Source organism: Micromonospora sp. LHW51205 (genome assembly GCF_003315815.1).
GTDB classification, from domain to species: Bacteria; Actinomycetota; Actinomycetes; order Mycobacteriales; family Micromonosporaceae; genus Micromonospora; species Micromonospora chalcea.
On record NZ_QMEZ01000010.1, the window covers coordinates 1 to 115,343 of the forward strand.

101 protein-coding genes and 1 tRNA gene (1 of these 102 running past the window's edge) are annotated in these 115,343 nt (G+C 72.2%); 72 read left to right on the forward strand and 30 right to left on the reverse strand.

From position 1 onward, the window contains the following. The 7 genes from DQE82_RS27105 to DQE82_RS27140 form a co-directional block, all read left to right on the forward strand. Positions 1-1,943, forward strand: a 1,943-nt coding sequence (locus DQE82_RS27105) for a cell division protein FtsK (RefSeq protein WP_199496138.1), incomplete at its 5' end; no start/stop codon positions are given. Positions 1,944-2,330: 387 nt separating this feature from the next. Beyond that, the gene (locus tag DQE82_RS27115) at positions 2,331-2,624 is read left to right on the forward strand and encodes a hypothetical protein (RefSeq protein WP_113974600.1); all 294 of its coding nucleotides are present in this window, start codon (positions 2,331-2,333) and stop codon (positions 2,622-2,624) included. Beyond that, the gene (locus tag DQE82_RS27120; protein ID WP_113974601.1) at positions 2,621-2,875 is read left to right on the forward strand and encodes a hypothetical protein; all 255 of its coding nucleotides are present in this window, start codon (positions 2,621-2,623) and stop codon (positions 2,873-2,875) included. The genes DQE82_RS27115 and DQE82_RS27120 overlap by 4 nt, the downstream gene beginning before the upstream one ends. A 28-nt stretch (positions 2,876-2,903) precedes the next feature. Beyond that, positions 2,904-3,878 carry a bifunctional DNA primase/polymerase gene (locus DQE82_RS27125; protein ID WP_113974602.1) on the forward strand — a complete coding sequence of 325 codons (975 nt, stop codon included), beginning with the start codon at positions 2,904-2,906 and terminating at the stop codon, positions 3,876-3,878. Beyond that, positions 3,875-5,437 (forward strand): hypothetical protein, encoded by a 1,563-nt coding sequence (locus DQE82_RS27130; protein WP_113974603.1) that lies wholly within the window; start codon positions 3,875-3,877, stop codon positions 5,435-5,437. Before DQE82_RS27125 ends, DQE82_RS27130 begins: the two co-directional genes overlap by 4 nt. Before the next feature lie 607 nt (positions 5,438-6,044). Continuing rightward, positions 6,045-6,266, forward strand: a complete 222-nt coding sequence (locus DQE82_RS27135; RefSeq protein WP_013475345.1) for an AlpA family transcriptional regulator — start codon at positions 6,045-6,047, stop codon at positions 6,264-6,266. Then, complete coding sequence (locus tag DQE82_RS27140) at positions 6,263-7,630, forward strand: integrase (protein ID WP_013475346.1); 1,368 nt, start codon at positions 6,263-6,265, stop codon at positions 7,628-7,630. Before DQE82_RS27135 ends, DQE82_RS27140 begins: the two co-directional genes overlap by 4 nt. 140 nt (positions 7,631-7,770) lie before the next feature. Here DQE82_RS27140 and DQE82_RS27145 read toward each other — a convergent pair. The 4 genes from DQE82_RS27145 to DQE82_RS27160 form a co-directional block, all read right to left on the reverse strand. Then, a tRNA-Arg gene (locus DQE82_RS27145) sits at positions 7,771-7,842 on the reverse strand. A 75-nt stretch (positions 7,843-7,917) separates the two neighbouring features. Continuing rightward, positions 7,918-8,613 carry a winged helix-turn-helix domain-containing protein gene (locus DQE82_RS27150; RefSeq protein ID WP_064447847.1) on the reverse strand — a complete coding sequence of 232 codons (696 nt, stop codon included), beginning with the start codon at positions 8,611-8,613 and terminating at the stop codon, positions 7,918-7,920. Between the two features lie 897 nt (positions 8,614-9,510). Beyond that, entirely contained in the window at positions 9,511-10,185 is a 675-nt protein-coding gene (locus tag DQE82_RS27155) for a DUF305 domain-containing protein (RefSeq protein ID WP_113974604.1), read from the reverse strand. A 13-nt stretch (positions 10,186-10,198) separates the two neighbouring features. Next, positions 10,199-11,035, reverse strand: coding sequence for a DUF3105 domain-containing protein (locus tag DQE82_RS27160; protein ID WP_043328620.1), 837 nt, complete (start codon positions 11,033-11,035; stop codon positions 10,199-10,201). A 99-nt stretch (positions 11,036-11,134) separates the two neighbouring features. Between DQE82_RS27160 and argS the strand changes: the two genes are divergently transcribed. The 12 genes from argS (at position 11,135) to prfA (ending at position 31,067) form a co-directional block, all read left to right on the forward strand. After that, entirely contained in the window at positions 11,135-12,802 is a 1,668-nt protein-coding gene (gene argS / locus DQE82_RS27165) for an arginine--tRNA ligase (RefSeq protein ID WP_064447846.1), read from the forward strand. A 2-nt stretch (positions 12,803-12,804) separates the two neighbouring features. Beyond that, positions 12,805-14,190 (forward strand): diaminopimelate decarboxylase, encoded by a 1,386-nt coding sequence (gene lysA, locus DQE82_RS27170; protein ID WP_113974605.1) that lies wholly within the window; start codon positions 12,805-12,807, stop codon positions 14,188-14,190. Then, complete coding sequence (locus DQE82_RS27175; RefSeq protein ID WP_043328623.1) at positions 14,187-15,491, forward strand: homoserine dehydrogenase; 1,305 nt, start codon at positions 14,187-14,189, stop codon at positions 15,489-15,491. The genes lysA and DQE82_RS27175 overlap by 4 nt, the downstream gene beginning before the upstream one ends. A gap of 112 nt (positions 15,492-15,603) precedes the next feature. Next, the gene (gene thrC, locus DQE82_RS27180) at positions 15,604-16,653 is read left to right on the forward strand and encodes a threonine synthase (protein ID WP_043328624.1); all 1,050 of its coding nucleotides are present in this window, start codon (positions 15,604-15,606) and stop codon (positions 16,651-16,653) included. Positions 16,654-16,942: 289 nt separating this feature from the next. Continuing rightward, positions 16,943-20,188 carry an efflux RND transporter permease subunit gene (locus DQE82_RS27185; protein ID WP_043328625.1) on the forward strand — a complete coding sequence of 1,082 codons (3,246 nt, stop codon included), beginning with the start codon at positions 16,943-16,945 and terminating at the stop codon, positions 20,186-20,188. A gap of 115 nt (positions 20,189-20,303) precedes the next feature. Further along, the gene (locus DQE82_RS27190; RefSeq protein ID WP_113974606.1) at positions 20,304-21,122 is read left to right on the forward strand and encodes a polysaccharide deacetylase family protein; all 819 of its coding nucleotides are present in this window, start codon (positions 20,304-20,306) and stop codon (positions 21,120-21,122) included. Between the two features lie 9 nt (positions 21,123-21,131). Next, positions 21,132-22,376 (forward strand): MFS transporter, encoded by a 1,245-nt coding sequence (locus DQE82_RS27195; protein WP_043328629.1) that lies wholly within the window; start codon positions 21,132-21,134, stop codon positions 22,374-22,376. 64 nt (positions 22,377-22,440) lie between these two features. After that, complete coding sequence (gene thrB, locus DQE82_RS27200; RefSeq protein ID WP_113974607.1) at positions 22,441-23,343, forward strand: homoserine kinase; 903 nt, start codon at positions 22,441-22,443, stop codon at positions 23,341-23,343. A gap of 338 nt (positions 23,344-23,681) precedes the next feature. Beyond that, on the forward strand, positions 23,682-25,736 hold the full coding sequence (gene rho / locus DQE82_RS27205; RefSeq protein WP_113974608.1) for a transcription termination factor Rho: 2,055 nt from the start codon (positions 23,682-23,684) through the stop codon (positions 25,734-25,736). A 144-nt stretch (positions 25,737-25,880) separates the two neighbouring features. Next, a complete protein-coding gene (locus tag DQE82_RS27210; protein WP_113974609.1) occupies positions 25,881-29,333 on the forward strand; it encodes a phosphodiester glycosidase family protein in 3,453 nt (1,150 codons plus the stop codon). Between the two features lie 332 nt (positions 29,334-29,665). Then, positions 29,666-29,890, forward strand: a complete 225-nt coding sequence (gene rpmE, locus DQE82_RS27215) for a 50S ribosomal protein L31 (RefSeq protein ID WP_030504744.1) — start codon at positions 29,666-29,668, stop codon at positions 29,888-29,890. Between the two features lie 88 nt (positions 29,891-29,978). Next, a complete protein-coding gene (gene prfA / locus DQE82_RS27220; RefSeq protein ID WP_043328634.1) occupies positions 29,979-31,067 on the forward strand; it encodes a peptide chain release factor 1 in 1,089 nt (362 codons plus the stop codon). Positions 31,068-31,133: 66 nt separating this feature from the next. On the opposite strand, the gene DQE82_RS27225 is transcribed toward prfA, so the two are convergent. Further along, entirely contained in the window at positions 31,134-32,687 is a 1,554-nt protein-coding gene (locus DQE82_RS27225; protein ID WP_064447839.1) for a diguanylate cyclase, read from the reverse strand. Positions 32,688-32,817: 130 nt separating this feature from the next. Between DQE82_RS27225 and prmC the strand changes: the two genes are divergently transcribed. From prmC to DQE82_RS27245, 4 genes are all read left to right on the forward strand, one after another. Beyond that, the gene (prmC, locus tag DQE82_RS27230; protein ID WP_043328636.1) at positions 32,818-33,708 is read left to right on the forward strand and encodes a peptide chain release factor N(5)-glutamine methyltransferase; all 891 of its coding nucleotides are present in this window, start codon (positions 32,818-32,820) and stop codon (positions 33,706-33,708) included. Then, a complete protein-coding gene (locus tag DQE82_RS27235) occupies positions 33,708-34,352 on the forward strand; it encodes an L-threonylcarbamoyladenylate synthase (protein ID WP_043330966.1) in 645 nt (214 codons plus the stop codon). The genes prmC and DQE82_RS27235 overlap by 1 nt, the downstream gene beginning before the upstream one ends. Then, a complete protein-coding gene (locus DQE82_RS27240) occupies positions 34,353-34,964 on the forward strand; it encodes a phosphotyrosine protein phosphatase (RefSeq protein ID WP_043328639.1) in 612 nt (203 codons plus the stop codon). It abuts the gene before it with no gap. Between the two features lie 112 nt (positions 34,965-35,076). Beyond that, on the forward strand, positions 35,077-37,185 hold the full coding sequence (locus DQE82_RS27245; protein ID WP_113974610.1) for a transglycosylase domain-containing protein: 2,109 nt from the start codon (positions 35,077-35,079) through the stop codon (positions 37,183-37,185). 3 nt (positions 37,186-37,188) lie between these two features. Here the strand turns inward: DQE82_RS27245 and DQE82_RS27250 are convergent, their stop codons facing one another. Next, positions 37,189-37,815: a TetR/AcrR family transcriptional regulator gene (locus tag DQE82_RS27250; RefSeq protein WP_113974611.1), complete on the reverse strand. Its 627-nt coding sequence runs from the start codon at positions 37,813-37,815 to the stop codon at positions 37,189-37,191. Positions 37,816-37,924: 109 nt separating this feature from the next. Between DQE82_RS27250 and DQE82_RS27255 the strand changes: the two genes are divergently transcribed. Further along, positions 37,925-38,707: an SDR family NAD(P)-dependent oxidoreductase gene (locus DQE82_RS27255; protein WP_104115783.1), complete on the forward strand. Its 783-nt coding sequence runs from the start codon at positions 37,925-37,927 to the stop codon at positions 38,705-38,707. On the opposite strand, the gene DQE82_RS27260 is transcribed toward DQE82_RS27255, so the two are convergent. Then, on the reverse strand, positions 38,704-40,170 hold the full coding sequence (locus DQE82_RS27260) for an SDR family oxidoreductase (RefSeq protein WP_113974612.1): 1,467 nt from the start codon (positions 40,168-40,170) through the stop codon (positions 38,704-38,706). The genes DQE82_RS27255 and DQE82_RS27260 overlap by 4 nt on opposite strands. 35 nt (positions 40,171-40,205) lie before the next feature. On the opposite strand from DQE82_RS27260, the gene glyA reads away from it, so the two are divergent. The 14 genes from glyA (at position 40,206) to DQE82_RS27330 (ending at position 52,730) form a co-directional block, all read left to right on the forward strand. Next, entirely contained in the window at positions 40,206-41,492 is a 1,287-nt protein-coding gene (glyA, locus tag DQE82_RS27265; protein ID WP_113974613.1) for a serine hydroxymethyltransferase, read from the forward strand. Next, positions 41,489-41,926: a hypothetical protein gene (locus tag DQE82_RS27270; RefSeq protein ID WP_030504734.1), complete on the forward strand. Its 438-nt coding sequence runs from the start codon at positions 41,489-41,491 to the stop codon at positions 41,924-41,926. The genes glyA and DQE82_RS27270 overlap by 4 nt, the downstream gene beginning before the upstream one ends. A 159-nt stretch (positions 41,927-42,085) precedes the next feature. Beyond that, entirely contained in the window at positions 42,086-42,307 is a 222-nt protein-coding gene (locus DQE82_RS27275; RefSeq protein WP_030504733.1) for a hypothetical protein, read from the forward strand. A 42-nt stretch (positions 42,308-42,349) separates the two neighbouring features. Further along, the gene (gene atpB, locus DQE82_RS27280; protein ID WP_043328655.1) at positions 42,350-43,129 is read left to right on the forward strand and encodes a F0F1 ATP synthase subunit A; all 780 of its coding nucleotides are present in this window, start codon (positions 42,350-42,352) and stop codon (positions 43,127-43,129) included. Between the two features lie 93 nt (positions 43,130-43,222). Beyond that, positions 43,223-43,447, forward strand: coding sequence for an ATP synthase F0 subunit C (atpE, locus tag DQE82_RS27285; RefSeq protein WP_018789141.1), 225 nt, complete (start codon positions 43,223-43,225; stop codon positions 43,445-43,447). Positions 43,448-43,476: 29 nt separating this feature from the next. Continuing rightward, complete coding sequence (locus DQE82_RS27290; protein ID WP_030504731.1) at positions 43,477-44,004, forward strand: F0F1 ATP synthase subunit B; 528 nt, start codon at positions 43,477-43,479, stop codon at positions 44,002-44,004. After that, complete coding sequence (locus DQE82_RS27295) at positions 44,004-44,825, forward strand: F0F1 ATP synthase subunit delta (protein WP_030504730.1); 822 nt, start codon at positions 44,004-44,006, stop codon at positions 44,823-44,825. The genes DQE82_RS27290 and DQE82_RS27295 overlap by 1 nt, the downstream gene beginning before the upstream one ends. A 72-nt stretch (positions 44,826-44,897) precedes the next feature. Beyond that, entirely contained in the window at positions 44,898-46,547 is a 1,650-nt protein-coding gene (gene atpA, locus DQE82_RS27300) for a F0F1 ATP synthase subunit alpha (RefSeq protein WP_064447833.1), read from the forward strand. Positions 46,548-46,551: 4 nt separating this feature from the next. After that, positions 46,552-47,481: a F0F1 ATP synthase subunit gamma gene (locus DQE82_RS27305; protein ID WP_030504728.1), complete on the forward strand. Its 930-nt coding sequence runs from the start codon at positions 46,552-46,554 to the stop codon at positions 47,479-47,481. After that, positions 47,481-48,926, forward strand: coding sequence for a F0F1 ATP synthase subunit beta (atpD, locus tag DQE82_RS27310; protein ID WP_043328657.1), 1,446 nt, complete (start codon positions 47,481-47,483; stop codon positions 48,924-48,926). Before DQE82_RS27305 ends, atpD begins: the two co-directional genes overlap by 1 nt. 216 nt (positions 48,927-49,142) lie before the next feature. Beyond that, positions 49,143-50,288 (forward strand): LCP family protein, encoded by a 1,146-nt coding sequence (locus DQE82_RS27315; protein ID WP_064447832.1) that lies wholly within the window; start codon positions 49,143-49,145, stop codon positions 50,286-50,288. Between the two features lie 109 nt (positions 50,289-50,397). Next, positions 50,398-50,676, forward strand: a complete 279-nt coding sequence (locus tag DQE82_RS27320) for a F0F1 ATP synthase subunit epsilon (RefSeq protein WP_043328661.1) — start codon at positions 50,398-50,400, stop codon at positions 50,674-50,676. A gap of 12 nt (positions 50,677-50,688) precedes the next feature. Then, positions 50,689-51,144 carry a DUF2550 domain-containing protein gene (locus DQE82_RS27325; RefSeq protein ID WP_043328663.1) on the forward strand — a complete coding sequence of 152 codons (456 nt, stop codon included), beginning with the start codon at positions 50,689-50,691 and terminating at the stop codon, positions 51,142-51,144. A gap of 1,010 nt (positions 51,145-52,154) precedes the next feature. After that, positions 52,155-52,730 carry a hypothetical protein gene (locus DQE82_RS27330; protein WP_113974614.1) on the forward strand — a complete coding sequence of 192 codons (576 nt, stop codon included), beginning with the start codon at positions 52,155-52,157 and terminating at the stop codon, positions 52,728-52,730. Positions 52,731-52,784: 54 nt separating this feature from the next. Here DQE82_RS27330 and DQE82_RS27335 read toward each other — a convergent pair whose 3' ends face one another. Continuing rightward, positions 52,785-53,201, reverse strand: coding sequence for a VOC family protein (locus DQE82_RS27335; RefSeq protein WP_113974615.1), 417 nt, complete (start codon positions 53,199-53,201; stop codon positions 52,785-52,787). Then, a complete protein-coding gene (locus tag DQE82_RS27340) occupies positions 53,177-53,749 on the reverse strand; it encodes a cob(I)yrinic acid a,c-diamide adenosyltransferase (RefSeq protein ID WP_043328669.1) in 573 nt (190 codons plus the stop codon). The genes DQE82_RS27335 and DQE82_RS27340 overlap by 25 nt, the downstream gene beginning before the upstream one ends. Between DQE82_RS27340 and murA the strand changes: the two genes are divergently transcribed. Beyond that, complete coding sequence (murA, locus tag DQE82_RS27345; protein WP_064447829.1) at positions 53,748-55,169, forward strand: UDP-N-acetylglucosamine 1-carboxyvinyltransferase; 1,422 nt, start codon at positions 53,748-53,750, stop codon at positions 55,167-55,169. The genes DQE82_RS27340 and murA overlap by 2 nt on opposite strands. Positions 55,170-55,238: 69 nt before the next feature. Next, positions 55,239-56,087 carry a 3-hydroxyacyl-CoA dehydrogenase family protein gene (locus tag DQE82_RS27350; RefSeq protein WP_064447828.1) on the forward strand — a complete coding sequence of 283 codons (849 nt, stop codon included), beginning with the start codon at positions 55,239-55,241 and terminating at the stop codon, positions 56,085-56,087. A gap of 40 nt (positions 56,088-56,127) precedes the next feature. Here DQE82_RS27350 and DQE82_RS27355 read toward each other — a convergent pair whose 3' ends face one another. The 3 genes from DQE82_RS27355 to DQE82_RS27365 form a co-directional block, all read right to left on the reverse strand. Next, complete coding sequence (locus tag DQE82_RS27355; RefSeq protein ID WP_069087233.1) at positions 56,128-56,937, reverse strand: alpha/beta hydrolase family protein; 810 nt, start codon at positions 56,935-56,937, stop codon at positions 56,128-56,130. Between the two features lie 86 nt (positions 56,938-57,023). Beyond that, complete coding sequence (locus tag DQE82_RS27360) at positions 57,024-57,869, reverse strand: ABC transporter permease (RefSeq protein WP_043328679.1); 846 nt, start codon at positions 57,867-57,869, stop codon at positions 57,024-57,026. Next, entirely contained in the window at positions 57,866-58,714 is an 849-nt protein-coding gene (locus DQE82_RS27365; protein WP_043328681.1) for an ABC transporter ATP-binding protein, read from the reverse strand. Before DQE82_RS27365 ends, DQE82_RS27360 begins: the two co-directional genes overlap by 4 nt. Before the next feature lie 86 nt (positions 58,715-58,800). On the opposite strand from DQE82_RS27365, the gene DQE82_RS27370 reads away from it, so the two are divergent. From DQE82_RS27370 to DQE82_RS27385, 4 genes are all read left to right on the forward strand, one after another. Then, on the forward strand, positions 58,801-59,325 hold the full coding sequence (locus tag DQE82_RS27370) for a PadR family transcriptional regulator (protein ID WP_069087235.1): 525 nt from the start codon (positions 58,801-58,803) through the stop codon (positions 59,323-59,325). After that, complete coding sequence (locus tag DQE82_RS27375; RefSeq protein WP_113974616.1) at positions 59,322-60,002, forward strand: ABC transporter ATP-binding protein; 681 nt, start codon at positions 59,322-59,324, stop codon at positions 60,000-60,002. Before DQE82_RS27370 ends, DQE82_RS27375 begins: the two co-directional genes overlap by 4 nt. Next, complete coding sequence (locus DQE82_RS27380) at positions 59,999-62,152, forward strand: FtsX-like permease family protein (RefSeq protein ID WP_113974617.1); 2,154 nt, start codon at positions 59,999-60,001, stop codon at positions 62,150-62,152. The genes DQE82_RS27375 and DQE82_RS27380 overlap by 4 nt, the downstream gene beginning before the upstream one ends. 103 nt (positions 62,153-62,255) lie before the next feature. Then, a complete protein-coding gene (locus DQE82_RS27385; RefSeq protein WP_113974618.1) occupies positions 62,256-64,259 on the forward strand; it encodes a protein meaA in 2,004 nt (667 codons plus the stop codon). Between the two features lie 105 nt (positions 64,260-64,364). On the opposite strand, the gene DQE82_RS27390 is transcribed toward DQE82_RS27385, so the two are convergent. Together DQE82_RS27390 and DQE82_RS27395 are read right to left on the reverse strand one after the other, a co-directional pair. After that, positions 64,365-64,661, reverse strand: a complete 297-nt coding sequence (locus tag DQE82_RS27390; protein WP_043328704.1) for a DUF1540 domain-containing protein — start codon at positions 64,659-64,661, stop codon at positions 64,365-64,367. A 59-nt stretch (positions 64,662-64,720) separates the two neighbouring features. Beyond that, on the reverse strand, positions 64,721-65,338 hold the full coding sequence (locus DQE82_RS27395; RefSeq protein ID WP_043328707.1) for a DUF4126 domain-containing protein: 618 nt from the start codon (positions 65,336-65,338) through the stop codon (positions 64,721-64,723). A gap of 71 nt (positions 65,339-65,409) precedes the next feature. Here DQE82_RS27395 and nucS point away from each other — a divergent pair, with 71 nt between their 5' ends. Continuing rightward, a complete protein-coding gene (gene nucS / locus DQE82_RS27400; protein ID WP_030503891.1) occupies positions 65,410-66,069 on the forward strand; it encodes an endonuclease NucS in 660 nt (219 codons plus the stop codon). A gap of 9 nt (positions 66,070-66,078) precedes the next feature. Here the strand turns inward: nucS and DQE82_RS27405 are convergent, their stop codons facing one another. Next, positions 66,079-67,581, reverse strand: coding sequence for an aldehyde dehydrogenase family protein (locus DQE82_RS27405; protein WP_113974619.1), 1,503 nt, complete (start codon positions 67,579-67,581; stop codon positions 66,079-66,081). A gap of 218 nt (positions 67,582-67,799) precedes the next feature. Between DQE82_RS27405 and DQE82_RS27410 the strand changes: the two genes are divergently transcribed. The 7 genes from DQE82_RS27410 (at position 67,800) to DQE82_RS27440 (ending at position 74,581) form a co-directional block, all read left to right on the forward strand. Continuing rightward, the gene (locus DQE82_RS27410) at positions 67,800-68,246 is read left to right on the forward strand and encodes an FHA domain-containing protein (protein ID WP_043328712.1); all 447 of its coding nucleotides are present in this window, start codon (positions 67,800-67,802) and stop codon (positions 68,244-68,246) included. A 437-nt stretch (positions 68,247-68,683) separates the two neighbouring features. Continuing rightward, positions 68,684-69,748, forward strand: a complete 1,065-nt coding sequence (locus DQE82_RS27415; RefSeq protein WP_113974620.1) for an alpha/beta fold hydrolase — start codon at positions 68,684-68,686, stop codon at positions 69,746-69,748. A 123-nt stretch (positions 69,749-69,871) separates the two neighbouring features. Beyond that, positions 69,872-71,662 carry a 3-hydroxyacyl-CoA dehydrogenase family protein gene (locus tag DQE82_RS27420; RefSeq protein ID WP_113974621.1) on the forward strand — a complete coding sequence of 597 codons (1,791 nt, stop codon included), beginning with the start codon at positions 69,872-69,874 and terminating at the stop codon, positions 71,660-71,662. A gap of 41 nt (positions 71,663-71,703) precedes the next feature. Continuing rightward, a complete protein-coding gene (locus DQE82_RS27425; RefSeq protein ID WP_064447820.1) occupies positions 71,704-72,198 on the forward strand; it encodes a SigE family RNA polymerase sigma factor in 495 nt (164 codons plus the stop codon). Beyond that, the gene (locus tag DQE82_RS27430) at positions 72,195-73,274 is read left to right on the forward strand and encodes a hypothetical protein (RefSeq protein WP_113974622.1); all 1,080 of its coding nucleotides are present in this window, start codon (positions 72,195-72,197) and stop codon (positions 73,272-73,274) included. The genes DQE82_RS27425 and DQE82_RS27430 overlap by 4 nt, the downstream gene beginning before the upstream one ends. A gap of 97 nt (positions 73,275-73,371) precedes the next feature. Beyond that, a complete protein-coding gene (locus DQE82_RS27435) occupies positions 73,372-73,704 on the forward strand; it encodes a hypothetical protein (RefSeq protein WP_069087243.1) in 333 nt (110 codons plus the stop codon). A 67-nt stretch (positions 73,705-73,771) separates the two neighbouring features. After that, entirely contained in the window at positions 73,772-74,581 is an 810-nt protein-coding gene (locus tag DQE82_RS27440; protein ID WP_064447817.1) for an alpha/beta hydrolase, read from the forward strand. Positions 74,582-74,585: 4 nt separating this feature from the next. On the opposite strand, the gene DQE82_RS27445 is transcribed toward DQE82_RS27440, so the two are convergent. From DQE82_RS27445 to mce, 5 genes are all read right to left on the reverse strand, one after another. After that, on the reverse strand, positions 74,586-75,803 hold the full coding sequence (locus DQE82_RS27445) for an AI-2E family transporter (RefSeq protein WP_069087244.1): 1,218 nt from the start codon (positions 75,801-75,803) through the stop codon (positions 74,586-74,588). A gap of 153 nt (positions 75,804-75,956) precedes the next feature. After that, positions 75,957-78,053: a hypothetical protein gene (locus DQE82_RS27450; RefSeq protein ID WP_113974623.1), complete on the reverse strand. Its 2,097-nt coding sequence runs from the start codon at positions 78,051-78,053 to the stop codon at positions 75,957-75,959. Positions 78,054-78,225: 172 nt separating this feature from the next. Beyond that, positions 78,226-79,476, reverse strand: coding sequence for a DivIVA domain-containing protein (locus DQE82_RS27455; protein WP_043328731.1), 1,251 nt, complete (start codon positions 79,474-79,476; stop codon positions 78,226-78,228). 264 nt (positions 79,477-79,740) lie between these two features. Next, on the reverse strand, positions 79,741-81,096 hold the full coding sequence (ccrA, locus tag DQE82_RS27460; RefSeq protein WP_043328733.1) for a crotonyl-CoA carboxylase/reductase: 1,356 nt from the start codon (positions 81,094-81,096) through the stop codon (positions 79,741-79,743). 300 nt (positions 81,097-81,396) lie between these two features. Continuing rightward, positions 81,397-81,861, reverse strand: a complete 465-nt coding sequence (gene mce / locus DQE82_RS27465; RefSeq protein WP_113974624.1) for a methylmalonyl-CoA epimerase — start codon at positions 81,859-81,861, stop codon at positions 81,397-81,399. Between the two features lie 62 nt (positions 81,862-81,923). Between mce and DQE82_RS27470 the strand changes: the two genes are divergently transcribed. The 3 genes from DQE82_RS27470 (at position 81,924) to DQE82_RS27480 (ending at position 84,676) form a co-directional block, all read left to right on the forward strand. After that, positions 81,924-83,117 (forward strand): acetyl-CoA C-acetyltransferase, encoded by a 1,194-nt coding sequence (locus tag DQE82_RS27470; RefSeq protein ID WP_030503877.1) that lies wholly within the window; start codon positions 81,924-81,926, stop codon positions 83,115-83,117. Between the two features lie 78 nt (positions 83,118-83,195). After that, positions 83,196-84,131: a methylmalonyl Co-A mutase-associated GTPase MeaB gene (gene meaB, locus DQE82_RS27475; protein WP_240925857.1), complete on the forward strand. Its 936-nt coding sequence runs from the start codon at positions 83,196-83,198 to the stop codon at positions 84,129-84,131. A 206-nt stretch (positions 84,132-84,337) separates the two neighbouring features. Beyond that, positions 84,338-84,676, forward strand: coding sequence for an Asp23/Gls24 family envelope stress response protein (locus DQE82_RS27480; protein ID WP_233514809.1), 339 nt, complete (start codon positions 84,338-84,340; stop codon positions 84,674-84,676). A gap of 15 nt (positions 84,677-84,691) precedes the next feature. Here DQE82_RS27480 and DQE82_RS27485 read toward each other — a convergent pair whose 3' ends face one another. Beyond that, positions 84,692-85,108 carry a winged helix-turn-helix domain-containing protein gene (locus tag DQE82_RS27485; RefSeq protein WP_113974626.1) on the reverse strand — a complete coding sequence of 139 codons (417 nt, stop codon included), beginning with the start codon at positions 85,106-85,108 and terminating at the stop codon, positions 84,692-84,694. A 265-nt stretch (positions 85,109-85,373) separates the two neighbouring features. On the opposite strand from DQE82_RS27485, the gene DQE82_RS27490 reads away from it, so the two are divergent. The 5 genes from DQE82_RS27490 to DQE82_RS30595 all read left to right on the forward strand — a co-directional run bounded on the left by DQE82_RS27490 (position 85,374) and on the right by DQE82_RS30595 (position 88,935). Beyond that, positions 85,374-85,700, forward strand: coding sequence for a DivIVA domain-containing protein (locus tag DQE82_RS27490; RefSeq protein ID WP_370446814.1), 327 nt, complete (start codon positions 85,374-85,376; stop codon positions 85,698-85,700). Then, entirely contained in the window at positions 85,697-85,954 is a 258-nt protein-coding gene (locus DQE82_RS27495) for a hypothetical protein (RefSeq protein WP_043328742.1), read from the forward strand. The genes DQE82_RS27490 and DQE82_RS27495 overlap by 4 nt, the downstream gene beginning before the upstream one ends. Before the next feature lie 152 nt (positions 85,955-86,106). Then, complete coding sequence (locus tag DQE82_RS27500; RefSeq protein WP_233514810.1) at positions 86,107-86,823, forward strand: FadR/GntR family transcriptional regulator; 717 nt, start codon at positions 86,107-86,109, stop codon at positions 86,821-86,823. Positions 86,824-87,014: 191 nt separating this feature from the next. After that, the gene (locus DQE82_RS27505) at positions 87,015-88,469 is read left to right on the forward strand and encodes a P1 family peptidase (RefSeq protein WP_113974628.1); all 1,455 of its coding nucleotides are present in this window, start codon (positions 87,015-87,017) and stop codon (positions 88,467-88,469) included. 265 nt (positions 88,470-88,734) lie between these two features. Then, positions 88,735-88,935 (forward strand): hypothetical protein, encoded by a 201-nt coding sequence (locus DQE82_RS30595; protein ID WP_146074891.1) that lies wholly within the window; start codon positions 88,735-88,737, stop codon positions 88,933-88,935. A 156-nt stretch (positions 88,936-89,091) separates the two neighbouring features. Here the strand turns inward: DQE82_RS30595 and DQE82_RS27510 are convergent, their stop codons facing one another. From DQE82_RS27510 to DQE82_RS27520, 3 genes are all read right to left on the reverse strand, one after another. Continuing rightward, complete coding sequence (locus DQE82_RS27510; protein WP_064447812.1) at positions 89,092-90,612, reverse strand: ABC transporter substrate-binding protein; 1,521 nt, start codon at positions 90,610-90,612, stop codon at positions 89,092-89,094. Between the two features lie 124 nt (positions 90,613-90,736). Further along, complete coding sequence (locus DQE82_RS27515; RefSeq protein WP_113974629.1) at positions 90,737-91,693, reverse strand: formylglycine-generating enzyme family protein; 957 nt, start codon at positions 91,691-91,693, stop codon at positions 90,737-90,739. Positions 91,694-91,700: 7 nt separating this feature from the next. Next, the gene (locus DQE82_RS27520) at positions 91,701-92,789 is read right to left on the reverse strand and encodes a 3-isopropylmalate dehydrogenase (RefSeq protein ID WP_064447810.1); all 1,089 of its coding nucleotides are present in this window, start codon (positions 92,787-92,789) and stop codon (positions 91,701-91,703) included. A 185-nt stretch (positions 92,790-92,974) separates the two neighbouring features. Between DQE82_RS27520 and DQE82_RS27525 the strand changes: the two genes are divergently transcribed. The 9 genes from DQE82_RS27525 to DQE82_RS27565 are packed head-to-tail and all read left to right on the forward strand — an operon-like array spanning position 92,975 to position 103,909. Next, positions 92,975-94,501 carry a PLP-dependent aminotransferase family protein gene (locus tag DQE82_RS27525; RefSeq protein ID WP_064447809.1) on the forward strand — a complete coding sequence of 509 codons (1,527 nt, stop codon included), beginning with the start codon at positions 92,975-92,977 and terminating at the stop codon, positions 94,499-94,501. Positions 94,502-94,512: 11 nt separating this feature from the next. Beyond that, positions 94,513-95,748, forward strand: coding sequence for a M20 family metallopeptidase (locus tag DQE82_RS27530; RefSeq protein WP_043328753.1), 1,236 nt, complete (start codon positions 94,513-94,515; stop codon positions 95,746-95,748). Continuing rightward, complete coding sequence (locus DQE82_RS27535; protein ID WP_113974630.1) at positions 95,745-97,187, forward strand: aldehyde dehydrogenase family protein; 1,443 nt, start codon at positions 95,745-95,747, stop codon at positions 97,185-97,187. The genes DQE82_RS27530 and DQE82_RS27535 overlap by 4 nt, the downstream gene beginning before the upstream one ends. Positions 97,188-97,209: 22 nt before the next feature. Further along, positions 97,210-98,154 carry an ABC transporter permease gene (locus DQE82_RS27540; RefSeq protein WP_069087252.1) on the forward strand — a complete coding sequence of 315 codons (945 nt, stop codon included), beginning with the start codon at positions 97,210-97,212 and terminating at the stop codon, positions 98,152-98,154. After that, a complete protein-coding gene (locus DQE82_RS27545) occupies positions 98,151-99,035 on the forward strand; it encodes an ABC transporter permease (protein ID WP_043328759.1) in 885 nt (294 codons plus the stop codon). Before DQE82_RS27540 ends, DQE82_RS27545 begins: the two co-directional genes overlap by 4 nt. Before the next feature lie 5 nt (positions 99,036-99,040). Then, positions 99,041-100,027: an ABC transporter ATP-binding protein gene (locus DQE82_RS27550; protein WP_231915594.1), complete on the forward strand. Its 987-nt coding sequence runs from the start codon at positions 99,041-99,043 to the stop codon at positions 100,025-100,027. Further along, positions 100,024-100,848, forward strand: coding sequence for an ATP-binding cassette domain-containing protein (locus DQE82_RS27555; RefSeq protein ID WP_030503861.1), 825 nt, complete (start codon positions 100,024-100,026; stop codon positions 100,846-100,848). Before DQE82_RS27550 ends, DQE82_RS27555 begins: the two co-directional genes overlap by 4 nt. Next, entirely contained in the window at positions 100,845-101,600 is a 756-nt protein-coding gene (locus tag DQE82_RS27560; RefSeq protein ID WP_113974631.1) for an SDR family NAD(P)-dependent oxidoreductase, read from the forward strand. Before DQE82_RS27555 ends, DQE82_RS27560 begins: the two co-directional genes overlap by 4 nt. An 8-nt stretch (positions 101,601-101,608) precedes the next feature. Then, positions 101,609-103,909, forward strand: coding sequence for an arylsulfatase (locus tag DQE82_RS27565; protein ID WP_113974632.1), 2,301 nt, complete (start codon positions 101,609-101,611; stop codon positions 103,907-103,909). A gap of 76 nt (positions 103,910-103,985) precedes the next feature. On the opposite strand, the gene DQE82_RS27570 is transcribed toward DQE82_RS27565, so the two are convergent. From DQE82_RS27570 to DQE82_RS27590, 5 genes are all read right to left on the reverse strand, one after another. Then, positions 103,986-105,281: a dihydrolipoamide acetyltransferase family protein gene (locus DQE82_RS27570; protein WP_113974633.1), complete on the reverse strand. Its 1,296-nt coding sequence runs from the start codon at positions 105,279-105,281 to the stop codon at positions 103,986-103,988. Between the two features lie 14 nt (positions 105,282-105,295). After that, positions 105,296-106,270, reverse strand: a complete 975-nt coding sequence (locus tag DQE82_RS27575; protein ID WP_043328770.1) for an alpha-ketoacid dehydrogenase subunit beta — start codon at positions 106,268-106,270, stop codon at positions 105,296-105,298. 27 nt (positions 106,271-106,297) lie between these two features. Beyond that, positions 106,298-107,428 (reverse strand): thiamine pyrophosphate-dependent dehydrogenase E1 component subunit alpha, encoded by a 1,131-nt coding sequence (locus DQE82_RS27580; RefSeq protein WP_064447801.1) that lies wholly within the window; start codon positions 107,426-107,428, stop codon positions 106,298-106,300. Positions 107,429-107,544: 116 nt separating this feature from the next. Beyond that, positions 107,545-108,876: an aspartate aminotransferase family protein gene (locus DQE82_RS27585; protein ID WP_069087255.1), complete on the reverse strand. Its 1,332-nt coding sequence runs from the start codon at positions 108,874-108,876 to the stop codon at positions 107,545-107,547. 20 nt (positions 108,877-108,896) lie between these two features. Next, positions 108,897-110,429 carry a CoA-acylating methylmalonate-semialdehyde dehydrogenase gene (locus DQE82_RS27590; protein WP_113974634.1) on the reverse strand — a complete coding sequence of 511 codons (1,533 nt, stop codon included), beginning with the start codon at positions 110,427-110,429 and terminating at the stop codon, positions 108,897-108,899. Between the two features lie 106 nt (positions 110,430-110,535). Here DQE82_RS27590 and DQE82_RS27595 point away from each other — a divergent pair, with 106 nt between their 5' ends. Then, positions 110,536-112,179 carry a PucR family transcriptional regulator gene (locus DQE82_RS27595; RefSeq protein ID WP_113974635.1) on the forward strand — a complete coding sequence of 548 codons (1,644 nt, stop codon included), beginning with the start codon at positions 110,536-110,538 and terminating at the stop codon, positions 112,177-112,179. Positions 112,180-112,182: 3 nt separating this feature from the next. Here the strand turns inward: DQE82_RS27595 and DQE82_RS27600 are convergent, their stop codons facing one another. Next, positions 112,183-112,551, reverse strand: coding sequence for a hypothetical protein (locus tag DQE82_RS27600; protein WP_064447798.1), 369 nt, complete (start codon positions 112,549-112,551; stop codon positions 112,183-112,185). 319 nt (positions 112,552-112,870) lie between these two features. Here DQE82_RS27600 and DQE82_RS27605 point away from each other — a divergent pair, with 319 nt between their 5' ends. Both DQE82_RS27605 and DQE82_RS27610 read left to right on the forward strand, forming a co-directional pair. After that, positions 112,871-114,559, forward strand: a complete 1,689-nt coding sequence (locus DQE82_RS27605) for a methylmalonyl-CoA mutase (RefSeq protein WP_043328778.1) — start codon at positions 112,871-112,873, stop codon at positions 114,557-114,559. Between the two features lie 179 nt (positions 114,560-114,738). Continuing rightward, positions 114,739-115,343, forward strand: the 5' portion of a protein-coding gene (locus DQE82_RS27610) for a tetratricopeptide repeat protein (protein WP_043328779.1). 313 nt of this gene lie beyond the right edge of the window; only the first 605 of its 918 coding nucleotides appear in the window; it begins with the start codon at positions 114,739-114,741; the stop codon falls past the right edge of the window.

Consider the following 115,343-nt stretch of genomic DNA (forward strand, 5'->3'; position numbering starts at 1 on the left):
GGCCGATCCTGGCCGACTGGGCGCGTTCCTGGCGCGCCTTCCGCGCCGCTGCCCGGCATCAGGTCAAGGACGCCGGATACGTCACCGCCTACCACGGCGTGCGGCTGCCGAAGTACGCGGCGAAGACCGCCGTGTACGCGCCGCTGGGCCTGTTCCGGGGCCTCGGGCGGGCGCTGCGGTGGGCCAGCGCCGAGGAAGGCAACTGGCACCTGCGGCAGGCCGCCGCGTCCCGGGGTGACGCGGACACGTGGATGAAGCTCGACGCCCGCCGCCAGCGCCAGACCGTCTGGCGGTGGTGGGTACTCGCCGCGACGGCCACCGCTACCGTCGCCGGTGCGGTGGTGCTGGCGCTCGGCCCCGCGTGGTGGCGCTACGCCGCCCTGCTCGCTCTGGTGCCGCTGCTGGCCACCCTCGGCCGCCCGGCCGACAAGCCGCTCACTGACCGGGTGACCGAGGGCAACCGCTACCGCAAGCTCACCGCCGACCTGGTCCGGCGGGCGCTCACGTCGCTGCAAATGAGCGGCATCAACAGCGCGGTTGCCAAGGATCCGAAGGCGATCAGCTTCCCGGTCGACATTCACCGCGACGGCCCCGGCCACCTGGCCGTCGTCGACCTCCCGTACGGGGTGGAGGCCGCCGAGGTGGTCGCCCGCCGGGGCAAGCTCGCGTCGGCGATGCGCCTGCCGCTTGATCAGGTGTGGCCCGAGCCCGCGCCCGGGCACACCGGCCGACTCGCCCTCTGGGTCGGCTACGAACCGGCCTCGCAGATGAAGCAACCCCCGTGGCCGCTGCTGTCCGCTGGCGCGAAGGTGGACGTGTTCAAGGCGTTCCCGTTCGCCACCACCCCCCGCCTGGACACCGTGGCGGTGGATCTGATGTTCCGCAACTTCCTGTTCGGCGGTCAGCCCGGCTCCGGGAAGACGTTCGCGCTGCGGGATCTGATCCTGGCCGCCGCCCTCGACCCGCGCGCCGAGATCCGGGGCTACGAACTCAAGGGCGTCGGGGACTTCGCCGTGCTTGAGCAGGTGATGGCCGAGTACGGCAACGGCTTCGATGACGACACCCTCGCCCGCTGCTTCGGCTTCATCGAGTGGCTGTATGAGGAGTGCCGCCGCCGCTCCAAGCGCATCGAGCACTACGCCCGCCTCGGCAAGGCCCCGGAGAACAAGGTCACGCCCGAGCTGGCGTCGCTCAAGGGGTCCGGGCTGCACCCCCTGGTGGCGTGGTTCGATGAGCTGCAAGAGCTGATGACCAGCAAGTACGGCAAGGACGCCGGGGAACTGCTGGAGAAGGTCATCAAGCTGGGCCGCGCCCTCGGGGTGATCATCATGATCGGCACGCAGATCCCCGACAAGGACAGCCTCCCGACCGGCATCACCCGCAACGTCAACTCCCGCTTCTGCCTGTCCGTGGCCGACCAGACCGCGAACGACATGATCCTCGGCACGTCGGCCTACAAGAACGGCTACCGCGCCACGGTGTTCCAGCCGGTGATCGAGGCGGGGTGGGGCATCCTGCGGGGGTTCGGGCCGAAGGCGTCGGCGGTGCGCTCGTTCTACGTCGACACCACCGCCGCCGCCCGCATCGTCACCCGCGCCGTCGCCCTGCGCCAGGCGGCGGGGACGCTGCCCAAGCCGGACGAGCAGACCCGCGACATCGCGCCGGTGGCGGACGTGCTCGGCGACCTGGCACGGGTGTGGCCGGGCGACGACAAGGCCGCCTGGAACGAGACACTGTGCGGCCTCCTGGCCGACCTGCGGCCCGACACCTACGGCGGGTGGGAGGCGGCGCAGCTCACCACCGCGCTCAAGCCCCACCCGGCCGTGAAGGTCGCCGACGTGGGCCGCCGCATCGACGGCAAGCCGGTGACCCGGCGCGGCATCAAGCACGCCGACCTTCTGGCCGCGATTGCGGAGCGTGACCGCAAGCGGTCCGCCAGCTAACCGGCCCCGTGGGTGCTAGCGCTAGCGGCCCGCGCTGCTAGCGCTAGCACCCCCGCTAGCACCCCGCACGAATCATGAGCTGCCCGCTAGTAGCTAGCAGCTCACGGCCGCTCACACCCGAAAACCGGCCCGGGAGGCACTTGTGGACCCCCTGCTCACCCTCGCTAGCGTCACCGCCGCCATCCTCGCCCTGATCACGCTCGGTTACGCCGCGCTGTGCTGGGTCATCCCCTTCACAACCTGCAAACGATGCGCCGGCACCGGCCACACCACCACCCGCATCCTCCACCGACCCCGCGCCTGCCGCCGCTGCGACCGAGGCATGCGACTCCGCCTCGGACGGCGCGTCTACAACGTCTTCCACCGGCTGCGCGCCGAGGCCCACCGATGAACCGCCGCGACGCTCACACCGACTGGTGCGGGCGGGACCACCGGTGCGGCCTCGGCGAGCACCGCTCGCCAGAGATCGTGGTCAACATCCCCGGTCACGCCCGCGCTGTCCTCGTCCGGGTGCGCACAGCCGCAGGGCGGGAGCACGCCGAGGTGCGCGTCCGCGTGGCGCTCGCCGCCGGGGAACTGGCCGCCCGGCGGCAGTTGGTCGGGCTGCTCGGCGACGTGCGCGAGGCCGTCACCCGCGCCGCCATCACCGCGCGGCCCCGGCCGAGGCGGGCCGCGCGGTGACCGGCAGACAGTGGCTCGCCGCGTCCACGATCCTCGGCCGACCGGTCACCGACGCCGAGCCCTACCCGCACATCTGCCGCCGAACGCTGGCCGCCGCCGACGCCCTGAGCGGTCGGCCGGTCTACCTCCTGCCACGTAACTGCGCCGCCTGCGCACAGGAGCGCCACGAACGCACCCACCGGCAACCCGACCCGGCGGGCGGGGCGGTGGTCGACCTGACCGCCGTCCGTTCTCGCCGCCGTGCCGCTTGATTCTTCGACCTTTGGAAGGGAGGCCCTTGTGTCCCGTCCTGATCTTCTGGCCGCCGCGCTGGCGTGTGCCGCGCGTGGCTGGCATGTGTTCCCGCTACGTCCCGACCGCCCGAGCCCCGCTGACGCGGATGAGCCGAAGCGCCCGGCGTTCCCGGCCCGCTGCACTGCCGAGCGCTGCGACCTGACCGACTCGCGCTGCCGGGCCGCCAGCCGTCACGTGGGGTGGGAGGAACGCGCCACCACCGACCCCGAGCGGATTCGGCGGGCGTGGTCGATGCGCGCTTACGGGGTGGGTGTCGCGTGCGGCCCGTCCGGTCTGGTGGTGGTCGACCTGGACGTGCGCAAGCCCGGCCAGACCATGCCGCCCGGCTACGAGGGATGCCCGCACGGGCTGCGAACGCTCGCCGCGCTGGCCGCCGCGCACGCCGCCACGATCGACGCGACGTACACCGTGACCACCGGCCGAGGCGGCACCCACCTGTACTACCGGCACCCGGACACCGGCCCGGCGCTGCGTAACACCGCCGGAACGCTCGGCCCGATGGTCGACACCCGCGCCCACGGCGGTTACGTCGTGGCAGCCGGATCAACGGTCGCGGGCCGACCGTACGTGGTGGCGCTGGACTGCGAGCCCGCGCCGCTGCCCGCGTGGCTGGCCGGACTGCTCACCGTGCCGGCACGGCCCGCGTATCGGCCGACCGCGGTTGCCTTGCCGCCGGACCGGCGCGGCCGGTACGTCGCTGCCGCGATCCGCCGTCAGGTCGCTCACCTCACCGCCGCCGCCGAAGGCGGCCGGAACGCCGCGCTGTTCGCCTCGGCGGTGGCCCTCGGGCAGCTCGCCGCCGGGGGCGCGATCACCAACGCGGACGTGTACGCCGTGCTGGAGCCCGCCGCGCTGTCGACCGGGCTGCGCCACGGGGAAATTGCCCGCACGATCGCGTCCGGGCTGCGCGTCGGCGCACGCCAGCCGCGCCGCCTGAGCAACACGGGAAGGGCAGCATGACCGGCACGCGGTTGCAGGTCGGCACCGGCCCGGAGACCATCCGGACCCTGAAAGCCGCCCTGACGGACGGGTTGCTGCCCGACACGTACGTGTCGGCCGGGCAGCTGGTGCACATGGAAGCCGTCTCGGGTGACCTCGCGCCAGCCGCCGATGAGGACTCACCGCTGCCGGTGTCCGCCAGCGTGGTCACCCCGGCTGGGCTGGCCGGGCTGCTCGCCGAGCACGCCTACGTCTACCGGGTGAAGACCCGCAAGGGCGACGGCGGTGACCCGGAGATGTACGAAGAGGAAGTCACCCCGCCCCGGGACACGCTGTCATCCGTCCTAGCAGGGAAAACGTGGCCGGGTGTGGCGCCGCTGCGCGGGATCATCGGCGCACCCGTCCTGCGGCGTGACGGCACCCTGTTGCAGCAACCCGGCTACGACAAGGCCACCGGCCTCTACCTGGCAACCCGGGTGGCGCTGCCGCCCGTGCCCGACGAGCCCACCGCCGAGCAGGTCGCCGAGGCGCGCACGTTCCTTCTCGGCCGGTTCCTGCGCGACTTCCCCTGGGCCAGCGCCGCCGATCGGGCCAACTACGTGGCGCTGCTGGCCACGCCGATCCTGCGGCACTTCACCCGCTCCCTGACCCCGTTCGCGCTCATCGACGCGACCATGCCCTCATCGGGCAAGACGATCCTCACCGCCGGACCGGGGATGCTCTACGGGCAGCGCGTCATGAACTGGGCCTACTCCGACGAGGAACTCCGCAAGTCCATCACGGCGGTGTTTGCCGAACAGGTGGGCGTGGTCATCTGGGACAACCTGGCCGAGGGCACCGTCATCGACTCCGCCGTGCTCGCCCAGCTCGTCACCAACGGCGTGTGGTCCGACCGGCAGCTTGGTGCGTCGCGGAACATCGCCACCGTCAACGACCGGCTGTGGATGGCCACCGGCAACAACCTGCAAGTCGGCGGGGACATGGCCTCCCGCACCGTCCGGGTGCATCTCGACCCGGACATGCCTCGCCCCGAACTACGCGACCAGACCGGGTTCGGCATTCCGCATCTTGACCAGTGGATCACCGTTCCCGCGAATCAGCTCACCGTGCTGTGGCACCTCCTGGTGCTGGTGCTCGACTGGACGCGGCAGGGAGCACACCGGGCGGCCGGGCTGTCGATGCGGCAGTTCACCCCGTGGGCGCAAGCCCTCGGCGGATTCCTGGCCCACCACGGCATCGACGGGTTCCTCACCAACGCCGCCGAGGTACGGGAAATCGATGAAGACGAAACGCGCTGGCGCGCGTTCCTCACCACCTGGCACGACCGCCACGGCAGTCGACGTTTGACGGCCGCTGACCTGCGCCGCGACGCAGAACCAATGCACCTCGGCAGCGACGAACACGACCCGTGGGACGGGCAATTCATCACCACCCACAACGGCCGCCTACCCAACCCCCTGCAACTCGGCCGGCTGCTCACCGGCCAAGCCGGACGCTGGCGCGGCGATCACGTCATCCGCGCCGGGAAAAACGAACGCGGCGACCGGGCCGTGTTCTGGGTCGAACGCCACCAGGACTGAGCCCGCTGAACCATCTCCGCATCTCCGCAACGCCGCACCAACCCCCTGCCACCAGGGAAAACAGCCTGCGGAGATCAAACCATCAGGAATCATCGATCTCCGCATCTCCGCACGATCTTGCGGAGATCACGGTCTCTTGCGGAGATCCCCCTCAGTAGAACTCCGCATCTCCGCAAGCATTCGCCCAGCTCGCAGCCATGTTTGCGGAGATGCGGAGATGCGGAGATGGTTCAGCCCCTCCCACAACGAGCCTCAACCGACCGCAACCCATCGACGTAGACCGGCCCGCTGAGAGCCACACAGACGGATCTGCCCTATGCCTTACACCAACCCTGCTCGGATCTCGCGTCTCCGTCGCTCTCAGCGGGCCGTTCTGCGCCGTTCTGCCGCACCGCCACCCACACCCTCCACACCCGACCCGCAACGACCGAAAGGCGCTCACCGTGCGAATCAGGCTGCACGGCACACCCGCTGAAACAGCCGCTGCGCTCACCGCCATCGCCCAAGTGCTGCACATCCGCCACGTCTCCCAGCCCTACCCCGACCACCGATCCCAGATGTTCCAGCGCATCTACCTCCACGCCACCCCGAGGGAGGACACCCGCACATGACTGTCCCGAAGCGCCCGGAGCGGGGGACGACTCGCACCGCTCGTCACCTCACCATCGCCGACGTTTGCGACGACCTCGGAATCAGCCGGTCAACCTTCTACGACTGGCGAGCAAAGCGAAAGGGGCCACCGGCCCGCAAGCTGCCGAACGGCGAGATTCGGATCGAACGCCGCGACTACGAATCCTGGCTTGAATCGCTCTATGAGGAGGCCGCTTGAACACCACCTACGAAGTGCGTATCTGGTCAATCGAAACGTACGAAGGGCAGAGGGGCCGCACCTATCGCGTCCGCTGGCGCGTGGCCGAGCGACGACAGAAGCAGGTCTTCAAGACAAAGGCTCTCGCGGAAGGCTTCCGCTCGGAGCTGGTCACCGCCTCCCGCAAGGGTGAGGCGTTCGATATCGAGACGGGCTATCCGATCTCGATGCGCCGCGACACCGCCGTCATGTCCTGGTACGACCTGGCTTGCGCTTTCGCCGACATGAAATGGCCGCACGTGGCCGCCACGACCAGGCGTACACATGCGGAAGCCCTGACGGCGCTGACCGTGCTCATGCTGAGCAACGCGAGGGGTCGCCCAGACGGCAAAGTGCTCCGCCACGCCCTCAGCCGCTGGGCCTTCAACACCCCGCGCCGCACGGCCGACAACGTGCCTGAACAGGTGCGGAAGACGCTCGATTGGGTGCGGCGGAACACCCGTGACGTGGCAAGCCTCAGCCGCGCCGAGGTGCTGCGCCCGGTGTTGGACGGCCTCACCGTTCGACTCGACGGAGCGCCGGCCGCCCCGAGCGTCATCAGCCGACGCCGGAAGATATTCAATACCGCGATCGAATACGCGGTGGAGAGGCGACTCTTACCGGCAAACCCGCTCCCAAAGCTGAAGTGGAAGCCACCGAAAACCGTCTCCACCATCGACCGGCGTTCGGTCGCCAACCCGGTGCAGGTGCGAACCCTGCTGGAAGGGGTGCGAGAGCAGGGCCGTATCGGTCCGCGAATGGTGGCTTTCTACGCCTGCCTGTACTACGCCGCACTTCGGCCGGAGGAAGCCGTACGCCTCGCCAAACCGAACCTCCACCTGCCCGATAAAGGTTGGGGGGAATTCATCCTTGATGGAGCCGATCCTCACGCCGGCCGTGAATGGACCGACAGCGGAAAGAACCGTGACAGTCGACAACTCAAGCAGCGAGCGCGAGGGGAGACGCGAACGGTTCCCTGTCCGCCCGAGCTGACCGCGATCATTCACGCGCACGTCGGGTTGTTCGGCTACGGACCGAACGGTCGCCTGTTCGTGGGGGAGCGCAACAAGGAGGAACTTCCCAAGGGCACGATCAACCGCGTGTGGCGGTGGGCGCGGGCCGCTGTGTTCACGCCCGAGGTGCATGCCTCGCCGCTGGCCCGTACCCCGTACGACCTGCGGCACGCTGCCGTGTCGACGTGGCTCAACGGGGGAGTGCCGCCAACGCAGGTCGCCGAGTGGGCAGGGCAGTCGGTGGAGGTGTTGCTCAGGATCTATGCCAAGTGCCTTGACGGCGGTGACGCGGCTCTCCGGCAGCGCATCGAAAGAGCGCTCGGGCACGGCTGAGGGTGCCCGCGTTCCGTGGCACGCATTTGGCACAGATGCCCGCCATGGGCCGGTGACGGCCGGACATGGCCGGACAGATGATGAAGGCCCCTGACCGGGTTTCGCCTGGTCAGGGGCCTTTTTGTGCTGTTCATGGAAGGTGCCCCCGGCAGGATTCGAACCTGCGCTCCCGCCTCCGGAGGGCGGTGCTCTATCCCCTGAGCTACGGGGGCTCAGCGACCCGAGAAGAGTAGCAAACCCCCTCCCGGATCACCGAATCGGTACCCCGCGAGTCGATCTTCGTCGGATCAGGCGGCGGCGACGGCGCGACCACAGCTCGGCAGCGGATGCAGCACGACGCGCCGGGGCAGCCGACGGGGCCATTCGTTGCGCGGCCACGAGCCGTCCACGATCAGGTGCACCGTGCGCTCCTCGGCGCCGCTGAGCCGCAGCACGAAGTCCCGGGGCAGCGGAGGATCCACCGACGGCGTGGTGACCATGAACCGCACCCGTCCCCGCGACGAGACCGCCGAGACCACGTCGGCGGCGGGCATGGTGCCGCGCAGGCGTACCCGGCCGATCCAGTAGACCTCGGCGGCGTGCTCCTGGGCCGCCCGCGTGATCGTCGGGTACTCGCTGCGTACCCACCGCTCGACCGCGCTGACGCACAGGCCGCAGGCCCGCTCGCGCGGCTCGCGCGGCCCCAGACCCCAGGCCCGCAGGTACGCCCCGACGGTGCCGGCGTCCATCGCCAGCCCGAACCGGCGCTCGATGAGGGCGGTCAGGCTCTGCCGTGTCCAGAGCTCCTCGTCGAGGCCGAACTCGTCGGGGTGGACCCCCCGGAGCACGTCGATGAGTTCGAGTTCCTGTTCGCGGCTGAGCGTTCCCGGCTCGCCCTGCCGCAGTCCGCGACGGACGGCTGCCACCGCTCCGTCACCGCCGATGGTGTGGCGTCGGCACCAGCTGGTCACCGACCGCCCTGCGTCTCTGAGTGCAACCCCCACGTCTTGGGCAACGAGCCCGAATCGCAACTGGTCACGATATGTGGGTAGAAAACTCTCCAACCCCCACAATGACCCGTTAACCCCAAACCGTTACAAACCCCCAAACCGGGACATCTCACCCCCGGCCCCAACCTTCGACGTGGCCTCTCCGTCCCACCTCGACCGGCCCGCCTGCCTCAAACACATCACCCCGGGCCACGAGCCCACCCTTGATCGACTCCATCTCGCCGAAGTGGCTGCATCACACCCACCCTGATCTCGCCACCTCCCCGAACTGGTGTCGATCAAGAGCGGGGATGCCGCCACTTCCCCGAGCTGGTGTCGATCAAGCTCCGAACCGGAAGCGCGGGTACGCGAGGCGGGTGGGATGCCCCTGTCGGGCCGGCCCTCGGCCACCAGCCGACCCTCGGCACGGCCACCCCGTCCCACCCCGTCCTACCTCGACCGGCCAGCCTGCCCGAGCACATCACCCTGCTCTTGATCCACTCCACCTCGCCGAAGTGGTTGCATCCCACCCACCTTGACCCCGCCACCTCCCCGAACTGGTGTCGATCAAGGGCGGGGATAACGCCACCTCCCCGAGCTGGAGTGGATCAAGAGCGGGGAGGCGGCCGCTTCCCCGAGCTGGAGTGGATCAAGCACCGACCGGAAGCACGGACGCGCGAGGGGCGGGCGAGGATGCCCTGTCGGGCCGACCCGGGCCGTCCTCGCCCATCCTCCCGCGATCTTGCACTTGCGGCCCTCGCGTAACGGGGCGAATCCGGCATGGCCGGGGCAGTAACTGCAAGATCGCCGGGGCGGGCGGGCGGGCGGGCGGGTGAGGGCGGGACGGGGGAGGCCCGGTGCCCCTGGGAAGGGGGACCGGGCCTCGGGGGTCTTGCGGGGTGGCGGGTGGTGTTACGGGGTGCCGCCCAGGCGCTTCAGCGCCGCGCTCAGGTTGGTCAGGTCGTTCTGCTGCGTGTTCTTCATGACCTGCGCGACCGCCAGCACGTCGTCGTCACGCCCCTGCTCGAGGATGCCGTCGATCATGTGCACGCCGCCGATGTGGTGGCGGATCATCATCTGCAGGAAGAGCACGTCGAACTCGCGGCCGCTCGCGGCGCGCAGCTTCGCCATCTCCTCCGGCGTGGCCATGCCCGGCATCAGGCCGTCCTTGATCAGCCCGCCGCCGTCCTTCATCCACGCCATCGGCGCCTGCCCGCCGGTCGGGTCCAGCTTCCAGGACCGCAGCCAGGTCTGCATGGTGCCGATCTCGCCCTGCTGGCCGGTGGCGATGTCCACGCCGACCTGGCGTACCTCAGGGTCCTGCCCCTGGTTGAACGCGAGCAGCCCCATGGCCACGGCCTGGTTGTGGTGGGCGGTCATGTCCCGGGCGAACCCGGCCTCCGCCGAGTTCTCACCCGGCCGGGTGAGCGTGGGGGTGAGCAGACCGCCGGCGTACCCGAGGAGCAGCCCGACCACGAGGGCGGCGACCACCGCCGGCAGGCCGTAACGGCGCATCGCGCCCCGGCCGCCCTGGTCGGCGGCCGGAGCCTCGTCCAGTTCGCTGTCGGTGGTCACCGAAGCGGTCATCGCGGCGTCGTCCTTACTGGGTGGGCTGCTGGGGCATGGTGTTCTGCAGGTTGTCGCGCGGAGCGGTGCCGGTGGCCGTGACGCCCTGGTCGCAGAGCGCGTTCGGGCCCTCGATGGAGGCGTTCACCCGCAGCGTCTTGATGAAGTCGTCGATGCGGCCGTCGTCGGCGTTGTCGACCTTGAGCTGGTAGCCCCAGGCCTGCAGCGAGATCGGCTTGTCCAGCCCCTCGAACGGGCTGAGCATCAGCTTCTCCTTGCCCTGCACCTTGCTCTTGAGCTTCTCCACCTGGTCGGCGGGCAGGTCCGGGCGGTAGGTGATCCACACCGTGCCGTGCTCCAGGCTGTGCACCGCGTGCTCGTTGGCGATCGGGGCGTCGTAGACGTCACCCATGCAGTTCTGCCAGGCCTGGTTGTGCGGGCCGCCGACCGGCGGGAGGACGTCGTACTTGATCGCGCCGGGCTGGTGGTTGCCGCCCTTGACCAGGTCCTTGTCCTTCTCGCGGTAGTCGACGATGCCGTTGATCGCCTGGGCCCGCTTCTCCCACGGCTGGCCGCCCTGGTAGACCGCCCAGGCGCCGACGCCGATGATGCCCACGGCCAGCACGCCGACCGCGACGAACAGGGCGATCGGGCCCCACGAGCGACCCTGGCTCACCTTCACCGGGGCGATCGGCTTGCGGCCCTTGCCGCCGGCACCGGGCCGTGGCGTGCCCTTGCCGCCCCCGGCCTTGCCCGCGCCGGCCTTCGCGGCTGGCTTGTCGGCAGCCGCGGGCCGGCCGGCGGCCGGCTTCTTGCCGGTGCTGACCACGGTGGGACGGCGCTCCGGGCCGCCCGGGGTGCTGATGCTCATCGTGCCTCGTCAGGTCGGTCGGTCAGGGGGACCGCGGGGCCGGTTCACATGCTGGGTCGCCGCCGCGGTGCCCGAGTCTACCCCCGATAACATGGATCAGTGACTCCCGCAGAACTCGCCGAGGTCGTCCTCGCCGCAGCCCACGCCGTCTTCGACGAGCGCGGGCTGGACCGCGCCGCGCTGCCCGCGCAGACCACCGTCGAGCGACCCCGTAACCCGGATCACGGCGACTACGCCTCGACGCTGGCGCTCCAGCTCAGCAAGAAGGTGGGCGTACCCCCGCGGGAACTGGCGACCGCGCTGGCCGACGAGCTGGCCAAGGCGCCGGGGGTCAAGTCGGTGGAGATCGCCGGGCCGGGCTTCCTGAACGTCCGCCTCGACGCGGCCGCCGCCGGTCAGCTCGCCAAGCTCATCGTCGAGGCCGGCCCGGCGTACGGGAGCAGCGACACCCTCGCCGGGCAGCGGATCAACCTGGAGTTCGTCTCCGCGAACCCGACCGGCCCGGTGCACATCGGCGGGGTCCGCTGGGCGGCCGTCGGTGACGCGCTCAGCCGACTGCTGCGCGCCACCGGCGCCGAGGTCGGCACCGAGTACTACTTCAACGACGCCGGCTCCCAGATCGACCGGTTCGCCCGCTCGCTGCTGGCCGCCGCGCAGGGCCAGCCCGCGCCGGAGGACGGCTACGGCGGCGCGTACATCGCGGAGATCGCCGCCGAGGTGGTCCGCCGCCGGCCGGACGTGCTCGACCTCACCCCGGACGCCGCCGAGGAGGTCTTCCGGACCGAGGGCGTCCAGCTCATGTTCGCCGAGATCAAGTCCTCGCTGCGCGACTTCGGTGTGGAGTTCGACACCTACTTCAACGAGAAGGACCTGCACGACCAGGGCGCGCTGGACGCGGCGCTGGCCCGGCTGCGGGAGCAGGGGCACGTCTTCGAGTCCGAGGGCGCGACCTGGCTGCGCACCACCGAGTTCGGCGACGACAAGGACCGGGTGCTGCGCAAGTCCAACGGCGAGTGGACGTACTTCGCCGCCGACTGCGCCTACTACCTGAACAAGCGGGAGCGCGGCTTCGACCGGGTCGTGATCATGCTGGGCGCCGACCACCACGGCTACATCGGCCGGATGAAGGCGATGTCGGCCTGCTTCGGCGACGACCCGGCGCGCAACCTGGAGATCCTCATCGGCCAGCTGGTCAACCTGGTCCGCGACGGCGCCCCGGTGCGGATGAGTAAGCGGGCCGGCACCGTGGTCACGCTGGAGGACCTGGTCGACGCGATCGGCGTGGACGCGGCCCGGTACGCGCTGGCCCGCTACTCGGCCGACTCGCCCATCGACATCGACGTGGAGCTGTGGACCCGGGCGAAGAACGACAACCCGGTCTACTACGTCCAGTACGTCGCGGCGCGTACCGCAGGGGTGGCCCGCAACGCGGCCGAGATCGGGCTGACCCGGGGTGACGCCGCCGCGTTCCAGCCCGAGCTGCTCGGCCACGACAAGGAGAACGAGCTGCTCAAGGCGCTCGCCGAGTTCCCCGCGGTGGTGGCCACCGCCGCCGAGCTGCGGGAGCCGCACCGGGTGGCGCGCTACCTGGAGGAGAGCGTCGCGCAGGCGTACCACCGGTTCTACGACAACTGCCGGATCGCCCCGCAGGGCGACGAGAAGATCACCGACACCCACCGGGCGCGGCTCTGGCTCAACGACGCGACCCGGGTGGTCATCGCCAACGGCCTGCGCCTGCTCGGGGTGTCCGCGCCGGAGCGGATGTAGTCATGCGGGCGCATGAGGCAGGAGCGCTGCACGGCGAGATCGGCAGCCGGGGGCCGGCCTGGCTGCGTACCCCGGTCGACGTCAACGCCCTGGTGCCGCAGCTGTGGCCGCGCAACGTGGTGCGCGGCCCGGCCGGCGCGCTGACCGTCGCGGGCCTGGACGTCCGCGACCTGGCCGCCGAGTACGGCACCCCGGCGTACGTGCTGGACGAGGACGACCTGCGCGAGCGCTGCCGCGAGTTCCGCGCGGCTTTCCCGGACACGGACGTCTACTACGCCGGCAAGGCCTTCCTGTGCCGCGCGGTGGTCCGGATGATCGCCGAGGAGGGCCTGTTCCTCGATGTCTGCACCGGCGGTGAGCTGGCCACCGCGCTGTCGGCCGGGATGCCGGCGGAGCGGATCGGCTTCCACGGCAACAACAAGTCGGTCGCCGAGCTGACCCGGGCGGTCGACGCCGGGGTGGGGCGGATCATCGTCGACTCGTTCACCGAGATCGACCGGCTCTCCGAGCTGGCCCGCGAGCGCGGGGTACGCCCGAAGGTGCTGGTCCGGGTCACCGTCGGCGTGGAGGCACACACCCACGAGTTCATCGCCACCGCGCACGAGGACCAGAAGTTCGGCTTCTCGCTCGCCGGCGGCGCCGCCGCCGCGGCCGCGTTCAAGATCCTCGACGAGGACGTGCTGGAGCTGCGCGGCCTGCACTCGCACATCGGCTCGCAGATCTTCGACGCCAGCGGCTTCGAGGTGTCCGCCCGCCGGGTGCTCGCGCTCCAGTCGCAGATCCGCGACGCCCGCGGCGTGGAGCTGCCCGAGCTGGACCTGGGCGGCGGCTTCGGCATCGCGTACACCACCCAGGACGACCCGGCGTCGCCGCACGACCTGGCGAAGCGCCTGCGCAAGATCGTCGACGGGGAGTGCGCGGCGGAGAACCTCGCCGTGCCGCACCTGTCGGTCGAGCCGGGCCGCGCGATCGTCGGCCCGGCCGTGTTCACGCTCTACCAGGCCGGGACCGTGAAGGACGTGGACGGCCTCCGCACCTACGTGAGCGTGGACGGGGGGATGAGCGACAACATCCGTACCGCGCTCTACGACGCCTCGTACTCGGCCACGATGGCGAACCGCACGTCGACGGCGCAGCCGATGCTCGCCCGCGTGGTGGGAAAGCATTGTGAGTCCGGGGACATCGTGGTGAAGGATGAATTTCTGCCCGCCGACGTGCAGCCCGGAGATCTTGTTGCGGTGCCCGGCACCGGGGCGTACTGCCGGAGCATGGCCAGCAACTACAACCATGTCCCGCGGCCCCCGGTCGTCGCCGTCCGTGACGGTCGGGCGCGGCTGATCGTCCGCCGGGAGACCGAAGACGACCTGCTGGCATTGGATGTGGGATGACCTCACCGGTTCGCTTGGCGCTGCTCGGCTGTGGCACGGTCGGTAGCGACGTGGTCCGACTGCTGCACGAGCAGTCGGCCGACCTCGCCGCCCGGATCGGCGCCCCGCTGGAGATCGCCGGGATCGCCGTACGCCGGCTCGGCCGTGACCGCGGCGACCTGCCGGTCGACCCGGCGCTGTTCACCACCGACGCGCTCGGGCTGATCAAACGCGACGACGTGGACGTGGTGGTCGAGGTGGTCGGCGGCATCGAGCCGGCCCGCGGCTGGCTCGTCGAGGCGCTGCGCGCGGGCAAGAGCGTGGTCACCGCCAACAAGGCGCTGCTCGCCGAGGACGGCGCGACGCTGCACGACGCCGCCGCCGAGGGCGGCGCCGACCTCTACTACGAGGCGAGCGTCGCCGGGGCGATCCCGCTGCTGCGCCCGCTGCGCGAGTCGCTGCACGGTGACCGGATCACCCGGGTCACCGGCATCGTGAACGGCACCACCAACTTCATCCTCTCCGCCATGGACGCCACCGGCGCCGGCTTCGCCGAGGCGCTGGAGGAGGCCACCGAGCTGGGGTACGCCGAGGCGGACCCGACGGCCGACGTGGAGGGCTTCGACGCCGCCGCCAAGGCCGCCATCCTCGCCTCGCTGGCGTTCCACACCCGGGTGACCGCCGCCGACGTGCACCGCGAGGGCATCACCGAGGTGACCGCCGCCGACGTGGCCAGCGCCAAGGCCATGGGCTGCACGATCAAGCTGCTCTGCATCGCCGCCCGGGGCGTCGACCCGGAGGGCCGGGAGACGGTGAACGTCCGGGTGCACCCGGCGATGATCCCGCTGACCCACCCGCTCGCGAGCGTCGGCGACGCGTTCAACGCGGTGTTCGTCGAGGCCGACGCGGCCGGGCAGCTCATGTTCTACGGCCGGGGCGCCGGTGGCGCGCCCACCGCCAGCGCGGTGCTCGGCGACGTGGTGGCGGTGGCCCGCAACCGTCTCGCCGGGGTGCGCGCGGCGAGCGAGTCGGCGTACGCCGACCTGTCGGTGCGGCCGATGGGCGAGGCGCTCACCCGCTACCACATCAGCCTCGACGTGGCCGACCGCCCGGGTGTGCTGGCCGGGGTGGCGGGGGTCTTCGCCCGGCACGAGGTGTCCATCGCCACGGTGCGGCAGGGCCCGGCCGGCGGCGACGCGGAACTGGTTATCGTCACCCACGTCGCGCCCGACGCCGCGCTCGCGGCCACCGTCCGTGAGCTGCGCGGACTGGACATCGTCCGCTCGGTGACGAGCGTGCTGCGGGTGGAGGGCGGCGCGTAACCGGCGCGTCCCGCCTGATGGTTAAGGCAGGGTGTGCCGGTGGCCGGCCGGGCAGGCTGGTCCACGCTGTTGGCAGGCCCCGGAGCGGGGCGACAGAGGCGAGGAGCGCGACATGTGGCGGGGACTGATCGAGGCGTACCGGGACCGGCTGCCGGTCACCGACGCGACTCCCGTCGTCACCCTGCACGAGGGCAACACGCCGCTGCTGCCGGCACCGGTGCTCTCCGCCCGGGTCGGCGCGGACGTCTGGCTCAAGGTCGAAGGGGCCAACCCGACCGGCTCGTTCAAGGACCGGGGCATGACGGTCGCCGTCTCCAAGGCCGTCGAGGCCGGTGACAAGGCGATCATCTGCGCGTCCACCGGCAACACCAGCGCCTCCGCCGCCGCGTACGCGGCCCGCGCCGGGATCACCTGCGCGGTGCTGGTGCCGCAGGGCAAGATCGCGCTGGGCAAGCTGGCCCAGGCGCTCGTGCACGGCGCGAAGCTGCTCCAGGTGCAGGGCAACTTCGACGACTGCCTCGGGCTGGCCGGCAAGCTCGCCCAGGACTACCCGGTCGCGCTGGTCAACTCCGTCAACATCGACCGGCTGCACGGCCAGAAGACCGCCGCCTTCGAGATCGTCGAGGCGCTCGGCGACGCGCCCGACATCCACTGCCTGCCGGTCGGCAACGCCGGCAACATCACCGCGTACTGGATGGGCTACTCCGAGGACCTGCGCGACGGCAACGCCACGAAGGCCCCCCGGATGTACGGCTTCCAGGCCGCCGGCGCGGCCCCCATCGTCACCGGCCAGGTGGTGCCGGAGCCGTCCACGATCGCCACCGCCATCCGGATCGGCAACCCGGCGAGCTGGACCAAGGCCCTCGACGCGCGGGACGCCTCCGGCGGCCTGATCTCCGCCGTCACCGACCGGGAGATCCTGTCGGCGTACCGGCTGCTGGCCCGCGAGGTGGGCGTCTTCGTGGAGCTGGGCAGCGCGGCCAGCGTCGCCGGTCTGCTCCAGCAGGCCGCCGCCGGCAAGGTGCCGGCCGGGTCGCGGGTGGTCTGCACGGTCACCGGGCACGGTCTGAAGGACCCGGAGTGGGCCATCTCGACCGCGCCCGCGCCGGTGACGATCGCCAACGACGCGCTGGCCGCCGCGCGCTCCCTCGACCTGGTCTGATCCCTCCGTCTCCCGCGTCGTTCCCGGACCGGCCGGCGCCCTCCGCGCTCGACCCATGCCAGTTCGGGGAGGTGGCGGTATCCCCGCCCTTGATCGACTCCAGATCGGGGAAGTGGCGGGATCGGGGTGGGTGGGACGCAACCACCTCGGCGAAGTGGAGTCGATCAAGGCGGGTGCGGGCGACCCTCAAGCACGGCGATGTCATCGGCTGGGGCGGATGCCGGGAGTGTCGGGCCGTGCGGCAGACTCAGGGCCCCGCAAACCCCCTCTTCAGGAGTGAGTAACGCCGATGTCGCTGCTCGCCAGATTCAGTCTCGCCAACCGGGGCCTGATCGCCCTCGTCGCGTTGGTGACGACGGCGTTCGGGCTGTTCGCCGTGCCGTCGCTGAAGCAGCAGCTCCTGCCGTCGCTGGAGTTTCCCGCCGCGTTCATCGTGGCGACGTACCCGGGTGCCGCGCCGGAGATCGTCGAAGCCCAGGTCGCCGAGCCGATCGAGAACAGCCTCAAGGGCATCCCGGGCCTGGAGACGGTCACCTCGACCTCGCGCGAGGGCTCGGCCACGGTCCAGGTGCAGTACGAGTTCGGCACCGACCTGGACGACGTGGTCAACAAGATGGAGACCGCGCTCAACCGGATCGATGCCCAGTTGCCCGAGGGCGTCGACCCGCAGGTGATCGCCGGCAGCACCGACGACCTGCCCGCCGTGGTGGTCGCCGCGACCGGTGACGGCGACGAGCGGGCGCTGGCCGAGAAGCTGCGTACCGCCGTCGTGCCGGAGCTGGAGGCGCTGGACGGGGTCCGGTCGGTGGACGTCACCGGCGCCCGGGACCAGATCGTGACGATCACGCCGGACCCGGCGAAGCTCGCCGCCGCCCGGGTGGCGCCGACCGCCATCGCGTCGGCGCTCAAGAGCAACGGTGTGGCGGTGCCGGCGGGCGCGCTCGCCGACGGCGACCGGTCGCTGCCGGTGCAGGTGGGCACGCCGATCCGTACGCTCGACGACCTGCGCGGCATCGTGCTCACCACGGCGCCCGCCGCCCCGGTACGCCTCGGCGACGTCGCAGCGGTGGAGCAGCAGCTCGCCCCGGCGACCTCGTTGACCCGTACCAACGGCAAGCCCAGCCTGGGCATCGCGGTGACGGCCGCTCCGGACGGCAACGCGGTGGAGATCTCGCACGAGATCCGGGACCGGCTGGACGAGCTGGGTGACGCCGCGGGCGCCGAGCTGACAGTGGTCTTCGACCAGGCCCCGTTCGTCGAGAAGTCCATCGAGAGCCTGACCACCGAGGGCCTGCTGGGCCTGGTCATGGCGGTCGTGGTGATCCTGGTGTTCCTGCTGTCGGTGCGTTCCACGGTGGTCACCGCGGTGTCCATCCCGCTGTCGGTGCTGGTCGCGCTGATCGTGCTCTGGTCCGGCGACTACTCGCTCAACCTGCTCACCCTGGGCGCGCTGACCATCGCGGTGGGCCGGGTGGTGGACGACTCCATCGTGGTGCTGGAGAACATCAAACGGCACCTGGAGTACGGCGAGCCGAAGCGGGACGCGATTCTCACCGCGGTCCGCGAGGTGGCCGGCGCGGTGACCGCGTCCACGCTCACCACTGTCGCCGTGTTCGCGCCGATCGCCCTGGTGGGCGGCTTCGTCGGGCAGCTCTTCGCCCCGTTCGCGATCACCGTGACGGTGGCGCTGCTCGCCTCGCTGCTGGTGTCGCTCACTGTCATCCCGGTGCTGGCGTACTGGTTCCTGCGGCCGCGCGGCGGCGCCGACGACGCCGCGGCCCGGCGGGAGGCCGAGGAGAAGGAGCTGCGCAACCCGCTGCAGCGGGCGTACCTGCCGGTGATCGACTTCGCCACCCGCTCCCGGAAGACCCGGTGGGCGACCGTCGGCCTGGGCCTGCTGGTGCTCCTGGGCACGTTCGGGCTGGCACAGAAGCTGGAGACGAACTTCCTGGACGACTCGGGCCAGGACACGCTCGCCATCCGGCAGGAGATGCCGGCCGGCACCTCGCTCGCCGGCACCGACCGGGCCGCCGCGCGGATCGAGGAGGTGCTGCGGCGTACCCCCGGGGTGGAGACCTACCAGGTCAGCGCCGGTGGTGGCGACAACCCGTTCGCCGGCGGCGGCAGCGACCGGGCCACCTGGTCGCTGTCGCTCTCCGACGACACCGACGCCGCGACGGTACGCCAGGGCCTGCGCAAGGAGTTCGACGCGCTCGGCCCGGAGGTGGGCGAGCTGACGTTCGGCGGCGGGCAGAACGCCTCGGCCAACCAGGTCGAGGTGGTGGTGCAGGCCGCCGACCAGGAGACGCTGACCCGGGCGGCCGAGGCGGTACGTGCCGCGATGGCCGACACGCCGGGCGTGGAGGACGTCACCAGCAGCCTGGCCACGCGGGTGCCCCGCGTCGAGGTGACTGTGGACCGGGTCGCCGCGGCCCGCGCCGGGCTCACCGAGGCGGCCGTCGGGCAGCTCGTCGCGCAGGTGTACCGGGGTGCGCCGCTGGGCCAGGTCACGCTCGACGGCACGGCTCAGACCGTGGTCCTGAGCAGCGGTGCCCGGCCGCCGCTGACCGTGGCGGAGCTGCGGGCGCTGCCGGTCGGCGCGGTGCCGCTGGACGCGATCGCGGACGTCAACCAGGTCGAGGGCCCGCAGCAGGTGACCCGGATCGACGGCGAGCGCAGCGTCTCGGTCACCGGCACGGCGACCGGCTCGAACCTCGGCGCCACCACGCAGGAGCTGCAGAAGCGGCTGGACGCGCTGGACGTGCCGGGCGCCACGTACGAGATCGGCGGCGTCAGCGCCGACCAGGCGGACGCGTTCGCGGACCTCGGGCTCGCGGTGCTGGCCGCCATCGCGATCGTCTTCCTGATCATGGTGGCCACGTTCCGCAGCCTCACCCAGGCGCTGATCCTGCTGATCTCGGTGCCGTTCGCGGCGACCGGGGCGATCGGGCTGCTGCTGGTCACCGGGACGCCGCTGGGCGTGCCGGCGCTGATCGGCGTGCTCATGCTCGTCGGCATCGTGGTGACGAACGCGATCGTGCTGCTGGATCTGATCAACCAGTACCGGGCGCAGGGCATGGATGTGACCGAGGCCGTGGTGGAGGGCGGCCGGCGCCGGCTGCGGCCGATCCTGATGACAGCCGTCGCGACGATCTTCGCGTTGCTGCCGATGGCGCTCGGCCTGACCGGTGAGGGCGGCTTCATCTCCAAGCCGCTGGCGATCGTGGTGATCGGCGGCCTGCTCAGCTCGACGTTGTTGACGCTGGTGCTGGTGCCGACGCTCTACACGATGGTGGAGCACACCAAGGGCTCGTTCCGGGCCCGGCGCCGGGGCGCGGCGGCGCCGGTCGAGCCGGAGCCGGCGGCCGATCCGGTGCCGGTGCCGGTCGGCGGCGGCGAGGAGCGCGTCGAGGAGCGGGCTCAGGTCGCGCCGCCACCGGCCCGCCCGTCGGGCGCGCTGATCGACGGTACGGACCAGTTCGAGGTGCTCCGCCTGCCCAAGAGCCGCCGTTCCCCGCTTCCCCCCACCGAGTGACGGGTCGGGAGGGGCCCGCGCGGCCCCTCCCGACACCTCGACGCACGGGACACACCAGAAGCGCATCCGGCGGTACGCTCGGTGAGCTGATGCCTACTTTCGGTGCGGGGGCGCGATGGGGGTCGCGGGCCAGTGGAATCGACGTACCGTGCTGCGCCGGTCCGCGCTGCTGTTGGGCGGCGCCGCGCTCGGCTCCGCCGCCACCGTGGAGAGCACCTGGGTGGCCGACCGCCGCCTCCCGCTGGCGGGCGGCCCGGCCAGCGCCACGCTCGGCAACCGCCACCAGGACGTCGGTCGCGGCGGGGTCCAGGTCGTCTGGGGCGTACGCACCGACGAACCCCTGGTGGCGCTCACCTTCGACGACGGCCCCCGCCCACAGTGGACCCCGATGGTGCTGGACACGCTGGCCGAGCACCGGGTGCCGGCCACCTTCTTCCTGGTCGGTGAGCGGGCGCGCCGGCACGCCCCGCTGGTCCGGGACCGGATGGACGGCCACGAGGTCGGCAACCACAGCTGGGCGCACCGCGACCTGGCCCGGATGGACGCCGCGACGGTCTACGACGACCTGCGCCGCAGCCACGATGCGATCACCACGGCCACCGGATCGTCCCCGCGACTGCTCCGCCCGCCCTGGGGACATCTGGGCGGCGCGGTGCTGTACGCCTCGGCCCGGCTGGACTACCGGCTGGTGCTGTGGACGCTGCAGATGGTCGAGAGCGAGTTCCCGCACGACCCGGCCGGGCACGCCCGGCGGATCGTGGCCGACGTGCGCCCCGGCACGATCGTGCTCGGGCACGACGTGGGCGACGACCGGCGGCTGGTCGCGCTCCGCGGCCTGCCCGACATGATCGACGGGTTGCGGGCCCGGGGATACACCTTCGTCACGGTCTCCGACCTGCTGCGCCGAGCTGCCGGTGGGGGAGCGGCCCGATAGGGTGCCCGCGTGTCGCCCACCCTCTCCGTCCTCGTCCGCAACCGCGACTTCCGCCATCTGTTCATCGCCGAGCTGGTCGTGTTCGGCGCGGACTGGTTCGTCATGGTGCCGCTGCTGGTGCTGCTGCCGGAGCTGACCGGCAGCGGGGTGTGGGGCGCGCTGGTGCTGGCCGTGGACACCGGCACCACCGCGTTGCTGCTGCCGTACGCCGGGACCGTGGCCGACCGGTTCGACCGCCGCAAGGTGATGATGGCGGCGAACATCGCGGCCCTGGCCGGTGTCCTGCTGCTGCTCGGTGTGCGCGGCGCCGGCACGGCCTGGCTGGCGCTGGCGGCGATCGCGCTGGTGGCGGTGGCGAAGGCCTTCTATTCGCCGGCCGCCCAGGCCGCGCTGCCCAACGTGGTCGACCCGGCGGACCTGGCGGCGGCGAACGCGGTCGCCGGCTCGGCCTGGGGCACCATGACAGTGGTCGGCGCTTCACTCGGCGGCATCCTGAGCGCCGCGTACGGCCCGTACGCCAGCTTCTGGGTGGCCGCCGCGGGCCTGCTCGCCGCGTTCGGCCTGGCCGCGCTGATCCGCCGGCCCCTGCAGGCGCCGCGCGACCCGGCGGCGGCCGTGCCGCGCACGTGGGCGGCGATCCGGGAGGCGCTGCGCTACATCGTCCAGCGTCCGCGCGTGCTCGCGCTGGTCACCGTGAAGTCGGCGGTCGGCCTGGGCAACGGCGTGCTGACCGTCTTCCCGCTGCTCGCCGGCGTGTACGGCGTCGGCCCGGTCGGGGCGGGCCTGCTCTTCGCCGCCCGGGGCGCCGGGGCCCTGGTCGGTCCGATCCTGATGCGCCGGGTGCTCAGCAACCGGGCCTGGCTGCTCACCGGTCTGGCGCTGTCCATGTCGCTGTACGGCCTGGCCTATCTGGGCGCGTCGGTGGTGTCCTGGTTCCCGCTGGTGCTGGTCCTGGTCTTCCTGGCCCACCTGGGCGGCGGCAGCAACTGGGTGCTGTCCAACTACGCGTTGCAGGGCGAGGTGCCGGACCGGCTGCGCGGCCGGGTCTTCGCCACCGACATGATGCTGGCCACGCTCGCCATCGCGGTGAGCCAGCTGGTTGTGGCGCTCGTGGTGGACCGGGTGGACGAGCGCACCGTGCTGGTCGGTTGCGGCCTGGCCACCGTCGTCTACGCGCTCGGCTGGCGGTTCGCCACCCGGCGGCTCTCGCTCACCGACCCGGTCGACGCGCCGACCCCGGAGCGCACCGGCTGACACGCCGGTCCCACGCTCCGGGCGGTCCGGCCGGGCTGTCGGGGTGACGTCCTAGCATGAGCCGGTGCCGACGACCTTCCTCCCCGGCCCGGTCCGGGTCCGGGTGCCCGCGACCAGCGCCAACCTGGGCCCCGGCTTCGACGCGCTCGGCCTGGCGCTGGGCCGCCACGACGACGTCACGGCCGAGGTGACCGGCGGCGGCGTGCGAGTGGCGGTCACCGGCGAGGGTGCCGGTGAGCTGCCGGCGGACGAGCGGCACCTGATCGTGACCGCCATGCGGGCCACCTTCGACGTGCTCGGCGCGCAGCCGGCCGGCCTGGCGCTGGAGTGCGAGAACCGCATTCCCCAGGCGCGTGGGCTCGGCTCGTCCTCGGCCGCGATCGTGGCCGGGGTGCTGGCGGCCCGCGCCCTGGTTGCAGACGGCGAGCAGCGGATGGACGACGACGCCGCGCTGCGGTTGGCCGCCGAGTTGGAGGGGCATCCGGACAATGTCGCGCCCTGCCTGCTCGGGGGCTTCACGATCGCCTGGACGGAGCCGGGCGGCGCGCGGGCGGTGTCGCTGCCGGTGGCGCCGGCCGTGCGCCCGACCGTCTTCGTACCCGCCGAGCGGGGCCTGACCTCGGTGGCCCGGGCCGCCCTGCCGGCCACCGTGCCGCACGCCGACGCGGCGCTCAACGCGGGCCGGGCGGCCCTGCTGGTGCACGCGCTGACCACCGATCCGGCGCTGCTGCTGCCGGCCACCGTCGACCGGCTGCACCAGGAGCAGCGGGCGCCCGGGATGCCCGCCACCGCGGCGCTCGTCGGCGCGCTGCGTGCGGCTGGTGTGGCGGCTGTGGTCAGTGGGGCGGGGCCGACGGTGCTGGCGCTTTCCCAGGTCCCGGTGGGATTTGAGCCGGGAACAGATTGGCGCCGGTGGGAGTTGCCGATAGATGGCAGCGGTGCCCGGGTCATCCGGGGTAGACTTTGACACGCCGAGCGGGGCCCTGTTGCCGCAGGTCGGAAGAGTTGATTACGCTCTAGACCTAGCACAGCCGCGAAGCATGCGATCTTCCTGCGGTTCGGCGCACCCCCGAAGCTCTCGGCGGTCAGCCCGTCACCCCTGCCCAAGGCCCACGCCGCACCGCAGTTTCCACAGGTCGCCGCAGGCGGCGAGACCTGCTCACCGATGGTGGTGAGTCGGGAAACCACCGGCTGCTGTGTCACAGACTCCCGCGACGCGTCCATGCGAGGCGGGTGCACCGAGGCCGCCCGGCCACCTGGCTCCACGACTCCGGGCAGCTCCGGCCTATCGAGGGAAGGAATCCATTGAGCGACACCACCGACGTGACGTCGGATGTTTCCAACGTCGCTGGCGATGCCACCACCGCCGCCCCCACGCGCCGCCGCCGGAGCGGCACCGGCCTGTCGGCCATGCTGCTGCCGGAGCTCCAGAGCCTGGCCGCGTCGCTCGGCATCTCTGGTACGGCCCGCATGCGCAAGGGCGAGCTGATCAGTGCCATCACCGAGCGGCAGCAGGGCGGCGCCGCCGCCGGAACCCCTCGACCGCGCGCCGAGGTAGCGGCCGCGGCTGCTGCTCCCGCCCGTGAGGAGGTGCACGCGGAGGTCCGTGAGGAGCGGGCCGAGGCGCGCCCCGCCGAGCAGGCGCCCGCCGCCGAGGCGACCGAGGGCCGTACCCGTGGTCGCCGCAGCCGGACTGCGGCCGCGACCACCGAGGCCCGCCCGGCCGAGACGCCGGCGACCGAGGCGCGGCCGGCCGAGACGCCGCGCGCCGAGGAGGCGCCCGCCGAGACCGGCGAGCGGACCGACCGTGCCGAGCGCGGTGAGCGCAACGAGGGCCGGGGCCGTGAGCGCGGCGGCGAGCGTGCCGAGCGTGGCGGCGACCGGGCCGAGCGTGGCGACCGGGCCGAGCGCGGCGACCGCAACGACCGGGGCGACCGCAACGACCGGGGTGACCGGGCCGAGCGGGGCGACCGTAACGAGCGTGCCGACCGGGGCGAGCGCGCCGAGCGCAACGACCGGGGCGACCGGAACGACCGGGGCGACCGGAACGACCGGGGCGACCGCAACGACCGTGGTCAGCGCGCCGAGCGGGACAACGACGGCGACGACGACGGCGAGGGCGGCGGCCGGCGGGGCCGGCGCAGCCGGTTCCGGGACCGTCGTCGCGGCCGCGGCGAGCGGGGCGAGGGCGACAGCGGTGGCGGCCGCGAGCCGCAGGTCGGCGAGGACGACGTGCTCGTCCCGGTCGCCGGCATCATCGACGTGCTCGACAACTACGCCTTCGTCCGGACCACCGGCTACCTGGCCGGCCCGAACGACGTGTACGTCTCGATGTCCCAGATCAAGAAGTACGGCCTGCGCCGCGGTGACGCGATCACCGGCGCCGTGCGGGCCGCGCGGGACGGCGAGCAGCGGCGCGACAAGTACAACCCGCTGGTCCGGCTGGACACCATCAACGGGATGGAGCCGGACGAGGCGAAGCGCCGGCCGGAGTTCTACAAGCTCACCCCGCTCTACCCGCAGGAGCGCCTGCGGCTGGAGACCGAGCCGCACATCCTCACCACCCGGGTGATCGACCTGGTCATGCCGATCGGCAAGGGCCAGCGGGCGCTCATCGTGTCGCCGCCGAAGGCTGGCAAGACGATGGTGCTGCAGGCGATCGCGAACGCGATCACCCGCAACAACCCGGAGTGCCACCTGATGGTGGTGCTGGTCGACGAGCGGCCCGAAGAGGTCACCGACATGCAGCGCTCGGTGAAGGGCGAGGTCATCGCGGCCACATTCGACCGTCCGCCGCAGGACCACACCACGGTGGCGGAGCTGGCGATCGAGCGGGCCAAGCGCCTGGTCGAGCTGGGGCACGACGTGGTCGTGCTGCTCGACTCGGTGACCCGGCTCGGGCGGTCGTACAACCTGGCGGCGCCGGCCAGCGGCCGGATCATGTCGGGTGGTATCGACTCCACCGCGCTCTACCCGCCCAAGCGCTTCCTCGGCGCGGCGCGCAACATCGAGAACGGTGGCTCGCTGACCATTCTCGCCACCGCGCTGGTGGAGACCGGGTCCATGGCGGACACGGTCATCTTCGAGGAGTTCAAGGGCACGGGTAACGCCGAGCTGAAGCTGGACCGGAAGATCGCCGACAAGCGTGTCTTCCCGGCGATCGACATCAACCCCTCCGGCACCCGCAAGGAGGAGGTCCTGCTCGCGCCGGAGGAGCTGGCGATCATCCACAAGCTCCGCAAGGTGCTGCACTCGCTGGACTCGCAGGCGGCGCTCGACCTCCTGCTGGACCGGCTCAAGCAGTCCCGCACCAACATCGAGTTCCTGATGCAGATCGCGAAGTCCACTCCGGGCGAGTGAGCTGACGGATCCGACGAACGAGGGGCACGGCCGTACGCGGCCGTGCCCCTCGTCGCGTATCAGGCACCGCCGATGGTGAAGTTTTCCTACGGTTCAGTCGCTAGGTATTGAAACTTCTGTTCATCGTCGGGTTGACTGTCGTCCATGCGAACCCGCAGTCGACCCGCCCGTCTCGCCGGCGTCCTGCTGCTGACGCCGTTGCTGACCATCACCGCGCCGACGCCGTCCGCCGCGACGGCCGCCGGGCCGTCGCCCGTCGCGCCGCCGGCCGCCACCGCCGCCGAGGACGCGCCACGCGCCTCGTCCCGCCCCGACCCCGCCGTCGCGCTCGCCGGTGTGGAGCCGGCCGGCGGCCTGGAGACCGCCAAGAGCACCCGGCCGGTCGCGCCCGGCCTGAGCCTGACCTCCTTCGACAGGTACGACGCGGCCGGCTGGCTGCGCGCCGACGCGCTCACCGCCGACCTGGGCGGCGGGCTGACGGTGGACTACGTGAACTCCGGCGAGGTGACCAGGGACGAGCCGCTGCGCGCCGCGGTGGACCGGTCCCGCGCGGTCGCGGCGGTCAACGGAGACTTCTTCGACATCAACAACTCCGGCGCCGCCCAGGGCGTCGGCATCCGCTCCGGCGAGCTGGTGCAGTCGCCGATCGCCGGGCACCCCAACGCCGTCGGGATCAGCGCCCAGGGCATCGGCCGGGTGGTCGAGGTCGGCTTCGAGGGCGCCGCGACGCTGCCCACCGGGCCGGTGCCGCTGACCCAGTTCAACAACATGGTGCAGCGCGACGGCGTGGGCGTGTTCACGCCGCTCTGGGGCTCGTACACCCGCAAGCGGGCCGTGGAGGGCGCGGCCCGGACGGTCGAGGTGACGGTGACCGGCGGCCGGGTGGCGAGCGTGGCCACCACGGCGGGCGAGGGGCCGATCCCGGCCGGCAGCACCGTGCTGCTCGGCCGCGAGGCCGGCGCCGACGCGCTCGCCGCGCTGCGTCCCGGCGACGCGGTGGACCTGACCTGGCGGCCCCGGGCCTCCGACGGCGGTGACCTGCGCGCCGCCGTGGGCGGCGGCAACGTGCTGGTCCGCGACGGCGTGGTGCAGGACATCGCCGACGCGTCGCTGGCCCCGCGCACAGCTGTCGGTTTCTCCGCCGACGGACGCAAGATGATCATGATGACTGTGGACGGCCGGCAGGTGGACAGCCGGGGCGTCACGCAGACCGAGATGGGCCGCATGATGGCCGAGCTGGGCGCCGCGAACGCGCTCAACCTCGACGGCGGCGGCTCCTCCACGCTGCTCGCCCGGGAGCCGGGCGCGGCCACGGTCCAGGTGGAGAACAGCCCGTCCGACGGCAGCGAGCGGCCGGTACCGAACGGGCTCGCCGTCTACGCCCCGAAGGGCAGCGGCCGGCTCACCGGCTACTGGCTGGAGACCGCCAGCGACCCGACCGCCGCGCCGGGCGTCGCACCGGTGCGCGGCGGCCGGCCGGACCGGGTCTTCCCCGGCCTCACCCGCCGGCTCACCGCCGCCGGATACGACGAGACGTACGGCCCGGCCGCCGGCGAGCCGCGCTGGCACGCCACCCACGGACGGGTCGACGGCGACGGCGTGTTCCGGGCCGCCGTCCCCGGCCGCAGCACCGTCACCGCCGCCCGCGGCCGGGCCCGCGGCACCATCGAGCTGACGGTGCTCGGCCCGCTGCAGCGGATCGACGGCACCGTCGACCGGGTCGGCCTGGACCGCGCCGGTGACAGCGGCCTGTTCGGCGTGGTCGGCTACGACGCCGAGGGCAACACCGCGCCGATCGAGCCGGCCGACCTGAAGCTGGAGTACGACAGGGACCTGCTCTCCGTCACCCCCACCGCCGACGGCAACCTGTCCGTCAAAGCGCTCGCCGCGACCGGCTCGGCGCTGGTCACCGCACGGGTGGGCAACCACAGCACGGTCCTGCCGGTGACCGTCGGGCTCACCGACGTGCCGGTGGCCGGGTTCGACGACGCGGCGTCCTGGAAGTTCAGCCAGGCCCGCGCCTCCGGGTCGGTCGCACCGGCCGAGGGGCACACCGGGGGCGGGCTGCGGATGTCGTACGACTTCAGCCAGTCCACCGGCACCCGGGCCGCGTACGCCGACCCGCCCGCGTGGATCGACGTACCGGGCCAGCCGCAGGCGTTCGGCATGTGGATCAAGGCCAACGGCGCCGGCGAGTGGCCCAGCCTGCACCTGCACGACGCGCAGGACACCCAGTTCGTGCTGCGCGGCCCGTACCTGGACTGGACCGGCTGGCGCTACGTCGAGTTCGCCGTACCGCCGGGCGTGCAGTACCCGGTGCGGGTGCGCCGGTTCTACGTGGCCGAGACCGACCCGGCCAAGCAGTACCGCAGCGAGGTCGTGATCGACGACCTGGTGGCCCGGGTACCGCCGGACGTGCAGGCGCCGCCCGAGCCGAACCGCACCGACCGGGTGGTGCTGCGCGACGGCACAGTGGACGGGGCGCCCTGGCGCTTCGCGGTGCTCTCCGACGCCCAGTTCGTCGCCGCGAACCCGGACAGCGACCTGGTCGCCCAGGCCCGCCGTACGCTGCGCGAGGTCCGCGCCGCCCGGCCGGACTTCCTGATCATCAACGGCGACTTCGTGGACACCGCCTACCCGGCCGACTTCGCGCTGGCCAAGCGCATCCTGGACGAGGAGCTCGGCGGCGAGGTGCCCTATCACTACGTGCCCGGCAACCACGAGATCATGGGCGCGCCGATCGACAACTTCCGCAGCGTCTTCGGGGACACCTCGCGCGTCTTCGACCACCGGGGCACCCGGTTCCTCACACTCAGCACGGCCACCGGCTCGCTGCGCGGCGGCGGGTTCGACCAGGTGGAGCTGCTGCGCCGGACGCTCGACCAGGCCGCCGGCGACCGCTCGGTGGGCTCGGTGGCGGTGCTGTTCCACCACCCGCCGCGCGACCCGAGCCCGGCCAAGGCCAGCCAGCTCGGCGACCGTAAGGAGGCGGCGCTGGTCGAGCAGTGGCTGGCCGACTTCCAGCACCGCACCGGCAAGGGCGCGCTGATGGTCAACGGGCACGTCGGCACGTTCCACGCCGACCGGGTGGACGGCGTGCCGTACGTGATCAACGGCAACTCGGGCAAGGACCCGTCCACCCCGGCCGCGCTCGGCGGGTTCACCGGCTGGACCGAGTTCGGGGTGGACCCGGTGACGCCGGGGGAGGCCGAGCGGGCCCGCCGTGACCCGCTGGCCGAGGGCCCGACGTGGGTGAGCGCGGAGATGCACGCCCACGTCGACCGGCTCGCGCTGACCGCGCCCGCGCAGGTGCGCCAGGGTTCGCCGGTGGACGTCACGGCCACGCTCACCCAGCCCAGCGGCCGGCAGGTGCCGGTGGCGGCGCCGGTCAGCGCCGACTGGTCCGGTTCGCCGAACCTGCACATCGGCGGCGCGACGGGCGTACGGCCGTGGCACGTGGCCCGGTTCGACCCGGCCACCGGCCGGCTGACCGCGCTGCGCCCGGGGGCGCAGGTGCTGCTGGCGGTGACCGTCAACGGCGTGAAGGCCGAGACGACTGTCACCACGGCCGCAGCGGTCCGCGCCCCCGCCGCCTGACCCGGAGGCCGGGGCTCCTCATCCTGGGGGAGGAGCCCCGCCCCCGGCCCCCGCCTCGCTCCGCCGCTCCGCTCCGTTGATCATGAAGTTGACCTGGACAAAAGCGACAGGAATTGCCGCCAAGTTCATGATCAGCAGGGTGGGGGGCGTGGGGGTGGGAATGCGGGAGTGTGGGCGGGCGTTGCGGGTGGCGGACCTCCTGTGCCGGGTGGAAGACGCCCGTGGCAGACTGGTCAATCGGCCACCGGTTCCGGTTCACGCCCGAGCCCGTCGCGGACGACGGGGAGCATCGACGGCGACCCGGCGACCACCGACGAAAGGACCGAGGCGACATGAAGCCCAACATCCACCCGGAGTACGTGACCACCGAGGTCCGCTGCTCCTGCGGCAACACCTTCACGACCCGCAGCACCGCCAAGGGCGGCGCCATCAGCGTCGAGACCTGCAGCGCCTGCCACCCGTTCTACACCGGTAAGCAGCGCGTGCTGGACACCGCCGGCCGGGTCGCGAAGTTCCAGCAGAAGTACGCCAAGGTTCAGGGCAAGAAGGCCAAGTAGCTCCGTCGACGACGCCCGTGTCCGGCTCCTGCCGGGCGCGGGCGTTCGTCCGTTTGTGCCGGTTTTCACCCCAAGGAGCATCCGCAGCATGAGCAGTGAGCGCCTGGCCGCCCTCCTCGACGAGTACGCCGAGCTGGAGCGGCGGCTGGCCGACCCGGCCATCCACGCCGACCAGGGCACCGCCCGGCGGGTCGGCCGCCGGTACGCCGAACTGGTCCCGCTGCACAAGGCGGCCGGCGAACTGGAGCAGGCCCGCGCCGACCTGGCCGCCGCGCGCGAGCTGGCCGCCGAGGACCCGACGTTCGCCACCGAGGCGGAGGCCATCGCCAGCTCCCTGCCGGCGCTCGAGGAACGGCTCGCGGAACTGCTCATCCCGCGCGACCCGCACGACGCCAAGGACGTGATCGTCGAGATCAAGGCCGGCGAGGGCGGCGAGGAGTCGGCGCTGTTCGCGGGGGACCTGCTGCGGATGTACACCAGGTACGCCGAGCGGCACGGCTGGGTCACCGAGGTGATCGACGCCCAGGACTCCGACCTCGGCGGCGTCAAGGACGTGTCGCTGGCGATCAAGAGCAAGGGCGTGCCGGAGGGCGGCAACGGGGTCTGGTCCCGGCTCAAGTGGGAGGGCGGCGTGCACCGGGTGCAGCGCGTCCCGGTCACCGAGTCGCAGGGCCGGATCCACACCAGCGCCGCCGGCGTGCTGGTGCTGCCCGAGGCGGAGGACGTCGACGTCACCATCGACCCGAACGAGCTGCGCATCGACGTGTTCCGCTCGTCCGGCCCCGGCGGGCAGTCGGTGAACACCACCGACTCGGCGGTACGGATCACCCACGTGCCGACCGGCATCGTGGTGTCCTGCCAGAACGAGAAGTCGCAGCTGCAGAACCGCGAGCAGGCCATGCGCATCCTGCGGGCCCGGCTGCTCGCCGCGGCCCAGGAGCAGGCCGACGCGGCGGCGTCGGACGCCCGCAAGGCGCAGGTCCGCACCGTGGACCGGTCCGAGCGGATCCGCACCTACAACTTCCCGCAGAACCGGATCACCGACCACCGCATCGGCTACACCGCGTACAACCTGGACCTGGCGCTGGCCGGCGAGCTGGACGGGGTGCTCGACGCGCTGGCCGAGGCGGACCGCGCGGCCCGCCTGGCCGGCGAGACGGAGCTGTCCCGCCGCTGACCGCTGGGTGTTAACAGGGGGCCCTTCCTCTACCGGAGGCGTTAACAGGGGGCCCTTCCTTACCGCTCAGCTCGCGCGTGGTCGCGCCTTGGCGCGCAGCATCTCCCGGTCGGCCAGCTCGAACGCGGTGCCGAGCGCCTCCCGGACGCTGACAGTGGTGCTGCCGTCGACCTCGGCGAAACCGATCGTCACCCCGACCGGGGTGCCCGGGACCAGGGACTCCCAGTCCTCGGTGCGGACGGCGGCCTCGATCCGCCGGGCCACCTCGACCGCCTCCGGCATGACGGTGTCGGGCAGCACCACGACGAACTCGTCGCCGCCGTAGCGGGCCACGAAGTCGCCCCGCCGCATCACCCGGTTGATCACCCCGGCGACCCGTTGCAGCACCAGGTCGCCGGAGTGGTGGCCGTGGCGGGTGTTCACCGCCTTGAACCCGTCGAGGTCGCAGACGCCGATCACCACGCGCTCGCCCCGGGACACCACGGCCCCCAGGTAGCGCTCCAGCCGGCGCCGGTTGGGCAGGCCGGTGAGCGGGTCGGTGAGCGCCTCGCCCTCGTACCGGGCCGCCTCGCGGCGCATCTCCTCGTGGTCGATCCGGGCGGCGATGCCGTCGATGTAGACGTCCCGCAGCCGGTCGCTGCGCCGCGCGGCCAGTCGGAACGCGTGCCGGTCGGCCCGGTGCGCGCCCGCGTGGTCGCCGGCCCGGGCCAGCGCGACGCTGCGCAGCCGGGGTGCCTCGGCCGCGCCGAGCGTCTCGTCGGAGACCTGGAGCGCGTCCAGCCGGGTGACCGCCTCGATCGGGCGGTTGGCGGCGACGGCCAGGCAGACCTGACCGAGCTGGCGCAGGTCGCGGGCGCGGGCGCTGTCGCCGCCGTGGCCGAGCAGCCGTTTCGGGTCGGCGTCTCCGGCGGACTCCACCCGGTCGCCGAGCGCGGCCCGCCGGGCGGCCGCGTAGCCGTACGCGGCGAGGCTGCTGGGGCGCAGGTTGCCGGCCCGCCCGCCGCGCAGGAAGCGGGCCAGGTCACCGGCGACGTCGCGGAGCACCCGCAGGCAGCCGTCGCTGTCGCCGTTGTGGTCCAGCGCCACCGCGTTGCGCAGCCGGATCCCCGGCGCGGCGAACGTCTCCTCCGGGATGCCGGCGCTGAGCCCCACCTCGCGGGCCCGCTCGATCGCGCCCAGCGCGTGGCCGTGGAAGCTCAGGTACGAGTACGCCATCGCGAGGTCGTGCCAGCCCCACGCGGTGTCCCGGTCCGGCGTGTCGTCGGCGCCCAGCGCGCGGGCGGCCCGGACCAGGTGCATCACGCACCGGTCCAGCGCGCCCTGGTGGTGGGCGGCGAGCGCGGCGAGCGCGTTGAGGTGCCCGTGCAGGTAGGGCTCGGCGAGGTCGCGTACCGCGGCGGAGGCGTCCTCGACGGCCCGGGTGAACTCGGCGGTCCGGCCGAGGTTGATCAGCGCGGACAGGCGCTGCACGAGCGCGTCGGCGCGGGCGTACGGGTCGCCGGTGGTGCGGATGACGCGGTCGAGCAGGACGCACGCCTCCGCGGACCGGCTGGCCTCCTGCAGTGACCGTGCGCGTCGGAGAGCGTCAACCTGGTCCTCGACCTGGTCGAGCCAGCCCACTCGCGACCTCCCTGCGGTGTGCGCCCGGACGCACCCGCTCGTGAGGTGAGCCGCGACGCCTCATGATTATTGCGTGACCGCACTCCCGCAACACCCGTCCGAAGGGACAGAACGCGAACGCGCCTCGCTGGTGATCAACCGGGTGGCGCGCGCGCTCGCCGCGGCGGGCGTCGAGGCGCCCCGCGCCGAGGCCGAGCAGCTGGCCGCGTACGTCCTGGACGTGCCACGCGGCCGGCTGGCGCTGGCCGACGGCTTCACCCCGGCGCAGCGTGACCGCCTGGACGCCCTGGTCGGGCGGCGGGTGACCCGGGAGCCGTTGCAGCACCTGCTCGGCTCGGCCGGTTTCCGGCACCTGGAGCTGGCGGTCGGGCCGGGCGTGTTCGTGCCCCGGCCGGAGACCGAGCTGCTGGCCGGGTGGGGGATCGAGCGGGCCCGGGAGCACGCCGCGCCGCTCGTGGTCGACCTGTGCAGCGGCTCCGGCGCGATCGCCCTGGCGGTGGCGCAGGAGGTGCCCGCGGCCCGGGTGGTGGCTGTGGAACGGTCCCCGGCCGCGCTGGCCTGGCTGCGGCGCAACGCGGCCGACCGGGCTGCCGCCGGGGACCGGCCGGTCGAGGTGGTGGCCGCCGACGTGACCGGTCCGGAGCTGCTGGCCGGCCTGGCCGGGCGGGTCGACGTGCTGCTGTGCAACCCGCCGTACGTGCCGAGGTCGGTGGCGGTGCCGCCGGAGGTGGCCGGGCACGACCCGGACGAGGCGGTGTTCGGCGGCGCGGACGGGCTGGACGTGATCCGCCCGGTGGTGCGCCGGGCCGCCGAGCTGCTGCGCCCGGGCGGCGCGATCGGGATCGAGCACGACGACACGCACGCGGCGGCGGTGCCCGCGCTGCTGCGCGGCGACGGCCGCTACGACCGCGTCGAGGAGCACCGGGACCTGGCCGGGCGGCCCCGCTGGGCGAGCGCGTCCCGGCGGGCGGACGGCACCCACGCCGAGACCGCCCGGGCGTGGCAGACTGACTCCTCGTGATGCTCTACGACTGTCGGTCGCCCGCCGACCGGGACCGCGGCATCGCCGCTGCCATCGAGGCGGTCAAGAACGGGGAACTCGTCGTCCTGCCGACCGACACGGTCTACGGCATCGGGGCGGACGCGTTCACGCCGTACGCGGTGAAGGCCCTGGCGGACACCAAGGGCGGCGCCCGGCAGGCGCCCCCGGTGCTCATCGGCTCCCGGCACACGCTCGACGGCCTGGTGTTCTCGCTGCCCGGCGCGGCCCGCGACCTGGTCGAGGCGTTCTGGCCGGGCGCGCTGACCATCGTCGTGGAGCACTCGCCGAGCCTGGCCTGGGACCTGGGCGACACCAGCGGGACGGTGGCGGTGCGGATGCCGCTGCACCCGGTGGCGCTGGAGGTGCTGCGGGAGACCGGGCCGATGGCCGTCGCGTCGGCCAACAAGGTCGGCCAGCCGGCCGCGCTCACCGCCGAGGAGGCGCGCGACCAGCTCGGCTACGGCGTGCGGGCCTACCTGGAGGCCGGGCCGGCGGTGGACCCGGTGCCGAGCACGATCGTCGACCTGACCGGCGAGGTGCCGCGGGTGCTGCGTGAGGGCGCGGTGACGCTGGCGAAGCTGCGGGAGGTCGTGCCGGGCATCCTCGACGAGCGGGGGATCTGAGTGCCGCCCTTCACCGTCCTGCACGTCTGCATGGGCAACATCTGCCGGTCGCCGATGGCCGAGCGGCTGCTGCTGCTCGCGGTCCGGGAGCGGCTGGCCCGCCTCGGCGTCGACCCGGCCGGTTCGGACGCGCTCGTGCACAGCCACAGCGCCGGCACCGGCGGCTGGCACGCGGGCGAGGAGATGAACCCGCCCGCGGCCCGCCAGGTGCTCTCGCGCGGCGGCGACACCGAGGGGTTCGCCGCCCGGCGGCTGCGCTCGGACCTGATCGACGCCGCCGACCTGGTGCTCACCGCCACCGCCGACCAGCAGGAGTACGTGGTGGCGCTGCGGCCGGACGCCGCCGCGCGCACGTTCGTGCTGGGTGAGTTCGGCCGTCTGCTCGGCGGGCTGGACCGCGCCGCGCTGCCGCCGGCCGAGCCCACGCCGGACGCCGTGTACGCGCGCGGCGTCGCGCTCGTGGCGGCTGTCGACGCGGCCCGGCAGAACGCCTCCGCGCTGCCCACCGACGATCTGGACGATCCGTGGGGCCGGGGCGACCAGTGCTTCAGCCGGGTCGCGGACGAGATCGAGGAGACGGTGCAGCCGCTGGCTGCCGCGTTGTTGCCCTGAGATTCATCCTTCCTCGCGAACTTTCTGCGCCTTTCTCGGAAGGTGTCGGCTAAAGCGAACATTCGGGTCATTCTGAACTGGTCCGTACGGCCGGCTCCTGCGGGGAGAGCTGATGAACCGGGCCTATCTCGACAAACTGTTCACCGTTGTGCTCGCCGGCGTGCTCGCCGGGCTGGTCCTGGCCGTCGCGGCGCTGCCGGCCGCGCTGGTCTTCGGGCTGGGCCTGAAGAACCTGATGCCGTACACCGCGCTGCCGGAAGCGCTCAAGACGCCGCAGCCGGCACAGCGGTCCAACCTGTACGCCAACGACGGGCGGACGCTCATCACCTCGTTCTACGTCGAGGACCGGGTGGACGTGCCGGTCGCCGAGGTGGCGCCGGTGATGCGCGACGCCATCGTGGCCGCCGAGGACGTGCGCTTCTACGAGCACCACGGCGTCGACGTGCGCGGCGTCGCGCGGGCGTTCACCGCCAACCGCCGCGAGGGCACCCGCCAGGGCGCCTCCACGCTGACCATGCAGTACGTGCGCAACGCGCTGGCCGGGGACCCCCGGCTGACCGAGGAGCAGCGCGCCGCCGCCACCGAGATCACCGTCGGGCGCAAGATCCGCGAGATGCGGTACGCGCTGACGCTGGAACGGCAGATCGGCAAGGACGAGATCCTCGGGCGCTACCTGAACATCGCGTACTTCGGCGCCGGGGCGTACGGCATCGCCGCCGCCAGCAAGCGCTACTTCTCCACCACACCGGACCGGCTCACGCTGGCCCAGGCCGCGCTGCTCGCCGGGCTGGTCCGGTCCCCGGCGGACGACCCGATCAATGGCGACGCCGACTCGGCGCGGCAACGGCGGGCGTACGTGCTGGACCGGATGGTGGAGACCGGCCGTGCGAGCGCGGCCGACGCCGAGGCGGCGAAGGCGGCGGAGCTGGCGCTGGCGCCCAACACCACCCCGAACGACTGCGCCGCGGTGCCCGCCGACCACAACGACTGGGGCTTCTTCTGCGACTGGTTCACCCAGTGGTGGAACGCCCAGCCGGCGTTCGGCGAGACGGTGGACGAGCGGCAGCGCACGCTGCGCCGCGGTGGCTGGTCGATCGTGTCCTCGCTCGACCCGGACGTGCAGGCCAAGGCGAGCGAGCAGGTGCGGGAGATCTACCCGGAGACGATCGCGCGCGCCGCGCCGACCGCCGTGGTGCAACCGGGCACCGGGCGGGTGCTGGCGATGGCGGTGAACCGCACGTACGGCGTGGCCGCGAACCCGGACGGTCAGCAGAACTACCCGAACACGGTCAACCAGCTGGTGGCCGGCGGTGGCGGCATCACCGGCTACCAGGCGGGCTCGACGTTCAAGCTGTTCGCCCTGCTGGCCGCGTTGGAGTCCGGGCTGCCGCTGGACACGGTGTTCGACGCGCCGCGCGTCTACGTCACGCAGTACCCGGTCGGCGCCGGCCCGGCGAGCTGCGGCGGCCGGTGGTGCCCGGCGAACGCCAACACCTACTGGATGGACGGCGACCGGGACATGTGGGACGCGTTCGGCCGGTCGGTGAACACGTACTTCGCCTGGCTCACCGAGCGGGTCGGCGCGGACCGGGTGGTCGAGATGGCCCAGCGGCTGGGCATCGTGTTCCGCGCTCCGGCCGACGCGAAGATGGCCCACGACGGCGCGAAGAGCTGGGGCCCGTTCACGCTCGGCGTCTCCGCCACCACGCCGCTCGACCTGGCCGGCGCGTACGCCGCGGTGGCCGCCGAGGGCACCTGGTGCCGGCCCACGCCGGTCACCTCGATCGCCGACCCGTCCGGCCGGAAGATCCCCGCCGGGAACACCGACTGCCGGCAGGTGCTCGACACCGAGGTCGCCCGCGCGGCGGCCGACGCCAGCCGCTGCCCGGTCGGCGACCAGTCGATGTACCGGCGTTGCGACGGCGGCACGGCCGAGGAGCTGGCTCCGGGCCTGCGCCGCCCGGTGGCCGGCAAGACCGGCAGCTCGGAGCGGAACGCCACGGAGACGGTCGTCGCGTTCACGCCGCAGCTCTCGGTGGCGACGATCGCGGCGAACCCGGACGACCCCCGGGACGCGGTCGGCGGCGGCGTGCAGAAGCGGCAGATCGCCGCGGTGGGCCGCATCCTCGCGTGGGCGTTGCGCGACGAGCCGGTACGCGACTTCGTCCCGCCGGGCCAGGCGGTCGCCTTCCAGCACACCAGCCCGCGCACCGGCAACTGAGGGTCAGCTCGCCGGCCTGCCGTATCGCGCGACCATGGTTCGGACGGCTTCGTCGACGACCGCTGTCGTGCGGTCCGGGGTGACCGTCCAGTCCGGGAGGACCAGGCGCGGCCAGAGCAGGTAATTGGAGATCATCCCGAGGAAGTGCGTGGCGGCCATCTCCGGGTCGGCGACGTCCGCGGCTCCCGCGTCGTGCTCGGCCGAGAGGTAGATCCGGACGGACTCGAAGTACGGCAGCTTGCCCTGCGCGAAATGTGCTCTGGCCAGCTCGGGAAAGCGTGGCAGCTCGGCGATCACGATGCGGAACAGGTCGGTCATCTCCGGCCGGTTCAACAGCGTCGCGTAGTGCCGTCCGAGGACCGTCAATCCGGCCGTCAGGTCACCGGCAGGCGGCACGTCGGCGACCTCGTTGCGGGCCCAGGAGTCGATGACGATGGCGTCGAACAGAGCCGCCTTCGTCGGAAACTGCTTGAACAGCGTCGCCTTCGACACGCCGGCACTGGCGGCCACACGCGCCAGTGAGGCCCGGTCGTAGCCCAACTCCAGGAAGAGCTCGGTGGCGGCCTGCACGATCAGCGCGCGCTTCTCCTCCGCCACACGCTGGTGATAGGCCGACGGCGCTGGGGTCATGCGGCCATCATAGCGAGGCGAGTGGGTTGACTCACCATTCGCCCAGGGCGTAGCGTCGGCATGGTGAGTCGCCCGACTCGCCATCCGTCTCGCGTCACCGGAGGATCCGATGTCCCGCTTCGCCAATCAGACAGTTCTCGTCACCGGCGGCACCGGTGGGCAGGGGGCCAGCCACGTTCGCGCCCTGCACGCCGAGGGCGCCAACGTCGTCATCGGCGCCATCGACGCCGAGCGGGGCGCCGGCCTCGCCGCCGAGCTGGGACACCGGGCGCGGTTCGTCCGCCTGGACGTCTCCCGGGAGGAGTCGTGGGTCGCCGCCGTCGCGGAGACCGAGAAGGCATTCGGCGCGCTCACGATCCTGGTCAACAACGCCGGGGTGCAGAACCCGCCGGCCCTCATCGAGTCCACCGACCGGGCCACCTGGGCTCGTATCCTCGACGTCAACCTCACCGGCACTTTCCTCGGCATCAAGGCGGCCGCCCCGGCGCTGCGTCGCGCGGGGGGAGGAGCGATCGTCAACATCGGCTCCACCATGGGCATGGGTGGTACCGCCCTCTACGCGCCCTACGTCGCCGGTAAGTGGGCGGTGCGTGGGCTCACCCGGACCGCCGCCCTGGAGCTGGGCCGCGACAACATCCGCGTCAACGCGATCCACCCCGGCGTGATCGAGACCCCGTTCATCACCGAGCCGGCGGCCGGCAGCGACGCCCCGATCGCCGACTTCTACTCGCCGGAGCCGTTCGCCGTCCCGCGACTCGGGCAGCCCGCCGACATCACCGCGCTGCTGTTGTTCCTCACGTCGCCGGACGCGGCCTTCATCACCGGCGCCGAGTACGTCATCGACGGGGGACTGCTCCTCGGCCCCGCACTGCGGGGCGACTCTCCCGCCTAACCGGCCGGGTGTTCGGCGCCCTTGGCGATGTTGCGGGCCATGCCGCCGAACACGACGGCGTGGAACGGCGCCACCGAGGCCCAGTAGAGGTGGCCGGGCAGCCCGCGCGGGAGGAACACGGCACGCTGCACGTACCTGCTGCCGCCGTTACCGTCCGGTTCGGCGCGCATCTCCAGCCACGCCCGGCCGGGCAGCCGCATCTCGGCGCGCAGCCGCAGCAGCTCGCCCGGGACGATCTCCTCGACCCGCCAGAAGTCCAGCGCCTCACCGACCTGGAGGCGGTGCGGGTCGCGCCGCCCCCGGCGCAGCCCGACGCCGCCGACCAGCCGGTCCATCCAGCCGCGGACCGACCAGGCCAGCGGGAACGAGTACCAGCCGTGCTCGCCGCCGACGCCCTCGATGACCCGCCACAGCGCCTCCGGTGGCGCGTCCACCGCCCGCTCCCGCATGTCGGTGTACGCGGTGCCGCCGGACCAGCGCGGGTCCGACGGCAGCGGCTCGGCCGGCGCGTCCGGCCCGCTCGCGTTCGACCAGCGCGTCTCCACCTGCGCGTCGCGCACCTTGGACAGCGCCAGCGCCACCGCCTGGTCGAAGCCGGTCAGCCCCTCGGGCGGGTCCGGCACGTACTCGGCGATGTCGTGCTCGTGCGCCACCGCCTCGTGCACCAGGCTCTCCACCAGCGGCCGGGCGATCGCGTTCGGCACCGGCGTGATCAGGCCGACCCAGTGCGAGGACAGCGACGGGGTGAGCGGGCGCACCGGCAGGATGACCCGGGGGCGCAGCCCGGCCACCCGGGCGTAGCGCTGCATCATGTCGCTGAAGGTCAGCACGTCCGGGCCGCCGATGTCGAAGGCCCGGTTCACCTCGGCCGGCAGGTGCGCGCAGCCGACCAGGTAGCGCAGCACGTCCCGGACCGCGATCGGCTGGATCCGGTTGCGCACCCAGCGCGGAGTGACCATCGCCGGCAGCCGCTCGGTCAGGTACCGCAGCATCTCGAACGAGGCCGAGCCGGATCCGATGATCACCGCGGCGCGCAGCACCGCCGTCGGCACGCCGCTGTCCAGCAGGATCCGCGCGACCTCCGCCCGGGAGCGCAGGTGCGCCGAGGGCAGGCCGTCACGCTCCGCCGGCTCCGGCCCGCCGAGGTACACGATCCGGCGTACGCCGGCGGCGCGCGCCGCCTCGGCGAAGTTGGTCGCCGCCTCCCGGTCGGCCGCCTCGAAGCCGCGCTGGCCGAGCGAGTGGACCAGGTAGTACGCGACCTCCACGCCCTCGAACGCGGACGGCAGCGTCTCCGGGCGGCGCAGGTCGCCCTCGACGATCTCCGCGTCGGCCGCCCAGGGCACGTCCCGCAGCCGCCCGGCCGTGCGGGCCAGGCAGCGTACGGTGTGCCCCTCGGCCAGCAGCCGGGGCGCCAGGCGCCCGCCGATGTAGCCGGTCGCGCCGGTGACGAGGCATCTCACGGCCTCCAGTCTGCGGCTCCGTAGACTCCTTCGCTGTGGAGAACGCGAGGGACACCTTCTGGGGGCCGGACTTCCAGCAGCTCAGTACCGTCGACCCGGAGATCGCCGAGGTGGTGCTGGGGGAGCTGGACCGGCTGCGCGGCGGTCTGCAACTGATCGCCAGCGAGAACCTCACCTCGCCCGCGGTGCTGGCCGCGCTCGGTTCCACGCTCACCAACAAGTACGCCGAGGGCTACCCGGGCCGGCGCTACTACGGCGGCTGCGCCGAGGTGGACCGGGCCGAGGAGCTGGGCGTCGCCCGGGCGAAGGACCTGTTCGGCGCCGAGCACGCCAACCTCCAGCCGCACTCCGGCGCGAGCGCCAACCTGGCCGCGTACGCCGCCCTGGTGCAGCCCGGTGACACGGTGCTGGCCATGGACCTGCCGCACGGCGGGCACCTGACCCACGGCAGCCGGGTGAACTTCTCCGGCAAGTGGTTCCACCCGGTCGGCTACACCGTCCGGCCGGACACCGAGACGATCGACTACGACGAGGTACGCGACCTGGCCCGGGCGCACCGGCCGAAGCTGATCATCTGTGGCGCGACCGCGTACCCCCGGCTCATCGACTTCGCTCGCTTCCGCGAGATCGCCGACGAGGTCGGCGCGTACCTGATGGTGGACGCCGCCCACTTCGTCGGCCTGGTGGCCGGCGGCGCGATCCCGTCCCCGGTGCCGCACGCCGACGTGGTCACCGCGACCACGCACAAGGTGCTGCGCGGTCCGCGCGGCGGCATGATCCTCTGCCGGGAGCCGCTGGCCGCGCGGATCGACAAGGCGGTCTTCCCGTTCACCCAGGGCGGCCCGCTGATGCACGCGGTGGCGGCCAAGGCGGTCGCGCTGCGCGAGGCCGCGCAGCCGGAGTTCCGCACGTACGCCGCCCAGGTGGTGACGAACGCGCGGGCGCTCGCCGACGGCCTGGCCGCCGACGGCCTGCGGCCGGTCTCCGGCGGCACCGACACCCACCTGGCGCTGCTCGACCTGCGCGAGACGGGCGTGACCGGCGCCGAGGCCGAGGCCCGCTGCGACGCCGCCGGCATCACGCTGAACAAGAACGCGATCCCGTACGACCCGCAGCCGCCGATGGTCGCCTCCGGCATCCGGGTGGGTACGCCGAGCGTCACCACCCAGGGCATGCGCGAGGGGGAGATGGGCCGGATCGCCGGGCTGATCGCGCGCGCGGTACGCACCGATCCCGGCGCCCCCGGGGGCGCGGACACGCTGGCCGAGTTGGCCCGCGAGGTCGCCGAGCTGGTCGCCGCCTTCCCGGCGTACCCCCGATGACGGCGCCACGGGCGGGTGAGCCCGGCGCGATCCGGTCCCGGCTGAACCACCTGCGGCTACCGTTGCTGGCGTGCGCGGCCCTCGCGGTGGTGGGGGTGCCGGCGGCGGCGCTGCTGCGCGGCCCGACCGGGGCGGCCGGCTTCGCGGCCGGGGTGGCGCTGGTGATCGTCAGCTACCTGATCTCCAGCCTCTCGGTGGCCTGGGCGGACGCCATCCACCCTCGGATGATCATGTCGGTCGGGTTGGTCACCTACGCCACCAAGATCGTGATCCTGGGCGTGGTGATGGCCGCCGTGGCGGCCACCGGCTGGCCCGGCCTGCCGGACATGGGCGTGGCGATCATCGCGGCCGTGGTGGTGTGGACCGGCGCCCACCTGACCTGGGCGATGAGATCACCGCTGCCCACATTCGAGCGTCGCGACGACAGCGAGTGACTTTGCTGAATCGTGTCCGGTACGGCGGGTGCCCTGACGGGCGCGACAGGAGTAACGTGGCGCCAGGTTGACGCGCCCGCAGTACGGCCCGCACGCTGTCCGCAGTGTGGGGGGTGCCGCACATCCCCGCGCGCCCCTGCTGATATTGTTCGCCACGTCATGGCCGATGACCCCCACTCCCACAAGTCCGACGAGCACTCGTCGGAGGGTGTGGCAGGCGCCGTCGTGGGTTACCTGCTCGCCGGCATTCTGGTGTGGGGTGGCCTCGGCTGGTTGGCGGAACGGTTCCTCGGTCTGCCAGCCGGCATCGGGGTCGCCGTCGGCATGATGCTCGGCGCGGCCGGGGCGATCTACCTGATCATGAAGAGGCTCAGTGCCTGAGTTCCGGCACACGCGGGTCTGTTGAGTGCGGAGGATGACACGGTGAGCGGACAGCTGGTCGTCGCCCAGGACCTTCCCTGGCCCCCCAGCGTCGGGGATTTCTACCCGCCGGACGTGGCCGGCCCCTGGGTCACCAAGTTCAGCATCATGATCTGGATCGCCGTCGCGCTGCTGATCATCTTCTTCGTGGCCGCGTACCGGAAGCCGAAGCTGGTGCCGGGCAAGGGCCAGTGGGCCGCCGAGGCCGTCTACGGGCTGGTCCGGGACAACATCGCCCGTGAGCAGATGGGCAACGCGGGCATCCGCTTCGCGCCCTACCTCACCGTGCTGTTCAGCTTCATCCTGCTGACAAACATCTTCAGCATCGTGCCCGGCCTGCAGATCTCGCCGAACTCGCACATCGCGTTCCCGATCGTGCTCGCCGCCATCTCGTACGTCATGTACAACTACGTCGGCGTCCGCAAGCACGGCCTCGGCAAGTACCTCAAGCAGAGCCTCATCCTGCCCGGCGTGCCGTGGCCGATGCACTTCCTGCTGATTCCGATCGAGTTCCTGCAGAACTTCGTCGTCCGGCCGGTCACCCTGGCACTGCGACTCTTCGCCAACATGTTCGCCGGCCACCTGCTCCTGCTGGTCTTCACCGTCGGCGGCTTCGTGATGCTCGGGTCGAGCAGCGTCTTCGTGCAGGCGACCTCGGTCTTCTCCTTCGCGATGGCGATCGTGATGGCCTTCTTCGAGGCGCTGGTGGCGGTGCTGCAGGCATACGTCTTCGTCACGCTGAGCGCCAACTACATCGGCACGTCGCTGGCCGACGAGCACTGAGATCCGGCTCGGCGGGCACCCGGCCCGGCCAAGCATCTGGTACCGACCGCGTACACGTGAGCCCTCACGTGTGAACTAGGAGGAATACCCGCAATGAACGTTCTTGCCGAGATCGGTGGCAACGTCAACACCATCGGCTACGGCCTCGCCGCCATCGGCCCCGGTATCGGTGTGGCCCTGGTCTTCGCGGCCTACATCCAGTCGAGCGCCCGCCAGCCCGAGTCGGCCGGCTACAACCGCACCTGGCTGGTGCTGGGCTTCGCCCTGGTCGAGGCGCTGGCGCTGTTCGGCCTGGTGCTCGCCTTCGCCGTTAGCTGACGCGAGCTCTCCCGATCCGGAGGTCTGACATGTATCTCGCCGCCGAAGGCGCGCACAATCCGATCTTGCCGATCTGGCAGGAGATGGTCGTCGGAACGATCTCCTTCGCCCTGCTCGTCTTCGTCCTGCTGAAGTTCGTCATGCCCCGCATGGAGGCGATGTACCAGGCGCGGGTCGACGCGATCGAGGGTGGCATCAAGCGCGCCGAGGCGGCCCAGGCCGAGGCGAACAAGCTGCTCGAGCAGTACCGGGCCCAGCTCGCGGAGGCGCGTACCGACGCCGCCAAGATCCGCGACGACGCACGGGCCGACGCCGACGGGATCCGCCAGGACATCCTCGCCAAGGCGCGTGAGGAGTCCGACCGGATCATCGCCGCCGGCAAGGAGCAGCTCGCCGCCGAGCGGGCCACCATCGTGCGCGAGCTGCGTACCGAGGTGGGCACCATCGCGGTGGACCTGGCCAGCAAGATCGTCGGTGAGTCGCTCGCCGACGAGGCGCGTCGCAAGGGCACCGTCGACCGGTTCCTGAGCGGTCTCGAGAGCACGGGGGCCCGCTGATGCAGGCCGCCAGCCGGGAGTCGTACCGGGCCGGGGCCGAGCGCCTCGACGCGTACGTCCGCGGCGCGGAGCCGTCGGCGGTGGCTGCCACCGCCGACGACATCCTCTCCGTCGCCGCCCTGCTGCGGCGTGAGCCGCGGCTGCGCCGGGCGCTCTCCGACCCGGCCCGGGCCGGCGCCGACCGCTCCGGCCTGCTCGGCGACATGCTGCGCGGCCGGGTCGGCGCGGAAGCGCTCGACCTGCTCGCGTCGATGGTGTCCGGCCGCTGGTCGGCCCCGTCCGAGCTGCTCGACGGTGTCGAGCGCCTCGGCGTGGAGGCGCTGCTGGCCAGCGCCGACCTGTCCGGCGACCTGGGCGAGGTCGAGGACGAGCTGTTCCGCTTCGGGCAGGTCGTCTCCGGTTCCGCCGAGCTGTCCAACACGCTCTCCGACCCGATGGCGTCGGTCGAGCGGCGGGCCGAACTGGCCCGGCAGCTGCTCGCCGGCAAGGCCCAGCCGGTCACCGTCAGCCTCGTCGAGGCCGCGCTCGCTGGTTTCGGTGGACGCTCCTTCACCGGTGCGCTCACCCGGCTGGTCGAGCTCGCCGCCGACCGGCGGGACCGTCAGGTCGCGTACGTGACCGTGGCGGCTCCGCTGACCGAGGAGGAGGAGCGACGCCTCGGTGCCCGCCTCTCGGAGATGTACGGTCGGGAGGTCTCCGTCAAGCAGACGGTCGACCCCGACGTGCTCGGCGGGGCGCGCGTACAGGTCGGCTCCGACCTGTACGACGGCACCGTCCTGCGCCGCCTCAACGAGACCCGCAACGCGCTCGCCAAGCGCTGAGCCCTGATTCGTCGCCACCGGACCGGTCGGTACCAGGTATCCCGGGCCCTGAGATACTTAAGGAAGCAGAGGATGGCCGAGCTGACCATCTCGACGGAGGAGATCCGCGGCGCCCTGGAGCGCTACGTCTCCTCCTACACGGCCGACGTCTCCCGCGAGGAGGTCGGCACCGTCGCCGACGCCGGCGACGGCATCGCCCACGTCGAGGGCCTCCCCTCGACCATGACCAACGAGCTCCTGGAGTTCGAGGACGGCACGCTCGGTGTGGCGCTGAACCTCGACGTCCGGGAGATCGGTGTCGTCGTCCTCGGTGACTTCGGCGGGATCGAAGAGGGCCAGCGCGTCAAGCGCACCGGCCGGGTGCTCTCCGTGCCGATCGGTGACGCGTTCCTCGGCCGCGTGGTCAACGCGCTCGGCGAGCCCATCGACGGCCTCGGCGACATCGCCAACGAGGGCTACCGCGAGCTGGAGCTCCAGGCCCCGAACGTGATGTCCCGCAAGTCGGTCGACGAGCCGCTGCAGACCGGCATCAAGGCCATCGACGCGATGACCCCGATCGGCCGCGGTCAGCGTCAGCTGATCATCGGTGACCGGAAGACCGGCAAGACCACCGTCGCGCTGGACACCATCCTCAACCAGCGCGAGAACTGGCGCTCCGGCGACCCGAAGAAGCAGGTCCGCTGCATCTACGTCGCGATCGGCCAGAAGGCCTCCACCATCGCCTCCATCAAGGGGACGCTGGAGGAGGCGGGCGCGATGGAGTACACCACCATCGTCGCCTCCCCGGCCTCCGACCCGGCCGGCTTCAAGTACCTCGCCCCGTACACCGGCTCGTCCATCGGGCAGCACTGGATGTACGGCGGCAAGCACGTCCTGATCGTCTTCGACGACCTGAGCAAGCAGGCCGAGGCGTACCGGGCCGTGTCGCTGCTGCTGCGCCGCCCGCCGGGCCGTGAGGCCTACCCGGGTGACGTCTTCTACCTGCACTCGCGTCTGCTGGAGCGCTGCGCCAAGCTCTCCGACGAGCTGGGCGGCGGCTCGATGACCGGCCTGCCGATCATCGAGACCAAGGCGAACGACATCTCGGCGTTCATCCCGACCAACGTCATCTCCATCACCGACGGCCAGATCTTCCTCGAGACCGACCTGTTCAACCAGGGCGTCCGGCCGGCCATCAACGTCGGCACCTCGGTCTCCCGGGTCGGTGGCGCCGCGCAGGTGAAGCCGATGAAGAAGGTCGCCGGCTCGCTGCGGCTGAACCTGGCCCAGTACCGCGAGCTGGAGGCGTTCGCCGCCTTCGCCTCCGACCTGGACCGGGCCTCCCGCGCCCAGCTGGACCGCGGTTCCCGCCTGGTCGAGCTGCTCAAGCAGCCGAACTACTCGCCGTACCCGGTGCAGGAGCAGGTCGTCTCCGTCTGGGCCGGCACCGAGGGCAAGCTGGACGACGTCCCGGTCGGCGAGGTCCGCCGCTTCGAGTCGGAGTTCCTGCAGTACCTGCGGCACAAGCACGAGGGCGTCCTGGCCTCGATCGCGGACCACAAGTGGGACGACGACATCATCGCCTCGCTCGACTCGGCGATCACCGAGTTCAAGCAGCTCTTCCTGGGCAAGGAGGAGGAGGTCCGGATCAACGAGGCGCCGGCCAAGCCGCTGGAGGGTGAGCAGTCCCGCGAGACGGTGACCCGCCTGCGCGACGGCGCCGACCGCCCGGCCGAGAGCTGATCCGATGGCCGCCCAGGTACGCGTTCTCCGGCAGCGGATCCGTTCCGCCAAGGGGATGAAGAAGATCACCAAGGCGATGGAGCTCGTCGCGACGAGCCGCATCGCCAAGGCCCAGGCCAAGGTGGCGGCCTCGCTGCCGTACGCCGAGGCGATCACCGGCGTGCTGACGGCGCTGGCCTCGAACGCGCGGATCGACCACCCGCTGCTCACCCCGCGCGAGCGGGTGCGGCGGGCGGGCGTCCTGCTGGTGACGGCCGACCGGGGTCTGGCCGGCGGCTACAGCTCGAACGCGATCCGGACCGCCGAGTCGCTGATCGCCCGGCTGCGCGCCGACGGCAAGGAGCCGGTGCTCTACGTCATCGGCCGCAAGGGCGTGGCGTACTACCGGTTCCGCAGCCGGCAGATCGCCGGAAGCTGGACCGGCTTCTCGGAGCAGCCGACGTTCGCCGACGCCCGCGAGGTCGGTGACACGCTGATCAAGGCGTTCACCGCCGGCGCGGACGACGTGGACGGGGATGCCGGCGCCGATGGGATCCTCGGCGTGGACGAGCTGCACATCGTCTACACCGAGTTCAAGTCCCTGATGACGCAGAACCCGGTGACCCGGATCATCGGCCCGATGCAGGTCGAGGACCGGCCTCGGACCGAGGGCGCGCTGCCGGCGTACGAGTTCGAGCCGGAGCCGGAGTCGCTGCTCGACGCCCTGCTGCCGAAGTACATCAACACGCGGATCTTCGCGGCGTTGCTGGAGTCGGCGGCGAGCGAGTCGGCCGCCCGCCGGCGGGCGATGAAGAGCGCCACCGACAACGCCGAAGAGATGATCGAGAAGTACACGCGCGAGATGAACTCGGCCCGTCAGGCCGGGATCACCCAGGAGATCAGTGAGATCGTCGGCGGCGCGAACGCGCTGGCCGCGTCGGGAAGTGAAGTGTGATGACTGTATCCGCAGTTGAGACCAAGACGGCCACGGGTCGCGTGGTCCGGGTCATCGGCCCGGTCGTCGACGCCGAGTTCCCGCGCGACGCCATGCCGGAGCTGTTCAACGCTCTGCATGTCGACGTGACCCTTTCGGGTGGTGAGAAGACGCTGACCCTGGAGGTCGCCCAGCACCTGGGTGACAACCTGGTCCGTGCCATCTCGATGCAGCCGACCGACGGTCTGGTCCGCGGCGCCGACGTGCGTGACACCGGGGCGCCGATCAGCGTGCCGGTGGGTGACGCGGTCAAGGGCCACGTGTTCAACGCGATCGGCGAGTGCCTCAACCTCACCGAGGGCGAGACGATCGAGGCCGACGACCGGTGGGGCATCCACCGCAAGGCCCCGGCCTTCGCGGACCTGGAGCCGAAGACCGAGATGCTGGAGACCGGCATCAAGGTCATCGACCTGCTCGCCCCGTACGTCAAGGGCGGCAAGATCGGCCTGTTCGGCGGCGCCGGCGTGGGCAAGACGGTGCTCATCCAGGAGATGATCACCCGGGTGGCCCGGAACTTCGGTGGTACCTCGGTCTTCGCCGGCGTGGGTGAGCGCACCCGCGAGGGCAACGACCTCATCGCCGAGATGACCGAGTCGGGGGTCATCGACAAGACCGCGCTCGTGTACGGCCAGATGGACGAGCCGCCGGGCACCCGTCTGCGGGTCGCGCTCTCCGCGCTCACCATGGCGGAGTACTTCCGCGACGTGAAGAAGCAGGAGGTGCTGCTCTTCATCGACAACATCTTCCGCTTCACCCAGGCCGGTTCCGAGGTGTCCACGCTGCTCGGCCGTATGCCGAGCGCCGTGGGTTACCAGCCGACCCTGGCCGACGAGATGGGCGAGCTCCAGGAGCGGATCACCTCCGTCCGGGGCCAGGCCATCACCTCGATGCAGGCGATCTACGTGCCCGCCGACGACTACACCGACCCGGCGCCGGCCACCACGTTCGCCCACCTCGACGCGACCACCAACCTGGAGCGGTCGATCTCCGACAAGGGCATCTACCCGGCCGTGGACCCGCTGGCGTCCTCGTCCCGGATTCTCGCCCCGGAGTTCGTCGGCGAGGAGCACTTCGCCGTCGCCACCGAGGTGAAGCGGATCCTGCAGCGCTACAAGGACCTGCAGGACATCATCGCCATCCTCGGTATCGAGGAGCTCTCCGAGGAGGACAAGCTCACCGTCGGCCGCGCCCGCCGGATCGAGCGGTTCCTCTCGCAGAACACGTACGCGGCGGAGCAGTTCACCGGCGTCCCCGGCTCGACGGTCCCGATCGCCGAGACCATCGACGCCTTCCGCCGGATCAGCGAGGGGGAGTTCGACCACTTCCCGGAGCAGGCGTTCTTCATGTGCGGCGGCCTGGAGGACCTCAAGGCCAAGGCCAAGGAACTGATGGGTGAGGAGGGCTGAGAGCCCGCTCACACAGGGGAGGGCCGTCCCGGCGAAAGCCGGGGCGGCCCTCGCCGTTTCCGACCATTGCACTACCAGATGCCCGGATCTCCGGCAAGCAGTTCGCCGAATCGCGCGGTACCGTTCCTGACACGACTTTCACATCCCGGCCGTTGATCTCTGCAACCAAACGGACCCCCGCGCCCGTCTTCCTACCCGTGGGCGTGACGATTGGAGATGCTCGTGGGCGGTAAGGGCGGCACGGACCGCGGCAAGCGGTCCATGTGGCGAGGCGTGCCCCGCTGGGCCCGCGTGTGCACGATCCTGGGCATCGTCATGGTGGTGCTCAGCGGCTCCGTGCTGCTCGGCTCCCGCGCCCTCGTCGCCCGCTACGAGGGCTCGGTCGGCAAGGCCGACCTCTTCGGTGACCAGGCCGCAGGCGCCAACGAGAAGAAGAGCGACATCAAGGGTCCGCTCAACATCCTGCTCGTCGGCGTCGACCCGCGTACGTCGACCGCCCGGCCGCTCGCCGACTCGATCATGGTGCTGCACGTGCCCGCCAGCATGGACCGGGGTTACCTCTTCTCGCTCCCGCGCGACCTGCGGGTGGACATCCCGGCCTTCGCCAAGGCCGACTACTCCGGCGGCAACGACCGGCTCAACGCCGCCATGTCGCACGGCAGCAACGTACCGGGGCAGAATCCCAGCACCGCGCAGGGCTTCGAACTGCTCGCCAAGACCGTGCAGGACGTCACCGGCATCAAGCGCTTCGACGCCGGCGCGATCATCAACTTCAGCGGCTTCAAGAAGATCGTCGACGCCATGGGCGGCGTGGACATGTACATCGAGCGGGAGGTCCGGTCCGAACACCTCCAGCCGGACGGTACGCCCCGCCAGCTCCGGCCCGGTGGCGGCGGCTACCTCGGACCGCAGGCGGTGTACAAGAAGGGCAACGCCCACCTCGAAGGCTGGCAGGCGCTGGACTACGTCCGGCAGCGCTACCCGAAGAACGGCGTGCCGGACGGCGACTACGGCCGGCAGCGGCACCAGCAGCAGTTCGTCAAGGCCATGGCGAGCCAGGCGGTCAGCGCCGACGTGGTGACCAACCCGGTCAAGCTCGACCGGGTGCTGCGGGCCGCCGGCAAGTCGCTCGTCTTCAACGGGCGCGGCAACAGCGTGGTGGACTTCGGGCTGGCGCTGAAGGACATCCGTCCGAACGCGATCGAGACGATCAAGCTGCCCGGCGGGGCGATCGGCGCCGGCAGCGCGTACCGGGGTGAGCGGCTGCTCGAACCGGCGGAGGACTTCTTCACCGCCCTGCGCACCGAACAGCTCGATGCCTTCCTGCTGGAGCACCCCGACTTCATTCAGAAAACCAAGTAGCCTGGGCGGGTGCGGGGCCGTGGTGGTCCGGCTCTCACCACCCGCGTTGGGTGGGCCGCGGGGGCGCGACTAGACTTTCGGCAATCCGCCGCCGCAGCAAGGAGACAGCGTGGCACAGCAGCTTCACGTCGAGCTCGTAGCCGTCGAGGAGAAGGTCTGGACCGGCGAGGCCGAAATGGTCGTCGCACGGACGACCGAGGGTGAGCTCGGTGTGTTGCCGGGGCACGCGCCGCTGCTCGGCCAGCTCGCGGAGCCCAGCCAGGTACGCATCAAGCAGGCCGGTGGCCAGCAGGTCGTCTTCGACGTGCCCGGCGGCTTCCTGTCGGTGACCAGCGAGGGCGTCACGGTGCTCGCCGAGAGCGCGACCCCCGCCACCCCGGCCCGCTGAGCAGACCCGCCGATGGAGATCGTCGAAGGGTTCGGAATCGGCGTAGCGGTAGTCGTCGTCGCCATTCTGATCCTCTTCATCCGGCGGGCCCTGTTCACACGTAGCGGTGGCACCATCCGGCTGAGCGTGCGGGTCTCCACGATCCTCGACGGTCGCGGCTGGTCACCCGGGTTCGGTCGCTTCGTCGGCGACGAACTCCGCTGGTACCGCATGTTCAGCTTCGCGTTGCGCCCCAAGCGGGTGCTCTCCCGCGAGGGGCTGGCGGTCGAGCGACGCCGGCTGCCTGAGGGCCAGGAGCGCATGTCGATGCCGGCCGAGTGGGTGATCCTGCGCTGTACCAGCCACCACGCGCCGATCGAGATCGCCATGGCGCGTTCCACGGTTACCGGATTCCTGTCCTGGCTCGAGGCCGCCCCACCCGGGGCGGTCTCGCCGCGTCTGGCCTCCCAGGACTGGCCCGCCGCCTGACCCCGGCCGCTTGATCGACTCCACCTCCCCGAAGTGGCGGCACCCCCGCACACCTTGGCCGGGCTGAATCCGGCACCCGGTTCGCCCAGTCCGGCTGCCCCCGCACGACAGCCCTCACCTCGCCATCGATCTTGGAGTTGTGGCGCCCACGATGCCCGTTTGACGAGGTATGCGAGGCACCACAACTCCAAGATCGCCGGGGCTCCCAGGAGTTCGGGACGGGTTGCCGCCCCCCAGGCTCCTGATGCCCCGCGCGATCTTGCACTTAGGTGCCCCATAAATCCGGCGAATCGGGTGCCGCGAGGGCTCAAGGTGCAAGATCGCGCGTGCGGCCTGCGGACCTGCGGCGGGCGGCCGCCTCGGGCCAGGCCTCGCTCCGAGAGCGTCGATCATGAACTTGGCGGCACTTGGTGTCCGTTATGTCGCCGCTAACCTCATGATCAACCCTGTGGCGGGTGCCCTGGGGGCCTTCGCAGGTGATCAAGGGGTTTGTGTCCTTGTGGGTGCCGGAAAGGGCCGCAAACTCCTTGATCACGGGGCACAGAGTGAGGTGTCCGGATGGGCTGGGCGAATCTGGTCGGTGGTGGTGTGCGGGTTGTCGGGTTCGGGGGTGGTGGGCGGCACTCTGGTGGCGGAATCGTGGGCGGGCCGGTGGCGTTGTAACCGGGTGAACGACCGAGCAAGGCCGCGCCCCCCGAGCGCGTCGGCTGTGGGGACAGACCTCAGGCCGTTGAGTACGTGCGGCGGCGTGAGCCGCGGGGAATCATCCCGCTCGGCTGGTCGTTGAACACGGTTCCGACGACGTGAGCCCCGCGCCGCCCCCCGACAGCGTGAGCTGGCCCGGGAATGATGCCGGGCCGACGGTCGTGGGACATCCTCCCGGCGCCGCGTAGAGGCCCCCGCCCCGCGAGCAGCCGGGATTCCCCTTGAGACTTTCTTGAGCGCCTGACGGTGCCCACACCCCCCGGTCCCCCCGGGGGGTGTGTCGACCCCCGAATGGAGCCCCCATCATGAACACGATTCTGCGTAAGAGCATCCTGGGTATTGCTGGTCTGGCTTTCACCGGTGGCGTGTTCGCCGGCCCGGTCGCCGCCCACGCGGCCGACACCACCCACGCGGTCAAGCCGGTGAGTGTGAGCGTGCAGGGTGACAAGCTGATCCCGCACGGCGTGCAGGGCGACCAGTCCCGCATCGACCTCAATGACGAGCAGACCAAGAACGTGAAGGCGATCATCGCGGCGACGAAGAAGGCCGGCATGGACGAGCGTGCCGCGGTCGTGTCGATCGCGACCGCGTTGCAGGAGTCGAAGCTGGAGAACCTCGGCCACCTCGGTGACCGTAACGACCACGACTCGCAGGGCCTGTTCCAGCAGCGCCCGTCCTCCGGTTGGGGCACGGTGGAGCAGATCACCGACCCCGAGTACTCGACCACCGCGTTCCTGAAGGGTCTGAAGCAGGTCGACGGCTGGCAGGACATGCCGCTGACCAAGGCCGCCCAGAACGTCCAGGTCTCCGCCTACCCGGACCACTACGCCCAGTGGGAGCAGCAGGCCGCCGACCTCGTCGCCGAGCACTGGAACAGCTAAGACGAGGTAAGACACAGCGAAAGGCCGGCACCCCGAACCGGGGTGCCGGCCTTTTCACGTCTGCGCGACCAGCTCGACCTCGTACCCCTGCCCGTCGGTGAGGTAGGCGGCGTAGCTGTCCGGGCCGCCTGCGTGCGGGTGACGGTCCGGGAACAGCAGCGTCCAGCCGTACTCTCCGGCGGCAGTGACCAGCCGCTCGACGGCGGCCGGCGGGCCGGCGTGGAAGGCCAGGTGGTTCAGGCCGGGCGCGCGCCTGTCGTGGGTGCGGCCGGTGAGAGCGGGTGACTCCTCCAGCACGATGTACGTCGCGCCGAGACGCCAGGAGCGGCCGGCGGGCCAGTCCTGGTACGGCGTCCAGCCCAGCTCGCCGAGAAGCCAGCCCCACGAACGACTGGCCGCCGCCAGGTCGGGTACCCACACCTCCACGTGATGGAGGCCGCCGATGGTCAGCGTTTCCCGCCCGGAACCCATAGCACGTCGCCGTTCGGATTTGCCGTTCTTGACAGGATAAAGAGCAAATCGGAGAGCCGGTTGAGATACTTTGCCGGGAGGGGACTGGTCCGATCGGGGTCGTGTGCGACCAGCGCCCATGCCGCACGCTCGGCGCGCCGGGCGGTCGTCCGTGCCACGTGCAGCAGTGCCGCACCAGCGGTGCCGCCGGGGAGGATGAAGGAGTCGAGCTTGCTCAGGCGCGCGTTGTACTCGTCGCACCAGCCCTCGAGGCGCTCGACGTACTCCTCGGTCACCCGCAGCGGCGGGTACTTCGGGTCCGGCTCGACCGGCGTCGCCAGGTCCGCGCCGACGTCGAACATGTCGTTCTGCACGGACTCCAGCACGGCCCGCAGCTCGTCGGAGAGCTGCCCCAGGGCGAGCGCCACGCCGATCGAGGCGTTGCACTCGTCCACGTCCGCGTACGCGGCGATGCGCGGATCGGTCTTCGGCACCTGCTCGTTGTTGCTCAGCCTGGTCATGCCGGCGTCGCCGGCCTTGGTGTAGATGCGCGTGAGGTGGACGGCCATGACGCACAGCCTACGGATACCGGACCTGACCATCCCGGCCCGGCCGAGTCCGGTTGGGCCGGGGGACGCGAGCGATCCGGCGGTCAGCGACGTCGACGTCATCCGGGTACGCGGTGACGCCCGGCTCGACGGCACCGTGCACGTGGTGGGTGCGAAGAACTCCGCGCTGAAGCTGATGGCGGCGGCGCTGCTCGCGCCCGGCCGCAGCCTGATCACCAATGTGCCCCGGATCACCGACATCGCGATCATGGGCGAGGTGCTGCGGCGGCTCGGCTGCGGCGTACGTTTCGGGCCGGACGACCCGGTCGACCCGATGGTGGCCCACGGCGGTGTGGAGCGGTCCCGCTCGGTGCTCATCGACGTGCCGGAACGGCCGGGCGCGGAGGCCGACTACGACCTGGTGCGGCGGCTGCGCGCGTCGATCTGCGTGCTCGGTCCGCTGCTGGCCCGCCGGGGGTACGTGCGGGTGGCGCACCCGGGCGGCGACGCGATCGGCTCACGCGGCCTGGACATGCACATCGCCGGGCTGGCCCGGATGGGCGCGGAGATCTCCGGTGAGCACGGCTTCGTCATCGCCGAGGCCCCGGACGGGCTGCACGGCGCGGACATCGTGCTGGACTTCCCGAGCGTGGGCGCGACCGAGAACCTGGTGATGGCGGCGGTGCTGGCCCGTGGCGCCACGACTATCGACAACGCGGCCCGGGAGCCGGAGATCGTCGACATCTGCACCATGCTGAACCGGATGGGCGCCCGGATCGAGGGGGCCGGCACGTCGACGCTGCACATCGTCGGCGTACCCGGGTTGCAGCCGGTCCGGCACGCCACGGTGGGGGACCGGATCGTGGCCGGGACGTGGGCGTTCGCCGCCGCGATGACCCGCGGCGACGTGACGGTGACCGGCCTGGACCCGGCGTACCTGGAGGTCGCGCTGGACAAGCTGGTCGCGGCCGGCGGCCTGGTCGAGACGCGGGGTGACGCCTTCCGGGTACGCATGGACGACCGCCCGAAGGCGGTGGACGTGGTGACGCTGCCGTACCCGGGTTTCGCCACCGACCTGCTGCCGATGGCGATCGGGCTGGCGGCGGTCAGCGAGGGCGGCTCGCTGATCACCGAGAACATCTTCGACGGCCGGTTCATGTTCGCCAACGAGATGATGCGGCTGGGCGCGGAGATCCGTACCGATGGCCACCACGCGCTGGTGTGCGGCCGGGAGCGGCTGTCCGGCGCCCCGGTACGCGCGACGGACATCCGGGCCGGCGCCGGCCTGATCATCGCCGGGCTCTGCGCCGACGGGTTGACCGAGGTGTCGCACGTGCACCACGTCGACCGGGGCTACCCGGACTTCGTGGCGGACCTGCGGGCGCTCGGCGTCGAGGTGGAACGCGGGACCGCGCCGGAGGAACCGGACCTGGCCATCTGACAGCCGGTGCTTATCCGTCGTTAAGTAGGGTTCTGGCAGACGTTGCAGAACACGGCGAGGGAGAAGCAGATGGCGGGTCGACTCGCGGTCGTCGGTGCCGGGCTGATGGGCTCGGGCATCGCCCAGGTGGCGGCGCAGGCGGGCTGGCAGGTGACGCTGCGCGACATCGACGACGCGGCCACGAAGCGCGGTGTGGACGGCATCCGGAAGTCGCTGACGAAGTTCGCCGAGAAGGGCAAGATCGAGGCGTCCGACGTCGAGGCGACGCTGGGCCGGATCACCCCGACCACCGAGCTGGAGGCCGCCGCCGACGCGGACATCGTGGTCGAGGCGGTCTTCGAGAAGATCGAGATCAAGCACGAGGTGTTCCGCGCGCTGGACAAGATCTGCAAGGCGGACGCGGTGCTGGCCACCAACACGTCGGCCATCCCGGTGACCCAGATCGCCACCGCCACCGAGCGCCCGGAGTCGGTCGTCGGCACGCACTTCTTCTCGCCGGTGCCGATGATGAAGCTCTGCGAGCTGGTACGCGGCTACAAGACCAGCGACGCGACCATGGACACGGTCAAGTCGTTCGCCGAGGGGATCGGCAAGACGGTGGTGGTGGTCAACCGGGACATCGCCGGTTTCGTCACCACCCGGCTGATCTGCGCGCTGGCGATGGAGGCGGTCAAGCTCGTCGAGGCCGGCGTGATCTCCGCCGAGGACCTGGACACCGCCTGCAAGCTGGGCTTCGGCCACGCCATGGGCCCGCTCGCCACCGTCGACCTGACCGGCGTGGACGTGCTGCTCAACGCCACCCGCAACATCTACACCGACACCGCCGACGAGAAGTTCTTCCCGCCGGAGCTGCTCCAGCGCATGGCCACCGCCGGCGACCTGGGCCGCAAGACCGGCCAGGGCTTCTACTCGTACTGACCGGCCCGTCCCGCCCCCGGCCCGAGCGGCCGGGGGCGGTTCACGTCCGGGGCGGGCTGAGCGCGGCGCCGATCAGCGCGAACGCGTCCGGGATGACTGTGCCCCAGTAGCCGAAGTTGTGCCGCCCGTCGGCCCAGGCGGCGCGTACCGGCTCCTCGGGCAGCGCCCGGGCCAGCGCGCGGACATCCTTGAGGAAGTTGTCCTGCCGCCCGCACCAGAGCCCGACCGGCGTGCCGCGCAGTTTGTCCACGCCGGTGAAGACCGCGTCGCCGGGGCTCACCGCGGGGGAGAAGGCCGCCGCCATCCGCAGCCATTTCGGGTACGTCTCGGCGAGCAGCAACGCGCCGAAGCCGCCCATCGACCAGCCCCACACGGCCAGCCGGCTGCTGTCGAAACCGCGCCGGGCGCACCAGGTGGGCACCTCCTCGCGCACCATCCGCTGCGGGTCGTCGTCACCGGAGGCGCGCCAGGACAGCCGCCCGCCGGTGGCGCCCGCGAGCGCGAACGGCGGGGCGCCCCGGCGTACCGCGTCGGTGAGGAAGCGGGCCAGGCCGAACCGGCCGTAGTCGCGCGGGGTGGCCGACGCGCCGTGCAGCACCAGGCAGACGGGCAGGCCGCGGCCGTCGCCGTACCCGTCGGGCACCGCCGTCCAGAAGTCGACCTCGCGGCCGCGCGCGCCGGAGGCGATGCGGATCAGGCGTTCGTCGCCGGCCGGGGCGTCCGGCAGGGCCGGCGCCGGTCCCGGGCGGGGGCCGGCCAGTTGTCGGGCGGCCAGACCGCCGACCACCGCGGCGCCGGCCACGCCGGCGGCGGCGCCGAGCAGGGTACGCCGGGTCAGCGTGGGTGCCATGCCGGCGAGTGTGCCACCGCCGGGCGCGTGTTAAGAAGGGGCCCTTTCTCTACCGGAGGCGTTAAAAGGGGGCCCTTCCTTACACCTCAGCCGTCGCGTTTGGTGGTCCAGCGGAACGTGGTCAGGCAGAGCACCAGGCCGATGACGCACCAGGCGCCCAGCACCAGCGCGACGGTGCCCAGCTCGAACGACCCGCCCGGCTCCCGCGCGCCGAAGCTGTCCGGCAGGAACACCGAGCGGAGCCCCTGGCACATCCACTTGAGCGGGAAGATCGCCGCGACCTGCTGCATCCAGGTGGGCAGGCTGGTGAAGACGAAGAACACGCCGGAGATGAACTGGAGCACCAGCGCGACCGGGGTGACCACCGCCGAGCCGCTGCGGGCGGTACGGGCCAGCGACGAGATGGCGATGCCGCAGAGCGTGCAGGCGGTGACGCCGAGGACGGAGACCCAGGCGAACGTCAGCCACTTGGCGGTGGTCTGCGGCAGATCCAGGTCGAACATCGCCACCGAGACGGCGAGCAGCAGCACGGTCTCGGCGATGCCGATGACCACCACCATGATCACCTTGCCGGCGAACCAGACCCACTTCGGCATCGGCGTACCGCGGTAGCGCTTGAGCACGCCCCGGTCCCGCTCGATCGGGATCCAGATGCCGAGGTTCTGGAAGCTGACTGTCATCAGGCCGGTCGCGATCATGCCGGTGATGAAGTACTGCGTGTAGCTGACCCCGGGCGCGATCTCGTCGCTGAAGATCGCCGCGAAGATCAGGATCATGATGATCGGGAAGCCCATCGTGAACACGACGGACTCCCGGCTGCGCAGGAACTGGGTGATCTCCAGCCGCCCCTGGCGCAGCGCCAGCGCGCCCGCGCCGGGTCGCCGGGCCGCGGCGGCGGTGACCGGGGCCGCGGGGTTCGTCGTGGTGGTCATGAGTGTCCGATCATCCGCAGGTAGACGTCTTCCAGGGTCGGCCGGGTCACGGTGAGGCCGGGCACCTCGCCGCCGAAGCGCGCGGCCAGGTCGTACACCAGCGCCGTCGGCGTCGCGGTCTCCGCCGAGGCCAATGTCCCGTCGGGGGTACGCCAGGAGACGGTCGCGAGCGACTCCTGCCGGTTGCCCAGCCGGTTCGGCGGCGCGACCTCGATCACCCGCCCGGCGGCGATCACGCCGACCCGGTCGGCGAGCGCCTCGGCCTCGTCCAGGTAGTGGGTGGTGAGCACGATCGTGGTGCCGGCGGCGGACAGGTCCCGGATCAGCTCCCAGAACTCGCGCCGGGCCTCCGGGTCGAATCCGGTGGTCGGCTCGTCGAGGAAGAGCAGCTCGGGGCGGCCGATGATGCCCAGCGCCACGTCCAGGCGGCGCTTCTGCCCGCCGGAGAGCGTGTGCGTACGCGCCTTGGCCTTGGCGCCCAGCCCGACCCGCTCGACCACCTTGTCCGGGTCGTCCGCGCCCGGGTAGAAGCCGGAGAAGTGGCGGACCACCTCGATGACGCTGAGCTCGTCGAACTCGCCGGTGCCCTGGAGCACGATGCCGACCCGGGAGCGCCAGGCGGCGTCGGGGTGGGCGGGGTCGGCGCCGAGGACGCGCACCTCACCGGCGTCGCGCTGGCGGTAGCCCTCCAGGATCTCGACCGTTGTGGTCTTGCCGGCGCCGTTCGGGCCGAGCAGGGCGAACACCTCGCCCCGGTGGACGTCCAGGTCCACCCCGGCCACGGCGACGTTGTCGCCGTACGCCTTGCGCAGCCCTCGCACGGAAATCGCGAGCTCGTTCTCCATGCCGTCAAGTGTGCGTCGTGCGGTGGCCCGTTCCGCTGCCGGGTCAGCTATATACGCGAGGTATACACTCGGTGTAGTCTCTGCTCATGACGGTTCCCCTGACCCTGCTCGGGCTGCTCGAACGCGAACCGAGCCACGGCTACGACCTCAAGCGCGACTACGACACGTTCTTCGGGCGCGGCAAGCCGCTGCCGTACGGGCAGGTCTACTCGACGCTGAGCCGGCTGGCCCGCGACGGCAAGGTGGTGGTCGGCGACGTGGCTCCCGGCGCGGGGCCGGACCGCAAGCGCTACGTGATCACCGACCTGGGCGCCACCGAGGTGGAGCACTGGCTGACCGAGCCGGTCGAGCCGGAACCGCACCTGCAGACCCTGCTGTTCACCAAGGTCGTGCTCGCGCTGATGCTCGACCGCCCGGCCGAGGAGTACCTGGACACCCAGCGCGCCGCGCACCTGCGCCGGATGCGTGAGCTGACCGAGATCAAGCGCAGCGGCGAACTCGTCGACGTGATGCTGGCCGACCACGGCCTCTACCACCTCGAGGCGGACCTGCGGTGGATCGAGACGACGGGCGCCCGGCTGGACGCCCTGAGAAAGGCGGTACGGCCATGAGCCCGATGATCGAGGCACGTGACGTCACGTACGCGTTCGGCGAGACACCCGCCCTGCGCGGCGCGAACCTCGCCGTGGCCGCCGGCGAGGTGGTCGCCGTGATGGGACCGAGCGGCTCCGGCAAGTCGACGCTGCTGCACTGCCTGGCCGGCATCCTGCGCCCCGACTCCGGCGAGGTCCGGTTCGACGGCGCCCGGATCGACACGCTCGGCGAGGCCGACCGGAGCACGCTGCGCCGCGACAGCTTCGGCTTCGTCTTCCAGTTCGGGCAGCTCGTGCCGGAACTCACCGCGGCCGAGAACGTGGCGCTGCCGCTGCTGCTGCGCGGTGTCCGCCGCACTTCGGCGCTGCGCGCCGCGCGGGGCTGGTTCGAGCGGCTCGGCCTGGCCGGCATGGAGCACCGCCGCTCCGGGGAGCTGTCCGGCGGGCAGGCCCAGCGGGTCGCGCTGGCACGCGGCCTGGTCGCGGAGCCCCGGGTGCTTTTCGCCGACGAGCCCACCGGCGCGCTCGACTCGCTCACCGGCGAGGAGGTGATGACGCTGCTGGTGGACGCCGCCCGCGAGAAGGGCACCACAGTCGTGCTGGTGACGCACGAGGCGCGCATCGCCGCGTACGCCGACCGGGAGGTCATGGTGCGGGACGGCCGGGTCAACGCCCCCGCCGGGGTCGCCTCGTGATCGGGCTCGCGCTCCGGCTCGCCGTCGCCGGTGGCCGGGAGGCTTTCGTCCGGCTGGTCGCCATCGCCGCCGCCGTCGCGGTCGGCACCGGCCTGCTGCTCACCACGCTTGCCGGTGTGAACGCCACCGACGCCCAGCTCACCCGCTACGCGTCGATGTACCCGCAGGAGACGGCGGGCGGGTCCGCCGACCCGCTGCTGTGGTCGACCCGGTTTGACTACTTCCGGGGCGACCAGATCGTTCGCATCGACGTCGCCGCCACCGGCCCGGACGCGCCCACGCCGGTCGGCGTTCCCCGCGCGCCAGGACCCGGCGAGTTCTACGCCTCCCCGGCGCTGCGCAAGCTGCTGGCCACCACCCCCGCCGACCAGCTCGCCGACCGCTACCCGGGCCGGGACCTCGGCGAGATCGGGCCGGCGGCGCTCACCTCACCGGACACCCTGCTCGTCCTGGTCGGCGGCACCCCGGAGCAGGTGGGCGGGCTGGACCAGGTCCGCAAGGTCACCCGGCTCGACGGCAACAGCGCTCCGCTGCCCGGGGCCGCGGTCGACCTCATCCTCGGCGTGGTGGCGGGCGGACTGCTGTTCCCCGTACTCGTCTTCATCGGCACGGCGACCCGGCTCGGCGCCGCCCGCCGGGAGCAGCGGTTCGCCGCGATGCGGCTGGTCGGGGCCACGCCCCGGCAGATCTCGGCGGTCGCGGCCGTCGAGGCCGCGCTCGCGGCGGCGGCCGGCGCGTCGGTCGGCTTCGCGGTGTTCTTCGCGTTCCGCAGCCAGCTCGCCGGCATCCCGTTCACCGGCATGCCGTTCTTCCCCGGGGACATGGCCATCGGTGCGCCGGAGGCCATCCTGGTGGCCCTCGGCGTGCCGGCGGGCGCGGCGGCCGCGGCCTGGGTCGCGCTGCGCCGGGTCCGGATCTCCCCGCTCGGCGTCACCCGCCGCGTCACGCCCCGACCACCACGGGCGTACCGGCTGATCCCGCTCGCGCTCGGCCTGGCCGGGCTCGGCTTCGCCCTGGTGTACCGGCCGCCCACGTCGGACGGTCAGACCGCGCTGTTCCTGCCCGCGCTGCTGCTGGTCATGGTCGGGCTGATCACCGGCGGCCCCTGGCTGACCATGGTCGGCGCCAAGGTGCTGGCCGCCCGGGCCGGCCGCCCGGCCGCGCTGATCGCCGCGCGCCGGCTCGCCGACAACCCGGCAGCCGGTTTCCGGGCGGTCAGCGCGGTGATGCTCGCGCTGTTCGTCACCACGGTGGCCGTCGGTGTGATGGGGACGATCGCGCACGAGCGCGGTCCGGCGCCCCGGGGGTCGCTGGAGGCCGGCCGGCTGTCGATGGTGCTCACTGACGACCCGCCGGTGCCGGGCACGCTGCTGGCCGACCTGGCGGCGGTGCCCGGCGTCCGCAACCCGGTGCTCGTCCGGGAGAACCCGGTACGCGGTGACGGCCGCGACTCCGGGGTGATCGCCTGCGCGGACATCCCGCCCGCGTACGGGCGGTGTGCCGCCGGGGCGAGCGTCGCCGAGGTGCCGCCGGACCTGATCCCGTGGCGGGAGTCCGCCTCGGCCGACCGGATCTGGCCGTCGTCCCCGGTGGACCCGGCTGCCCTCGCGGGACTCCCGGCGGGTTCGGTGGCGGTCGAGGCGGAGGATCCGGTCGCGGTGGAGCGGGCCCGGACGGTCCTCGAAGCCGCGTTCCCGACGTTCTACGTGGCGCCGAACGTGCCCGGCGACTTCGAGGCCGACTTCGCCGACACCATGCGGGGCTGGCAGCGGCTGGCCGACATCGTCGTGGTGGCCGGTCTCGTGCTCGCCGGGTGCAGCCTGGCCGTGGCCGTGGCGGCCGGCCTCAGCGAACGGAAGCGGCCGTTCAGCCTGCTGCGGCTCAGCGGCGCCCCGGTTCGGCTGCTGCGCCGGGTGGTGGCCCTGGAGAGCGTGGTGCCGCTGCTGACCGTCGCCGTGGTGGCGGTCGGGATGGGACTGGTCGCCGCGCATTTGTTCCTGCGCGCCCAGATGCAGTACGACCTGCGCGTACCGGGGATCGGGTTCGCCGCTGTGGTGGCCCTCGGCGTGCTGGGCTGCCTCGCGGTCATCGCGGCCACGCTGCCGCTGCTGGAACGGATCACCGGCCCGGAGACCGCCCGCAGCGAATGACCCGTACGGTGGGCCGGTGTGTGCGGCCGGCCCACCGTCGCGGGCCTGGGGTTGTGTGGTTTTCCACACTCTCTTTTACTAAACGGTAACTTAAACTCCGGCCATGGACGACGCGATGCCGGGACGGCTGCCCGAGCGGGACCGCCCGTGGGTGATGCGCACGTACGCCGGGCACTCCTCCGCCGCGGCCACCAACGCGCTCTTCCGCCGCAACCTGGCGAAGGGGCAGACCGGCCTGTCGGTCGCCTTCGACCTGCCCACCCAGACCGGGTACGACCCGGACCACGAGCTGGCCTCCGGTGAGGTGGGCCGGGTCGGCGTGCCGGTGGCGCACCTGGGCGACATGCGGGCGCTGTTCGAGGGCATCCCGCTCGCCGAGATGAACACCTCGATGACCATCAACGCCCCGGCGATGTGGCTGCTCGGCCTCTACGGCACCGTCGCCGCCGAGCAGGGCGCCGAGCTGAGCCGCTGCGCCGGCACCACGCAGAACGACATCATCAAGGAGTACCTGTCCCGGGGGACGTACATCTTCCCGCCGGCGGCGTCGCTGCGGCTGACCGCCGACATCATCGCGTACACGCTGCGCGAGATGCCCCGGTGGAACCCGGTGAACATCTGCTCGTACCACCTCCAGGAGGCCGGGGCGACGCCGGTGCAGGAGGTCGGCTTCGCGCTGGCCACCGCCGTCGCCGTGCTGGACACCGTGCGCGACTCCGGCCAGGTGCCGCCCGAGCGGATGGGCGACGTGGTCCAGCGGATCTCGTTCTTCGTCAACGCCGGGGTGCGCTTCGTCGAGGAGATCGCCAAGATGCGCGCGTTCGGCGCGCTCTGGGACGAGATCACCCGCGACCGCTACGGCGTGGAGAACCCCAAGCAGCGCCGGTTCCGTTACGGCGTCCAGGTCAACTCGCTGGGCCTGACCGAGGCGCAGCCGGAGAACAACATCCAGCGCATCGTGCTGGAGATGCTGGGCGTCGCGCTGTCCCGCGATGCCCGCGCCCGGGCCGTGCAGCTGCCCGCCTGGAACGAGGCGCTGGGCCTGCCCCGCCCGTGGGACCAGCAGTGGTCGCTGCGCATGCAGCAGGTGCTGGCGTACGAGTCGGACCTGCTGGAGTACCCGGACCTGTTCGCCGGCTCGCACGTGATGACCGCGCTGGTCGACGACATCGTCTCCGGCGCCCGCGTCGAGCTGGAGAAGGTGCTGGAGATGGGCGGCGTGGTCACCGCCGTCGAGTCCGGCTACCTCAAGAGCGCGCTGGTGGCCTCGCTCGCCGAGCGCCGTCGCCGGATGGAGTCCGGTTCGGACGTGGTGGTCGGCGTCAACCGGTTCACCGAGACCGAGCCGTCGCCGCTCACCGCAGCGGGCGCCGAGGCGATCGAGCAGGTGGACCCGGCCGTCGAGGAGGCGGCCACCGACGGCGTACGCCGGTGGCGGGCCGACCGGGACGCGGCGGCTGTCGAGGCGGCGCTGGACCGGCTGCGCGCCGACGCCGCCACCACGGCGAACCTGATGCCGGCGACGCTTACCTGTGTACGGGCCGGGGTCACCACCGGCGAGTGGGCGGGCGCGCTGCGCCAGGTGTACGGCGAGTACCGCGCGCCGACCGGCCTGGCCGGGGCGGTCGGAACGGCCGGTGACGCGACCCTCGCCGGGGTGCGGGAGCGGGTCGCCGCCACCGCGCGGGAGCTGGGCAGCGGCCGGCTGCGGCTGCTGGTCGGCAAGCCGGGGCTGGACGGGCACTCCAACGGCGCCGAGCAGATCGCGGTACGCGCCCGCGACGCCGGGTTCGAGGTGGTCTACCAGGGCATCCGGCTGACCGCCGGGCAGATCGTGGCGGCCGCCGTGGAGGAGGACGTCGACCTGGTCGGGCTCTCCGTGCTGTCCGGCTCGCATCTGGCCGCCGTGCCGGCGGTGCTGGACGGGCTGCGCGCGGCCGGTCGGGGCGACCTGCCGGTGGTGGTGGGCGGGATCATCCCGGCCGCCGACGCCGAGGCGCTGCGGGCCGCCGGGGTGGCCCGGGTGTTCACGCCGAAGGACTTCGCGCTCACCGGCATCATCGACGAGCTGGTGACGGTGATCCGCGAGGCCAACGCCCTGTCGTGAAAGGAAGGGCCCCTTATTAACGCCTCCGGTAGGGAAGGGGCCCCTTCTTAACACCCGCGCGCGAAAGCGGCGCCTCCATGCGGACGGCGCCTCCGGACGGGTGGGTCAGCGGCTCTGGTAGGTCATGCAGTCGGCCATGTCCATGTCGGGACCGACGGTGATGGCCGGGGCGTGGCACTCCAGGTCGGCGTTGTGCCGGCAGTCGGCGCGCGAACACGCGCCGACCTGGGCGACCAACTGGTCGAGGCCGCCGCGCACCGGCATCTCCACGAACGTGTGGCAGTGGGCGTGGTCGCTGCTGCCGATCGTGATGGCGAACGCGTGGCAGTCGTTCGTGTGGTTGTAGGCGCAGGACCGGACGGCGCACTCCTGGACCCGGGGCATCTCCAACGACGCGGTCATCTCCCGTACCTCCTTGGGTTTCTTGCCCCGATTTTAGAGGTTTCGGGAGCCCGCGCGGGTCAGACGCGGAAGCCGGCCGCGCGGGCCGCGGCGCGTTCCCGTCGCCGCTCCCGGCGGCGGCGGAACAGCCACGGTACGAAGAACACCAGGCCGAGCAGGAACACCAGGACCAGCACCGGCAGCAGCAGCGCCACCACCGACATGACGACGCTCGTCGCGTCCTCGGCGGTGCTGGCCACCGGCGCGCCCACCCCGGCGGTGGTCGCGTTGATGACCGGCCGGGCGGCGGCCTTGAGCAGGTGCACGCCGAGCGCGATGAGCACGCCGACCACGACCGGCACCCACTGGTGCGAGGAGAAGAACGTGTCCGGGTCGCTGACGGTGACGGTCTCCGAGCCGGCGCCCGCGCCGAACGCGAGCCCGCCGGCGGTCGGCCGGACCACCGTCTGCACCACGTCGTTGACGTGGTCGACCACAGGCACCTTGTCGGCCACCACCTCGACCGCGAGCAGGACGGCGAGGATCAGCACCACCCAGCCGTTGCCGAGCCACTGCCAGCCGCTGGGCAGCTCGACCAGGTCGGTGTAGCGGGACAGCAGCCCCATCAGCAGCAGCGGGATGTAGGCGTTCAGGCCCGCCGAGGCGGCCAGACCGGAACCGGTGAGGACTTCGAGCACGATCTCAATATGGCACCGGTACGCCAGTGGCGCTCGTCGGCGTCCGCCGGGGCCTCGGCTACCCTCGGCGGGTGCGGTTGGTGATTGCGAAGTGCTCAGTGGACTACGTCGGACGGCTCTCGGCCCACCTGCCCCCGGCGACCCGGTTGCTGATGGTGAAGGCGGACGGCTCGGTGTCGATCCACGCGGACGACCGGGCCTACAAGCCGTTGAACTGGATGAGCCCGCCCTGCCGGCTGGAGGAGGCGCCAGGCGTCTGGCGGGTGGTCAACAAGGCCGGCGAGGAGCTGCGCATCACGCTGGAGGAGATCTTCCAGGACACCTCGTACGAGCTGGGCGTGGACCCGGGCCTGCGCAAGGACGGCGTCGAGGCGCACCTGCAGGAGCTGCTCGCCGCGAACCCGGAGACGCTGGGGGAGGGCTTCACGCTGGTCCGCCGCGAGTACATGACCGCGATCGGGCCGGTCGACCTGCTCTGCCGCGACGCGGTCGGCGGCGCGGTGGCGGTGGAGGTGAAGCGGCGCGGCGAGATCGACGGCGTGGAGCAGCTCACCCGCTACCTGGAGCTGATGAACCGGGACCCGCTGCTCGCGCCGGTGGCCGGTGTGTTCGCCGCGCAGGAGATCAAGCCGCAGGCCCGGGTGCTCGCCACCGACCGCGGTATCCGGTGCGTGGTGGTCGACTACGACAAGCTGCGCGGCATCGAACGCGACGAGCTGACGCTGTTCTGAGGCGCCGCCTCAGCGGCCCCGGCCGTACATCAGCTTGGCGATCTTGACGATGCGGGCGATGTCGGCCGGGGTGCGCTCGAACGTCATCGCCGGCAGCAGCGACCGGGCCCGGCGGCGGGTGACCGACTTGGGCCGGCCGAACTCGCGCAGCCCCTCCTCGCCGTGGATGCGGCCGATGCCGGACTCGCCGACGCCGCCGAACGGCAGCGTCGACATGCCGGCGAAGGTCAGCGCCGAGTTGACCGAGGCCATGCCGGAACGCAGCCGCCGCGCCACCGCCACCGCCCGCGCCCGGCCGAAGACCGAACCCCCGAGCCCGTACGGCAGCGCGTTGGCCCGCTCGACCGCCTCGTCCACGTCCCGGACGCGATTGACGACGAGCGTCGGGCCGAACGTCTCCTCCTGCACGGCGGCCGAGTCCTCCGGCACGTCGACCAGCACGGTCGGGTGCACGTACGGCGGCTGGACCGCCTCCGGGCCGCCCAGCACCGCCCGGCCGCCCCGGTCGAGCGCGTCGTCGATGTGCCGGCGGATGATGTCGATCTGCGACGGCATGGTGATCGGGCCGAGGTCGGTCCCGTCGGGGCCGACGGTCAGCCGCCCGGCCTTCGCCACCACCTTCTCGACGAAGGCGTCGTAGACCTGGTCGACGGCGTAGACCCGCTCGATGCCGATGCACGTCTGGCCGGCGTTGGTCATGCCGCCCCACACGCACGCGTCGGCGGCGGCGTCCAGGTCGGCGTCGCTGTCCACGATCATCGCGTCCTTGCCGCCGGCCTCCAGCAGCACCGGGGTGAGCGTCTCCGCGCAGGCGGCCATCACCCGCTTCGCGGTGGCGGTCGAGCCGGTGAACGCGACCTTGCCGACGCCGGAGCGGCACAGCGCCGCGCCGACCGCGCCGAAGCCGTGCACCACCTGGAACACCGGCTGCTCCGGCACCACCTCGGCGAACCTGTCGACCAGCCACTGGCCGACCGCCGGGGTGTACTCGCTCGGCTTGAAGACCACCGCGTTGCCGGCCGCGAGCGCGTACGCGGCGGAGCCGATCGGGGTGAAGACCGGGTAGTTCCACGGGCCGATCACGCCCACCACGCCGTACGGCTGGTATTCCAGGTGGCCGGAGAACTCGGCGAGGACCAGCCGGGAACGGACCCGGCGCGGCCCGAGCACCCGCTGCGCGTTGCGGGCCGCCCAGTCGATGTGCTCCAGCGCGGTGAGGATCTCCACGACGGCGTCACCGACCGGCTTGCCGCCCTCGGTGTGCATCAGGTCGGCCAGTTCCTCGATCCGCCGCGCGAGCACGCCGCGCCAGCGCTGGAGACGGTCCCGCCGGCCGGCGAAGCCGAGCCCGGCCCACCAGTCGCCGGCCGCGCGGGCGCGGTCGACCGCGGCACGCACGTCCGCCTCGGAGGCCAGCGGGAAACTGCCTGCCTCGGCGCCGGTGGCCGGGCTGGTCGACACCAGCCGACCTTCGGAGATGAGCGGGGCGCCCGGCACATGCACAGCGGTCATGGCCGAAGTCTAGACCCGAGGATTACTCGCCGGTAGGTGTCGCACGCGCCGTACGCTGCGCGGACGATCAGCCCTCGCATCGACGGAGATGCCGTCCGAAACGGCGAACGGGAGATGACCGGCCGGGGTCGCGGGGGTGACCGCGCGGTGGTGCAAGCCACTACGGTGAGGTGGCAGGCTGACGCCGCGGGGCGATGTGGGGTGGAGGTCGACTGTCCATGGAGGAGCATCCTGAGCTGATGCCGTTGCTGACGGTGTCCGGCGGGGCGATGCGGGGGCTCACGTTCCGGGTCGGCCAGGACGCGCAGGTGATCGGCCGGGCGCCGACCGCCGACATCGTGCTCGCCGATCCGCACCTGAGCCGGCGGCACGCCACCGTCCGGGCCACCCCCGAGGGGGTGCTGCTCACCGACCTCGGCTCGACCAACGGCACCTGGCTCAACGACACCCGGGTCACCGGCAGCGTGGCGATCGCCGACGGCGACGTGGTCCGGCTCGGCCGCACGGATTTGCGCCTCTACGACCCGGGCGTGGCCCGCACCGACCCGGTCGGGATGAGCTTCGGCGCGCTGCGCCGCGACCAGCGTCCCACCCTGCCGCTGCCGGTCCCGGCGCCCCGCCGGCCGATCGAGGCGCGCGAGGCGCAGCCGGCCGACGTGAGCTAGACCTCGGGCATCCGCTGGACCCGGGGGCCACTGAGTGCCGCCGATTCCCGGGCCCCGCTGACCCCTCACGCCCGCGCCGCCCCCGGCCGCGCACCGCCACCCGCCACCTCCCCACCCTCCCCGCCCACCCACTCGCGGTGATCAAGGAGTTTGGGTACGGAAACGGCTCCCGTGGTGACGCAAACTCCTTGATCACCGCCGCGCCGCGACCGCCGCGCCGCGACCGCCGCGCCGCGACCGGCGGAGGGTGGGCTGGGGCGGGTTGGCGCTCCCAGGCCCGGTCGATCATGAAGTTGGCGGTGTTCTGCGTCCGATTTGTCGCCGCCAACTTCATGATCGACGCGGTGGCGGGGCGGGGGTGCGCGCCATGGTCGGGTGGGGCGGTGTGGGGGTGGGGCACATGGACCGGGGGCGGGCGGGCGTGCCAGCATGCGCGGATGCGCAGCGCACGGCTCACGGTCCAGGCCAACGGCATCACCCAGGCGGTCCGCGTGGCCGGTCCGCCGGACGGCGTACCGGTCCTGCTGGTGCACGGCAACGTCTCCTCCTCCGCCTTCTGGGAGCCGCTGCTCGCCCGGCTGCCGGACACGCTCCGGGTGGTCGCCCCCGACCTGCGCGGCTACGGCGAGACCGACACCGCACCCGTTGACGCCACCAGGGGGCTCGACGACTTCGCCGACGACGTGGCCGCGTTGCTGGACGCCCCGGGGCTGTTCCCGCCCGGCGCCCGGCCGGTGGTGGCCGGGCACTCGCTGGGCGGCGGCGTGGCGATGCGGCTGCTCGTCGGCCACCCCGAGCGGGTGTCCGGGCTGCTGCTGGAGGCGCCGGTGTCCCCGTACGGCTTCGGCGGCACCCGGGACCTCGACGGCAACCCCACCACGCCCGACTTCGCCGGGACCGGCGCCGGAGGCGCGAACCCGGACTTCGTGGCGCGGCTCGCCGCCGGTGACCGGAGCGCCGACGGCCCGACCAGCCCGCGGGCGGTGCTGCGCGCCGCGTACGTGGCCGACCCTGCCTCGCTGGGCGAGCACGAGGACCTGCTGCTGGACAGCATGCTGACCACCGCCACCGGGGACGACAACTACCCGGGCACCGCGGTGGCCTCGGCGCACTGGCCGGGGACCGCCGCCGGGCCGCGCGGCGTCCTCAACGCGTTGGCCCCGGCCCACTTCCGGCTCGCCGACGAGCTGGTCGCCGTGCCGGTCAAGCCGCCGGTGACCTGGGTACGCGGAGACGCCGACGTGATCGTCTCGGACACCTCGCTGTTCGACCTGGCGTACCTCGGTCAGCTCGGCGTGGTGCCCGGCTGGCCGGGCCCGCAGGAGTGCCCGCCGCAGCCGATGGTGGGGCAGACCCGCGCGGTGCTGGACCGGTACGCGGCGGCCGGCGGGACGTACCGTGAGGTGGTGCTGCCCGGGTGCGGGCACAGTCCGCACCTGGAGCGGCCGGCGGAGTTCGTCGCCGAACTGCTGGCGCTGGCCGGGGAGAACGCCATCGACTGAGGCGCGGTGCGTGAAATATCCCACGGCGTCTCGACAACACAGCGTCACGTGGCAGACTCCGGCGCATAACCTTAGCGGCCGTTCATGTCGCGGACGGCGGAGTCGAGCCAGGGGAGGCCGGTCGTGGCGCGGGAGTTCACCAGGGTGGGCGTGGTGGGTCTGGGCACCATGGGTGCCGGCATCGTGGAGGTGTTCGCCCGCAACGGCCTTGACGTCACAGCCGTCGAGATCTCCGAGGCCGCCCTGGAGCGGGGGCGGGTCACGCTGACCGGCTCCACCGACCGGGCCGTCGCCAAGGGCAAGCTCGCCGAGGCCGAGCGGGACGCGCTGCTGGCGCGCGTCGACTTCCGGGTCGGGCTGGAAGCGCTGCACGACGTGGACCTGGTGATCGAGGCGGTGCCCGAGCACCTGGACCTCAAGCAGCGGATCTTCGCCGAGCTGGACCGGGTCTGCAAGCCCGAGGCGATCCTGGCCACCAACACGTCCTCGCTGAGCGTCACCGAGATCTCCGTCGCCACCTCCCGGCCCAACCAGGTCATCGGCATCCACTTCTTCAACCCGGCCCCGGTGATGAAGCTGGTCGAGGTGGTCCGCACGGTGGTCACCTCCGCCGACGTGGTCGCCGACGTGGAGGCGCTCTGCGAGCGGCTCGGCAAGGTCGACGTGACGATCAGCGACCGGGCCGGCTTCATCGCCAACGCGCTGCTGTTCGGCTACCTGAACCACGCGGTCGGCATGTTCGAGGCCCGCTACGCCACCCGCGAGGACATCGACGCCGCCATGAAGCTCGGCTGCGGCCTGCCGATGGGCCCGCTGGCGCTGATGGACCTGATCGGTCTGGACACCGCGTACGAGATCCTCGACACGATGTACCGGCGCGGCGGCCGGGACCGCCGGCACGCCCCGGCCCCGCTGCTCAAGCAGATGGTCACCGCCGGGCTGCTCGGCCGGAAGTCCGGTCGCGGCTTCTACACCTACGAGCGGCCGGGCTCGCCGAAGGTCGTACCCGACGAGTACACGCCGCCGGCCGGTGACGCCGCGCTCGCCGACGGCGCCCGCGCCATCGCGAAGGTCGGCGTGGTCGGCTCCGGCACCATGGCCACCGGCATCATCGAGGTCTTCGCGAAGGCCGGCTACGAGGTCATCTCGGTGACCCGGGGCGCGGAGAAGTCCGCGAAGGTCTGCGAAACGGTGAAGACCTCGCTCAACAAGGGCGTGGTGCGGGGCAAGCTCAGCGAGACCGACCGGGACGCCGCGCTGGGCCGGATCACCTGGTCCGCGACGCTGGACCACCTGGCCGACGTCGACCTGGTGGTCGAGGCCGTGATCGAGGAGCTGAGCGTCAAGAAGGCGCTGTTCGCCAGCCTCGACGAGATCTGCAAGCCGGGCGTCGTGCTCGCCACCACCACCTCGTCGCTGCCGGTGATCGACGTGGCGATGGCGACCCAGCGCCCGGCCGACGTGATCGGCCTGCACTTCTTCAACCCGGCGCCGATCATGCCGCTGGTGGAGATCGTGCGGACCATCCGCACCTCCGCCGAGACGTCGGCCACCGCCCGCGCGGTCTGCGCGACGCTCGGCAAGACCGGCGTGGTCTGCGGCGACCGGTCCGGCTTCATCGTCAACGCGCTGCTGTTCCCGTACCTGAACGACGCGGTGCGGATGCTGGAGGCCAGCTACTCGACCGCCGACGACATCGACTACGCGATGAAGCTCGGCTGCGGTTACCCGATGGGCCCGTTCGAGCTGCTCGACGTGGTCGGCCTGGACGTCTCGCTGGCCATCCAGCGGGAGCTGTACCTGGAGCTGCGCGAGCCCGGCTTCGCCCCGGCGCCGCTGCTGGAGCACCTGGTGACGGCCGGCTACCTGGGCCGCAAGTCCGGCCGCGGGTTCCGCGACCACACCCGGCGCTGACCGTCGTCAACAGCCGGGCCCGGTGACGGCGTCTTCGAGGTGTGACCTTCGAGGAGTACGTCGGCAGCCGCGGCCCGGCGCTGTTGCGTCTGGCCCGGCTGCTGACCGGCGACGCGCACCGCGCCGAGGACCTGACCCAGGACGTGCTGGCGCGCGCGTACGTGCACTGGCGCAAGATCGCCCGGGCCGACCGGCCCGACGTGTACGTGCGCCGGATGCTCGTCAACGCCAACACGTCCTGGTGGCGGCGGCGGTCCAGCCATGAGCTGGCCGTCGACACGTTCGCCGACCGGCCCGAACGCGGCGACCTCGGCGGCGAGGCGGCGGACCGGGACGAGATGTGGGGGCTGATCCGCGCCCTCCCGGACCGCCAGCGCGCCGTACTGGTGCTGCGCTACTACGAGGACCTGGACGACGCCACGATCGCCCAGATCCTCGACTGCTCCCCGGTCACCGTCCGCACCCACGCGATGCGGGCGCTCGCCCACCTCCGGGAGCGCTGCGGCGTCCCGATGACCAAGGGGAGCCGGCTGTGACCGACCTCGACCAGCGAATCGTCTCGGTGTTGCGGGAGCACGCCGAGGGGGAGACAGACACCGGACGCCTGCTGCGCCGCTCGCGCGCGCTCGGCCGGCGCCGGCAGGTACGCCGCCGACTCACCGCCGGCACCGCGCTCGCCCTGGTCGGCGTGCTCGGCTTCGTCGGCGTGGTACGCGCGGACGTGGGCGGGCTGGCCGGGCGGATGCCCTGGACGGCCGCGACGCCGGAGGTGGCGCCACCCCCGGTGCCGCCGCTCGCCGACGGGGTGCCCGGGGCGCTTCAGCGTCCCGATCTGGTCGGTACCGATCCGCAGGTGCTGCACCTGGGCGTCGACACCACCCGGGCCCGCTATCTGGGCTGGTCCGTCCACAGCTCGAACGCGGTCGAGTCGATCCGACTCAGCGCCGACGGCGGACAGCCGGTCCTGCTCGAGGTGAGTCCGGTGGCGAAGGCGCTCGACGACACCTCGATCGAGGGTTTCCCGGTGCAGGCCGTCAGCGGCCGGCTGAAATTCGACGGTGGCGTGCTGCGCGTCGCCGGTACCGACGGTCTGGTCAAGTCATGGCAGCCCTTCCCCGGTCTCTACGCCCGGGCCGCCACGCTTCGCGGTGACGTGGCCGCCTTGGACCGGGTCGCCGGCCTGGTGCGCTGGGACGAGGCCCGGCGATGCACCGGGCCGGTGCGGCTGACCACGTTGCCGGCGAACGCGGCGGTGACGGCATGCGCGGTGGACGCGGCCGCCTTTCCGAAGGGCCTCACGGTTCAGCTCACCGTCGCCCGGGCGCCCTCCTCGACCATGTGGTTGCGGCTGATCTACGGGGCGGAGATGGGGGAGGACAAGGGCCGCGCCAGCAACCGTGACCTGGGTGGCCGCCCGGGCTTCCGCTATCCGAACGGCAACCGCCTGGAACTGCTCGGCCTGCCCAAGGTGCGCTTGACAGTCGACTTCGCCTGGCCCTTCCCCGGCGAGGGACCCCCGGGGCAGGTGAACTTCACCGAGGCCGACGCGGCGACCGTGCTGACCGGAGCGAAGGTGGCGGCAGACATCACCCGTCCGCAGACCTGGCCCTGACCGGCCACCCGAGCGATCTTGGTACGGAACGGCCCTTGGAAGGGCGTACCCGTACCAAGATCGCTCGGGCCGGTCCGGCCGGCGGCCCGTACGCTTGGTGACCGTGAGCCCCCGTCGCAACCGGCCCCGCCGGGAAGAAGACCCCGGCCTGGACGCCGAGCGTGCCCGCCACGGCGTACCGACAGTGCAGCAGTGGCGCGACGGCGACTGGCAGGTACGCGCGATCAGCGGCGGCGCATCGGTCAAGACGTACCGTTGTCCCGGCTGTGACCAGGAGATCCGGCCGGGCGTGGCGCACCTGGTGGCCTGGCCGGCCGACGACCGGGGCGACCTGACCGACCGCCGGCACTGGCACTCCGGCTGCTGGCGGGCCCGGGACCGGCGCGGCCCGAACCTCCAGCGCGGCCGGGGCGCCCCGCGCTACGGCTGAGCGATCTGGATCACCCGGTTCCCGTCCCACTGGGCGGCCGGGCCGCCGACGCGGGAGACTGGCAGGCGTGAGCACTCCGATTCGCGCGTCGTCGATCCTGCCCGGCCGCCGGGAGGACATCGAGCTGCACACCGCCGACGGGCTGACGCTCGTCGGTGAGCTGGCCCGGCCGCTGGAGGGTGAGCCGTCCGCCACCCTGGTCTGCCTGCACCCGCTGCCCACCCACGGCGGGATGATGGACAGCCACGTGTTCCGCAAGGCGGCCTGGCGGCTGCCCGCGCTGGCCGGCCTGGCCGTGCTCCGGTTCAACACCCGGGGCACCAGCAGCGTCCGCGGCACCAGCGAGGGCGCCTTCGACGGCGCCGTCGGCGAGAAGTTCGACGTGGCCGCCGCGATCGAGTACGCCGAGTTCCACGAACTGCCGAACATCTGGCTGGTCGGGTGGTCGTTCGGTACCGACCTGGCGCTGAAGTACGGCTGCGACCCGGCGGTGGCCGGCGCGATCCTGCTCTCCCCGCCGCTGCGCTACTCCGCCCCGGAGGACCTGGCGGTCTGGGCCGAGACGGGCAAGCCGCTCACCGCGCTGGTCCCCGAGTTCGACGACTACCTGCGGCCGGAGGAGGCCGGGCAGCGGTTCGCCGCCGTCCCGCAGGCCGAGGTGGTCGGCGTGGACGGCGCCAAGCACCTCTGGGTCGGCGACGCGGAGAAGGTGCTGGACGAGATCGTCCGGCGGGTCGCCCCGGGCGTACCGCTGCCGCTGCCCACCACCTGGGACGGCCCGATGGAGACCGGCGACGTCAGCGCGTACGCGGACCGCACTGTCGCCGCGTTCGCCGACACCCCGGTGCCCGGCCCGGCCCAGCGGCGCGCCGAGTAACGGCTCAGCGGGCGTCCTGGCGGGGTAGCACCACCTCGCGCAGGATCAGCTGCAACGCGGCCACCGTGGGAATCGCGATGAGCGCGCCCACCACGCCCAGCAGCGCCACCCCGAGCAGCGCGGCCAGCAACGCGGCCACCTCGTTCACCGAGACCGCCCGACGCATGATCTTCGGGTAGATCAGGTAGTTCTCCACCTGCTGGTAGACCACGAAGAACACCAGGCAGGCGATGCCCACCGGCAGGTCGGTGGCGAGCCCGACGAGCGTCACCACCACCGCGCCCAGCGTCGCGCCGATCTGCGGGATCAGGTCGGTCACCGCGACCACCACGGCCAGGGCGAACGGGTACGGCAGGCCGACCGCCAGCGCGAACACGAACGTGCTGACCCCGGCCAGCACCGCGATGGCGAGCGCGCCCACCATGTACGCGCCGACCCGGGTCAGGATCTCGTCGCCGATCAGCCGGACCCGCTCCCGGCGCGAGCGCGGCACCAGCGCGTACCCGAGTTCGCGCAGCCGGTCGAAGTACGCCAGGAAGTAGATCGTCAGCACCAGCACGGTGAGCAGGCGGAAGAGCGTCCCGAAGATCAGTTGCGCGCCGCCGAGCACCCCGCCGAGCGCCCGCCCGACGTTGTCCGCGTTCGCCGCCGCCTGGACCCGCTCCATCACGTCGTAGCGGATCACCAGATCGTTGACAGTGGGGTTGCGGCGCAGCTCCTCGACGTACCCGGGTAGCTGCTGGATGAACTGGCCGGACTGGGTCACCACCGGCGGCACCAGCGCCAGCAGCCCGGCGACGATCAGCAGCAGCAGGGTGAGTGTCACGACCGCCACCGCCAGCCCGCGCGGCAGGCCCCAGTTGCGCAGCCGGACCACCGCCGGGTGCAGGCCGACCGCGAGGAACAGCGCGATCACCACGAGCACCAGGATGCCGGCCGCGTTCCGCACGCCCAGGAACAGCGCGTACGCCAGCAGCACGCCGAGCGCGCCGGTGAAGCCGATCAGGAAGGCGCTGCGCCGTAGCGGGCGCCCCGGCACGCCGAACCGGCCGCTCGGCTCGAACTCGGCCGGCTCGACGTCGGTCGGCCGCTCGCTGTCCGTGTCCGTGCCGGCTCGCGGGTTGCCGACGGCGGTCGTGGCGTCGCGCGCGGGTTCCGCCTCGCCGGTGGGGTTCACGGCCGCCGCCTCGTCATCAGGGGCGGCGGAGACCTCCTGCGACACCCGTGCCTCCCGGCTTCCGCGCTGCCGGCTCGCCCGCCGGTGCCGTCCACGGCCGACGCGCGGCCCTCTGCCCGCAGGGTAGTCCTCGCCGTCCGCCCCGACCATCCCACCACCGCTTCCGGCCGGGCCGTCCCGCCGGGTGCGGCGGGTGGGTCAGTCCTTGTCGACCGTCACCGTGCTGGGCTTGGCGCTGCGCTCGTCGGTGGTCGGCTTGGTCGGGCGCTTGCCGTTCTCACCGGTGCTGGTGATCTTCGTGGGGGTGGCGCCCCGCCCGCCCTCACCCGGCACGGCGGCAACAGTGGGCTCGCCGTCGACGCCCGCCCCGCCGGGGGAGTCCATCGTGGTCACCGGCTCGCCGACCGGCTTCGCCTTGCCTGCCTCGGCGGGCTCGCCGTCACCAGTGGCCGGCCCGGCGCCGTTGGGGACCGCGGTGGCGGTGCCCTTCGCGGCCACCGGTGCACCTCCACCGGCCGGGGTGTCGCCGGCGCTCTCCGCGCCGCTGGTGACCAACGTGCCCTCGGCGGCCGGCGTGCCGTCGTCCGTGGACCGGCCGGTGGAGGCGGCGGCGAGGTCGTCCGGGTCGACCGGGGTGGCCGTGATGCCGGCCGAGTCGGCGTCGCGCCGCAGGTCCGCGAGCTGCCGCTGCAGGTCGTCGGACTCCTGCCGCGACTTCCACGTCTCGGTACGCAGGTCGGCCAGCTCCTGCTGCGCCTTGGCGATCTCCAGCATCACACCGGCGAGCTGCTGCCGGCCGGCGGCCACCTCCTGCTGGGTCGCGGCCAGGTGCTGCTGCGTCGTGGCGAGGTGCTGCTGGGTGGTGGCCGCGTACTCCTCGAACTGGCGGCGCGAGGCCGCGACGTGCTCGTCGGCCTTGCGGCGCTGCGCGCCGGCGTCCGCCTCGGCCCGGCGCAGCAGCTCGGCGGCCTCCAGCTCGGCCTGCTGCCGCATGCTCAGCGCGTCGGCCTCGGCGGCCTGCCGGACGTCGGCGGCGGTGCGCTCGATCTCGTCGCGGCGCGTGGTGTACGCCTGTTCCAGCTCCTCCTGCCGCTTGGCATGCTGCTTGTTCAACTCGTCGCGGCGCTTGGCGAACTCCTGCTCGGCGGCAGCCCGGCGCTGGGCCAGCTCCTTCTCGGCGCTGTCCCGCCGCTCGGCGACCTCCTTCTCCACCCCGGCCCGCCAGGCGCCCAGCTCCTGCTGGGTCTGGGCGCGGGACTGCTGCACGTACGCCTCGGTCTCGGTGCGCATGCGCTGCACGTACGCCTCGACCTCGGCGCGGTTGCGCTTGCCGGCCTCGGCGGCCTCGGTGGTGAGCCGGTTGGCCTCGGTGCGGGCCCGGCCGCGGGTGGCCTTGGCCGCCTCCTCCGCGTCGTCCACGATCTTCTTGGCCTCGGCGAGCGCCTTGGCGTGCGTGGCCCGGCCGGCCTCGGCGGCGGCGTCGGTGAGCCGCTTGGCCTCCTGCTGGCCCTTGGCGTGCACCTCCTTGGCCGCCTCGCGGAGCTGGTTCGCCTCCTGCTGGGCCTTCGCCAGCGCCTCCTTGGCCGTCTCGCGCAGCCGGGCGGCCTCCTGCTGTGCCCGGGAGTGGATCTCCTTGGCGGTGTCGCGGAGCTGGGTGGCCTCCTGCTGGGCCTTCGCCAGCGCGTCCTGGGCGGTCCGGCGCAGCTTCTCCGCCTCGTCCCGGGCGGCGGCGCGCATTTTCTCCGACTCGTCCTGCGCGCTCTTGCGCAGCGTCGCCGACTCGTCCTTCGCGGCCTTCAGCGTGGCCTCGGCCTCGGCCTTGCGGGCGGCGGTGTGCCGCTCCTCCTCGCTCCGGCGGGCGGCCAGCGCGATCTCGAAGTCCTTCAGCGCCTGGGCGGCCTGCTCCCGGGCCTCCTCGACGATGTGCTCGGCGGCGGCCCGGCGGGCCTCGATCTCCTCGTTGGCGGCGGCGAGGATGTCGTCGGCCTGCTCCTCGGCCATGGTGAGGATCTGCTCGACACGCGGGCCCAGGTGCCGGAACGACGCCCGGTCCACCACCGCCGCCTGCTTGCGCACCTGGGCCAGGTCGCGCTGGAGCACCTCGACCTGACCGGCCAGCTTGTGGATCTGCGTGTACGCCTGTTCCCGCTCGGTCGTCAGCGCCGCGATCTCGTGCTCCGCGCGAGCGACGTAGCGGTCGACCTGCCGTTTCTCGTACCCCCGCAGGGCGGACTCGAAGCTGGGCTCCGTCGTCACGTCCCCGCCGAGCGCGAACAGTTCCTCGCCGTGCGACATGACCCCATCCTCACACGCATCCGGCTCTGCTGGGGCGATACGGACGCCCCTTCTGGGAGCTACTTCACCCTCCCGGCGAAACGGGCCCGCACAGCATGACGGCGCGAGGCGACACCGGTCACCCGGTGTCACCCCGCGCCGTGGCTCATGCCCCCGACAGCGGGTGTAACGGTCAGCCGGCCGACTCGGCCGTCACCTTCTGCCCGGAGGCGTCGGCCTTCGGGGTGTCGCCCTTGCCGCCGGCCGGCACGCCCGGCACGATGCCGGCCAGGCCGGACAGCATCTGCCCGAGCTGCGAGGTGACCGCGTCCTTCTGGCGGGTGAGGTCCTCGACCTCGCGGCGGGCCGCCTGCGTGGTCAGCTCGGCCTCGGTACGGGCCTCGTTGAGCACCCGCTGCGCCTCGGCGCGCGCCTCGTTGAGCGTCTTGTCGGCCAGCGCCTTGGCCTTGTCGACGGTCTCGTTGGCGGTGCGCTCGGACTCGACCCGGCGGGCCTCGGCCCGCTGCTCGATCTCCTTGGCCCGCTCCTGCGCGGCGCGGGCGCGCTGCTCGGCCTCGTTCACCAGCTTCTGGGTCTGCGCGACCTGGGCGGCGTGCCGCTCCGACTCCTCGCGCTCGGCCTTCTCCCGCCGCTCGGCGAGCTGGAGCTCCAGCGCCTGCAGGTCCTTGTCGCGCTTGTCGCGCGCGTCGGTGAGCAGCTTGGTCGCCTCGGCGCGCTTCTCCTCGGCCTCCCGGGCGGCCTTGGCCCGCTGCTGGGTGATCTCCCGCTCGGCGGTGGCGCGCAGCGTGGCGACCTCGCGCTCGACAGTCGACTTCAGCTCGGCCACCTCGTGCGCGGTGACCGTACGCAGCTGCTTGGTCTCGCGGTCGGCGTCGGCGCGCAGCGTGTCGGCCTCGCGGCGGGCCTGCACCCGGACCTCGGCGGCCTCGCGCTCGGCGGCGGTACGGACGCTGCCGGCCTCGCGCTCGGCGGTCGCCTTCATGGCGGCGGCCTCGGCGCGGGCCTTGTCGGTGATCTCACGCGCCTCGAGGCGGGCGGCGGAGAGGATGCCCTCCGACTCGCGCTTGGCCTCGTTGCGGTGGTCGTTGGCCTGCTCCTCGGCCAGCCGCAGGATCTGCTCGACGCGAGTGCCCAGGCCGGACAGGGTCGGCCGGCTGTTCTCCTCGAGCTGCTTGTTGGTCTCGGTGAGCTTCTGCTCGAGCGCGCTCTGGCGCTGCTCGGCCTGCCGCAGCCGGCGCTGAGCGTCGTTCATCCGCTGCTCGGCCTCGGCGCGGGCCTGCTCGGACTGGCTCAGGGCGGCGGTGAGGCGGCCGATGAAGTCGTCCACCTGGTTGGTGTTGTAACCGCGCAGGCCAACGGTGAAATCGGGCTGTGAGTTCGCGTTATCGAAGAACGCAAGAGGGGAGGACTGCTGCTGGGGCATTGGGACATACTGGCAGACGCCCCAGGGTGGTTCGCAAGAGCGGTCGGCACCTTTCGCGTCCTGTTTACATGGTCAACTCGGCCGCCCGGCGGGACCGGACCAATAGGCGATCTTGGCAGCTCCCGGGCGGGTCGGGCGGGTCGGGCTTCTGCGGGGAAGGCGGCGCGAAAAGGGCCGCGGGTTCGACACCCACGGCCCTTTGTGCGTACGCCGGTCGAATGGCGCCCGGGTCGGCCGGAAAGGCAATCCGGGACGACCGTACGGTCAGTGACCGCGGAAGCGGTTGATCGCGCTTTCGTGCCGCGCGCGCATCTCGGTGTCCCGGACGCCCAGTCCGTCGGCGGGGGCGAGGCACCGCACGCCGACCTTGCCCTGGTGCGCGTTGCGGTGCACCTCGTACGCGGCCTGGCCGGTCTGCTCCAGCGCGTACGTCTTCGACACGGTCGGGTGCACCTTGCCGAGCGCGACCAGCCGGTTGGCCTGCCACGCCTCGTGGTAGTTGGCGAAGTGGCTGCCGACGATCCGCTTGAGGTGCATCCACAGGTAGCGGTTGTCGTACTGGTGCATGTAGCCGCTGGTGGAGGCGCAGGTGACGATCGTGCCGCCCTTCTTGGCGACGTAGACGCTGGCGCCGAACGTCTCCCGGCCCGGGTGCTCGAAGACGATGTCCGGGTCCTCGCCGCCGGTCAGCTCGCGGATGCGCTCACCGAAGCGGCGCCACTCGTCCTGGTCCTGGGTCTGCTCGTCGGACCAGAACTTGAACCCCTCGGCGGTGCGGTCGATGACCAGCTCGGCGCCCATCTTGCGGCACAGCTCGGCCTTCTCCGGCGAGGAGACCACGCAGACCGGGATGGCGCCGCCGTTGAGCGCCATCTGGGTGGCGTACCCGCCGAGGCCGCCGGACGCGCCCCAGATCAGCACCACGTCGCCCTGCTTCATGTTCGCGCCGTGGTGCGAGACGAGCTGCCGGTACGCGGTGGAGTTGACCAGCCCCGGGCTGGCCGCCTCCTCCCAGCTCAGGTGGCGCGGCTTCGGCATCAGCTGGTTGGCCTTGACGATCGCCAGCTCGGCGAGGCCGCCGAAGTTGGTCTCGAAGCCCCAGATCCGCTGCTGCGGGTCGAGCATCGTGTCGTCGTGACCGGCGGAGTCCTCCAGCTCGACCGACAGGCAGTGCGCGACCACCTCGTCGCCGGCCTTCCACTTGGTCACGCCCGGGCCGGTGCGCAGCACGACTCCGGCGGCGTCCGAGCCGACCACGTGGTACGGCAGGTCGTGGCGGCGGGTCAGCTCGGAGAGCCGGCCGTAGCGCTGGAGGAACTTGAACGTGGGCAGCGGCTCGAAGATGCTCGTCCACACCGTGTTGTAGTTGATCGCGCTGGCCATCACCGCGACGAGCGCCTCACCCGGGCCCAGCTCGGGGGTGGGCACCTCCTGCACGTGCAGCGCCTTGCGCGGGTCCTTGTCGCGGGTGGCCATGCCCTCGAACATGCGGGTGTCCTCGGCGCGCACCACCACGCCCCGGTAGCTCTCCGGCACGGGCAGGCCGGCGAGCCCGGCGAGCTCCCGCTCCGGCTGCGACGAACCCTCCGCCGCCATGATCGCTTCGAGGATGTCCTGCACGGTGACCTCCCGTTTGTCCGCACCCGCACACCGCGGGCAGGGGTGCTGCCATCGTCGGCGCCGGTGCGACGGGACCGCCATGTCGGCAATCGACACATTCGGCACCGGTCGCCGCTGCTGTTCGGGCGGACGTTACTTAACGGTAGCTAAAGCAGGAACCCCTCTGTGAAAAACTGCATCGGCCGATGCGTGGAGGTGTACGTGGGAACGTGCAAGCGCGCACTGCCGCGCGCGTTCCCACTTGTTAGGAAGGGCCCCTTCTTAACAGACGTCTGTTAAGAAGGGGCCCTTCCTTGCGCGTCAGGCGGGCTGGACCAGCTCGATCAGCACGCCACCGGCGTCCTTCGGGTGCACGAAGTTGACCCGGGAGTTCGACGTGCCGCGCCGCGGAGCGTCGTAGAGCAGCCGCACGCCACGCTCGCGCAGCGCCGCGCAGGCCACGTCGATGTCCGCCACCGTGTACGCGACCTGCTGGATGCCGGGACCGCGCTTGTCCAGGAACTTGCCGATCGTGGTGTCCGGGGACAGCGGCGCGAGCAGCTGCACCATGCCGCCGGACGCGTCCGGCCCGACCGCCAGCATCGCTTCGCGTACGCCCTGCTCCTCGTTCGTCTCGGTGTGCACGCAGCGCATGCCGAAGGCGCGCTGGTAGAAGTCGATCGCGGCGTCCAGGTCGCCGACGGCGATCCCGACGTGGTCGATGCGGCGCAGCCCGATGTCTGTGACAAACTCGGCAGCGGGCTCGACGGGGGAGTTCTCAGCCATGACGCTAGTCTGACCGAACAATCGTTAAGGCGTACAGGTCGGCACCCCCTCGGAGGCAGGCAATGGCTTCGGTGATCGTCAGCGGCGCGCGGACCCCGATGGGGCGCCTGCTGGGCAACCTCAAGGACCTCCCCGCGACCAGGCTCGGTGGCATCGCGATCAAGGCGGCGCTGGAGCGCGCCGGCGTCGCGCCCGAGCAGGTCCAGTACGTGATCATGGGGCAGGTGCTCCAGGCCGGCGCCGGGCAGATCCCGGCCCGGCAGGCCGCCGTCGAGGCCGGCATCCCGATGTCCACCCCGGCGCTGACCATCAACAAGGTCTGCCTCTCCGGGCTGGACGCGATCGCGCTGGCCGACCAGCTCATCCGGGCCGGCGAGTTCGACGTCGTGGTGGCCGGCGGCATGGAGTCGATGACCAACGCCCCGCACCTGCTGCTCGGCCAGCGCTCGGGCTACAAGTACGGCGACGTGGCGGTCAAGGACCACATGGCGCTGGACGGCCTCACCGACGCCTGGGACTGCTGCTCGATGGGCGAGTCCACCGAGCGGCACGGCGCGAAGCACGGCATCACCCGCGAGGAGCAGGACGCGTTCGCCGCGGCCAGCCACCAGCGCGCCGCCGCCGCGCAGAAGAACGGCCACTTCGCCGACGAGATCACCCCGGTGGTCATCCCGCAGCGCAAGGGCGAGCCGCTGGTGATCAGCGAGGACGAGGGCATCCGGCCGGACACCACCGCCGAGTCGCTCGGGAAGCTGCGCCCCGCCTTCACCAAGGACGGGACCATCACCGCCGGCAGCTCCTCGCCGATCTCCGACGGCGCCGCCGCGGTCGTGGTGATGAGCAAGGCCAAGGCCAAGGAGCTGGGGCTCACCTGGCTGGCCGAGATCGGCGCCCACGGCAACGTGGCCGGCCCGGACAACTCCCTGCACTCGCAGCCGTCCAACGCGATCAACCACGCCCTGAAGAAGGGCGGCCTGAGCATCGACGACCTCGACCTCATCGAGATCAACGAGGCGTTCGCGGCGGTCGGCATCCAGTCCGCCCGTGACCTCGGCGTCGATGCCGACAAGGTGAACGTCAACGGCGGCGCGATCGCGCTCGGCCACCCGATCGGCATGTCCGGCGCCCGGCTCGTGCTCACGCTGGCGATGGAGCTGAAGCGCCGGGGCGGTGGCACCGGCGCGGCGGCGCTCTGCGGCGGTGGCGGGCAGGGCGACGCGCTGATCATCCACGTGCCGACCGGTGACGAGAGCTGATAGCTGATACCTGTGAGTGACGTACAGAACGCCCCGGCGGCGGCCACCGGCCCGGTGCGCCGCAGCCGGGACGTACCCATGCTTGTCGAGCGGGCCCGCGCGGGCGACCCCCGCGCGGTGGCCCGGCTGATCACCCTGGTCGAGTCCGGCGACGAGGTGCTGCCGCAGGTCGCGGCGGCGCTCGCGCCGTACGCCGGGCAGGCCCAGGTCGTCGGCCTGACCGGCTCGCCCGGGGTGGGCAAGTCGACCACCACGAACGAGCTGGTCCGGGCGTTGCGGGCGCGCGGTCACCGGGTCGGCGTGCTGGCGATCGACCCGTCCAGCCCGTTCACCGGCGGCGCCATCCTCGGCGACCGGGTCCGGATGCAGGACCACGCGACCGACCCGGGCGTCTACATCCGCTCGATGTCCAGCCGGGGCCACCTGGGCGGGCTCTCCGCGGCCACGCCGCAGGCGGTGCGGGTGCTGGAGGGCGCGGGCTGCGACGTGGTGCTGGTCGAGACCGTCGGCGTCGGGCAGGCCGAGGTGGAGGTGGCCTCGCTCGCCGACACCACGCTGGTGCTGCTCGCGCCGGGCATGGGTGACGCGATCCAGGCGGTGAAGGCCGGCATCCTGGAGATCGCCGACGTCTTCGTGGTCAACAAGGCCGACCGGGACGGCGCCGACGCCACGGTCCGCGACATCCAGGGCATGATCGCGCTCGGCGAGCGCGGGCCGGGGGAGTGGCGTCCGCAGGTGGTGCGCTCGATCGCCGCCCGCGCCGAGGGCATCGACGACATCGCCGCCGCGATCGACAAGCACCGCGACTGGCTGGAGCGCCACGGCGAGCTGCGCCGCCGCCGGGAGACGCGGGCCGCCGCCGAGATCGAGGCGATCGCGCTGGGCGTCCTGCGCGCGCGGATCGGCTCGCTGCGCGACGGTACGCAGCTCCCGACGCTCGCCGCCAAGGTGGCCGAGGGCGCCATCGACCCGTACGCGGCGGCCGACGAGCTGCTGGCCCAGCTAGGCTCCTGACCCGCCCCCGCCCCACCCCACAACCCCCGCGATCTTGCAGTTGCGGCCCCGGGAGCGCCTGCTTCGCGGCTTCTGTCGGGGCCGCAACTCCATGATCGACGGTCGATGTACGCTCCCCCGGACGAGGGAGGGTGGGGCGCGTGGAGCACGACGCTACTCAGGAACTGCCGGTGACATCTGGCGTGGTCGCGGGCGGGAGCACTTCGGTGTCGGACGAGGTGGTCGAGAAGATCGCGGTGGCCGCCGCGAAGTCGGTGCCCGGGGTGGCCGAGCTGGGCGGCGACATCGCCCGCTTCTTCAACGCCGTGCTGGACCGGGTCGGGCTGGACCAGGTCGGGGACGCGCGGCGCGGCTGCTCGGCGCACGTCACCGACGGGTCGGCAGTGGTCAACCTCGTCCTCGTGATCGACGCCGGCCACCCGGTGCCGCAGGTGACGAACGAGGTGCGGGCCGCTGTGGCGTCCGCGATCGAGGCGTACGGACTGCGCGCCGCCGAGATCAACATCCGGGTCGACGACGTGGCGATGGGTACGCCCACCGTCTGACGAGCGCCGCCCGGCTCAGTCGTGTGCCGGGCGGGTCAGCTCCACCTCGTCGCCCGGCAGCAACTCCACGTCGCCCTCCGGGCCGTGGATCTCGAGCACCGGTACGCCCTCGTCCAGCAGCATGTTCCGGCGCTCGGCACCGGTAGGCATCCGCGCGACGACTCTCGCGCCCGCGGGCAGCTCCACCTGCCTGCGTTGCGGCGTCTCCCGGACCCGCGTGCCGAGCGGACGGCTGGTGGTGACGAGCCCTTCCGATCGCAGCAGCGAAATCGCCATCCGGACCGCGTCGCGGCCGATCTGGTGTTCCTGGCTGAGCCGCGACTCGCTGCCGACGCTCGCCCCGGGCGGCAGCGCGCCCGATTCGATCTGCTCCCGGATCAGGTCGGCGAGCTGGACGTAGACCGGCGTGTGCGAGCGCGGATCGATGGTCATGACGTAAGCCTTGTGCCCCGATAGATCTGATCCATCAAGGCTTTATGGCAATGATGGATTGTAGCCATGTTGGATTCTTGCTATGGTCGGAGCGTGTTCGCGCGGTAACCGGCGGACATGGCTCCTTCGAGTGCGCTCAATCTCGACTGCCCCGGTGCCGTACCGCGAAGTGACGCTGCGGTGGCGGGGCGGGCGGGTCCGCCCGTGCGCGGCGGGCGGGTGGTCCCGCCCTTCCAGTCCCTTCGACCACGAGAGGCAGGCGTTCGTGCGGTGGAGCATCCGGTGGCCCGGTCGGCGCGCGCGAGCCGGTCGCGGCACCACCCAGCCGGGCTGCTACCGGGCGGCCAACTACACGCCGTTGCGCCCCTGGCAGGTGCGGGAACGGCGGTTCCGGACGACGCGGCTGGGCCGGCGCGGGCTCGACCCGGCCGACGTGCACGAGTTCCTAGACCGGGTGGCGCTCGACCTGGCCGACGTCTACCGGGCGCTCGGCGTCAGCCGGGAGGAGACCGCGCGGGTCCGGGACGCGCTGCGGCGCTGGCAGTCCGAGCAGGCGCAGATGCGGATGAACGCGGGAGCGTACCGTCGATGAGTCCCCGCGAGCGGTTCGTCATCCACCTGCCGGTCGTCGCCGGTGACCTGGCCGGCGCCGTACGCCTGGCCCGGGTCGTGGCCCGCTGGTCGGGCGTGCTCGCCCAGGCCGACCCGGGCGAGACCACCGTCTCGGCCGAGGACGAGCAGGGCGTACGCCATCGGGTCTTCTGTGATCTGCGGATGGGCGACGGCCGGCGCTGCCTGCTGCGGGCCGACCACGACGGCCCGTGCGCCCGCCGGCCGCTCCGGTGACCCGCCGCCCGGCCTGCGCACTCGTCGCGACGGGCGGGGGCTGACCGCCGCACGGGTCGATGCACCGTACCGTTGTTCCCAGCGGCGCGAGGCCGCCGTGCGTCGGGAGGTTCGCCATGCCGAAGGGTGTCTCGTTCGCTCCAGTGCGAACCGTGAGGGCGTACGAGGGGATCGTCCGGCAGGTCGAGGAGCGGATCGCCGCCGGGGTTCTGCGGCCGGGGGACCGGCTGCCGAGCGAGCGCGAACTGACGACGCAGTTCGACGTCAGCCGGTCCACTGTGCGTGAGGCGCTGCGCGTGCTGGAGAGCAGCGGCCTGATCCGTTCGCGTCCCGGTGACCCGCTCGGGCCGCAGGTGATCGCCTCGACGGCCTCGGCGATGCGCAAGCTGTTCGCCCGGGTCGTGGACAGCCGGCGGCTCGGCGTGGCGGAGTTGCTCCAGTTCCGGATGATCATCGAGTCGGCGGCCGGTTCCGTCGCCGCCCGGATGGCGTCACCGTCCGAGCTGGACGAACTGGAGCAGGCGTTGGCGGGCATGCGGGACGCGGTGGCCGACGGCTACGAGGCGTTCAGCGCGGCCGACGTGCGCTTCCACGAGCACGTCGCCCGGCTGTCCGGGAACGAATTGCTCGTGCTCTGCCTCGACGCGGTCCGGAGCATGGTGCTGGACCTGATCTCCACCAAGCTCGCCGAGGCGCCGGACCGCGAGGCCCTGATGGAGCGCACCCTGGCCCACCACCGCCGCGTTCTCGACGCGATGCGCGCCGGTGAGGCCGACGAGGTCACCCGGCTGACCCGCGAGGAACTGCACCGCTACTACGCCGAGTACGTGCCGGAGGCGCGCCGCTCGATGGTGGACGTATTGCTCTGAATCCGCCTGATGTGGCCTGACCTCGGATTATGAGAGTCGGCCATCAGCTGAGCAGGCTCTTCCCTTCAACTGGTCTGACCAGTAGCCTCCCCCACATCACCGTCGTGTACACGGGGGACTCCGCAGTTGACCAATGCCGCGACCGTCCCAAGCTGGGCGGTAGTCGCAGTGCTTCGCATGGGAGAAGCTCCATGAAGTCGTCCAGATTTGCCGCGCTCGCCGCGGCTGCCCTGGTCTGTCCGGGCATCGTGCTCGTCAGCGGGTCGCCCGCTGCGGCCAACCCCGCCGTCGGCGCGCCGGGCGCCCACAACGCCATCACCGACGTTCCCGGCATCCAGGTCGGCCAGGTCCAGTCCGACACCGCCCCGTACCTGACCGGCACCTCGGTCGTGTACATGCCGCAGATGTCTGTGGCGAGTGTGGACCAGCGTGGCGGCGCCCCCGCCACCAAGGAGACCGACCTGCTCAGCCCGCTCAACTCGAACCCGGGCGTCAACGCGATCCAGCTCGGCGGTAGCAGCATGTACGGGCTGTCCGCCACCAACGGCATCATCCGCTGGCTGGAGGACCGCGGCGAGGGCGTACGCGTCGGCGCCGGCGGCGTGGCCCCGATCGTCCCGGCCGCGGACATCTTCGACCTCGGCCGCGGCGGTGACCCGAAGGCGCGCACCTCCGCCGAGTGGGGCTACCTCGCGGCGCAGGCCACTTCGGACGGTCCGGTCCGTCAGGGCGGCGTCGGCGGCGGCACCGGCGCCCGTGGCGGCGGCCTGCGCGGCGGCGTCGGCACCGCCAGCGTCCACCTCGGCGACGGCATCTACGTCGGCGCGATGGTGATCGTCAACCCGGCCGGCTCCCCGGTCGACCCGGCCGACTGCACCCTGTACGGCGTCAAGTTCGGCATCGGCAACGAGTTCGCCGGCTACAAGGCTCCGAAGAAGCAGGAGTGCAACCCGCCGAGCACCGCCGCGCAGCAGCCGGCGAACACCACGATCGCCGTGGTCGCCACCAACGCGCCGCTCGAGAAGGCCGCTGCCCAGCGGATGTCCGGCAACGCGCACGACGGCATGGCCCGCGCGATCAGCCCCATCCACACCCTGGGCGACGGTGACACCGTCTTCGCCGTCTCCACCGGCAAGGGCGAGGCGCTGCAGATCAACGACCCGGCCGACACCCGTCAGCTGAACGCCATCTTCAACGCCGGCGCCAGCACGCTGGCCCGTGCCATCGCCAAGGCCGTTCTCTCGTCCGAGAGCATCGGCAACACCACCAGCTACTGCGACCGCTACCCCTCGGCCTGCAAGGGCATGAAGCAGCTCAAGCAGTGGCGTACCCAGGGCAACGCCCCGGACGTGACCCCGGAGACCTTCGCCCAGGCCACGCAGGCGCTGGCGCAGACCCCGGTCCCCGCGCCGGCCGGTGCCGACAACGGCAAGCCCAAGCCCAAGCCGAAGGCCGCTCCGGCGAGCAACACCACGCAGCAGGAGTCGCAGAACGGCATGGTCCTCGCCTCCGACAACACCGGCGGTCCCACGCTCTCCACGGGCGTGACCACGGGCCTGCTGGCCGCCGGCATCCTGGGCGTCGGCCTGCTGGGCATGCACCTGCGGGGTCGCCGCCGGGGGCAGGCTTCCGACCAGCTCGCCTGACACGCGCGCCGTCTCACCCTCGCGCCGGTAGCTAGGCGCGTGTGAACGATCGAGGCGGGTTCCGTCCACTCCGGACGGGACCCGCCTCGCTGCGTTCCTCACCCCACCCGCCCCGCGCGGCGCGCCCGGCGTGCGCCCGGCGTGCGCCTTGCCGATCTTGGACTTGTGGTGGCTCACAAAAGTCGCCACTCGGGCATCCTGGGCGCCACAACTCCAAGATCGGCGGAGTGGGCCGTCACGGCCCGCGCACCTCGAAGCAGGGCAGATGCTGGGCGCGCCGGACGCAGCCGGCCAGGCGTGGGGAGCGTGCCGCCTCGGCGGGTTGCTGCGCAGCGCTGTCGCCGGACTCCAGGGCCGGGCGTACGCAGTTCAGCCCCGGCTCGGCGACGATCGTCGACGTCCCGCGTCCGGGCAACGCGAACCCGGCTCGGCGATGCTCGTGCCGGTGCCCCGGGCGTTGCCCTAGAGGCCGTCGGCCGGCCCGAGCCGCTGCCGGGCCAGCCGGTGTCGGGGCGACCCGAGGCACGCCTGCACCATCACCTCGACCTCCTCGCGGGTGCAGGCACACGTAGAAGGACCTGGTGGGCGGAGCCCACCAGGTCCTTCTGGGTCGTGGTGCTGGCTACTTCTTGGAGACCTTGGTGACGTCGAACGACTGGGTCACCGCGTCCTTCGGGTAGCCCTCGACGCCGTCGCGGATCACCGCCAGGTTCGGCAGCAGGAACAGCCAGTCGCTGGCCGCCTCCTGCGAGATGACCTTCGCGGCCTCGGCGAACTTCTTGTCCCGGGTGGCCGCGTCCAGGGCCGTGTCGGCCTCGTTCATGAGCTGCGTGACGGCCGGGTTCTTGTACCGGTAGTAGTACTCCGGCTGCCCGTAGCGGACCAGGTCACGGGGCTCGACGTGGGCGATGATCGACATGTCGTAGTTGGCCTTGCCGAGCACCTTGTCCAGCCACTGCGGCATCTCGACGTTGTTCTGGGTCACCTTGATGCCGACCTCGGCGAGCTGCGAGGCGACGAACTGCGCGGAGGCGCGGGCGTAGCCGGGCGGCGGGACGTCCATGGTCAGGGTGAGCCCGTTCGCGTGACCGGCGTCGGCGAGCAGCTGCTTGGCCTTGGCGGGGTCGTGCGGGAAGTCACCGGTGCGGTCCTCGTACCACGGGTCGCTCGGCGGCACCATGCTGCCGATCTTCGTGCCGTAGCCGGACCACACGGTCTTGATCAGCGCGTCGTGGTCGATCGCGTGGCGGATCGCCTGGCGCACCCGGACGTCGGCCAGCGGGCCCTTGCTGTTGTTCATCGACAGGACGACCTCACCGGTCGTCTTGCCCTCGATCACCTGGAACTGCTTGTTGCCCTTGAACACCTCGAGCAGCTGCGGCGCCTGGATGTTCGCCACGATGTCGAGCTGACCGGAGAGCATCGCGTTGTTCAGCGCGTTCGCGTCGGTGATGTAGCGGAAGACGGCGGTGGCGACCTTCGCCTTCTCACCCCAGTAGCCGTCGTTGCGCACCAGGGTGATGCTGTCGCCCCGGTTCCACTTGTCGAACTTGAACGGGCCGGTGCCGTTCGGCTTGGTCCCCAGGTCGGTGGCGTTCTCCTTGAGCACCACGCCGACGCGGCCGGCGACGTCGAACAGCCAGCTCTGGCTCGGCCGCGACAGCGTCACCTCCACGGTGGACGCATCGGGCGCCTCGACGGTCTTCACGACCGTCATCTGGGACTTGAACGGGTTCGTCGAGCCCTCCGCGGTCACCCGCTTGAAGCTCCACACCACGTCCTGCGCGGTGAGCTTCTGGCCGTCGTGGAAGGTCACGCCGTCGCGGAGCTTGAACGTGTACTTGGTGCCGTCGTCGGACATCTTCCATTCGCTGGCCAGCAGCGGCTCCACCTCACCGGTGTCCGCGTTCTGGCGCACCAGGCCCTCGTACACGTTGTAGAGCAGGACCTGCGGGATCGCGGCGCCGGCCTCGGCGGTCAGGTCGAGGCTCACCGGCTCGAGGTAGGCACCGAGGGTGACCGTGCCGTTGCCGGAACCGCCACCGCCGGTGGTGGTCTCGGAGTCACCATCGCTACTGCACGCGGTCAGAGCCAGCGCCGTGGCGAGCAGCACGGCGGGCAGCGTTATCTTCAGCCGATTCATTCGTGTGTCCCATCGCGAAGAACGCCAAGGGCGCTCGTAGCCTGTGAGGCGGGACACTAGGAGTGTGGTACCCGATGCAAAAGGGCCAGTTCAGCGGGGTCGGCAGGTACCAATCGGCGTCTGACTACCGGGCCACCCGGAATCCGGTGTTGCCACTTGAGGAGTCAACGGTGGTCCGACTCCGTGCGGCCACGCGGTAACGGTTGCAATAAGAGTCGTGGCAGAGGTACGAACCACCCCTGATGACGCTCTCACCTGGTGAGACGTGTCCTCGGCGGTCGCGCCAGGGTTCGGCCGTGAGTTCCCAAACGTTGCCCGCGACGTCGTACAGGCCGTAGCCGTTCGGCGGAAACGTGGTCACCGGAGAGGTGCCCACGAACCCGTCGTCCGCGGTGTTGACAGTGGGGAAGGCGCCCTGCCAGATGTTGCACAGGTGCCGCCCGCCCGGGGTCAGCTCGTCGCCCCAGGCGTAGCGGGCCTGGGACAGCCCGCCGCGTGCCGCGTACTCCCACTCGGCCTCGGCCGCCAGCCGCGTCCCCGACCACTCGCAGTACGCCTCGGCGTCCCGGTGGGAGACGTGGACGACCGGATGCCGCTCGCGTCCGGACAGGCCCGAGCCGGGCCCGTCCGGGGCCGCCCAGCGCGCCCCCTCGACCGCCAGCCACCAGGGCGCGCCCGGCACCGTGGCGTCGAGCACCCACTGGCGCGCGGACGGCGCGAGCAGCAGGTGGAAGACGAAGGACCAGCCGTACCGTTCCGCGTCGGTGCGGTAGCCGGTGGCCTCGACGAAGCGGGCGAACTGCCGGTTCGTCACCGGTGTCGCGGCGATCTCGAACGGGGCCACGGTGACCGGGCGGACCGGCCCTTCCAGGTCCTCCGGGAAGCCCTCCGGATCGTCGGTGCCCATGAGGAAGGTGCCGCCGGGCAGCGCGATCAGGCCGTCCGTACCGGTGGGGCCGGCGCGGACGGCACTGGGGCCGGCCGTCGATCCGGCGGCGGCGGGCGGGCGTTTCGGCGCGCAACACGGCGACGGCGGAGGGCTTCCTCCGCCGTCGTCCGGTTCAGCCGATTCGGTGCTCACATCCGCGCTACGCCGGCAGGGCGTCCGCCTGGTACGCGTCCTCGCTGATGGCGGCGGCGACGGCGTCCCCGAAGTCCTCCGTCGACATGCCCATCTCCGGCCCGCGCATCGCGCCCAGGCGCGGCAGCACCGCCTTCACCCCGTCCTCCAGGCTGCGGGCCGCCTCCGGGTGGCCCAGGTGCTCCAGCATCAGCGCGGCGCTGAGGATCGACCCGGCGGGGTTGGCCCAGCCCCGGCCCGCGATGTCGGGCGCGGAGCCGTGCACCGGCTCGAACATGCTCGGCGCCGACCCGGTCGGGTTGAGGTTGCCGCTCGCGGCCAGGCCGAGACCGCCCTGCACGGCCGCGCCGAGGTCGGTGATGATGTCGCCGAACAGGTTGTCGGTGACCACGACGTCGAACCGCTCCGGCTGGGTGACCAGGTAGAGGCACATCGCGTCGACGTGCACGTACTCCACCGAGATCTCCGGGTACTCCGCCGCGACCTCCTCGAAGGTCCGCTGCCACAGGTCGCCGGCGTACGTGAGGATGTTCGCCTTGTGCACCAGGGTCACGTGCTTGCGGCGGGTCAGGGCCAGCCGGAAACCGTGCCGGATGAGGCGTTCGACCCCCTTGCGCGTGTTGACCGACTCCTGGGTGGCGATCTCGTCCGGCCCGCCCCGGTGGATGAAACCGCCGGCACCGACGTAGGCGCCCTCGGTGTTCTCCCGCAGGATCACCAGGTCGCACTGCTCCGGACGCAGCCCGCCGATGGGCGAGGGCACACCTGGTAGCAGCTTGACCGGCCGCAGGTTGACGTACTGGTCGAAAGCGGTCCGCAGATGGATGACCAGGCCGCGTTCCAGCACCCCGGGTGGCACCGAGGGGTCGCCGACGGCGCCGAAGAGAATGGCGTCCGCCTTGGCCAGTTCCCGCTCCACGTCCGGCGGCACGACCTGGCCGGTGATCCGCCAGTAGTCCGCGCCGAGTTCGTAGTCTTCCCAGACCAGGTCCAGCCCGAACCGCTGGGCGGCGGCGTCGCACGCCTTGACCGCCTGCGCGGTGACCTCCGGTCCGATGCCGTCGCCGGGCACCAGCGCGATTCGCTGGGCGCTCATTAGTCCACCTCTGTCCGCGTGCAGGAGACCCTCACCTGCCATCGTCGGCCAAGAGTGGCGGGATCGGGCCCTCCGCAACAGGTCCAGGTCTCCGGCTAGGCTGGTACCAGCGGGATGCGGATGGTGTGCGCAGGAGTGCGACGACGGGACGAGGCGAGATCCCCGCGAGAGGTGGGGAGGTCGAGATGGCGGATTTTCTGCTGCCGGTCAACCCGCAGAGCTCGGTTCCGCTCTACGAGCAGATCATCACGGGGCTCGAGGACGCGATCCTCGCGGGGCAGTACGACGACGGCCCGCTGCCCAGCACCCGCCGTCTGGCCGAGGCGCTGGGCGTCTCCCGGAACACGGTGCTGACCGCGTACGACCGGCTCATGGAGCAGGGCCTGATCGCGACGATTCCCCGGCGCGGCCTCTACGTCTCCTCCGAGGCGGTGGTCCGGATGCGGGCCGCGCGCCGGACCTCCCGCTCCGCGACACGGCCCATCGACTGGGAGGCACGGCTGCCCGAGCCGCCGCCCACCCCCGTACACCGGGACCCGGCGTGGTCGCGGGCGCCGTTCCCCTTCGTCGTCGGCCAGCCGGATCCCGGCATGTTCCCCACCGGCGCGTGGGAGCGGGCGCAGCGCGAGGCGGTACGGCAGGACGGGCTGTCCCGGGTGATCGGGGACGCCGGCCAGGCCGACGACCCGCAGCTCGTCCGCCAGCTCTGTGAGCACGTGCTGCCGTCGCGTGGCATCTCGGCCGAGCCGAACCAGGTGATGATCACGCTGGGCTCGACGCACGCGCTGCACCTGCTGGCGAGCGTCCTGGTCCGGCCGGGCAGCGTCGTGCTGGTGGAGGACCCGGGCTACCCCGACGCGCGGACGATCATGCAGATGGCGGGCGCCGACGTGGTGCCCGGCCGGGTGGACGAGGACGGCCTCGTCGTGGAGGACCTGCCGGCCGACCTGCACGGCGCGGAGCTGGTGTACGTCACGCCGAGCCACCAGTACCCGACCGGCGCGACGATGTCGGCGTCCCGGCGTGAGGAGCTGCTGCGCCGGGCCGGCGCGGCGGACGCGGTGGTGATCGAGGACGACTACGACCCGGAGATGACGTTCCGGGGCATCCCGGCGGTCGCGGTGCGGGCGCTGGACGACGAGGACCGCGTGGTCTACCTCGGCAGCTTCAGCAAGCTGCTGGCGCCGGGCCTGCGGCTCGGTTACGTGGTGGCGTCCCCGGCGCTGGTGGAGGCGATGCGGGCCCGCTCCCGCTACGTGCTGCGCCACCCGCCCGGACCGATGCAGCGCGCCCTGGCCCGGATGATCGCCAGCCGGGACCTCGCCCGCCACGTGCGCCGTATCCGCGCCCACTACCAGGGGCTGTACGAGGAGATGACGCGCGCGATCGAGCGCCACGTGCGCTGGGGGCCGCAGCCGGTGCCGCGCGGCGGCCTGGCCCGGTGGATCACCGGCCCGCCAGGGCTGGACGCCGGGCAGCTCGCCGTCGACCTGCGCCGCCAGGGTGTCCTGCTCGACCCGGGCGAGCCGTACTGGACCACCCGCCCCACCCCGCGTCACCACTTGCGGCTGGGGTACCAGGTGATGCCGCTGGACCGGATCGACGAGGGGGTCCGGCGGGTCGCCGCGGCCGTAGAAGACCAGGTCCGGCCACGGCTGGTACCCCCACCGACCCGGAAACTGGACGTTCCCCTCCGGGGTCGGAGTTCGTAACCTCCGACGCCATGACGTCGGACACCCATGCCTCCCTCCGCGCCGGCCATCTCGTGGACGAGCAAGCCGTCGTGTCGCTCACCCAGGACCTGGTCCGCATCCCCTCGACCTGGGACGCCGCGCAGGGGCGGAGCGAGCAGCCAGTGGCGGAGCTCGTCGCGCAGGTCATGCGGGGCTTCGGCTGGCGGCCGGAGGTCACCGAGGTCGTTCCCGGGCGGCCCAACGTGGTGGCGGTGGTGGAGGGCGGCCTGCCCGGTCCGACGCTGATGTTCGAGGGGCACACCGACGTCGTAACCGAGGGTTCTCCCGAGGAGTGGACGGTCGACCCGTTCGGCGGCGACATCGTCGACGGGCGGCTGTACGGTCGCGGCTCCGCCGACATGAAGGCCGGCGTCGCCGCGATGATCCACGCGGCCCGGGCCGTCGAGCTGGCCGGACCGTTCCCGGGCCGGATCGTGGTGGCGGCCCTGGTGGACGAGGAGGGCCAGATGCTCGGCGCGAAGCACTTCACCACCACCGCGCTGGCCCGCGAGGTGGACGCCGCGATCATCTGCGAGCCGGAGGCGGAGGAGATCTGCGCGGTCGCCAAGGGCGCGGTCCGCCTGCTGGTCACCTGCACCGGCAAGATGGCGCACGGCGCGATGCCGCAGCACGGCCGCAACCCCGTACCGGCGGTGGCGGAACTGGTGGCCGCGCTCGGCCGGTACCAGAAGGAGCTGCAGGCCGACCCGGGGGAGCACGAGCACCTCGGCCTGACGTTCCTGACCCCCACGGTCCTGGACGCCGGCTCCGCCGACCAGCTCAACGTCATCCCCGGCCGCGCCGTGCTCGGCGTGGACTGCCGGACCGTCCCCGGTGTCGACCACGCCGCGCTCGCCGCGCGCGTGCGCTCCGACGCCGACGAAATCGGCGCCCGGCACGGCGTCAGCTTCGCCGTCGAGGTCGTCGACGACCGGCCGTGCGCGGTCACCCCGGAGGACCACCCGATCTCCCTGGCGGTGGCGCAGGCGCACAGCGCCGTCACCGGTACGGCGCCGGTCTTCGGCGGAGTGCCCGGCGCGACCGACGGCACCATCCTGTGGCGCGACAGCGGCATCCCGAACGTGGTGTACGGCCCCGGCCCGAAGTGGATCGCCCACCAGCCCGACGAGTACGTCGAGGTCGACGACATCGTCCGCAAGACCAGGGTCTACGCCGAGGCGGCGCTGGCCTTCCTCACCGGCGCCGCGACGGGTGCGGCGTCGTGACCGCGCAGGAGCTGCTGACCGCGCTGCCCGCCGGACTGCCGATCGGCGCGGGCTGGGCCACCACCGCGCAGACCGCGCCGGTCCGTTTCCCGTACGACGGCAGCACCGTGACCCAGGCGCCCTGGGGTGACGCCGCCGACGCGGAAGCGGCTGTCGAGGCCGCGCACGAGGTCGCCGCGGAGATGGCCGGCCTGCCCGGTCACCGGCGGCGCGCCATCCTCACGACAGTCGCCGCCGAGGTCCGCGCCCGCGCCGACGACCTCGCCGAACTGCTGGTCCTGGAGACCGGCAAGCCGCTTGTCGACTGCCGGGTCGAGGTCGCCCGCACGCTGGTCACGCTCGAGACGGCGGCCGAGGAGGTCGGGCACCTCACCGGCGAGACGGTGGCGCTGGACATGCAGCCGGCCGGCGAGGGCATGCTCGGCTTCTGGGTACGCCGACCGGTCGGCGTCGTCGTCGGCATCACCGGGTTCAACTACCCGCTGCTGCTGGCCGCCCACAAGGTCGCGCCGTCGGTGGCGGCGGGCTGCCCGGTGATCGTCAAGCCGGCGCCGAACACGCCGCTGGCCACGCTGGTGCTGATCGACCTGTTCCGCCAGGCGGGCTGCCCGGCCGCCGGCGTCCAGCTCGTCACCGGCGGTGTCGAGGTCGGCAAGCTCCTGACCACCCACCCGCGCGTCGCCGCCGTGTCGTTCACCGGGTCCGCGCAGGTCGGCCACCAGATCGCCCGCGCCGCGGCCCCGCGCAAGGTGCTGCTGGAACTCGGGTCCAACGCGGCGCTCGTCGTCGGCCGCGACGCCGACCTCGACCGGGCCGCGGAAGCGGTCGTACGCGGCGGGTTCTACGCCTCCGGCCAGGCGTGCATCAGCGTGCAGCGGGTGATCGTCGAGGAGCCGGTCCGCGAGGCGCTGCTGGACCGCCTCCGGCCGCTGCTGGCGAACGTCACCACAGGTGATCCCCGGTCCGCCGACACCCGCGTGTCCGCCCTGGTGGACGAGGCGTCCACCGAGCGGGTCCACTCGTGGGTGGACCGCGCGGTCGCCGCCGGGGCGCGCTGCCTGTCCGGCGGTACGGCGCAGGGCCGGGTGCTGCAGCCGACGGTGCTCGTCGACGTCCCCGAGGACGCCGAGTGCTGGGCGGAGGAGATCTTCGGGCCGGTGGTCTGCGTCCGGTCGGTGCCGGACATGGACGCAGCAGTCGAGCTGGTCAACCGGTCCCGCTACGGGCTCCAGGCCGCCGTCTTCACCCGCGACCTGGCGGTGGCCCTCGACGTGGTGCGCCGCCTCGACGTCGGTGGCGTGCTCGTCAACGAGGTGCCCGGCTTCCGCGCCGACAACATGCCGTACGGCGGCGTCAAGGACTCCGGCATCGGCCGGGAGGGACCGCGCTTCGCCATGGAGGAGCTGACCGTGACCAAGATGGTGATGATCAGGCCATGATTCGGAGTGGGAGCACACAGGCATGGTGATCTACTTCGTCCGGCGGCTGGCCATCCTCGCGGTATCCCTGTTCGCCGCGTCGATCCTCGTCTTCACGATGCTGTCGCTGCTGCCGGGCGACCAGGCGCAGGCGATGCTCGGCGTGAACGCCACCCCGGAGGCGCTGGAGGCGCTGCGGGAGCAGTTCGGGACGAACCGCCCGTTCACCGAGCGGTACCTCGACTGGGCCGGCGGCCTGATCCGCGGTGACTTCGGCATCTCGCCGCTCAGCGGGGTGTCGGTCGGCTCGGAGATCGGCGACAAGCTCGGCGTCACGGTACCGCTGATCCTGGCCGGGATGACGCTGGCGCTGCTCATCGCCGTACCGCTGGGCATCCTCGCCGCGGTGAAGAGCCGGACCGCGATCGGCACGGCGCTGTCCGCGCTGAGCCAGGTCGGCATCGCCGTTCCGTCGTTCTGGCTCGGCATCCTGCTCATCACCGTGTTCGCGGTGAAGCTGCAGTGGCTGCCCGCCGGCGGGTTCACCGGATGGGACGACTTCGGCGGCGCCGTGCGGGCCCTGCTGATGCCGGCGCTGGTCCTCGGCGTGGCCCAGGGCGCGATCCTGATGCGCTACGTCCGGTCCGCGGTGGTCGAGGTCATGCAGGAGGACTTCATCCAGACCGCGCGGGCCAAGGGGCTCAGCCGCTCGCAGGCGCTGACCCGGCACGCGCTGCGCAACGCGGCCATTCCGGTCATCACCGTCCTCGGTCTGCAACTCGCGACGCTGCTCATCGGCACCGTCGTGATCGAGAACGTCTTCGGCCTGCCCGGTCTCGGCCGGATGCTGCTGCAGGACGTGGGCAACCGCGACCTGCTGAAGGTGCAGGGCACGGTGATGGTGCTGACCGCCGCGGTGCTTCTGATCAACTTCGTCGTCGACGTGGTGTACCACGCGGTCGACCCCAGGCTGAGGAGCAAGGCATGACATCAGTCGCCGACGCCCCACCGGACGCCACCGCCGACGTCGTCGCGGCCGGCCCGGTCAAGCCGCGCCGCCGCTGGAACCTCACGCTGGTGATCGGCGCCGGCCTGGTGGGCCTGGTCGTCCTCACCGCGCTGGTGTCGTTCCTCTGGACGCCGTACGACCCCACCCGGGTCGACCCGTCGCAGACGCTGCTCTCCCCGGGCGGCGACCACTGGCTCGGCACCGACCACTTCGGCCGGGACATCGTCAGCCAGCTCCTCGTCGGCGCGCGGACCACACTGTTCGTCGGCGTCGTCGCGGTGGCGATCGCGGCCGTCGTCGGCGTACCGCTGGGTCTGCTCGCCGCCACCGGGCACCGCTGGCTCAGCGAGCCGGTGATGCGGGCGCTGGACATCGTGTTCGCCTTCCCGGCCATCCTGCTGGCGATCATCCTGGCCGCCGGCTTCGGCGCGTCCACGCTCACCGGCATGATCGCGATCGGCGTCGCCAACGTCCCGGTGTTCGGCCGCCTCACCCGGGCCGGCGCGATGCAGGTGCTGCAGAGCGACTTCGTGCTGGCCGCGCGCAGCTACGGCCGCCGGGGCGTGGTGCTCATGGTCCGGTACGTGCTGCCCAACATCGCGGCCCTGCTGATCGTGCAGGCGTCGGTGTCGTTCGCGCACGCGGTGCTCGCCGAGGCGGCGCTGTCCTACCTCGGGTACGGCACCCCGCCGCCGACCCCCACCTGGGGCCGGATGCTCCAGGAGGCCCAGAACTACTTCGTCGTGCAGCCGATGCTGGCCGTCTGGCCCGGTCTGGCCATCGCCCTGTCGGTGCTCGGTTTCAACCTCATGGGCGACGGGCTGCGCGACGCCCTCGACCCGCGGCTGAGAGGACGGTGACCGGCGTGAGCGGGCTCGTGGTGGAGGACCTCGTCGTCAAGGTCCACGACATCCAGGCCGTCAAGGGCGTCTCGTTCGAGATCGGGCGGGGCCGGCGGATGGGGCTCATCGGCGAGTCCGGCTGCGGCAAGTCCCTGACCGCGCTCGCGCTGATGGGCCTGCTGCCGCACGGTGTGACCGCGTCCGGCCGGGTGCTGCTCAACGGGCGGAACCTGCTCGACCTGTCCGACAAGCAGATGTGCGCGGTCCGCGGCAACGACATCGCCATGGTGTTCCAGGAGCCGATGACGGCGCTGAACCCGCTGATGCGGGTCGGCAACCAGGTCGCCGAGTCGCTGCGGCTGCACAAGGGGATGAGCCGCGCGGCGGCCTCCGCCCGCGCCGTCGAACTGCTCGAACGGGTCCAGCTGCCCGAGCCCGACCGGACCGCGCGCAAGTACCCGCACCAGCTCTCCGGCGGTCAGCGCCAGCGCGTCGTGCTGGCCATCGCGCTGGCGTGCGACCCGGCCGTGCTGGTCGCGGACGAGCCCACCACCGCGCTGGACGTCACGGTGCAGGCGGAGATGCTGCGGCTGATGGACACGCTGGTGCGCGAGGAGGGCGCGTCGCTGCTGCTCATCACGCACGACCTGCCGGTGGTCGCCAGCATCTGCGAGGAACTGCTCGTCATGTACGGCGGCTCGATCGTCGAGCACGGCGACGTGACGACCGTCTTCGACTCGCCCCGGCACCCGTACACGGCGGGCCTGCGGGCGTCCACGGTGCTGGAGAGCACCGACGGCAGCGGCCGGCTGTCGACCATCCCGGGCCGCGTGCCGTCGCTCGGGTCGTTCCCCACCGGCTGCGTGTACCGCAACCGCTGCCCGCGCGCCGACGACGTCTGCGGCACCGTGCCGCTGCTGACGGCGCCGCCCGGCAGCACCCAGCGGGCCGCCTGCCACCACCCGATCGAGAGCGACCAGCCCCTAGGAAGCGGGAAGGCCAGCGCATGACCACCACCCCGTTGCTGGAAGCCGTCGACGTGGTGCGCGAGTACCGCGCCCCGCGGCGGTCGCTGCGTACGCCGGGCCAGCCGATTCGCGCGCTGGACGGCGTGAGCGTGCAGGTCCACGAGGGCGAGGCGTTCGGCATCGTGGGGGAGAGCGGCTCCGGCAAGTCGACGCTGTCGCGCATCCTCATGGCCCTCGACCAGCCGACGTCGGGCACCGCGTTCTACAACGGGCAGCGCATCAGTGGCGTACCGGAGCGGAAGCTCGCGTTCCTGCGGCGCGACGTGCAGATGGTGCTCCAGGACCCGATGTCGTCGCTGAACCCGCGGATGCGCGTCGCGGACATCATCGCGGAGCCGATGCGCGCGCTGCGCCTGCCCGGCGACCACCGGGCCCGGGTGGCCGAGCTGATGCACTCCGTCGGCCTGCCCGAGGAGGCGGTGACCCGCTACCCGCACCAGTTCTCCGGCGGTCAGCGGCAGCGCATCGCGATCGCCCGCGCCCTCGCGGCCGGGCCCAAGGTCATCGTCGGGGACGAGCCGGTCAGCGCGCTCGACGTGTCGGTGCGCGCGCAGATCCTCAACCTGCTCACCGACCTGGCCGAGCAGTTCAAGCTGACCCTGATCCTGGTCTCCCACGACCTGTCCGTGGTCCGGTACCTCTGCGACCGGATCGCGGTGATGAACCAGGGCCGGATCGTCGAGACGGGTGACACCGAATCGATCTACTCCGACCCTCAGCACCCCTACACCCAGAGGCTGCTGTCCGCGGTGCCCACCCTGAGCGGCGACCTCCTGGACCGATTCAACAGGAGCAGCACATGAGGTTGGTTGACCGCGTCGCCGTCGTCACCGGAGGCGCCAGCGGCATCGGACTGGCCACCGTCGGCCGGCTGGTCGAGGAGGGCGCGCGCGTCGTCATCGCCGACCTCGACGGCGACCGCGCCGCCGAGGCGGCCGCCGGCTTCGGGTCCGCCGTCGTCGGCGTGGCCTGCGACGTCACCCGGGCCGCTGACTGCCGCGCCGCCGTCGAGACCGCCGTCGAGCGGTTCGGGCGGCTCGACCTCATGCACGCGAACGCCGGTACGCCGTTCACCGGACCGGTCGACGAGGTGGACCAGGCGACGCTGGACCGCGTGATCGACGTCAACCTCAAGGGCGCGTTCTGGACCGCGCAGGCGGCCACGCCCGCGCTGATCGAGGCCGGCGGCGGCTCGATCGTGTTCACCGCGTCCCTGCAGGCCGTCATCGCCCGCCCCCGGTACGCGCCGTACACCGCCGCCAAGCACGGCGTCATCGGCCTGATGAAGGCGCTGGCGCTGGAACTCGCGCCGCACGGCATCCGGGTCAACGCGATCGCCCCGGCGGCGACCGAGACGCCGATGTTGTCGGCGTTCCTCGGTGGCATGGGCGACGTGCCGGACAGCGCCAGGGAGAACTTCCGCGCGTCGATCCCGCTGGGCCGCATGGCGACGCCACGGGACTCCGCCGACGCGGTGGTGTTCCTCGCCAGCGAGGAGGCGCGGATGGTCACGGGCCACACGCTCGTCCTCGACGGCGGCACGACGGCCGGCTGAGGCGTACCGTGACCAGTTCGCTGGCGGACCCTCCGTACGAGGGCACGATCGGACGCACCTACCACGACTCGACGGAGCACTGGAGCGCGCCGCCGTCGGCCGCCCCGGGCACCCCGAACGTGGTGTACGTGCTGCTGGACGACGTCGGGTTCGCCGACTTCGGCTGCTTCGGCGCCGAGATCGACACCCCGACGATCGACCGGCTGGCCGCGTCCGGGCTGCGGTACACCAACTTCCACACGTCGCCGCTGTGCTCGCCGACCCGGGCCAGCGTGCTCACCGGCCGCAACCACCACAGCGTCGGCATGCGCATGCTGTCCAACTTCGACAGCGGCTTCCCCAGCGGCCGGGGCCGGATCACCCACGCCGCCGCCACCGTCGCGGAGATGCTCGCCGACGCCGGGTTCAACACCATGGCGGTCGGCAAGTGGCACGTCGCGCCGCTGGAGCACACCACGCCGTCCGGGCCGTACGACCAGTGGCCGCTGGGCCGTGGCTTCGAGCGGTACTACGGCTTCCTGGAGGCGGAGACCGACAACTTCTATCCGGAGCTGGTCCACGACAACCACCAGGTGGACCCGCCGGCCACCCCGGAGGAGGGCTACCACCTCACCGAGGACCTGACCGACCGGGCCATCGGGTTCGTCCGGGACCAGACGTCGTTCACCCCGGAGAAGCCGTTCTTCCTCTATCTGGCGTACGCCGCGGCGCACGCCCCGCACCAGGCCCCGCCGGAGTACCTGGCGAAGTACCGGGGCCGCTACGACGCCGGCTGGGACGTCGTCCGCGCGGACCGGCACCGGCGGCAGATCGGGCTGGGCATCATCCCGCCGGACGCGCCGCTGCCACCGCACAACCCCGGCGTCGTGCCGTGGGACGACGTGCCGCCGGAGCAGCGCCGCCTGTTCGCCCGCATGCAGGAGGCGTACGCGGCGATGGTCGACCACACCGACGCCCAGCTCGGGCGCCTGGTCGACTTCCTGGAGCGGATCGGCCGCCTCGACAACACGATCTTCGTCCTCATGTCGGACAACGGGGCGAGCCCCGAGGGCACGCCGCTCGGCACGCTCAACCCCACCGCCTTCCAGAACCGGGTGCCGGAGAACCTTCAGGACAGCCTGGACCGGATCGACGAGATCGGCGGCCCACGGGCGCAGAGCAACTACCCGCTGGGCTGGGCGCAGGTCAGCAACACCCCGTTCCGCCGCTACAAGCAGCACACCCACGAGGGCGGGGTCCGGGTGCCGTTCGTGCTGAGCTGGCCGGCCGGTGACGTGCCCGGCGGGCAGGTGCGCACGCAGTTCCAGCACAGCATCGACGTCACCGCGACGGTGCTCGACCTGGTCGGGGTGCAGCCGCCCGCAGTGCGCCGGGGCGTACCGCAGATGCCGCTGCACGGCCGCAGCTTCCGCGACGGGCTGCGCGACCCGGCGGCGCCGCCGTCGCGGGACCGCCAGTACTTCGAGATGTTCGGCCACCGGGGCATCTACCACCAGGGCTGGAAGGCTGTCGCGTTCCACGAGCGCGGCACCTCGTGGGACGAGGACCGCTGGGAGCTGTACCGGATCGACGAGGACCCGACCGAGAGCCGGGACCTCGCCGCCGAGTACCCGGAGGTGCTGCGGCGTCTCATCGAGGAGTTCTGGATCGAGGCGGCCCGCTACGACGTGCTGCCGCTGGACGACAGGGGATTCGCGGTCCGGGCCCGGGTGCCACGCCCCGGGTCGGTGCGGGACCGGCTGGTGTTCACCTACCTGGCGGGCGTACCGACTGTGTCCGGCGCGGCGGTGCCGCCGACGATGAACCGCTCGCACGCCATCACCGCGCGGGTGCGCCGCACCGACGCGGCGCAGGGCGGCGTGATCGTGGCGCTCGGCAACGTCAGCGGCGGCTACGTGCTGCACATCAAGGACAACCGCCTGGTGTACGAGTACAACTACCTCGGCGTCCACCACGTGCTGCGGTCCGAGGGCGAGCTTCCGCTGGGCCCGGTGGAGCTGACCTTCGAGCTGACGAAGACCGCCGACTGCCAGGGCACCGGCCGTCTGTACGTGGACGGCGAGGCGGCGGGCGCGGCGCTGTTCCCGCGACTGCTGCCGTTCTTCCACGGCTTCGCGGGCATGGACATCGGGCGCAGCATCCACTCGCCGGTGTCGCCGAGCTACCCGGCCCGGCACGAGTTCTCCGGCGAGCTGGAGTACGTGCGGTTCCGGCTGGCCGCGTCCGAAGAGGTGGGCGAGCCCATCGCGGCGGCGGACGACGTCGCGCCGCGGCCGTCGGCCGGCGTGGGGTTCGAGGTGGTGGACTGACGCGCGCGGCGCGTATGGCGACGGCGCGTGGACGGACCTCGTTGTCCGTCCACGCGCCGTCTGTCTGCGGGGGGCCTCAGCGCAGGGCCAGGCCCCACAGCGGGTCCTCCAGGAACCGCCCGACGTGGGCGAGCACCCGGCTGCCCAGCTCCCCGTCCACGAGACGGTGGTCGAACGACAGCGACAACTGCACCGTCCACCGGGGAACGACCTGCTCGTCGACGACCCACGGCATGCGGCGCAGCGCGCCGAGGCAGAGGATCGCCGCCTCACCGGGGTTGAGGATCGGGGTGCCCGCGTCCACCCCGAACACCCCGATGTTGGTGATCGTGATGGTGCCGCCGGCCAGGTCGGCGGGACGGGTGCGGCCCTCCCGTGCGGTGCCCGCCAGCTCGTTCAGCGCGACCGCGAGGTCCCGTACCGGAAGGGTCTGCGCGGCCTTGACGTTCGGCACCAGCAGGCCGCGCGGCGTCGCGGCGGCGATGCCGAGGTTGACGTCGGCGAACCGGACGATCTCCTGGTTCTCCTCGTCCCACCGGGCGTTGACGTCCGGGTGCCGGCGGATCGCGTCCAGCAGCGCCAGCGACGCCACGAGCAGCGGGCTGACCTTGATGCCCTGGAAGGACGGGTCCCGCTTCAGCCGGTCCACGAACTCGACGGTGCCGGTCATGTCGACGGTGAGGAACTCCGTGACGTGCGGCGCGGTGAACGCGCTGGCGACCATGGCGGCGGCCGTCGCCTTGCGCACCCCGCGTACGGGCAGGCGCTCGTCCCGCCGGGCGTCGGTCGCCGCTGCCGGGCCGGTGGTGTGGTCGAGCAGGTCCTGGCGCGTGATCCGGCCGCCGGGGCCGCTGCCGCGCACGTCGGCCAGTTCCACGCCGAGGTCCTTCGCGAGCTTGCGCAGCGGCGGCTTGGTGAGCACCGGCGGCCGGGACGTGTGCGGCCGGCGGGCCGGCTCGGCCGGGCGGACCGACGGCGTGGCGCGGCGGGGCCGGCGGGTCCGCGCCTGGGCGGACACCCCGTAGCCCACGAGCACCGCGGTACGCTCCGCCGCCGGCTCGTCAACGGCCGGTTCGTCAGCGGTCGGCGGCGCGGCCGCGGGCTCGTCGGCGGGCGTCGCCGGGCCGTCGCCCGGCACCCGGATCGCGATGATCGGCGAGCCGACCTCGACGGTCTGCCCCTCCTCGGCGAGCAGGCGGTCCACCACCCCGGCGTACGGGCTGGGCAGCTCGACGACGGCCTTTGCCGTCTCGATGTCCACCAGGATGTCGTTGAGGCCGACCGGATCGCCCGGAGCGACCCGCCAGGTGACGATCTCGGCCTCCGTGAGGCCCTCGCCGACGTCGGGCAGGCGGAACTGCTGAACGCTCACTGGTACCTCTCCCCTCACGCGGCCAGGACGCGGTCGACGGCGTCGAGGATCCGGTCCAGGTCGGGCAGGTACTCCTCCTCGACCTTGGCCGGCGGGTACGGCAGGTTGAACCCGCCGACCCGCTCGACCGGCGCCTCCAGCGAGTAGAAGCACCGGCTCGTCACCTGCGCGACGACCTCGGCGCCGAACCCGGCGAACGTGGGGGCCTCGTGGACCACCACCGCCCGCCCGGTGCGGCGGACCGACTCCTCGATGGTCGCCACGTCCAGCGGGGAGATGGACCGCAGGTCGATCACCTCGATGTCGCGGCCCTCCTGCGCCGCGGCCTCGGCGGCGGCGACGCAGGTGGCGACGGTGCCGCCGTACGTCAGCAGCGTCACGTCGGCGCCGGGGCGCACGACGCGGGCGCGGTGAAGCGGCATCGGCGGCCCCGCGTCCTCCGGTGTCACCTCGCCCTTGACCCAGTAGCGGCGCTTCGGCTCGTAGAAGATCACCGGGTCGTCACCGGCGACGGCCTGGCGGATCATCCAGTGCGCGTCGTCCGGGCTCGCGCAGTAGACGACCCGCAGCCCGGCGGTGTGCGCGAAGTACGCCTCGTTCGACTCGCTGTGGTGCTCCACCGCGCCGATGCCGCCGCCGACCGGGATGCGCACCACCACCGGCAGGGCGGTACGGCCGCCGGTGCGGGCCCGCATCTTGGCGAGCTGGGAGACGATCTGGTTGAACGCGGGGTAGACGAAACCGTCGAACTGGATCTCGCAGACCGGGCGGTACCCGCGCAGCGCCAGCCCGATGGCGGTGCCGATGATCCCGGACTCGGCGAGGGTGGTGTCCACCACCCGGGCCTCGCCGAAGTCCTTCTGCAGACCGTCGGTGACCCGGAAGACGCCGCCGAGCCGGCCGACGTCCTCGCCCATCAGGAGGACCTTGTCGTCGTCCTCCATGGCGCGGCGCAGGCCGCTGTTCAGTGCCTGACAGAGAGTGAGCATGAACGAGTTCTCCGATCGGGGCGGACGTCAGTCGAGGAAGGAGCCGCGGTAGGCGACGAACGCGTCGCGCTCCTCCCGCAGAAGCTGGGGCACGTCGGACAGCACCGTGGCGAAGGCGTCCGCGAGGTCCGGGGCCGTCAGGGCCAGGCACTCCCGGCGGGTCCGGTCGGCGAGTTCGTCCGCCTCGGCCTGGATCTGGCCGAGGAACGTCTCGTCGCTCCAGCCCTCGGCGCGCATCAGCGCCTCGACCCGGGCCAGCGGGTCCCGCGCCCGCCAGGCTTCCAGCTCGTCGTCGGTGCGGTACCGGGTCGGGTCGTCGGACGTGCTGTGCCCGCCCATCCGGTACGTGGTGGCCTCGACGATCGCGGGGCCGGCGCCGGCGCGGGCGTGCTCGGTCACCGCTGACGTCACCGCGTACACCGCCAGCACGTCGTTGCCGTCGACCCACTCGCTGCGCAGGCCGAACCCGGCGCCGCGCCGGTGGATCGGGGTACGCGTCTGCGACGCGGTCGGTGTGGAGATGGCCCACTGGTTGTTCTGGCAGAAGAACACCATCGGGGCGGCGTTCACGGCGGCGATGTTCATGGCCTCGCTCGCGTCGCCCTCACTGGCCGCGCCGTCACCGAAGTACGTCACGACCACCGTGTCGCTGCCGTCGCGCTGCACGCCGAGCGCGTACCCGGTGGCGTGCAGCAGCTGCGCGGCCAGCACCAGCGTGTAGATGTGGAACGAGTACGGCTCCGGGTCCCAGCCGCTGTGCGCGACGCCGCGCCACTGCCGGAGCAGGTCGGCCGGGCCGATGCCGCGCCACAGCGCCGCCGCGTGCTCGCGGTAGCTCGGGAAGACGTAGTCGTCGGCGCGTACCGCCGCGACGGAGCCGACCTGTGCGGCCTCCTGGCCGCGGCACTGCAGCCACAGGCCCAGCTCGCCCTGTCGCTGCAACGCGAACGCCTCGTCGTCGAGGCGGCGGGCCAGCCGCATCCCCCGGTACAGGTCGCGGGTGAGGCGGCCGAGGGCGTCTCGGTCGACGTCCACGTCCGGGTGCAGGCGTCCGTCCGGGGTGACGAGCTGGGTCCAGCCCTCGGCGGCGCGCGGAAGGTCGGTGGTACCGGTGAAGGGGTTGGTGACCGGTGGGTCGGCGAGATCTACGGTAGTCATTCGTCACCTTCTGGGTGCGTCGGTCTCCGCGTCACCGGGGTCGCCGGCCGTCTCGCGGATCTCGGATATGGGACCGCCCGCCGGGGTGGACCCGGCGGGCGGTGATGGGCGTACGTCTAGACCGTGTGCCGGTCGGCGAGTGTCAGCGCCTCGTCGAGGACCGCCAGTCCCGCCTTGGCCTCCGTCTCCGACACCGTGCAGGGCGGCACCACGTGGATCCGGTTGAAGTTGGCGAACACGACCAGGCCGCCCCGCTTGCACTCGGCCAGCACGTCGTTCATCTCCGGCGACGAGGCCCCGTACGGCGCCAGCGGCTCCCGGGTCTCGCGGTCGCGGACCAGTTCCAGCGCCCAGAAGACGCCGAGCCCGCGTACGTCCCCGACGCTCGGGTGCCGCTCGGCGATCTCGCGCAGCCCCGGGCCGAGCACGTCCGCGCCGATCCGGGCGGCGTTCTCGACGATGCCCTCGTCCCGCATCGCGTTGATGGTCGCGACGGCGGCGGCGGTGGCCAGCGGGTGGCCGGAGTAGGTCAGCCCGCCGGGGTAGGGGCGGGTGGCGAACGTGTCGGCGACGTGGTCGGCGATCACCACACCGCCGAGCGGCACGTAACCGGAGTTCACGCCCTTGGCGAAGGTGATCAGGTCGGGCGTCACGCCGTAGTGGTCGATGGCGAACCAGGCGCCGGTACGCCCGAACCCCGCCATCACCTCGTCGGCGATGTAGAGGATGCCGTGCCTGTTGCACAGCTCGCGTACGCCGGCCAGGAAGCCCGGCGGCGGCGGCATGATGCCGGCGGTGCCCGGCACGGTCTCCAGCACGATCGCGGCGATGGTGGACGGGCCCTCCATCTCCACGACGCGTTCGAGGTGGCGCAGCGCGAGCCGGCTCTCCTCCTCCTCGGTCGTGGCGCCGAACTCCGACCGGTACAGGAACGGGCCGAAGAAGTGCACGACCCCGGCGGTGCCGTTGTCGCTGGGCCAGCGACGCGGGTCGCCGGTCAGGTTCACCGCGGTCTGGGTGCCGCCGTGGTAGCTGCGGTACTGGGACAGCACCTTCGGCCGGCCGGTGTGCAGCCGGGCCATCCGGACGGCGTGCTCGATCGCGTCCGCGCCGCCGTTTGTGAAGAACACCTTCTCCAGGCCCGCCGGGGTCCGCTCGGCGATCAGCCGGGCCGCCTCGCTGCGGGCGTCGTTGGCGTACGACGGCGCGATGGTGCACAGCTTGGCGGCCTGCTCCTGGATCGCCGCCACCACCGCCGGGTGCTGGTGGCCGATGTTGGTGTTGACGAGCTGGGAGGAGAAGTCCAGGTAGCGGTTCCCGTCGCCGTCCCAGAAGTACGAGCCCTCGGCGCGCTCGACGACCATCGGGTCGAGCAGGGCCTGGGCCGACCAGGAGTGGAAGACGTGGGCGCGGTCGAGTTCGTAGGTGCGGCGTGCGCTGGTGCTCATTGTCGCGTCTCTCCCGCTGCTCAGACGTTCTCGGGGAAGCCGAGGTTGATTCCGCCGTGGCTGGGGTCGAGCCAGCGGGAGGTGACGACCTTGCCGCGGGTGAAGAAGTGCACGCCCTCGGCGCCGTGGGCGTGGGAGTCGCCGAAGAGGCTGTCCTTCCAGCCGCCGAACGAGTAGTAGGCCATCGGCACCGGGATCGGCACGTTGACGCCGACCATGCCGACCTCGACCTCGTTCTGGTACCGGCGGGCCGCGCCGCCGTCGTTGGTGAAGATGGCGGTCCCGTTGCCGTACGGGTTGGAGTTCACCAGCTTGAGCGCCTCCTCGTAGCTGCCGACCCGCACCACGGACAGCACCGGCCCGAAGATCTCGTCGGTGTAGACGCTCATCTCCGGCGAGACCCGGTCCAGCAGGCTCGGCCCGAGCCAGAACCCGGACTCGTCGCCGTCGACCTGCACCTTCCGCCCGTCCACCACCAGTTCGGCGCCGGCCTCGACGCCCGCGTCCAGGTACGACGCGACCCGGTCGCGGTGCTCCCGGGTGACCAGCGGCCCCATGTCGCAGGAGCGGCGGCCGTCACCGATCTTCAGGCCGGCGATGCGCTCGCGGATGCGCGCCACCAGGTCGTCGGCGACGGGCTCGACGACCACCAGGGCGGAGATCGCCATGCACCGCTCGCCGGCCGAGCCGAACCCGGCGTTGACCGCCGCGTCGGCGGCCAGGTCGAGGTCGGCGTCCGGCAGCACCACCATGTGGTTCTTCGCGCCGCCGAGGGCCTGTACGCGCTTGCCGTTGCGGGTGCCGGTCTCGTACACGTACCGGGCGATCGGGGTGGAGCCGACGAACGACACGGCCTTGACCTCGGGGTGCTCCAGCAGCCGGTCGACAGCGACCTTGTCGCCGTGCACCACGTTGAACACGCCGGCGGGCAGGCCGGCCTGCTCCCAGAGCCGGGCGACGAGCAGCGACGCGGACGGGTCCTTCTCGCTGGGCTTGAGCACGACGGCGTTGCCGGCCGCGATGGCGATCGGCACGAACCACATCGGGACCATCACCGGGAAGTTGAACGGGGAGATGACGGCGCAGACGCCGACCGGCTGCCGGATGGAGTAGACGTCCACGTTCGTGGACACGCCCTCGGAGTAGCCGCCCTTGAGCAGGTGCGGGATGCCGCAGGCGAACTCCACGACCTCCAGGCCGCGGGTGACCTCGCCCAGGGCGTCCGAGACGACCTTGCCGTGCTCGGCCGTGATCAGCTCGGCCAGTTCCTGCTTGTGCTGGTTCACCAGCTCCCGGAACGCGAACAGCACCTGGGTGCGCTTGGTCAGCGACGAGTTCCGCCAGGAGGCGAACGCGGCGGCGGCGGAGGCGACCGCCTGGTCCACCTCGTCGACGGAGGCCAGCGGCACCTCCGTCCGGACCGTGCCCAGCGCCGGATCGTAGACTGGGGCCGTACGCTCGGTGACGCCGGCGAACGCCTTGCCGTCGATCCAGTGGGTCACCCGCTCCAGCGGGACGGGAGCGGGCACGGTGCCGGGTGCTGTCTGGGTCATGCCCGGATCATCTGCGCTTCCCCAGGCCCGGGCAATGGGCACTGTGTCGTTCCAGCCCGGGAGAAGCACACATACTGTGCGCCGGAGCGAGGAGGGAGACGGTCTGATGCCGATGACGGTTCGCGACGTGCTCGAACTGCCGGCGTTGCAGCAGGCCGGGCCGCGTGTCATGGCCGGGCGGGACCGCCTGGACGCTCCGGTGCGCTGGGTGCACGTGGCCGAGATCCCGGAGATCGCCGACCTGCTCCGCGGCGGGGAGCTGGTGCTGACCACCGGTATCGGCCTGCCGCCGGACGACGACGGGCTGCGCCGGTGGATCGACGGCCTGGCGGCGGTCGGCGCGGCCGGGGTCGTGGTCGAGCTGGGCCGCCGGTTCGGCGGGACGCTGCCGGCCGCGCTCGTCGAGCAGGCCCGCAGCCGGAACCTGCCGCTCGTCGCGCTCCAGCGGGAGATGCGGTTCGTGGCGGTGACCGAGGTGGTCCACTCGGTGATCGTCGAGGAGCAGACCGCCGAGCTGCTCGCGAAGGACGAGATCCACCGGATCTTCACCGAGCTGTCGGTGGAGGGCGCGGAGCCCCGGCAGGTGCTCCGCGAGGTCACCCGTCTGTCCCGGCGTCCCGTGGTGCTGGAGAACCTCTCCCACCAGGTGCTGGCGTACGAGACCGGCCCGCTGTCGGCCGAGGAGCTGCTCGACCGCTGGGAGACCCGCTCACGCGCGGTCGAGGTCCCGTCCGGCACCGGCTACGAGCCGCGTTCGGGCTGGCTGGTGACCGGCGTGGAGGCGCGGGGCAACAGGTGGGGGCGGCTGGTGCTGCTGTGCGACCAGGAGCCGCCGGCCCGGACGAGCGTCCTGCTGGAGCGCGCCGCGTCCACCATCGCGCTGAACCAGCTCGTCGCCCGGGACGACTCGTCTGTCGAACGGCAGGCGCGCAGCAGCCTGCTGTGGAGCATCGTCAACCACTCCGCGCCGACCCGGGACGTGGCGCTGCGGGCGCGCGGGCTCGGTGTGGCGCTGGAACAGCGGCGGCTGCTCGGGGTGGTGGTCCGCCGGCGCCGGCCGGGCCCGGGGCCCGGCGCCGAGATGAACGCGCGCCGCCGGGAACTGCTGGACGCGGTGGAGACGGCGGTGCGCGACTGCGGGCTGTCGGCGCTGGCCGGGGACGTCGACGGGCTCGGTGGTGCGGAGGTCACCGTGCTCGTCGCCCTCACCGACGCCGAGTCCGACGAGGCCGCGTTGCTCGGCCTGTCCACCGCGCTCACCCGGGCGGGCCTGCGCGCCGGGTCGGACGTCGTGGTCGCCGCCGGATCAGTGGTCAGGTCGCTGGACCTGGCGCGGCGCTCGCTGATCGAGGCGGCCCAGGTGGCCGACGCCACGGCGCACACCGCCGAGCCCCGGCCCTTCTACCGGCTCCTCGACGTCCGCCTCCGGGGCCTGCTGTACCTGCTGCGCGACGACGTGCGTCTGCAGACGTTCGTCGAGCGCGAACTGGGCCCGCTGCTCTCCTACGACGAGCGGCACGGCACGAACCACGTGGCGCTGCTGGAGGCGTACCTGGTCGAGGGGCGCAACAAGCGGCGTGCGGCGGAGGAGATGTCGCTGTCCCGCTCCGCGTTGTACCAGCGGTTGCAGTTGATCGAGCGGGTGCTCGGCGTCGACCTGGATTCGAGCGAGCGGCGCCTGTCGCTGCACGTGGCGCTCACCGCCCGCGACGTCATGCGCGGCGGTGGCATCTCCGGTGCCGCGGGCTGACTGTCACCTGCCGCGACGCGCCCGGGGGCGCCGGACACCGTCGCGGGTGGGCGAGGTGTGCACGCTGACGCTGACGACCGGGATCGCCCTCGCGACGCTCTTGCGTACCGTCTCCAGCGACGCCGTGGCGGGGGAGCACTCCACGATCATCACCGCCGACCGGTCCGGGCACTGCACGTACTGGACGTGCGTCACCGCGACCCGGCGTGAGTGCAGGACGGACAGCACCTTGAGCAGGCCGGTGGTGGAGTGCCCGGGGCCGAGGTGCACCACCATCGTGCACGCGCCGGCGGGGGAGTCGTCGTGCGGCCGGACGGCCGGGCCGGGAAGCCGGCGATCGACGGTGTCGGGGGGAAACGGGAACGTGGTCACGGGAGCCTCACAGTGTCGAGCCGACAGGGTGGCTTGGCCGGCGACGCACGCGAAGGCGTACGCCGCCTAGGTAATCGGCCCGATCGCGATGTGCATGCCCACGGCGGGGAGTGTGGCACGTCTCCGGGCCGCCGGGGAGGCTCCGGCGGCAAGCCGTCCGGCACGTGAGACAGCGCTCTGACCTGCGGATCGACGATCGTGGTGGGGCTTCGCGCCGGGCGCCTGCGAGTTACCGGCCGGTACGCATGCACTTAAGGATCGTTCAGGATCTCGCTCTACACTCGGGCTTGGGACGACGACTTGAGAAGGAGCTCCGCGCATGGACGCTGACGAGATCGCCGCCGGTCGGGCCCGCTGGCAGGCCCGCTACGACGCCGCCCGCAAGCGCGACGCGGACTTCACCACGCTGTCCGGCATGAGCGTCGAACCGGTGTACGGCCCGCCGGAGGGCGCGGCGTACCCGGGCTTCGACCGGATCGGCTGGCCGGGCGAGTTCCCGTACACCAGGGGTCTGTACCCGACCGGCTACCGCGGGCGGACCTGGACCATCCGGCAGTTCGCCGGCTTCGGCAACGCCCGGCAGACCAACGAGCGGTACAAGATGATCCTCGGCGCCGGTGGCGGCGGGCTCTCCGTCGCCTTCGACATGCCGACGCTGATGGGACGCGACTCCGACGACCCGCAGTCGCTCGGCGAGGTCGGCCACTGCGGTGTCGCCGTCGACTCGGCCGCCGACATGGAGGTGCTGTTCGACGGCATCGACCTGGCCGGCGTGACCACCTCGATGACCATCTCCGGTCCGGCCGTGCCGGTCTTCTGCATGTACCTGGTCGCCGCCGAACGGCAGGGCGCCAATCTGTCCACACTGGACGGAACGCTCCAGACGGACATCTTCAAGGAGTACATCGCGCAGAAGGAGTGGCTGTTCGACCCCGAGCCGCACCTGCGCCTCATCGGCGACCTGATGGAGTACTGCGCCCGGGAGATCCCCCGGTACAAGCCGCTGTCCGTCTCCGGCTACCACATCCGCGAGGCCGGCTCGACCGCCGCGCAGGAGCTGGCGTACACGCTGGCCGACGGGTTCGGGTACGTCGAGCTGGGCCTGTCGCGCGGGCTCGACGTGAACACGTTCGCCCCCGGCCTGAGCTTCTTCTTCGACTCCCACGTGGACTTCTTCGAGGAGATCGCCAAGTTCCGCGCCGCCCGCCGGATCTGGGCCCGCTGGCTGCGCGACGTGTACGGCGCCACCAGCGAGAAGGCGCAGTGGCTGCGGTTCCACACGCAGACCGCCGGAGTGTCGCTCACCGCGCAGCAGCCGGTGAACAACGTGGTACGCACCGCCGTGGAGGCCCTGGCCGCGGTGCTCGGCGGCACCAACTCGCTGCACACCAACGCCCTCGACGAGACGCTCGCCCTGCCCACCGACGAGTCGGCCGAGATCGCCCTGCGTACCCAGCAGGTGCTGATGGAGGAGACCGGGGTGACCAATGTGGCCGACCCGCTCGGCGGCGCCTGGTACGTCGAGGCGCTCACCGACCGGATCGAGGCCGAGGCGGAGGAGATCTTCGCCCGGATCAAGCAGCTCGGCGGCGAGGGCCCGCACGCCATCGGCCCGATGACCTCCGGCATCCTGCGCGGCATCGAGGACGGCTGGTTCACCGGGCACATCGCCGAGTCGGCGTTCGCCTACCAGCAGGCGCTGGAGAAGGGCGACAAGAAGATCGTCGGCGTCAACTGCCACACCGGCACCGTCGCCAAGGACCTGGAGATCCTGCGCATCTCGCACGAGGTGGAGCTGGAGCAGCGCCGGGTGCTGGCCGAGCGCAAGTCGGCCCGCGACGACGCCGCCGTCACCGCCGCCGTGGCGCGGATGGTCGAGGTGGCCCGCAGCGGCGAGAACATGATCCCCGCCATGCTCGACGCGGTCCGCGCCGAGGCCACCCTCGGCGAGATCTGCGACGCCCTCCGCACCGAGTGGGGCGTCTACCGCGAGCCCGCCCGCTTCTGACCGCCGCTTTGTAAGGAAGGGCCCCTTGTTAACAGCTGCTGTTAACAAGGGGCCCTTCCTCTACCGCAGGCGTTAACAAGGGGCCCTTCCTTGCGGGCGGGCTGAGCTGGGGGAGAGTGGTGACTGTCGCCGTCGCGGCTGGTCGGAGATCCGTCGCGTACGTGCGAGACTAGACAACCATGAGCGACCCACGGATCACCTCGTCGATCTTCACCCGCGGCGCGGTCGACCTCAGCGCGCTGCGCACCCCCGCACCTGCCGACACCTCCACCGCCACACCGTCTCCGGGCGGCACGCCCGCCGGGCTGCCGGGCAGCCCCGCCGGCTCCGCCGCCGTGATCGACGTGACCGAGGCGAACATCCAGTCCGAGGTGCTCGAACGCTCGCTCACCACACCGGTAGTGGTCTTCTTCGGCGCCGCCGGTTACCCGGAGAGCGACCAGTTCGCCCCGGTGCTGGAGAAGCTGGCCGCCGAGGGCGGCGGAGCGTGGCTGCTGGCCCGGGTCGACGTGCAGCAGCAGCCGCGGCTCGCGCAGATGTTCCAGCTCCAGGCGCTGCCCACCACGTACGCCATCGTCGGTGGCCGCCCGATCGACGCCTTCCCGGGCCCGGTGCCCGAGTCGCAGTTGCGACAGTGGCTCCAGGCCGTGCTCAAGGCCGGTGGCGTCACCGTCGCCGAACCGGAGGACCCGCGCCTCGACGCCGCCGACGACGCGCTGATGAGCGGTGACCTCGACGCGGCCGAGGCGGCGTACCGGAAGATCCTCGCCGAGTCCCCGGCCGA

Bases quoted from the DNA above. Each gene is read 5' to 3' on its own strand.
- DQE82_RS27115 (WP_113974600.1), top strand. From the start codon at position 2,331: ATGAACCGCCGCGACGCTCACACCGACTGGTGCGGGCGGGACCACCGG.
- DQE82_RS27130 (WP_113974603.1), top strand. From the start codon at position 3,875: ATGACCGGCACGCGGTTGCAGGTCGGCACCGGCCCGGAGACCATCCGG.
- DQE82_RS27135 (WP_013475345.1), top strand. From the start codon at position 6,045: ATGACTGTCCCGAAGCGCCCGGAGCGGGGGACGACTCGCACCGCTCGT.
- DQE82_RS27155 (WP_113974604.1), bottom strand. From the start codon at position 10,185: ATGACCGCTTCGGTGACCACCGACAGCGAACTGGACGAGGCTCCGGCC.
- DQE82_RS27160 (WP_043328620.1), bottom strand. From the start codon at position 11,035: ATGAGCATCAGCACCCCGGGCGGCCCGGAGCGCCGTCCCACCGTGGTC.
- lysA (WP_113974605.1), top strand. From the start codon at position 12,805: ATGCGGGCGCATGAGGCAGGAGCGCTGCACGGCGAGATCGGCAGCCGG.
- DQE82_RS27175 (WP_043328623.1), top strand. From the start codon at position 14,187: ATGACCTCACCGGTTCGCTTGGCGCTGCTCGGCTGTGGCACGGTCGGT.
- thrC (WP_043328624.1), top strand. From the start codon at position 15,604: ATGTGGCGGGGACTGATCGAGGCGTACCGGGACCGGCTGCCGGTCACC.
- DQE82_RS27185 (WP_043328625.1), top strand. From the start codon at position 16,943: ATGTCGCTGCTCGCCAGATTCAGTCTCGCCAACCGGGGCCTGATCGCC.
- DQE82_RS27190 (WP_113974606.1), top strand. From the start codon at position 20,304: ATGGGGGTCGCGGGCCAGTGGAATCGACGTACCGTGCTGCGCCGGTCC.
- DQE82_RS27210 (WP_113974609.1), top strand. From the start codon at position 25,881: ATGCGAACCCGCAGTCGACCCGCCCGTCTCGCCGGCGTCCTGCTGCTG.
- rpmE (WP_030504744.1), top strand. From the start codon at position 29,666: ATGAAGCCCAACATCCACCCGGAGTACGTGACCACCGAGGTCCGCTGC.
- prfA (WP_043328634.1), top strand. From the start codon at position 29,979: ATGAGCAGTGAGCGCCTGGCCGCCCTCCTCGACGAGTACGCCGAGCTG.
- DQE82_RS27235 (WP_043330966.1), top strand. From the start codon at position 33,708: ATGCTCTACGACTGTCGGTCGCCCGCCGACCGGGACCGCGGCATCGCC.
- DQE82_RS27245 (WP_113974610.1), top strand. From the start codon at position 35,077: ATGAACCGGGCCTATCTCGACAAACTGTTCACCGTTGTGCTCGCCGGC.
- DQE82_RS27250 (WP_113974611.1), bottom strand. From the start codon at position 37,815: ATGACCCCAGCGCCGTCGGCCTATCACCAGCGTGTGGCGGAGGAGAAG.
- DQE82_RS27255 (WP_104115783.1), top strand. From the start codon at position 37,925: ATGTCCCGCTTCGCCAATCAGACAGTTCTCGTCACCGGCGGCACCGGT.
- DQE82_RS27270 (WP_030504734.1), top strand. From the start codon at position 41,489: ATGACGGCGCCACGGGCGGGTGAGCCCGGCGCGATCCGGTCCCGGCTG.
- DQE82_RS27275 (WP_030504733.1), top strand. From the start codon at position 42,086: ATGGCCGATGACCCCCACTCCCACAAGTCCGACGAGCACTCGTCGGAG.
- atpE (WP_018789141.1), top strand. From the start codon at position 43,223: ATGAACGTTCTTGCCGAGATCGGTGGCAACGTCAACACCATCGGCTAC.
- DQE82_RS27290 (WP_030504731.1), top strand. From the start codon at position 43,477: ATGTATCTCGCCGCCGAAGGCGCGCACAATCCGATCTTGCCGATCTGG.
- DQE82_RS27295 (WP_030504730.1), top strand. From the start codon at position 44,004: ATGCAGGCCGCCAGCCGGGAGTCGTACCGGGCCGGGGCCGAGCGCCTC.
- atpA (WP_064447833.1), top strand. From the start codon at position 44,898: ATGGCCGAGCTGACCATCTCGACGGAGGAGATCCGCGGCGCCCTGGAG.
- DQE82_RS27305 (WP_030504728.1), top strand. From the start codon at position 46,552: ATGGCCGCCCAGGTACGCGTTCTCCGGCAGCGGATCCGTTCCGCCAAG.
- atpD (WP_043328657.1), top strand. From the start codon at position 47,481: ATGACTGTATCCGCAGTTGAGACCAAGACGGCCACGGGTCGCGTGGTC.
- DQE82_RS27315 (WP_064447832.1), top strand. From the start codon at position 49,143: ATGCTCGTGGGCGGTAAGGGCGGCACGGACCGCGGCAAGCGGTCCATG.
- DQE82_RS27325 (WP_043328663.1), top strand. From the start codon at position 50,689: ATGGAGATCGTCGAAGGGTTCGGAATCGGCGTAGCGGTAGTCGTCGTC.
- DQE82_RS27330 (WP_113974614.1), top strand. From the start codon at position 52,155: ATGAACACGATTCTGCGTAAGAGCATCCTGGGTATTGCTGGTCTGGCT.
- DQE82_RS27335 (WP_113974615.1), bottom strand. From the start codon at position 53,201: ATGGGTTCCGGGCGGGAAACGCTGACCATCGGCGGCCTCCATCACGTG.
- murA (WP_064447829.1), top strand. From the start codon at position 53,748: ATGACGCACAGCCTACGGATACCGGACCTGACCATCCCGGCCCGGCCG.
- DQE82_RS27340 (WP_043328669.1), bottom strand. From the start codon at position 53,749: ATGGCCGTCCACCTCACGCGCATCTACACCAAGGCCGGCGACGCCGGC.
- DQE82_RS27350 (WP_064447828.1), top strand. From the start codon at position 55,239: ATGGCGGGTCGACTCGCGGTCGTCGGTGCCGGGCTGATGGGCTCGGGC.
- DQE82_RS27355 (WP_069087233.1), bottom strand. From the start codon at position 56,937: ATGGCACCCACGCTGACCCGGCGTACCCTGCTCGGCGCCGCCGCCGGC.
- DQE82_RS27360 (WP_043328679.1), bottom strand. From the start codon at position 57,869: ATGACCACCACGACGAACCCCGCGGCCCCGGTCACCGCCGCCGCGGCC.
- DQE82_RS27365 (WP_043328681.1), bottom strand. From the start codon at position 58,714: ATGGAGAACGAGCTCGCGATTTCCGTGCGAGGGCTGCGCAAGGCGTAC.
- DQE82_RS27370 (WP_069087235.1), top strand. From the start codon at position 58,801: ATGACGGTTCCCCTGACCCTGCTCGGGCTGCTCGAACGCGAACCGAGC.
- DQE82_RS27375 (WP_113974616.1), top strand. From the start codon at position 59,322: ATGAGCCCGATGATCGAGGCACGTGACGTCACGTACGCGTTCGGCGAG.
- DQE82_RS27385 (WP_113974618.1), top strand. From the start codon at position 62,256: ATGGACGACGCGATGCCGGGACGGCTGCCCGAGCGGGACCGCCCGTGG.
- DQE82_RS27390 (WP_043328704.1), bottom strand. From the start codon at position 64,661: ATGACCGCGTCGTTGGAGATGCCCCGGGTCCAGGAGTGCGCCGTCCGG.
- DQE82_RS27405 (WP_113974619.1), bottom strand. From the start codon at position 67,581: ATGACCGCTGTGCATGTGCCGGGCGCCCCGCTCATCTCCGAAGGTCGG.
- DQE82_RS27410 (WP_043328712.1), top strand. From the start codon at position 67,800: ATGGAGGAGCATCCTGAGCTGATGCCGTTGCTGACGGTGTCCGGCGGG.
- DQE82_RS27415 (WP_113974620.1), top strand. From the start codon at position 68,684: ATGCGCAGCGCACGGCTCACGGTCCAGGCCAACGGCATCACCCAGGCG.
- DQE82_RS27450 (WP_113974623.1), bottom strand. From the start codon at position 78,053: ATGTCGCACGGCGAGGAACTGTTCGCGCTCGGCGGGGACGTGACGACG.
- DQE82_RS27455 (WP_043328731.1), bottom strand. From the start codon at position 79,476: ATGCCCCAGCAGCAGTCCTCCCCTCTTGCGTTCTTCGATAACGCGAAC.
- mce (WP_113974624.1), bottom strand. From the start codon at position 81,861: ATGGCTGAGAACTCCCCCGTCGAGCCCGCTGCCGAGTTTGTCACAGAC.
- DQE82_RS27470 (WP_030503877.1), top strand. From the start codon at position 81,924: ATGGCTTCGGTGATCGTCAGCGGCGCGCGGACCCCGATGGGGCGCCTG.
- meaB (WP_240925857.1), top strand. From the start codon at position 83,196: ATGCTTGTCGAGCGGGCCCGCGCGGGCGACCCCCGCGCGGTGGCCCGG.
- DQE82_RS27485 (WP_113974626.1), bottom strand. From the start codon at position 85,108: ATGACCATCGATCCGCGCTCGCACACGCCGGTCTACGTCCAGCTCGCC.
- DQE82_RS27495 (WP_043328742.1), top strand. From the start codon at position 85,697: ATGAGTCCCCGCGAGCGGTTCGTCATCCACCTGCCGGTCGTCGCCGGT.
- DQE82_RS27505 (WP_113974628.1), top strand. From the start codon at position 87,015: ATGAAGTCGTCCAGATTTGCCGCGCTCGCCGCGGCTGCCCTGGTCTGT.
- DQE82_RS30595 (WP_146074891.1), top strand. From the start codon at position 88,735: ATGCTGGGCGCGCCGGACGCAGCCGGCCAGGCGTGGGGAGCGTGCCGC.
- DQE82_RS27510 (WP_064447812.1), bottom strand. From the start codon at position 90,612: ATGAATCGGCTGAAGATAACGCTGCCCGCCGTGCTGCTCGCCACGGCG.
- DQE82_RS27520 (WP_064447810.1), bottom strand. From the start codon at position 92,789: ATGAGCGCCCAGCGAATCGCGCTGGTGCCCGGCGACGGCATCGGACCG.
- DQE82_RS27525 (WP_064447809.1), top strand. From the start codon at position 92,975: ATGGCGGATTTTCTGCTGCCGGTCAACCCGCAGAGCTCGGTTCCGCTC.
- DQE82_RS27530 (WP_043328753.1), top strand. From the start codon at position 94,513: ATGACGTCGGACACCCATGCCTCCCTCCGCGCCGGCCATCTCGTGGAC.
- DQE82_RS27540 (WP_069087252.1), top strand. From the start codon at position 97,210: ATGGTGATCTACTTCGTCCGGCGGCTGGCCATCCTCGCGGTATCCCTG.
- DQE82_RS27545 (WP_043328759.1), top strand. From the start codon at position 98,151: ATGACATCAGTCGCCGACGCCCCACCGGACGCCACCGCCGACGTCGTC.
- DQE82_RS27555 (WP_030503861.1), top strand. From the start codon at position 100,024: ATGACCACCACCCCGTTGCTGGAAGCCGTCGACGTGGTGCGCGAGTAC.
- DQE82_RS27560 (WP_113974631.1), top strand. From the start codon at position 100,845: ATGAGGTTGGTTGACCGCGTCGCCGTCGTCACCGGAGGCGCCAGCGGC.
- DQE82_RS27575 (WP_043328770.1), bottom strand. From the start codon at position 106,270: ATGCTCACTCTCTGTCAGGCACTGAACAGCGGCCTGCGCCGCGCCATG.
- DQE82_RS27580 (WP_064447801.1), bottom strand. From the start codon at position 107,428: ATGACTACCGTAGATCTCGCCGACCCACCGGTCACCAACCCCTTCACC.
- DQE82_RS27585 (WP_069087255.1), bottom strand. From the start codon at position 108,876: ATGAGCACCAGCGCACGCCGCACCTACGAACTCGACCGCGCCCACGTC.
- DQE82_RS27590 (WP_113974634.1), bottom strand. From the start codon at position 110,429: ATGACCCAGACAGCACCCGGCACCGTGCCCGCTCCCGTCCCGCTGGAG.
- DQE82_RS27595 (WP_113974635.1), top strand. From the start codon at position 110,536: ATGCCGATGACGGTTCGCGACGTGCTCGAACTGCCGGCGTTGCAGCAG.
- DQE82_RS27605 (WP_043328778.1), top strand. From the start codon at position 112,871: ATGGACGCTGACGAGATCGCCGCCGGTCGGGCCCGCTGGCAGGCCCGC.